Consider the following 115,343-nt stretch of genomic DNA (forward strand, 5'->3'; position numbering starts at 1 on the left):
GGCCATGGCGATACGGGCCAGGCGTCTCGCGCTCGTGAGCGGTGCGCGCTGGGGGTCGGGGGTCATCGGCATCCCTTGCAGGTAAAGGAACCAAGCGAGGTGCGATCGGGGTCGATCGCGATCGTCCGAATTTCGGAGTCGGATGATCGCTCAGCTTTACCTAAAGGAAAGATGTTTGACGAGAGTTGGTCCTGACAGGATGGACGCATGGCGTACTTCCGCCATGCGCCACGAGGGGCATAGGGGCCCAAACCGTGGCGCTTCTCCCGGTGGCGCGGGCGTGCAACCGCCCCTGTGTTCACGGGCGTTCACCCTGCGTCGCACCGGGCCCGCGGACCTCGCCGATTCGCTACGGACAGCCCCCTTCCTGCCGTAACGTCCCCCCATGAATCAGGAGTTGAGGGTGGCGGCCTACGCCGTGTGTGTACGGGACGGACGGCTGCTGCTGGCCCGCTGGGTGGCGGGCGACGGCACCCGGCGGTGGACCCTGCCCGGCGGTGGCATGGAGCACGGCGAGAACCCCTACGACACCGTCGTGCGCGAGGCCGAGGAGGAGACCGGCTACACCGTCGAACCGGTCGCCCTTCTGGGCCTGGACTCCGTCCGCCGCCACTACCCGCGCCCCCAGGGCGCCCAGGCCGACTTCCACGGCCTGCGCATCCTCTACGAGGCCCGTGTCACCGGCGGCGAACTGCGCCACGAGACGGCCGGCTCCACCGACCGGGCGGCCTGGCACCCCCTGCCCGCGGTGTCCGCCCTCCCCCGGGTGGGCCTGGTCGACGTGGGCCTCCACCTGTGGCACGCCCGCCCGCCGGCGGGAAACCCCGCCTGACGGACGAGGAGGGGCCGCCGGATCGGAATCCGGCGGCCCCTCCTCTCCCCTCCTGGTGCGTCCCCGGTGGACGTCCGGTCACTACCGGGGGAGCGCGACCACGTATGCGGCCGGGTCGCGGTCGGTGGCCGCCATCAGGGCGGTGCGGACGACCGTCGCCTGCTGCTCCAGGGACTCGCGCAGCTTTCTGGGGGTCAGGTGGACGACCGTGATGCCCAGTCGTTCCAGGTGCTCGCGCTTGCCGGTGTACTCGGAGACCACAGCCTCGTCGTCCGGCCGGCCCCCTTGGCGGTGGGCGCGGGTGTCCAGCTCCAGCGCGACCGCCTGCTCCGGCCAGTACGCGTCCACGCCGCCGAGCAGCGGGCCGCCCGGCAGCCGCAGGTCGACGTTCCAGACCGGGTCCGGCAGGCCGTGCTCACGCACCATCCGGTACAGCCGGTCCTCCGCGAGCGCCCGCCCCTCGGCCAGCAGCAGGTCCACCGCGTCCACCACGTGCGGCCGGCTCAGCAGCCCGGCCCCGGCCAGCTCGCGGACCACGGCGGACGGCTCGCAGTACCCTCCGCGCACCGCCTCGGTCAGCAGCCGCCGTACCGTGCCCGCGTCGGACAGACCGGCCACCGCGTCCGCCAGGGCGCGCGGCACCGGGGCCACCGGCAGGCCCGTGACCGCCTCGGCGGCGGGCAGGCCGGCCGTGCGGACGATCCGTGCGCAGCCGGCCGAGCGCAGCCGCCGGCCGCGTTCCACCAGGACGTCGATCTTCTCCAGCGCCGGCAGACCGGGCGACGCGTCCAGTCCGTGCAGGGTGAGCGCCGCGAGACCGGTGACCATCGCCTCCGCGTACACCGGCCGGTGCGGGCCCTGGGCGGTCGGCTGCGCCGGCACCCCGGCGGCCGCGCGAGGGAGCGGTCCGCGCGCCGCGTACAGGAGCACCGCGTGCAGCCGTTCCTCACTGGTCGGTGGGCCCGGATGGAGCAGGAACACCCCCGGCAGGAACTCCTGCCAGGGCCCGCCGGCGTGGCACCGTGCGGCGGCCTCGGCCGCCGACACTCCGTGCTCGCGCAGCTGAGCGGTGGTCAGGACCCGGCGCGGGGCCTCGGCGAGGTGGTGCAGGGGGCGGGGGGAGAGCGGGGTTTCGTGGTTCATGTCCGGCACGTTTCCCGCACCGTGTGCGGCCGTTAACCGCTGTTACACGCCCGTTGGCAAATCTGGACAAGTTCGCCCTAAAGGACGGTTGTTCGGATGCCGAAAACCCCTGGTCCCCTCGCGGGTGGACCAGGGGTTACGGCAGGCCGGGCACGCATCTTGTAACAGTTACCGCACGCCCGACCCTTGGCCAGAACCACGTGTCAGTCGGAGGACGTTCCGGCCGCCGCGTCGCACTCCTGTCCGCGCAGCGCACGGGCCAGGTCGTCCCGGGCCTCCAGCACCAGGCGGCGCAGCGCGGGAGCGGCCCCCTCGTGCGCGGTGAGCCACGTGTCGGCCGCCCGCAGGGTCTCCGGCGAGTCCTGCAGCGCCGGGAACAGCCCCCGCACGACGTCCATGCCGATCTGGATGGACCGCTCGGTCCACACCCGCTCGATCGCCTCGAAGTACCTCGGCGCGTACGGCGCGAGCAGCTCCCGCTGGGAGGACTGCCCGAAGCCCGCGATCGTCGCCTCCACCAGCGCGTTCGACAGCGCGTCCGAGTCCACCACCTGCTCCCAGGCCCGCGCCTTGACGGCGGCCGAGGGCCGCGCGGCCAGGCAGCGCACCTGGTGCCGCTTGCCGGAGGCGGTGTCGTCCCGGGCGAGTTCGGCGGCGAGCGCCTTCTCGTCCGCCACCCCGTGCGCCGCCAGCGGCTCCAGGAACGCCCAGCGCAGCTCCTGGTCCACCTCCAGGCCGGCGATCTCCTCCGCGCCGTCCAGCAGACCCTTCAGCAGCTCCAGGTCGTTCGGCGCCGAGGCCGCCGTGGCGAAGAAACGCGCCCACGCGAGCTGGTGCTCGCTGCCCGGCTCGGCCTGCCGCAGCTCGGCCAGCGCACCCTCGGCCAGCGCCCGCCCGCCCGTCTCCCGCCACTGCGGCGCCGCGTAGTTCACCAGCGCGGACTCCGCCCAGGCGTGCAGCATCTGGAGCACGCCGATGTCGGTCTCCCGGCCGGCGAAGCGCAGCACCAGGCCGACGAAGTCCCGCGCCGGCAGCAGCGCGTCCCGGGTCAGGTTCCACAGCGCCGACCAGCACAGCGCGCGGGCCAGCGGATCGGTCAGGCCACCCAGGTGCTCCCGCAGCGTCGCCAGCGAGGTCTCGTCGAAGCGGATCTTGCAGTAGGTCAGGTCGTCGTCGTTGACCAGCACCAGATCGGGCGCGTCCGCACCCGCCAGCTCGGACACCACCGTACGGGCGCCGGCCACGTCGGTCTCGGCGCGCGCGTACCGCTCCAGCGCACCCACCTGGGAGCGCTGGTACAGGCCCACCGCCACCCGGTGCGGGCGCAGCTCCGGGTGGTCCGCCGGGGCAATGACAGAGGCCTCCTGGAGCACGGCCAGCTCCTCGATCCGGCCGTCGGCGCCCAGCACCACCTGCGGGGTCAGCGAGTTGACCCCGGCCGTCTGGAGCCACGACCGCGCCCACGCGCCCATGTCCCGGCCGCTGGTCTCCTCCAGCACCGCGAGCAGGTCGCCCAGCCGGGTGTTGCCGTAGGCGTGCCGCTTGAAGTAGCGCCGCGCGCCCTCCAGGAAGGCGTCCTGGCCGACGTACGCCACCAGTTGCTTGAGCACCGAGGCGCCCTTGGCGTAGGTGATGCCGTCGAAGTTCAGCTTGGCGTCCTGCAGGTCGCGGATGTCCGCGGTGACCGGGTGCGTGGAGGGCAGCTGGTCGGCGCGGTACGCCCACGCCTTGCGGCGGTTGGCGAAGGTGATCCAGCCGTCGGTGAAGCGGGTCGCGCCGACCAGCGAGAACGAGCCCATGAAGTCGGCGAAGGACTCCTTCAGCCACAGGTCGTCCCACCACTCCATGGTGACCAGGTCGCCGAACCACATGTGCGCCATCTCGTGCAGGATCACATTGGCCCGGGCCTCGTAGGAGGCCTGCGTGACCTTCCCGCGGAAGATGTACTCCTCCCGGAAGGTGACCAGGCCCGGGTTCTCCATCGCGCCGAGGTTGTACTCGGGCACGAACGCCTGGTCGTACTTGCCGAACGGGTACGGGTAGTCGAAGTGGTCGTGGAAGAAGTCCAGGCCCTGCTTGGTGACCAGGAAGACGTCGTCGGCGTCGAAGTGCTTGGCGAGTCCCTTGCGGCACAGCGCGCCCAGCGGGATCTCCAGCCTCGTACCGTCCTCGAACACCCGCTCGTAGGAGTCCGTCACGTGGTGGTACGGACCCGCGACCACGCAGGTGATGTACGTCGAGATCGGCTTGGTCTCGGCGAACCGCCACACCTGGTCGTGCCGCTCGCCGGCCCCGTTGCTCCACACCGTCCAGTCCTCGGGCGCCCGCACCTCGAAGCGGAACGGCGCCTTGAGGTCGGGCTGCTCGAAGTTGGCGAAGACCCGGCGGGAGTCGGCGGGCTCGTACTGCGTGTAGAGGTAGACCTCGCCGTCCTCCGGGTCGACGAAGCGGTGCAGGCCCTCGCCGGTGCGCGAGTAGGCGCACTGCGCGTCCACGACCAGCTCGTTGTCGGCGGCCAGATCCTCCAGGAGGATCCGGGAGCCGTCGAAGACCTCGCTGGGGTCGAGGTCCCTGCCGTTGAGCGAGACGGCGGTGACGCTCGGCGCGAGCAGGTCGGCGAAGCTCGACGCGCCCGGCTCGTTGCAGCGGAACCGGATGGCCGTCACGGACCGGAACGTCCGCGGACCGTCCCCGGTGTCCTCGCCCACCGCGGACCGCACGTCCAGGGACACCTCGTACCCGTCGACGGACAGCAGGGCGGCCCGCTCCCGGGCCTCGTCGCGGGACAGATTCTCACCGGGCACAGGCGGCACTCCCTCGGATGTTTTCACGATGTGGACAGCATCGATCCTGCCATGCGGATATGCGGCGCGGCAGCCGGGAATGCCGTGCCCGACCGTCGATGTTGGCAGTTCAACGACCCTTTACCGAGGAGAGCCATGTCCGAGACCGCCTCCGCCGCGACCCCGTCGTCCGGCAAGACTCCCGTCGACTTCTGGTTCGACCCGCTGTGCCCCTGGGCCTGGATGACGTCCCGGTGGGTGCTGGAAGTGGAGAAGGTGCGGGACATCGAGGTCCGCTGGCACATCATGAGCCTCGCGGTGCTCAACGAGCCGAAGCTGGACGAACTGCCCGAGGAGTACCGGGAGCTGCTGACCACCAAGGCGTGGGCGCCGGTGCGCGTGGTCACCGCGGCCTGGCAGAAGCACGGCCAGGACGTCCTCGGCCCGCTCTACACCGCGCTCGGCACCCGCTTCCACAACCGCGGCGAGGGGCCCACCCGCGAGGCCCTCGTCGCCGCGCTCGAGGAGGTGGGCCTGCCCGCCGACCTGATCGACTACGCCGACCAGGAGAACTTCGAGTTCGACGCCGAACTGCGCGCCTCGCACAAGGAGGGCATCGAGAAGGTCGGCCAGGACGTCGGCACCCCGGTCATCGCGGTTCCCGGTCCCGACGGCGAGCAGATCGCCTTCTTCGGCCCGGTCGTCACCCCCACCCCCAAGGGCGAGCAGGCCGCCCGCCTCTGGGACGGCACCCTCGCGGTCGCCTCCGTCCCGGGCTTCTACGAGATCAAGCGCACCCGCACGGTGGGGCCTGACTTCAGCAACCTGTGACCCGTCCGGCAGGCGGAAGCCCCCGCGGGTCGCGTACTCGCGGGGGCCTCTCCCTCTCCGGCCGGCGGTGTTCCGCGCCGTGTCAGCTCCGGGCGCGCCGGCGCTGCCGGAGGTACCCGGCAGCCGCCAGGACCAGCGTCATGCCGCCCGTCGAGTACAGCTGCACCCGGGTGCCGGACTCCACGGCCATCAGGGCGAAGACCGCCGCCATGCCGGCCAGGGCCACCCAGGTGAGCCACGGGAACGCCCACATCCGGACCGTCAGCCTCTCCGGCGCCTCCTGCTCCAGCCTGCGGCGCAGCCGCAGCTGCGAGACGGCGATGAAGATCCAGACGACGAGGATCACCGCGCCGATCATGTTCAGCAGCCAGGGGAAGACGTCGTTGGGGCGCCAGTGGCTCAGCAGCACGCAGACGAAACCGAAGACGGAGCTGGCCAGCACCGCGCGCCGCGGCACCCCGCCGGTGACCCTGGCCAGCGCCTTCGGCCCCTGACCGCGCTCGACCAGCGAGTACGCGATGCGCGAGGAGCCGTAGATGTTGGCGTTCATCGCGCTCAGCAGCGCGACCAGCACCACCACGTTCATCAGCTGACCGGCGCCCGGGATGCCCAGGTGGTCCAGCGCGGCGACGTACGGGCCCTTCCCGACGACCTCCCCCGAGTCCCAGGGGACGAGCGTGACGATCACCGCCATGGAGCCGACGTAGAACAGCGCGATGCGCCACATCGCCGTGCGCACGGCACTCGCCACGCCGCGCACCGGGTTCTCCGACTCGGCGGCCGCGATGGTGACCGTCTCCAGGCCGCCGTAGGCGAAGACCGAGGCGAGCAGGCCGACGACCAGTCCGTGGCCGCCGTGCGGCAGGAAGTCGGTGAGGTTCGAGGCGCCCGGGGAGTCGGTGCCGGGCAGCACGCCCGCGACGGCCAGCACACCGAGGACCAGGAACAGGGTGATCGCGCCGACCTTCAGCGCGGCGAACCAGAACTCGAACTCGCCGAAGTTCTTCACCGCGGCCAGGTTCGTGCCGCAGAACACCACCATGAACAGCGCCACCCACACCCACTCCGGTGTGCCCGGCAGCCAACCGGTGACGATCTTCGCGGCGCCCATGCCCTCCAGACCGACCGCGGTGCACAGCAGCACCCAGAACGACCAGCCCGCGGTGAAACCGGCCCATGGACCGAACGCCCGCTCGGCGTGCGCGGAGAACGAGCCCGACGACGGATACGCCGCCGACATCTCGCCGAGCATCCGCATGACCAGCATCACGAGCGCGCCGGACAGGGCGTAGGCGACGACGATCGAGGGGCCGGCCGCGGCGATGCCCGCGCCAGAGCCGACGAAGAGGCCGGCGCCGATCACACCGCCCAGGGCGATCATCGACAGATGGCGCTGCTTCAGGCCGTGGGACAGGGAGACGTCGTCCGCCTGCGGGGGCGTTTCGACCGTGGTGCTGCTTGGCATGGGGGCGGCTCGTCCGGTTGGGGGGAGGTGCGAAAACTCCCACAGTCTGGGCGGCCGCCCCAGCGCGCCGGAGCGGCCGCTCACGATCCGGACGCGCCGTGTGCGGGGAGTGAGGTGCCGACTACCGGAGCGGGCGACTCGGGCGTTTGGCGGGACCCTACAGTCGCCGTCCCCTCCTCGCACGTGGCGGAAACCGCGCCACCTCAGTGACCGGCATCACGTCCCACCGGGTGTGCGGACCTTTCTTTGTGTGAAACGGACCAAGCGTCCGCTCCCCCCTTGTCGACCGCTGACGGTGATCGCCGCGCCACCGCTGGGATAGCGTCACGCTGTCCCGAACTGCCCTCAACTCGCGGAGTCCCCATGAGCACCGCTGCCGCCACCCCCACCCGTACCGGGGTCGTCCTCGCCGACCTGCTGCCGGCGTCCCGTGTCCGGGACGTGGCCCTCGTGGTGGGCGGCGCCGCGCTCACCGGACTGGCCGCCCAGATCTCGCTGCCCGTGCCGCACTCCCCGGTGCCGGTGACCGGCCAGACCTTCGCGGCGCTGCTCGTGGGCACCTCGCTGGGCGCCGGCCGCGGTCTCGTCGCCCTCGCGCTCTACGTGCTCGCCGGCGCGGCGGGCGTGCCGTGGTTCGCGGGCGGTGCCTCGGGCGCGGGCTCCGTCTCCTTCGGCTACGTCCTCGGCATGCTGCTCGCCGCCACCGTCGTGGGCGCCCTGGCCCGCCGCGGCGGCGACCGCAACGTCTGGCGCACGGCCGGCACGATGGTGCTGGGCACGGCGATCATCTACGCGGTCGGAGTGCCCTACCTGGCCCTGGCCACCGGCATGTCCGCGTCCGCCGCGGTCGCCGCCGGCCTCACCCCGTTCCTGATCGGCGACGCCCTCAAGGCCGCCCTGGCGATGGGCCTGCTGCCCACCGCCTGGAAGCTGGCCGGGAAGTGACCGCACCCTTCCCGGTGCCGTAGTTCTCCGCCGATCCGCGGAAGCCTGCGCAAGAGGCCGGCCGGTGGACGTCGCTCCGTGACGTCCACCGGCCGGCCTCTTCGTCGTTTCCCGTCCCGGCCGTCGTCAGCCGGTGGCGACCTTCTCGGTCTCCTCGTCGGCTTCCTCTGCGGCCGGGGTCGCGGCCGCAGCACGGCCCTTGTCGAGCCTCTGCTTGACGAAGGAGATCGCCAGCACGATGGCCGCGACCAGCATCGACAGCAGTACGGTCTCGCGGCCGTCGTGCTCGGTGTCGGTGAGCATGTAGCCGAAGACGAAGACGATCAGCGCGGCCGCCGCCCACGTCAGATACGGGTACAGCCACATCCTCACGACCAGCTTCTCCGGCGCCTCCCGCTGGATGATCTTCCGCATCCGCAGCTGCGAGAAGCAGATCACCAGCCAGACGAACAGGGCGACCGCGCCGGAGGAGTTGACGAGGAACAGGAACACCGAGTCCGGGAACCTGTAGTTGAAGAACACGGCCACGAAGCCGAACACGACCGAGGAGACGATCGCGGCCATCGGCACACCGCGGCGGGTGGTCCGTGCGAACGCCTTCGGCGCGTCCCCGCGCTCGCCGAGCGAGAAGGCCATCCGGGAGGCCGTGTAGAGGCCGGAGTTGAGACAGGAGAGCACCGAGGTCAGCACGATGAAGTTCATGATCTGACCGGCGTGCGCGATACCGAGGGAGTCGAGGGCGGCGACGTAGGAGCCCTTCTCGCTGATCGACTTGTCGTTCCAGGGCAGCAGGGCGACCACGACGAACACGGAGCCGAGGTAGAAGACGCCGATACGCCAGATGATGCTGTTGGTCGACTTGGTGACGGCGCGCTGCGGGTCCTCCGACTCGCCCGCCGCGAGGGTGGCGATCTCGCTGCCCATGAAGGAGAAGACGACGAGCAGGACACCGGTGAGGATGGCGCCGGGCCCGTTCGGCAGGAATCCGCCGTGGTCGGTGAGGTTGCCGAGCCCCGCCTTGTCGCTGTGCGCGCCGGGCAGCAGGCCGAACACGGCCAGTCCGCCGATGACGATGAACGCGCCGATCGCCACGACCTTGATCCCGGCGAACCAGAACTCGAACTCCCCGTAGGAGCCGACGGAGACGAGGTTGGTGGCGGTCAGCACCACCATGACGATGAGGGCCCAGCCCCACTGGGGCACGGCCGGCACCCATTCGGAGAGGATCTTGGCGCCCGCGGTCGCCTCCACGGCCAGCACGACGACCCAGAAGAACCAGTACAGCCAGCCGATGGAGAACCCGGCCCAGCGGCCGAGCGCCCGGTCGGCGTGCGCGGAGAAGGAGCCCGAGGTGGGGTTGGCGGCGGACATCTCGCCGAGCATGCGCATCACGAGGACGACGAGCGTGCCGACGAGGGCGTAGGACAGGAGGATGCCCGGTCCGGCGGTGGCGATGGCGGAGCTGGAACCGACGAAGAGGCCGGCGCCGATGACGCCGCCGATCGCGATCATCGACAGATGGCGGTTCTTGAGCCCGGCCTGGAGCCCCGAACTAGTCATGGACGGAAATTCCTTTGCTCTGGTGGAGCGGTCCCCCGCACGAGCGGTGTACGGGATGGTCCAGTGAATCGGAGGCATTGGAATCCGTGAACCTTCGAAATGTAATTGTTACTTGAGGTTTTTTTGAGGTTTCAAAGGTATAGGTATTTCTTTCTCGCGGGTGTGATAGTGCGCTGACCCGACTCTGCCGCCCGCATTCCGCCGTGTCACACTCGGACCATGCGCGTGTATCTCGGCTCCGACCATGCGGGCTTCGAACTCAAGAACCACCTCGTCGAGTGGCTCAAGGCGGCGGGCCACGACCCCGTCGACTGCGGGCCCCACATCTACGACGCCCAGGACGACTACCCGCCCTTCTGCCTGCGCGCCGCGGAGCGCACGGCCGCGGACCCGGACTCCCTCGGCATCGTGATCGGCGGCTCCGGCAACGGTGAGCAGATCGCCGCGAACAAGGTCAAGGGCGTGCGTGCGGCCCTCGCCTGGAGCGAGGAGACGGCCTCCCTCGGCCGCCAGCACAACAACGCGAACGTCGTCGCGGTGGGCGCGCGCATGCACACCGAGGAGGAGGCGACGAAGTTCGTCGAGACCTTCCTCGGCACGCCCTTCTCCGGCGACGAGCGCCACATCCGCCGCATCGAGATGCTCGAGGCCTACGAGTCGACCGGCGACCTCCCCCCGATCCCGCCCCACCACCCCCAGCAGTAGAACTCCGGGACGCAGCCCCGCCCCCGGGTCCCCCCTTCCACCCACCGAGTCGGGCGGATGGGTGGGAAACGGGGTCCGGGGCAAAGCCCCGGGTCCGGCGCGCCTCCACCCACCGAGACCGGCGGGTGGGCGGGCAAAAAACCACAAGAGAGGACACCCGTGCCGGAGGGGCACACCATCCACCGCCTGGCGCAGGACTACGCCGCCCGCTTCCGAGGCCGGCGGACCACCGTCACCAGCCCCCAGGGCAAGTTCACCGCCGCCCCCCTCCTCACCGGCGCGGAGCTCACCCGCACGGAAGCCCACGGCAAACACCTCTTCCTGCGCTTCCGCGAGAGCGACTGGATCCACATCCACCTCGGCCTCTTCGGCAAGGTCGCCTTCGGCGACGCCCCCGCGCCCCCGCCCACGGACACCGTCCGCCTCCGCCTCGCCAACACGGCCTCGTACGTCGACCTGCGCGGCCCCACCACCTGCGCCCTGATCAACGACGCCGAGAAGCAGGCCGTGCACGACCGCCTCGGCCCCGACCCCCTGCGCCCCGACGCCGACCCGGACCTGGCCTACGCCCGCATACGCCGCAGCCGTACGACCATCGCCGCCCTGCTGATGGACCAGAAGATCGTCGCGGGCGTCGGCAACGTCTACCGCGCCGAGGTCCTCTTCCGGCACCGTGTCGACCCCTACCGCCCCGGCAGCGACGTGACCCCGGCCGAGTGGGACGCCATCTGGGCCGACCTTGTCGCCCTCATGCGCGAGGGCGTCCGCAACAACCGCATCGACACCGTCCGCCCGGAGCACACCCCCGAGGCCATGGGCCGCCCGCCCCGCGTCGACGACCACGGCGGCGAGGTCTACGTCTACCGCCGCACCGCCCTGCCCTGCCACATCTGCGGCGCGGACATCCGCACCGCCGGCCTGGCCGCCCGCAACCTGTTCTGGTGCCCCACCTGCCAGCAGCCCGCGAGGGCCGGATGAGACGGCCGTCTCAGAACCCGTGCGGCAGCCACGGCGCCACCGCCGAGCCGAACGCCACCGACACCGGGGCCAGCATCCCGGGCCGCAGCTCCCGTACCCGCCCGGCCGCCGCCAGCCCGGCCAGCGGCACGCCGCCGAGATAGGCCGTTCCCAACTCCCGTACAGACAGGGAGAGTTCCGCCGCGTCCGAGGTGCGTTCGCAGGAGGCACCCTTCGGGTCCCCGGTCAGCCGCCACCGCCCTGCGTTCCAGGGGCAGAAGTCGTCCGCCACCTCCAGCACCACGTCCACCGGCGTCTGGTAGGTCCGCGCGGCGAGCGCCGCCCCCACGTCCACGAGCCGTACGTACAGCGAGTCCTTCAGCCGCGGCCGGCACCGCCGGATGTCGGACACCAGGTACTGCCAGGCGTCGTCGACCGGCTGCCCCCGCACGGTCAGCGTCGAGGTCAGGTCGATGCCGAACAGGAAGCGCCACAGCGCCGCGTCGCTCGCCGGGTCCAGCGCGGCCAGGTCCCTGAGCTGCACCGTGCCCTCCGGCCCGCCGACGCCCCAGCCGGACTTGACGCGATAGCGGGCGTACCCCGTGATCTCGCCGGCCCGCTCGGCGACCACGCACTGCAGCGGCGAGGCACCGTCCCGGGCGCTCTCCGGATCGAGCAGCGCCACCCGCTCCCAGCCGGGCTGCCGGGCCAGCATGCCGGGCCGCCCGGGCACCAGCCGCGCGTAGACCGCCTCGCAGTCGTCCAGCGCGTCGGCGGGCGCCGCGAACCGCAGGCGTACGTCGTCCGTGCCGGCCGGGACCGTCAGACCGGCCCGGCCGGTGTCGATCTCGGCGGCGAGCTGGAAGGTCGCCGCGCCGTACCCGAAGCGGCCGTAGATCGCGGGCTCGGAGGCGGTCAGCACCGCCAGCGGCTCGCCCCAGGAGCGCACGTCGTCCAACTGCCGCCGCATCATGGACGTCAGCACACCGCGCCTCCGGTGCGTGGCGGCCACGCTCACCATCGTGACGCCGGCCGCCGGCAGCAGGTCGCCGCCCGGCACGGTGATCCGGAAGCTGAACGCCCCCGCCGTGCCCACGCACGTGTCCCCGTCCCAGACACCCAGCGAACGGTCGAGCTCGGTCAGGGCGTTCCAGACCTCCCGCTCCTCGTCCAGCTCCGGCATCCCTCCGAAGGCGCGGATCAGGTTGTCGTACCAGGGGCTCCACTCGTCGCGTCGCAGCACCCTCGGCCCGGTCGCATGCTCAGTCGCCATGCGCCATGCCTACCAGCGCGCAACGGAACGGGCGAACGAATTTCGTCCAGGTGGCAGCGCGACGGCCGCCGGTGAAGTTCACTGTGAATCCGAGCCTCGGACGGGGGACAAGTGGGACCTCCCGTGCCAAGCGTCAGGTCGGATGGATAGGGTCCCCAACTAATGGCAGCAGGACGACAGCGGCGCGCGGAAGCCGAGACGTTCACGGCCCGGTTGAAGATGCAGTGGCACCGGGCCCGAGTCGGCGTGCGCAGAGCCGCCGTCGACTACTTCCGCGGGGACGGCTCGGACTGGATCGCGCTCGGCGGTCTGCTGCTGACCATCCCGCTGATCCTGGCGCTGACGCTCGCCAACTCGGTGTGGTTCTCGCCGGTCGCGCTGGTGCTGCCCATCGTCGCCGGCGGGCTGCTGCTGCGCCCGGCGAGCCTGCTCGGCCTGTACGCCGCCGCGGCCACGGCGCTGATCGTGGAGTCGGTGCGGCTCGGGCCGTACACCGAGGGACCGTCCCGGGTGACCCCGGGCGTGGTGCTCGTGGTCGCCGCCTGCGGCTTCTTCGGGCTGATCATCGCCCAGTTCCGCAGCCGGGTCGGCGTGCCCTGGCGGCGCGGCGGCACCATGCTGTTCGACCTGCGTGAGCGCATCCGCGTCCAGAGCAAGCTGCCGCAACTGCCCGGCGGCTGGCACCACGAGATGGCGCTGCGCCCGGCCGGCGGCCAGTCCTTCTCCGGCGACTTCGTGGTCGCCGCCCGTACGAACGGCGGCCGCACCCTGGAGGTCGTGCTCACGGACGTGTCCGGCAAGGGCATGGACGCGGGCTCGCGGGCGCTGCTGCTGTCGGGCGCGTTCGGCGGTCTGCTCGGCAGCCTGCCCCCGCACGCGTTCCTGCCCGCCGCCAACGGCTATCTGCTGCGCCAGGACTGGGACGAGGGCTTCGCGACCTCCATCCATCTGGTGCTGGACCTGGACTCCGGCGACTACGAGCTGTACTCCGCGGGGCACCCGCCGGGCCTCCAGCTCAGCGCGGGCAGCGGCCGCTGGGAGGAGAAGGCCGCCGAGGGCCCGCTCCTCGGCGTGTACGGCGGCGCCCAGTTCGACCCGGTCAAGGGCTCCCTGCGCGCCGGGGACGTCCTGATGCTGTTCACGGACGGCCTGGTGGAGACGTCGGACCGGGACATCGTCGAGGGCATCGACCGCCTCACGGGCGAGGCCGACCGCTATGTCGCCGGCGGCTTCCACGGTGCCGCCTGGCACCTGATCGAGGCGGTGGCGAAGGACGTCAACGACGACCGCGCCCTGCTCCTGATCTGCCGCGAGGGCCCCACGGCGCTCGTGGCACGCTGACACACTGGGCATGTGACCGGCACACCCCGCACCCCGCGCACCCTGTCCCTGGCCGAGGTCGAGACCGTGGCCAGGGCCGCTCACGAGGGGCAGACCGACAAGGCGGGCCGGCCCTACGCCGAGCACCTGAGGGCCGTCGCCGAAGGCGTGCGCTCCCGGGGCGGTGACGGCGAACAGATCGCGGCGGCCTGGCTGCACGACTCCGTGGAGGACGGCGTCCTGTCCGAACGGTGGCTGTGCGAGGCCGCGCTGAGCCGCCGTACGAAGGACATCGTGCGCGCGGTCACCAAGCGGGCGGGGGAGGAGCCGGAGGCGTACGCGCGGCGGATCCTCGCCACGCCCGGGGCGTTGCTGGTGAAGGAGGCGGACCTGGCGCACAACGCCGACCCGGCCCGCCTCGCGGTCCTCGACGAGGCCACCCGCACCCGGCTGACCGGGAAGTACGCGCGGATGCGTGCACTCCTCGGTCTCCCGGACGGTCCCCTCAGGCGCTGACCGAGCCGGCCTTTGCCGGCTGCGGCCGCTGTGCCTCCCGGCGCTCGCGGGCCTGCTCGCCCGCGTCCTGCCGGAAGGCCCACTTCATCTCCGGTTCCATCACGCAGCGGAAGACCCGCCGCACGGGTCCCGTGCACAGCAGGGTGACGACCGACGCCGCCAGGACGGCGACGAGGATCTCGCCGAGCGGGCCGTGCAGCCAGGCATGGTCGAACCAGCCCTGGTAGTCGGCGCCCTTCAGTACGAAACCGTGCAGCAGATAGCCGTACAGCGTGCCCGCGCCGAGCGCCGTGAACCACGTCCGGCGGCCCGGCACCCAGGCGAAGAAGCAGGCGGTCAGAACCAGCGAGCAGCCGAACAGCGCCAGCGTCATCACCGGGCCGACCCACCAGGGAGCGGCCAACGACTGTGCCGCGTCACGGTGGTAGAACCAGTCGGAGTTCATCCGCGGCACCGCCCACCAGCCGACGCACAGCGCCATCGCCACCACCGGCACCGACGCGATCCGCACCGAGCGGCGCCGCACCAGCTGGAAGTGCTCGGGCTTCATCACCAGACCCAGCACGAAGAACGGCAGGAACTGAAGAACCCGCTGGAGGTCCAGGTCGTTTCCGATGCTCGGGCTGAGCGACGCCAGCATCGCGACGCCGAGCGCGACCGGCAGCGGCCAGCGGACCTGCTTCCACAGCGGGGTGGTCAGCCGCCAGACGAACAGGGCGCACAGGAACCAGGTCAGGTATCCCGGCGAGAGCAGGCTGATCTGCTGATCCGCGTCGCCGCCGACATAGCGCTGGTAAAGGGGGTACGCGGTCTCGAAGACGATGTACGGCACGACGACGCCGGTGATCAGCCGCCGGAGCCGGTCGGGCCGGGTGTCGAAACTGCGGGAGAAGAACCCGGAAATGATGATGAACGCCGGCATGTGGAAGGCGTACACGACCATGTACAGGCCTTCCAGTACGCGGCTGTCGCCCTTCAGAGGCTCCCAGGAGTGCCCCATCGCGACCAGCAGAATCGCCAGGTACTTGGCGTTGTCGAAGAATGCGTCGCGCCGCTTGACCTGGCTTCCGCCCGACTCGGCGGACGCGCGCGGACTCGGCACTCCGGAGGCCGACGACGGTGCCGGGGGTGGCGACGTGCTGTTCTGGCCGGGGGAGGGGTCAGCGCGAAACATGTCAGGCACCCTAGCGTTGTCCATGGAGATCAGCGAAACCCCCTGGTCCTATTCCTGGCTATTGGCTTCGGCTACCCCGGAATGGGCCGAGCCGGCATGACTGCCGGAGTGACGGTCGACACATCGCACGTGCGCTCACCTCGCCTCGAGCGCCCCCAATGTCAGTATTCGTCCCCATGAGTTGGGGCAAGCGGTCCCGCCTTCCATGGTTATTCGAATTCCCTGCGAACACGATGTGTGCGTCCGGAAACGATCTCTCCGAATTCCCGCACGGAAGGCGCCGCGACAGTGTCGAATTGCCGCGTGCGGCAGGGGGGATGAAGGGCGAGGCCGCATGCGGACCCGGCGTCCGCGGCGCCGCCGGGGGCCGATGATGTGTCAGCCGCCGCATACGGCGGCCCGGTTGGTGGCACGATGGTTCCAGCGGGGTGCGCGGGGTGGCGTCCGCGGGCCGGGAGAGCGACCGACCGAGGGTGTGATCAGTTGTGGCCATTTCACTGTCAGTGGTGCTGCTGTTGGCGATCATCCTGGTGGTGCTGCTCCGAGGCGGAACCATCAAGGCCGGGCCGGCCATCGTCGCCATCCTCTTCGGCTTCTTCCTCGCCTCCACCGGAATGGCGCCGTCGATCGAGCGCTTCCTGAACTCGATAGCGCACACGATCAACTCGATCAGTTTCTGACGAGAGCATGCCCGGCCCTGAGTCGTGCGATTGCCCTGGCTGCTGCCGTTCGGCACCGCTGGCGTCTCCGGGATGACCGCGCCGCTCTCGGGCCACCTGTCCCGTGCCCTCGAAGCTCCGGGGGAGCCGCCGCTGCGGCCGCTGCCGCCGGTCGCCGCGGAACTCCTGCGCTCCCGTCGGCAAGGCCCTGCACCCCGAGGAACTCGTCGGGCCCGGCTCGATGCACGAGGAGGCCGGCCGCGACCTGCTTCTGGAACGTGGCTTCCAGTCGGCCCTGGCCCGGTTCGCCGCCACCCACGCGAGCTGGGACGGCCCCGCCGCGACGATCGAGGAACTCCTGGTCAGCACGGCCGACAAGGTCTGGAAGGACAAGCGCGTCCCGCACCTGGAGGACAGGCTCGTCCGGGAACTCGCCTCGGCGACGGGGCGGGAGCCGTGGGAGGAGTACCTCGCACTCGACGATTCGCCCGTCCGGCTCGGGGCGGACGCCGGCCGTCGCCTGGCCTTCCAGTCGGCGTTCCCGGTCCGGCCCTGACCCGTCGGGCCGGCCGGAAGAGCCACCGCTCGCGATCCCTGGAAACGATCAGGGCCAGGTCGGAGGAAACATCCTCCGACCTGGCCCTGAATCATCTGGAGCGGGCGACGGGAATCGAACCCGCGTAGCCAGTTTGGAAGATCGCGTAACCGGATGGCGTCTGACCTGGCAAGGCGCTCACCTGCGGCTTCGTGTGTCATTCCCCGTGGCTCCCTCCGGCGTCCCGTTACGTGCCGCTCCTTCGGGCACGTGAGGGGCACAGAGGTCACCATGGCCTCAGGTGCGAGGGAAGAGGCCGCGATGCCCGCAGCGGCTCCGTGGTCACGATCTCAGTACATCAGAGACTGGAGTCTCTAGCGGCTGCCAAGATCGGCCTATGTCGGTTGACGAGAGCGGCAAGGGTGATAGAGGGACGATGTCCTCGAACGCCCGTGCGACACGTAGGTGGGTGCTCCGCCTCGTCAGCGGGCTTGTGGGTGTGGTTGTCACCGTAGGAGTCATATGGCGCATGAGTGAGCGAGACGGTCGACCGTCCGGCCCCGCCTTCCCTGCCACAGGTGCGGCAGAAGCATCGGTCGCCGGTAGCACCCGGGCTGTGCCGCCTCAGACATGGATCCGTCTCGATGCCGCTGAGCGGTGTAGGTACTGGTGGCGGACCGGATTCGTGACGTTGGTTTTCGTCGGCTGGACGGTGGTGGCTGGGTTCTCTGAACCGGCCGCTGAGCGGTGGTGGTGGATCGGCGGCGGCGTCGTGTTTTACTCGCTCATACTCCTCTCGATGGTCAACCAAGGGACCGGTGCGACGCTCCTCACGTCCGAGGGCCTGGAGTTCCACACCTTCTTCAGTCGCAGATCAGTGCCTTGGAGCGAGGTTGCGGGGATTGAGGAGCGTTGCCGCACAGGACGGAGTGGTACGTGGTCGGATGTGCGTGTCGTCCGAGTTCGCGGAAGGGCGCTCACGGTTCCGGGGGCCTTCACTGCTCGCATGCACGATCCCAAGTTCGAGGCGAAGTTGGCGACGGTCCGCGAGCACAGGACTCGCGCAGCCGATAGCTAGGACCGCATCAGGTAGTTGACAGGGCGAACGTTGGCTGATGCGGCACTAGCAGTCGTTGCAACACGTTGGTCGTGGTGTGTGGCTGGCTAAAAGGTCTTGCTTCACTTCCCGTCGGTGTCAGCGGGAAGTGAAGCGTCTTCGTGCGCTGGGTCTTCGGCTGGGGCGCGGTAGCGGCCCATGCTCGCCGCGATCAGAACGCCTCCGACCGGAGCTGCGAGTCCAAAGGCCAGCGGGGCCAGCGGGCTGTCTTTCACCAGGTTGACCAGGACAGCCCAGCCGACCAGGGCGGCGATGAGCACGGGATGTCGGATGATGTGCCGCGCCATGATCTTCAAGCGCTGGCGTCCGCGGGCGCGGGTGAGTTGTTCCCACTCTGACGCTGCCATGCCATCAGCTTAGGGTCAGCCCACTCCTCAGCTCAGCGAGCCATGCCTGTAGTCGGGAGCCGTAGACTCCGGGTCGGCTGATCCTCGGGCAGGGGGAACTATGCGGCATCGGCTCACTGAGCGCACGTGGAACTGGAGCGTGCGGCAGAAGGTTGCGGTCTATCTGGTCTCGCAAGCCCTGCTGCTGTGGGTGGTAGTGGCTGTGGTGGTCGGCGGGGGCATCGGTGTGCCGCTCCCTGTCTGGGTTGGCATGTGGTGCGGCCCTGCGCTGGGTGGGCTCGTAGGAGTTTGGCGGGGCGCGAGGGATTTCAGTGACCGAGTCAAGGCGACGGGCGCCGGCCGACAAGAGGACGGCGCCCGAACGAGGCCAAGGCTTTGAGGTCTGTGATCATCCTTATCAGGTCGATCACAGGGGTTTGCCAACGTCGACCAACCGCCCCTGCGCCTCGGCCGATCGTTCGCTGGGGGCCGGTCTCGACCGCTGCCGTACGCGCTTGTTGGTGTCAGCCGTTGGTGTCAGCCGCCGCAGGTGGTCTTGACAAGTGCCTGTCTCGTTCAGCAGGGGCAACGGTTTGGCGACCGCCCCACCAACCCCCTCATTGACCAGGAGTCGCCGCGCCTTCTGGGACGTCTGTGGCACGCTGGGCGGTCACCAAGTACCCCGCGAATCGGACGTCTGGTCGAGCCTCTGCCCACCCATCCGCTTCCTCGACTGGAACCAACACGGTTGTGCCCCGAACCGGCTGGTGCACGTTGGCCGTGCCGCCTGGGGACACCTCGTAACGGCAGTGCACCTCGGCGACTGTCAGCACCTTCAACCAGGTCGGCGCCTGCTCCTCCTGGTCGTGATGCTCCTCGCGGAAGTCGATCTCAGCCGCACGGTCGGTACCGACGACGTCGGCGTAATCCTCCGAATCGACCTCCAGCAGCCTCCACGAGACAACATCCCCCGGCGTGAAGCTCTCGCCACAGCACTGGATCTGCCAGTCATCGACCCAAATCGTCAACGTCATGCCGCCATTGTCTGCCGAGTGACCTGTGCTCACCAGGGCTTTTGTACATCACCCACGCAGACCCAAACCCACCACTCACCCCAGCTCCCATCCCGTCCGCCGTCGACCCACACACCGTGGAGCGGGCGTGGTTCAGGGCGTCAAGGTGGAGCGCGCGACTGTACGAACGACCTTGACGCCCTGGGCCGCGTCTGCTCGGCTCTGCGGTCAGCGTTTCGGGTCCGATCTCGGCAAGGGTGCGACCGCTTTGCGGGCTCAGCTCACCGGCCGGGTTGTGCATCGGGTCAACGACAAGCAGACCGCCGAGATGGGCTTGGGCGACATCGCCCCGGACGCGGTGGCTGCGGTCACCACGATCCGCCCGGACCGCCCCGGCATCGCGGTCGCCGGTGACTCGTCTGGCCGTTGGTCCCGCATCCGCACCCCCGGGATCAGCCCCGACGAAGCAGCGGCCGTCTGCCGCGACTTCGCCGACCTGACACCGGAACTGCGCTTCCTCGCCCCGTTCCGGCCCGTCTCCCAGCTCGCATCGGATGCGGAGACCGTACCGGCCCTGCCCGTCACCACGTAGTCCCCGCCTGCTCTCCGGCCGGCGCGACCGCTTCGCGCTATGTCCCTACCCCTGCCATGCCTGAAGAAGGGAGATCCACCGCCATGTGTGAGCCTGTCGACGACTTCCACCGCACCGTGTCCCTGCTCGTGGCCCTGGCCGTGTACACCCACGTCCCCGGCGCCGACCCGGAGTTCATCGACGCCGTGGGCCCCGCCCTGTCGGCCTCGCTGCCCGAGCCGCCGCCCGGCGTCTTCCCGCCCGGCTTCGACCCCAGGGGTGGTCGCGGATCGTCTCCGGGGTGCCCTTGGTGGGGTCGCCGACGAGGCCGGCGCGGATGAGGTGGTAGGTGTCGTCGGCGTAGGTCCAGGCGCACGAGGGGCAGCGCGAGGCGCGGCGGTTGCCGCAAGCGACGGCGTGGTGGTGGCCGGGGTGTCGGTCACGGGCGCCGGGGCCGGAGCCGGGGCCGCGGGGGGCGGTGTCCGGGGGCGGGTTCCCCACCAAGTCCCGCCGCTACTCCACCACCCTCGGCGCCCTCCGCCAGACCCGCGCCGACTACCGCGCCGCCCAACAACGCCAAGCCCTCGGCCTGTCCGACCCCGACGACGAGGACGCAGCGACCACCCTCACCCTCGCCCACTGGGCCTACGCCGGCCACGGCCACACCCCCGGCGAATCCTGGCTCGCCGCCAACATTCGCCGGGACGTTCAACTCAGCCGCGAGATCGCCCGCGAAGAACTTGCAGACCCGCGTCAGGGAGGGGACGACCATGAATGAGCGATACCTCAGCGTTGACCAGGTCGCCGAGATCCTTGGTACGACCGTGCGCTTCCCCCGGCGCTTGATCGAGGAGCGTCGGATCACGTACGTCAAGCTTGGGCGTCACGTCCGGATCCCGGAGAGTGCCGTACGGGAGTTCATCTCCGCAAACACCGTGGAACCGCGCCGGTGCGCTCCGCGCCTCCGGGGGTGGCGGCCTGATGGCTGGGAAGCGTCGACAGTTCGGCAGGGTCCGCAAGCTGCCGTCCGGTCGATACCAGGCTCGATATGTCGGCCCTGACGGGCTGCTGCGCCCGGCCCCGGACACGTTCCGCACCAAGCGGGATGCGGATGAGTGGCTTGCCGACAAGCAAACCGAGATGCGGCGTGGTGACTGGCACGACCCGGACGCCGGGAAGGTGCCGTTCGGCGTGTACGCCGCTGCATGGGTCCAAGAGCGGGAGTTGACGGCCCGAACGCAGCAGCTCTACGAATCGCTACTGCACCTCCACCTCGAACCGACTTTTGGCGGCGTCAATGTCGCTGAAATCTCGCCACCGTTCGTGCGGCGCCGGCGTGCCGACAAGTTGACCGCGGATACCGGTCCCACCACGGTTGCAAAGGCGTACGCCCTGCTGCGCGCCATCCTGGCAACGGCCGTGTCCGACCAGATGATCAGGCGCAACCCCTGCCAGATCAAGGGCGCCAGCACCGTGCACACCCCGGAGCGATCCACCGCCAGCGTGCAGGAGGTCTACGACCTCGCCGACGCCATCCAGCCCCGTTACCGGGCGCTGATCCTCATGGCCGGCTTCCTCGGGTTGCGCTGGGGTGAACTGGTCGGCCTGCACCGCCGTGATCTCGACCTCGACCACGGCGCCGTGCGCGTCCGTCGTGCCGTTGCCGAACTCAACGACGGGCAACGCGAGATCAAGGCGCCCAAGAGTGCTGCGGGCAAGCGGACGGTGTCCATTCCCGCCGCGATCGTCCCGGACATCCGCGATCACCTCGCGCGGTACGCGGAATCGGGCTCGGACGGGCGAGTGTTCGTCGGTGCCAAGGGCGCGACTCCTCGCCGGAACCACTTCAACCGCGTGTGGCGCAAGACGTGCAGTCAAGTCGGGATCAAGGGCCTGCACTTCCATGATCTTCGGCACACTGGCAACACCCTCGCGGCCTCGACCGGGGCCAGCACGCGAGAGCTGATGGCGCGCATGGGCCACAGCACCGCGCGGGCCGCGTTGATCTACCAGCACGCCAGCGCCGACCGTGACCGGTTGATCGCTGACGCGCTGAGCGGCCTCGTCGACAAGGGCCGGCGGAACCGCAAGGGGCACGCGGGGGACACGGCGGACTGATCTCGCCCCCCGGAAACGATCAGGGCCAGGTCGGGGAAACATCCTCCGACCTGGCCCTGAGCCGTACAGAGCGGGCGACGGGAATCGAACCCGCGTAGCCAGTTTGGAAGACTGGGGCTCTACCATTGAGCTACGCCCGCACACAAGACGCCGCCGGTCTGCCGACCGCGGCACACAAGGCATCGTAGCGGGTCGTGTGGCGTCGGCGCACACTCCGTTCCCGTGACTCCACTCCCGCGAGGTTCCCGCGAGCCGCCTTCGTGCGCCGTTCGCGCCGCGTGCGCCCCCGTGCCGGGCGGCGCGATCCCGGTGGTCGCGGAATGCGACGTCCCCACTGGCTGCGGGCATGTACCCTACGTGTCGCACCAGACGGGGTGTGGCGCAGCTTGGTAGCGCGTCCGCTTTGGGAGCGGAAGGCCGTGGGTTCAAATCCCGCCACCCCGACCATCCGCCGGCCACCGGTCGGCGTCACCACGCGTGATCGCCTTTGGGGGCGCGGAGTGGCTGCGGTTACTATGCAAACTGCGCGCCCGTGTGTCCGGTCCTGCTTGGGCCTGCGAACTCCTCCGGGCGGGGCGAAATCCGCCGGGCCCGTCTGGCCCCGGCAGAATCCAAGCAGTCAGCCACAAGGAGACCGAACCGTGAAGAGCGCCGTGGAGACCCTGAACCCGACCCGGGTTCGGCTCACTGTCGAGGTGCCCTTCGAGGAGCTCAAGGACAGCCTCGACGCGGCGTACAAGAAGATCAACCAGCAGGTCACGGTGAAGGGCTTCCGCAAGGGCAAGATCCCGGCCCGCGTCATCGACCAGCGGTTCGGCCGCGGTGCGGTTCTGGAGGAGGCCGTCAACGACGCGCTGCCGAAGTTCTACACCGAGGCGGTCAACGAGGCGGAGCTGAACCCGCTGGGCCAGCCCGAGGTCGACATCACCGAGCTGAAGGACGGCGAGACGCTGAACTTCACCGCCGAGGTGGACGTCCGCCCGACCGTCGAGATCCCGGACTACTCCGGCATCGAGGTCGAGGTCGACGCCGTCGAGGTCACCGACGAGGACGTCGACAAGGCCGTCGAGCAGCTCCGTGAGCGCTTCGCCTCGACGAGCCCGGTCGAGCGCGCCGCCGAGGACGGCGACGTGGTCACCATCGACCTGGAGGCCAAGGTCGACGGCGAGGTCCTCGAGGACGGCGTGGCCAACGGCGTCTCCTACACCATCGGCTCCGGCGAGCTGCTGGACGGCATCGACGACGCCGTGAAGGGCCAGGAGGCCGGTGGCGAGGCCACCTTCACCTCCGAGCTCAAGGGTGGCTCCGCGGCCGGCAAGGAGGCCGAGGTCACCGTCAAGGTCTCCCAGGTCGCCGCGCGTGAACTGCCCGAGCTGGACGACGACTTCGCTCAGCTCGCCTCCGAGTTCGACACCCTCGAGGAGATGCGCGCGGACAGCCGCAAGCGCCTCGAGAACATGAAGCAGTTCGACCAGGCCACGCAGGCCCAGGAGCGCGTCCTGGACAAGCTGCTCGAGCTGGTCGAGGTCCCGGTCCCCGAGAAGCTGCTCGAGGACGAGATCAACACCCGCAAGCACAACCTCGAGCACCACCAGCTCGGCCAGATGGGCCTCACCCTCGACAAGTACCTGGAGATCCAGGGCAAGACCGCCGAGGAGTTCGAGACCGAGACCCGCGAGGCCGCGGTCAAGGGCATCAAGACCCAGTTCGTCCTCGACGAGCTGGTCAAGACGGAGAAGCTCAACGTCAACCAGGAGGAGCTCACCGAGCACCTCATGCGCCGCGCCGCCTCCTCCGGCATGTCCCCCGACCAGTTCGCCCAGGCGGTCGTCGAGCAGAACCAGGTTCCGCTGCTGGTCGGCGAGGTCGCCCGCGGCAAGGCACTGGCCGTCGTGGTCGAGGCCGCGACCGTGAAGGACACCAACGGCGAGATCGTCGACCTGGACGACGAGGAGGACGAGGCCACCGAGGCCGAGACCGCCGCCGAGGGCGAGGGCGAGGAGAAGGCCGAGGCCTGATCCGTACGCCATACGGATGCGCACGGAGGGCGGGCCCCAGGTACGTTGGTGACCTGGGGCCCGTTCGCTTTTCCGGAAGCCCGCGCGCTACGCCCCCGGCGAACACTCCCCTCAGCGGGATTCGCCGAAGGGGGCCGCGCGTTAGGGTCCATGAGTACGGGGGCAGGGGAGTCCCCAGCCCCTGGCAGGAACACGTGAGACGGCCCGGCGCCGTCGTAAGACGAGCAGGTGGATACGTGACGAATCTGATGCCCTCCGCCGCCGGCGAGCCTTCCATCGGTGGTGGCCTCGGCGACCAGGTCTACAACCGGCTGCTGGGCGAGCGGATCATCTTCCTCGGCCAGCCGGTCGACGACGACATCGCCAACAAGATCACCGCACAGCTGCTGCTCCTTGCCGCGGACCCGGACAAGGACATCTACCTGTACATCAACAGCCCCGGCGGCTCGATCACGGCCGGCATGGCGATCTACGACACCATGCAGTTCATCAAGAACGACGTGGTGACCATCGCCATGGGTCTCGCGGCCTCGATGGGGCAGTTCCTGCTCAGCGCGGGCACCCCCGGCAAGCGCTTCGCGCTGCCGAACGCCGAGATCCTGATCCACCAGCCCTCCGCCGGCCTCGCGGGCTCGGCCTCGGACATCAAGATCCACGCCGAGCGGCTGCTGCACACCAAGAAGCGCATGGCCGAGCTGACCTCCTTCCACACGGGCCAGTCGGTCGAGCAGATCACCCGCGACTCCGACCGCGACCGCTGGTTCGACGCCCACGAGGCCAAGGAGTACGGCCTCATCGACGACGTCATCCCCACGGCCGCCGGCATGCCGGGCGGCGGCGGCACCGGGGCCTGAGCCGCTCACGGGGCCCACACGGCCCCCTGAGCCGCTCCCGCGGAGTCCCGGCCCCGTGCGGGCGTCCGAGACCTCCGCGCAGCCCAGCCAGCCCCAGCCGACCGCCCAGCCCTTTTTCAGGAGACACCGTGAACGACATCCCCGGCAGCGGCCTCTACGACCGTACGCGTGCCGAGTACACCGGCCCCACGGCCGAATCCCGCTATGTGATCCCGCGCTTCGTGGAGCGCACCTCCCAGGGCATCCGCGAGTACGACCCGTACGCGAAGCTCTTCGAGGAGCGGGTGATCTTCCTCGGCGTCCAGATCGACGACGCCTCCGCCAACGACGTCATGGCGCAGCTCCTGTGCCTGGAGTCGATGGACCCCGACCGGGACATCTCGGTCTACATCAACAGCCCCGGCGGCTCCTTCACGGCGCTCACCGCGATCTACGACACGATGCAGTTCGTGAAGCCCGACATCCAGACCGTCTGCATGGGCCAGGCCGCCTCCGCGGCCGCCATCCTGCTGGCCGCCGGCACGCCGGGCAAGCGCATGGCCCTGCCCAACGCCCGGGTGCTGATCCACCAGCCGTACAGCGAGACCGGCCGCGGTCAGGTCTCCGACCTGGAGATCGCCGCCAACGAGATCCTCCGGATGCGTGCGCAGCTGGAGGAGATGCTGGCCAAGCACTCCACCACGCCGATCGAGAAGATCCGCGAGGACATCGAGCGCGACAAGATCCTCACGGCCGAGGAGGCCCTGTCGTACGGGCTCGTCGACCAGATCATCTCCACCCGCAAGATGAACAACGCGTCCGTCCGCTGACGGGAGGCAGTATCGTCTGCCACTCCTTGGCACGGTGCACGTCAAAGCGAACCGTGCCAAGGGGGGCCCGAACGAGGGGCCCGGCAAGGTACCGTCGACATAAGGCAGCACCAGGAGCCGCTGGACCTAGGCGTCTCCCAGGCGAAGGGGAAGCACACCGTGGCACGCATCGGTGACGGCGGCGATCTGCTCAAGTGCTCGTTCTGCGGCAAGAGCCAGAAGCAGGTCAAGAAGCTCATCGCAGGGCCCGGTGTGTACATCTGCGACGAGTGCATCGATCTCTGCAACGAGATCATCGAGGAGGAACTCGCGGAGACCAGCGAGGTGCGTTGGGAGGAACTGCCCAAGCCCCGCGAGATCTACGAGTTCCTGGACGGGTACGTCGTCGGCCAGGAGGCCGCGAAGAAAGCCCTGTCCGTCGCGGTGTACAACCACTACAAGCGCGTCCAGGCCGGCGAGAACGGCGGCGCGCAGGGCCGGGACGACGGCATCGAACTCGCCAAGTCCAACATCCTTCTGCTGGGCCCCACGGGCTCGGGCAAGACCCTGCTGGCCCAGACACTGGCCCGCATGCTGAACGTCCCGTTCGCCATCGCCGACGCCACGGCGCTGACGGAGGCCGGCTACGTCGGCGAGGACGTCGAGAACATCCTGCTGAAGCTGATCCAGGCGGCCGACTACGACGTCAAGAAGGCCGAGACCGGGATCATCTACATCGACGAGATCGACAAGGTCGCGCGGAAGAGTGAAAACCCCTCCATCACACGCGATGTCTCGGGCGAGGGTGTCCAGCAGGCCCTGCTGAAGATCCTGGAGGGGACCACGGCCTCGGTCCCGCCGCAGGGCGGCCGCAAGCACCCCCACCAGGAGTTCATCCAGATCGACACGACGAACGTCCTGTTCATCGTGGGCGGTGCCTTCGCGGGCCTGGAGAAGATCATCGAGGGCCGGGCGGGTGCGAAGGGCATCGGCTTCGGCGCGACGATCCGCTCCAAGCGGGAGCTGGAGACCAAGGACCAGTTCGAGGACGTCATGCCCGAGGACCTGGTCAAGTTCGGCATGATCCCGGAGTTCATCGGCCGTCTGCCGGTGATCACCTCGGTCCACAACCTGGACCGCGAGGCGCTCCTGAAGATCCTCGTCGAACCGCGCAACGCCCTGGTCAAGCAGTACCAGCGCCTGTTCGAACTCGACGGCGTGGAGCTGGACTTCGAGCGCGAGGCCCTGGAGGCGATCGCCGACCAGGCCATCCTCCGCCAGACCGGCGCCCGCGGCCTGCGCGCCATCATGGAGGAGGTGCTCCAGGGCGTGATGTACGAGGTCCCGTCCCGCAAGGACGTGGCCCGCGTGGTCATCACGGCCGACGTCGTCCTCTCCAACGTCAACCCGACCCTGATCCCGCGCGACGCGCGCGGCCGCGGTCCGGGCGAGCAGAAGACGGCGTAACCGCCGCCGCACGAACCAGAAAGGGGCCCCGGTCGACCGACCGGGGCCCCTTTCCGTATGTGTCAGGCCTTGACGCGGACCTCGTTGCGGAACTTGGCGGTGAGTTCGGCGTCGGCCGCCGGGTCGCCGCTCTTGCCCGCCGCGAGGTTGGCGATGTCCATCGGCATGATGACGCCGAGCGTGCTGTGGTCGCCCCAGATGCAGATCGTCATGTTCATCTCCTTCGGCTCACCCGCGCCGCCGGTGGAGTTGTCGACCTTGGCCTGCTGGCACTTGAGAACGGCGTCGCCCAGCGAGGCGGGGCTGTAGGCCTTCGGCTCGCCGGTCAACGTGAACTTCTCGTCGCTGTTGCTCTTCTTGGCCTCGTCCTTCATGTGCGCGAACATCGCGTCGACGGTCTTCTCGGGATTGTCGATCGTGCCGTAGACGCCGCCGAACTGGATCATCTTCTGGCTCAGGGGGTTGTCCTTGTCCCCGGCCTGGTAGGCGGCGCTGACGTCCTTGGGGCTGTGCACACCCCACTTCTCGGCGTCCTTCATGTCGTTCTTCGACATGGTGCCGCTGTCGCTGTCGGACTTCTTGTACTCCGTCAGCACCGTCGCCGGCGTCGTCAGCTTGTGCGGGCCGTCGCCCGCCGAGCCCCCGCCGATCACGAAGTACGCGCCCACCGCGATCGCCGCGACGACCGCCACCGCGCCGATGATCAGGCCCGTCTTCTTGCCGCCGCCACCGGGGGCCGGGGGCTGCGGGGCGCCGCCGTAGGGAGGCTGGCCGTACGGGGGCTGCTGGCCGTAGGGGTTCGGCTGGGGCGGGACGCCCGGGGCGGCGGGCTGCTGCGGATAGCCGTAGCCGGGCTGCGGCTGGGGAGGAGGGGCCTGCTGGGGGTAGCCGTAGCCGGGCTGCGGCGGTCCCTGCGGCGGCTGCTGGCCGTAGGGACCAGGCTGACCGTACGGCCCGGGCTGCTGGGGCTGCCCGCCGTACGGGCCCGGCTGGTTCTCGCTCATTTCCTGGGTTCCCCTCCAGATGCTTATGTGTCCCTGACATCCTGGCCCAGGTACGGCCACACCATGTCATCGGGGTTGCCACCGTTACGAAACAAATGCGGTTCGGGACAGCGCGGTGACGCATCTAAACTGACCCCGTGACCGAGAACGCTCAGCAGCAGCCACCAGCGCCCGACACCGAACTGCCGACCCAGTACGCGCCGGCCGACGTAGAGGGGCCGCTGTACGAGCGCTGGGTGGAGCGGGGTTACTTCGAGACGGACGCGAAGAGCGACAAGCCGCCGTTCACCGTCGTCATCCCGCCGCCGAACGTCACGGGCTCGCTGCACCTGGGGCACGCCTTCGAGCACACGCTCATCGACGCCCTCACGCGCCGCAAGCGCATGCAGGGTCACGAGACGCTATGGCAGCCCGGCATGGACCACGCCGGCATCGCCACCCAGAACGTCGTCGAGCGTGAACTCGGCAAGGAGGGCAAGTCCCGGCACGACCTCGGCCGCGAGGCCTTCGTCGAGCGCGTCTGGCAGTGGAAGAACGAGTCCGGAGGACAGATCTCCGGCCAGATGCGCCGCCTCGGCGACGGCGTCGCCTGGTCCCGTGAGCGCTTCACCATGGACGAGGGTCTTTCGCAGGCCGTTCAGACCATCTTCAAGCGGCTCTACGACGACGAGCTGATCTACCGCGCCGAGCGCATCATCAACTGGTGCCCCCGGTGCCTGACCGCCATCTCCGACATCGAGGTCGAGTACCAGGACGACGACGGCGAGCTCGTCTCGATGACGTACGGCGAGGGGGACGACACCATCGTCGTCGCCACCACCCGTGCCGAGACCATGCTCGGTGACACGGCCGTCGCCGTGCACCCCGACGACGAGCGCTACCGCCACCTCGTCGGCAAGCTCATCAAGCTGCCGCTGACCGACCGTTCCATCCCGGTCGTCGCGGACGAGCACGTCGACCCCGAGTTCGGCACCGGCGCCGTCAAGGTCACCCCGGCCCACGACCCGAACGACTTCGAGATCGGCCGGCGCCACGACCTGCCCGCCATCACCGTGATGGACGAGCACGCCGTCATCACCGTCCACGGCCCCTTCCAGGGCCTGGACCGCTTCGAGGCCCGCTCCGCCATCGTCGGCGCGCTGCGCGCCGAGGGCCGGATCGTCGCCGAGAAGCGCCCGTACGTCCACTCCGTCGGCCACTGCTCGCGATGCAAGACCACCGTCGAGCCGCGCCTGTCCATGCAGTGGTGGGTCAAGGTCGGCCCGCTGGCGCAGGCCGCCGGCGACGCCGTCCGGGACGGCCGCGTCAAGATCCACCCGCAGGAGATGGAGAAGCGGTACTTCGACTGGGTCGACAACCTCCACGACTGGTGCATCTCGCGGCAGTTGTGGTGGGGCCACCGGATCCCCGTCTGGTACGGGCCCAGCGGCGAGGTCGTCTGCGTCGGACCCGACGAGCAGCCGCCCGGTACCGAGGCCGAGGGCTGGAAGCAGGACACCGACGTCCTCGACACCTGGTTCTCCTCCGGCCTGTGGCCGTTCTCCACCCTCGGCTGGCCCGAACAGACCGAGAGCCTCGCGAAGTTCTACCCGAACTCCGTCCTGGTCACCGGCTACGACATCCTCTTCTTCTGGGTCGCCCGGATGATGATGTTCGGCCTCTACGCGATGGACGGCACCCCGCCGTTCCACACCATCGCCCTGCACGGCATGGTCCGCGACCAGTTCGGCAAGAAGATGTCGAAGTCCTTCGGCAACGCGGTCAACCCGCTGGACTGGATGGACAAGTACGGCTCCGACGCCCTCCGGTTCACCCTCGCCCGCGGCGCCAACCCCGGCGTCGACGTGCCGATCGGCGAGGACTGGGTCCAGGGCTCGCGCAACTTCGCCAACAAGATCTGGAACGCCACCCGCTTCGCGCTGATGAACGGCGCGACGGTGGACGGACCGCTGCCGGACGCCTCGAAGATGTCGGCGACCGACCGCTGGATCCTGTCCCGGCTGAACTCGGTCGTCGCCGAAGTGGACGCGTACTACGAGGACTTCCAGTTCGCCAAGCTGTCGGACACGCTGTTCCACTTCGCCTGGGACGAGGTCTTCGACTGGTACGTCGAGCTGTCCAAGACGACGTTCCAGGCGGGCGGCGAGCCGGCCGAGGTCTCCAAGCGTGTCCTGGGCGAGGTCCTGGACGTCACGCTGAAGCTGCTGCACCCGGTGGTCCCGTTCGTCACGGAGACGTTGTGGACGACGCTGACGGGCGGCGAGTCCGTCGTCGTCGCCGAGTGGCCGGCCGACAGCGGCTTCCGGGACGCGGGCGCCGAGAAGGAGATCGAGTCCCTCCAGTCGGTCATCACCGAGGTCCGCCGTTTCCGTGCCGACCAAGGCCTCCAGCCCGGTCAGCGTGTCCCGGCCCGGCTGACCCTCGACGGCACGGCGCTGGCGCCGCACGAGGCCGCCATCCGCCAGCTGCTGCGCCTCCAGCCGGAGGGCGATGCCTTCACCGCGACGGCGACGCTGCCGGTCTCCGGCGCCGAGGTGGCCCTCGACCTCTCCGGGACGATCGACGTGGCGGCGGAGCGCAAGCGCCTCGCCAAGGATCTGGCGGGCGCCGAGAAGGAGAAGGCCCAGGCGACGGCGAAGCTCGGCAACGAAGCCTTCCTGGCCAAGGCTCCGGACAACGTGGTGGAGAAGATCCGGGGCCGCCTGGCCAAGGCCGAGGAGGACATCGCACGGATCGCCGCGCAGCTGGAGCGGCTGCCGCAGGCGTAACGCACAAGCAGTACCCCGCAAACATGGGGAGCAGGGCGGCGAAGGCCCCCGGAGCCACTTGACTCCGGGGGCCTTCGCCCATGTATGTCAGCAGCCCTCCGTACACTGGCCTCGTGAGTGAGCTCCCCCCGGACAGCAGCGGTCAGCCCGACCCCCTCGACTCCTTCGACGAGATCATCGAGGCCGAGACCACCCGTGACCCCGATCTCGCGGTGATCGAGGCCGGCAGCCGCACCCTGCGCACGCAGGGCGGGCCGCCGCAGGCAGACGTACCCGGGCGCCCGGAGGACCCCGAGGTCGACCAGGCGCTGCGCGAGGTCGAGGGGGAGCTCGCCACCCGCTGGGGCGAGACCAAGCTGGAGCCCTCGGTCAGCCGGATCGCCGCGCTGATGGACGTGCTGGGCGAGCCGCAACGGTCGTACCCGTCGATCCACATCACCGGCACCAACGGCAAGACCTCCACCGCCCGCATGATCGAGGCCCTGCTCGGCGCCTTCGACCTGCGCACCGGCCGGTACACCTCCCCGCACGTGCAGTCGATCACCGAGCGGATCAGCCTGGACGGCGCCCCGGTCTCCGCCGAGCGGTTCGTCGAGACGTACCAGGACATCAAGCCGTACGTGGAGATGGTCGACGCCTCGCAGGAGTACCGGCTGTCCTTCTTCGAGGTGCTGACCGGCATGGCGTACGCCGCCTTCGCCGACGCGCCGGTCGACGTGGCCGTCGTCGAGGTCGGGATGGGCGGCAGCTGGGACGCCACGAACGTCATCGACGGTGACGTCGCCGTGGTGACCCCCATCGACCTGGACCACACCGACCGCCTGGGCTCCACGCCCGGCGAGATCGCGGGCGAGAAGGCCGGCATCATCAAGCAGGGCGCCACCGTGATCATGGCCCAGCAGCCGGTGGACGCCGCCCAGGTGCTGCTGAAGAAGGCCGTGGACGTCGACGCGACAGTCGCCCGCGAGGGGCTGGAGTTCGGTGTCGTGGCCCGCCGGGTGGCCGTGGGCGGGCAGCTGCTGACCCTGCGCGGCCTGGGCGGCGAGTACCCCGAGGTGTACCTGCCGCTGCACGGCGCCCACCAGGCGCACAACGCCGCCGTGGCGCTCGCCGCCGTCGAGGCGTTCTTCGGCGTCGGCGCGCAGCGCGCCGAGTCGCTGGACCCGGAGACCGTGCGCAAGGCGTTCGCGTCCGTCGCCTCGCCGGGCCGCATGGAGGTCGTACGGCGCTCGCCGACCGTGGTGCTGGACGCCGCGCACAACCCGGCGGGCGCGCGGGTGACCGCCGAGGCGGTCCAGGAGGCGTTCGACTTCAGCCGCCTGATCGGAGTGGTCGGGGCCAGCGGCGACAAGAACGTGCGCGGTCTGCTGGAGGCCTTCGAACCGATCTTCGCGGAGATCGTGGTGACGCAGAACTCCAGCCACCGCGCGATGGACGCCGACGAACTGGCCGCGCTCGCCGTCGAGGTGTTCGGCGAGGACCGGGTCCAGGTCGAGCCGCGGCTGCCGGACGCGCTGGAGGCCGCGATCACGCTCGCCGAGGAGGAGGGCGAGTTCTCCGGCGGCGGTGTGCTCGTCACCGGCTCCGTCATCACCGTCGGTGAGGCCCGACTGCTCCTGGGGAGAGGCTGACTTCTCGTGCGTACGCTGTGTTCCTCGACCCTGATCGGCGAGTTCTTCGTCATCGGCTTCGCCGCGCTGGTCGCGATGAAGGACCCCGGCCTGTCCATGGCGACGGTGTGGACGGTCAGCGGCATCGCGATGCTGCTGTGCCTGCTGCTGTGCGGCGTGGTGACCCGGCCCAGCGGTGTGGTCCTCGGCTGGGTGCTCCAGGCCGCGCTGATCGCGTCCGGTCTGGTCGTGCCGACGATGTACTTCCTGGGCGTGATCTTCGCGGCCCTGTGGTGGGCCTCGGTGCACTTCGGGCGGAAGATCGAGGAGGCCAAGGCCAGATTCGCGGCGCAGGCCGCCGAGGCCGGCCCTCCGGCTGACGCTGCGTGACAGGAACGGCGACACGCCCTGTAACCTCGTCCCACCGCACATCTGCCAGGTGAAGGAGCCACCCGTGACCCAGCGCACCCTCGTCATCCTCAAGCCCGACGCCGTCCGTCGTGGCCTGACCGGCGAGATCATCAGCCGTATCGAGCGCAAGGCCGGCTGGCAGATCACCGCGCTGGACCTGCGCACCCTGGACTCGGAGACCCTGGAGCAGCACTACGGCGAGCACAAGGGCAAGCCCTTCTACGAGCCGCTGATGGTGTTCATGGCCTCCGGCCCGGTCGTCGTCATGATCGTCGAGGGCGAGCGGGTCATCGAGGGCGTGCGCGCGCTGGCCGGCCCGACCGACCCGATCGCCGCCGCCCCCGGCTCGATCCGCGGCGACTACGGCGTGATCGTCCGGGAGAACCTGATCCACGCCTCCGACTCCGAGGAGTCCGCCGAGCGCGAGGTGAAGATCTTCTTCCCGGGCCGCGGCTGACCCCCGAGAGCCCTCCCCGGCCCCGCCGGGCTGACGACCCGTCAGCTCGGCAGTCCGCCTGACCTGGGCGGCCGCGCGAACCCGGCCGCCCAGTGGCATACGCGGTGCCGATCGGGGGAACGAGTGCCCCCGATGGACCGTCTCCACAAGCGGGCCGGTACGCCATCTGCTGACAATGGCGAAGACCCTCGCGCAGTGTTCGTGCAGGCGCGTCTACGATGGAAGCCTTCACGCCACAGCACCCACCTCGCCGTACCTGAACCGCCGTCAAAAGCTCCCAGGGAAGGCCAGACGAATCCTGATGGGGAACTCAATGTCGTTCATCGGCCGTGACATGGCTGTCGACCTCGGGACCGCCAACACGCTGGTGTACGTCAGGGGTCGCGGGATCGTACTCAACGAGCCGTCCGTCGTCGCGATCAACACCAACACCGGTGGGATCCTCGCGGTCGGCGCCGAGGCGAAGAAGATGATCGGGCGCACGCCGGGCAACATCGTCGCCGTCCGTCCGCTCAAGGACGGCGTGATCGCGGACTTCGAGATCACCGAGCGGATGCTCCGCTACTTCATCCTGAAGATCCACAAGCGGCGGTATCTGGCTCGTCCGCGCGTCGTCGTCTGCGTGCCCTCCGGAATCACCGGTGTCGAGCGCCGCGCCGTCATCGAGGCCTCGTCCCAGGCCGGCGCGCGCCAGGTGCACATCATCGAGGAACCGATGGCCGCGGCCATCGGCTCCGGCCTGCCGGTCCACGAGGCCACGGGCAACATGGTGGTGGACATCGGCGGCGGCACCACGGAGGTCGCGGTCATCTCGCTCGGCGGCATCGTCACCGCCCAGTCCATCCGCGTCGCGGGCGACGAACTGGACAACGCCATCATCCAGCACGTCAAGAAGGAGTACTCCCTTCTGCTGGGTGAGCGCACGGCCGAACAGATCAAGCTCACGATCGGTTCGGCGTACGACCTCGACTCCGACGAGCACACCGAAATCCGCGGCCGGGACCTGGTCTCCGGCCTGCCGAAGACCGTCGTCATCTCGGCCGCCGAAGTGCGCAGGGCGATCGAGGAACCGGTCAACGCGATCGTCGACGCGGTCAAGACGACGCTCGACAAGTGCCCGCCGGAGCTGTCCGGCGACATCATGGACCGCGGAATCGTTCTGACCGGCGGCGGCGCACTGCTGCGCGGACTGGACGAGCGGCTGCGCAGTGAGACGGGCATGCCGATCCACATCGCCGAGGACCCGCTGGACAGCGTGGCGCTCGGCTCGGGCAAGTGCGTGGAGGAGTTCGAGGCGCTCCAGCAGGTACTTGACGCCCAGCCCCGCAGATGACACAACTCTTCGACTCCGCCGTACGAGATGATCTTTTCTCGTACGGCGGATCGTTGATATAGAGGCTTAAGCTCCCGCAAGCGGGCCCCTTGGGATGGCGCGCGCAGACCGCGCTTCGCCGGGGCCACCCAGTTCCTATGAGGAAGGCACGGCCGCCGCACGTGAGGGACACGAAAGAGAGCCGGCTGCTCCTGGTGCTGCTGATCGCCATCGCGTTCGCGCTGATCACGGTGGACATCCGCGGCGGGGAGAACTCCCCGGTGGACGGTGCCCGGCAGGCCGCCGCCACCGTCTTCGGTCCGATCGAGAACGGCGTGTCGGCCGCGGTGAACCCGGTCGGCAACGCGGTCTCCGCGGTCCGCGACTCCGGCGAACGCCACGACCGGCTCGCCGCGCTGGAGAAGGAGAACGCCGCTCTCAAGGCCGAACTCGGCAGCGACGACCGCAAGCGCAGCCGCCTCACCCAGCTGAACAGGATGCTGAAGCTGGCCGGCGAGGGCCAGTACGGCATCAAGGGCGCCCAGGTCATCGCCATAGGGGCGACCCAGGGCTTCTCCTGGACCGTCACCATCGACGCGGGCGCCTCCGACGGCATCCAGCGCGACATGACCGTCCTCAACGCCGACGGACTGGTCGGCCGCGTCACCACCGTGGGCCCCAGCACCTCCACCGTGCTGCTCGCCAACGACCCCGACTTCACCGTCGGCACCCGGATGGAGGGCAGCGACGAACTCGGCTTCGCCTCCGGCCAGGGCGACCGGCCGCTGCGCGTGCAACTCCTCAACGGCAAGTCGGACGTGAAGAAGGGCGACCGCATGGTCACCTTCGGCTCCCAGGCCGACAAGCCCTTCGTGCCGGGCGTCCCGGTCGGTGTCGTCTCCCGCGTCGACCCCTCCGGCGGCGACCTGACCCGCACGGTGTACGTCACGCCGTTCGTCGGCTTCTCCAAACTCGACGTCGTCGGCGTGGTCGTCCAGGCCCCGAAGAAGGACCCGCGCGACGAGGTCCTGCCGCCGAAGCCCAAGCCCACCCCGACGCCCACGGTGACCGTGACGGTCACTCCCTCCGCCGACGCCTACGCCCCCGACCGGCCGCAGCAGTAGGAGCCTCACGTCCCATGCGCATCAACCGGATCCTGCTCTCCACCGCGCTGGTCGTCGTCGCCCTGGTGATCCAGGTGAGCGTCCTGTCCCGGCTGCACCTGCCCGGCGCCGTCCCCGACCTGCTGCTGCTCACCGTGCTCGGCCTGGCCATGGTCTACGGCCATGTCGGCGGCGCCCTCGTGGGCTTCGGCGCCGGACTGCTCGCCGACATCGCCCCGCCCGCCGACCACGCCGCCGGCCGCTACGCGCTCGTGCTGTGCGTCATCGGCTACCTCGCCGGACTCATCAAGCCTGAGAACGGCCAGGTCAAGTCGGCCACCGGACCCATGGCCGTGGTGGTGGGCGCCGCCCTCGGCTCCACCCTGCTGTACGCGGGCGTCGGCGCCCTCGTCGGCGACACCGCCGCCCGCCATGTCGGCCTGGGCGGACTGCTGCTGACGGCCGCCGTGTACGACCTGCTGCTCGCGCCCTTCGTCGTCCCCGGCATCATGTGGCTGGCCAGGCGCGCGGAGAACGATCCGCTCGCCGACACCGGCTCCGCCGGCAAGAAGGCCGACATCTCATCCGGCTGGCTCTCCTCCGGCACCGGGCTGAGCATCGGCGGGCGGCGCGGCGCGCTCGGCAGCCTGAAGGCCAAGGCCCGCACCCGCACCACCCGGGTCGGCCGCATCAAGGGGGTCAAGCGCCTGTGAGAGCACGGCAGTCGGCCGCTTCACCGGCCGCACCGGTCCGTTACACGCACTGAGAGGGGGAGGCAGCACCCATGACAAATATTCCCGAGACCGGCAGGACCCCACGCGTCCAGACCCGGCTCGTCGTCATCCAGATCCTCGTCCTCTCCCTGCTCGGCACGCTCGGCGGCCGGCTGTGGTACCTCCAGATCCGCGAGGGCGCCCACTACCAGAAGGAGGCCTCCGGCAACCACGTCCAGCAGGTCGTCCAGCCCGCCGTTCGCGGCTCCATCCTGGACGCCCGCGGTGTGCCGCTCGCCGACAACGAGACCCGGCTGGTGGTCTCCGCCTCCCGCACCGACCTGCTCAAGCAGAAGGACGACGGCAAGGCGGTCCTGACCAAGCTCGCCGGCGTCCTCGGCATGGACGTCGACGAGGTCATGCTGAAGGTCCGGCTGTGCGACGCCAAGACCCCGCAGCCCTGCTGGAACGGCTCGCCGTACCAGCCCATCCCCATCACCGACGAGGCCACCCCGCGCCAGGCCCTGCAGATCCGCGAACGCGCCGAGGACTTCCCCGGCATCACCGCCGAACCCGAGGCCGTGCGCCGCTACCCCGGGCCCGGCAAGTCCAACTCCGCGCAGGTCCTCGGCTACCTCTCACCGGTCACCGACGACGAGATCCAGCGGGCCAAGGACACCGACTCCCCCTACCTGCGCTCCGACATGGTCGGCCGCTCCGGCCTTGAACGGCAGTACGACCGGGAACTGCGCGGCAAGGCCGGCGTCACCCGCTACGAGGTCGACAACCTCGGCCGCGTCATCGGCAAGTCCAAGTCGGACCCGGCCGAGACCGGCTCCAGCCTGGTCACCAGCATCGACTCCCGCGTCCAGCGGATCGCCGAGTACGAGCTGGACAAGGCGATGAAGACCGCCCGGACCCAGTGGGACAAGAACACCAACAGGAACTACAAGGCCGACTCCGGGGCCGTCGTCGTGATGGAGGCCAAGACCGGCCGCATCGTCGCCATGGCGTCCGCGCCCACGTACGACCCGAACGCCTGGGTCGGCGGCATCTCCTCCAAGGACTACAAGGCGCTCACCGGCAAGAACTCCAACTACCCGCTGCTCAACCGGGCCATCCAGGGGCAGTCCGCGCCCGGCTCCACCTTCAAGGTGGTCTCCACGGCCGCCGCGGTCGAGGCCGGCTACGACTTCAACGGCAACTACCCCTGCGTCAGCTCCTACTCGGTCGGCAACCAGGTCTTCAAGAACTTCGAGGGGGAGAACTTCGGCCCGATCTCGCTCGGCCGGGCCCTGGAGGTCTCCTGCGACACCGTCTTCTACTACCTCTCGGACAACGAGTGGAAGAAGGACGGCGGCATCAACCCCAAGAAGGGCAAGCCCAAGGACTACTTCTACAAGGCCGCCCACCAGTTCGGCCTCGGCAAGGAGACCGGCGTCGACCTGCCCAACGAGGTCACCGGCCGTGTCCCCGACCGCGAGTGGAAGCAGCGGTACTGGGAGGCCAACAAGGACGGCTGGTGCAAGACCGGCAAGAAGGACGGCAGCTACGTCGAGAAGATCGCGTACGAGAACTGCCTGGAGGGCAACAGGCTGCGCGAGGGCGACTCGATCAACTACTCCATCGGCCAGGGCGACACCCTCGTCACCCCGATCCAGGAGGCCGTGATCTACGGCGCGATCTCCAACGGCGGCACCATGTACACGCCGACCATCGGCAAGGCGGTCGTGAGCCCCGACGGCAGGAACGTCACCGAGATCAAGCCCAAGTCCCACGGCAAGCTGCCCGTCACCCAGGCCACCCGCAACATGATGGACCAGGCCCTGGCCGGTGTGGCCATCCGCGGTACCGCCGCCTGGAAGTTCGCCGGCTGGCCGCAGGACAAGATCCCGCTGCACGCCAAGACCGGTACCGCCGAGGTCTACGGCAAGCAGACCACCTCCTGGCTGGCCACCTACACCAAGGACTACTCGGTCATCATGACCATCGCCCAGGCCGGTACCGGCTCCGGCGCCTCCGGTGAGGCGGTCCGCAACATCTACAGCGCCATGTACGGCGTCCAGGGCGACGGCTCCATCGACAACAAGAAGGCCCTGCTGCCCACCCCGCAGAAGAGCCTGCCGCAGATCCGGTCCGACGGCTCGATCGCCGCCCCGAAGGTCCCCGCCGACCCGGCCAAGGACCAGGAGGAGAACGCCAAGCAGGCCGCCGAGCAGGGTGGTGCCGCGCCGAACGACCAGCAGGGCGGTACCACGGCAGGCGACCAGCAGGGCGGCACCTCGCCCAACGACCAGCTGCCGCCGGCGACCACCGCCTCGCCCACCACAGGCAACCGCCAGACCCGTAGGCGCCAGCGCCGAAGCGGAAGCCGGAGGACCACCGCATGACCGGCGCGAACAGCTTCTCCATCTCCGGATACGGCCCCCAACGGGGCGGCTGGACACGGGTCTTCGCCCGCGACTCGGCCGCCCGCCGGCTCGACTGGCCGATGCTGTTCTGCGCGCTCGCGCTGTCCGCGATCGGCGCCGCCCTGATCTACTCCGCCACCCGCAACCGCACCGGCATCAACCAGGGCGACCCGTACTACTTCCTGATCCGGCACCTGACGAACACCGGCATCGGGTTCGCCCTGATGATCGGCACCGTCTGGCTCGGCCACCGCACCCTGCGCAACGTCGTACCGATCCTGTACGGGCTCTCGGTCGCCGGCGTGCTGCTGGTGCTCACCCCGCTCGGCGCCACCATCAACGGCAACCGCAACTGGATCGTCCTCGGCGGCGGCTTCTCGCTCCAGCCCTCCGAGTTCGTCAAGGTCACGATCATCCTCGGCATGGCGATGCTGCTCGCGGCCCGGGTCGACGCGGGCGACAAGATGTACCCCGACCACCGCACGGTCATCCAGTCGCTCGGACTGGCCGCCGTACCGATCATGGTCGTGCTGCTCATGCCCGACCTCGGCACGGTCCTGGTCCTGCTCACCATCATCCTGGGCGCGCTGCTCGCCTCCGGCGCCTCCAACCGCTGGATCTTCGGCCTGCTCACCGCGGGCGTCGTCGGCTGCATCGCCGTCTGGCAGCTGCACATCCTGGACGAGTACCAGATCAACCGGTTCGCCGCCTTCGCCAACCCCAGCCTCGACCCGGCCGGAGTCGGCTACAACACCAACCAGGCCCGCATCGCCATCGGCTCCGGCGGTCTGACCGGCGCGGGCCTCTTCCACGGCTCCCAGACCACCGGCCAATTCGTCCCCGAACAGCAGACCGACTTCGTCTTCACGGTCGCGGGCGAGGAACTCGGCTTCGCCGGCGCCGGACTGATCATCGTGCTGCTCGGCGTCGTGCTCTGGCGCGCCTGCCGCATCGCCCGCGAGACGACCGAGCTCTACGGCACCATCGTCGCCGCCGGAATCGTCGCCTGGTTCGCCTTCCAGTCCTTCGAGAACGTCGGCATGACCCTGGGCATCATGCCGGTCACCGGCCTGCCCCTGCCCTTCGTCTCCTACGGCGGCTCGTCGATGTTCGCGGTCTGGGTGGCGATCGGACTGCTCCAGTCGATCAGAGTGCAGCGGCCCATGTCGGCCTAGCGGCGACCCGCGACCCGGACACCTGCCGCCGGACCCGTACCCGCACTAGATTCGGGTCATGGCGGACATGAAGGTCGTGGCGGACATGAAGGCGAAAAGGGAGATCGAGCGGAAGTACGAGACCGGCGACGGCGGGCCGCCCGACCTGACCGGCGTCCTGACCGGCGTCCTGACCGGCGTCGGACCGGTCGCGGCCGTCGTCGACCGGGGCGCCGCCGAACTCGACGCCGTCTACTACGACACCCCCGACGAACGACTCACCGCCGACGGACTCACCCTGCGCCGCCGCACCGGCGGCCACGACGCGGGCTGGCACCTCAAGCTCCCGGTCACCACCGGCGTACGCGACGAGATCCACGCCCCCCTCTCCGACACCGTGCCACCCGCCCTCGCCGCGCTCGTCCGCTCCCGCGTCCGCGACGGCGAACTGCTCCCACTGGTCCGCCTCCGCACCCGGCGCGGCACCCGCCACCTCGTCGACGCCGACGGCACCCCGCTCGCCGAGGTCGCCGTCGACGCCGTACGCGCCGAACGGCTGACCGGCCACGGCGGCGCGGCCCAGTGGACCGAGATCGAGGTGGAACTCGCCGACGACGGCGACCCGGCCCTCCTCGACGCCGTCGACGCCTGCCTGCGCGAAGCGGGCGTACGGCCCTCCCGGGCCCCCTCCAAACTGGCCCGCGCCCTGACCGAGACCGCCACGCCGGACCACCCCGGCCCCGCACCGGCCCGGCACAAGGCCCCGAAGACGGCCGGCGACCACGTCCTCGCCTACCTGCGCGCCCAGCGCGACGCCCTCGTCGCACTCGACCCCGCCGTACGCCGCGACGAGTACGACTCCGTCCACCGCATGCGCGTCGCCACCCGCCGCCTGCGCAGCGCCCTGCGCACCTACCGCACGGTCCTGGACCGGACCGCCACCGACCCGCTCCGCGCGGAACTGAAACGGCTCGCCACCGAACTCGGCCGCGACCGCGACCAGGAAGTCCTCACCGAACGCCTCACCGCCGCCCTCGACGACCTGCCCTACACCCTGGTCACCGGCCCCGTCCGCACCCGGCTGCGCACCTGGTCGGGGACCGCCCACGGCGACGCGCGCCGGCGGCTCGTCGCCGACCTCGACAGCGACCGCCATCTGGCCCTCCTCGACGCACTGGACGCCCTGCTCGCCGACCCGCCGCTGCGCCCGGCGGCCGCCGGCAAACCGGCCAAGGTGATCGCCAAGGCCGTACGCAAGGACCTCGCGGCGCTCTCCGCCCTGCTCCAGCACGCTCTCGACCAGCCGCCGGGCCACGATCGCGACCTCGCCCTGCACGAGGCCCGCAAGAGGGCCAAGGCCACCCGGTACGCGGCCGAGGCGGCCGTGCCCGCCCTCGGCGATCCGGCCTCCGGTCTGGTGAAGGCGGCGAAGTCGCTGCAGAGCCTGCTCGGCGACCACCAGGACAGCGTCATGGCCCGCCGTACCCTGCGTGAACTGGCCGGACAGGCGCACGCGGCGGGGGAGAGCGCCTTCACGTACGGGGTGCTCCACGGCCGCGAGGAGCAGCGAGCCGCCGAGCTGGAGGCGCGGCTGCCGGACATCTGGAGGGCGATCAGGAAGGCCAGGAAGCAGGCCAGGAAGGGGAAGAAGGGGAGGACGGCCCTCTGAGCGTTCCCCGCGACGGCCTTCCGGGCGTTCGGGGCAGTCCCGGGACCGGGTTACGCTTGGTGGTCACCCCTGTCAGCTCACGAAGGTCCGTCGAGATGCCTGCCGAAGCCGCCGAGACCGTCGAGTCCGTGTTCCCGCAGCTCGAAGCTCTGCTCCCGCATGTGCAGAAGCCGATCCAGTACGTCGGCGGAGAACTCAACTCCACGGTCAAGCCCTGGGAGTCCTGTGACGTCCGCTGGGCGCTCATGTACCCGGACGCCTACGAGGTCGGCCTGCCCAACCAGGGCGTCATGATCCTCTACGAGGTCCTCAACGAGCGCGAGGGCGTCCTGGCGGAGCGCACCTACAGCGTGTGGCCCGACCTGGAGGCGCTGATGCGGGAGCACGGCGTCCCGCAGTTCACGGTGGACGGCCACCGCCCGGTGAAGGCCTTCGACGTCTTCGGCCTGTCCTTCTCCACGGAGCTGGGCTACACCAACATGCTGACCGCCCTGGACCTGGCCGGGATCCCCCTGGAGGCCAGGGACCGCACGATCGACGACCCGATCGTGATGGCGGGCGGCCACGCGGCCTTCAACCCCGAGCCGATCGCCGACTTCATCGACTGCGCGGTCATCGGCGACGGCGAGCAGGCGGTGCTGGAGGTCACGGAGATCATCCGCGCCTGGAAGGCGGAGGGCCGCCCGGGCGGGCGCGAGGAACTCCTCTTCCGACTGGCGCGGACGGGCGGGGTGTACGTGCCCGGCTTCTACGACGTCGAATACCTGCCCGACGGCCGCATCGGCCGCGTGGTGCCCAACAAGTCGGGCGTCCCGTGGCGCGTGTCGAAGCACACGGTGATGGACCTGGACGAGTGGCCTTACCCGAAGCAGCCGCTGGTGCCGCTGGCGGAGACGGTCCACGAGCGCATGTCGGTCGAGATCTTCCGCGGCTGCACGCGCGGCTGCCGCTTCTGCCAGGCCGGCATGATCACCCGCCCGGTGCGCGAGCGCTCCATCACGGGTATCGGCGACATGGTGGAGGCCGGTCTGAAGGCGACGGGCTTCGAGGAGGTGGGCCTGCTCTCCCTGTCCTCGGCCGACCACACGGAGATCGGCGACGTCGCCAAGGGCCTCGCCGACCGCTACGAGGCCGACAAGATCGGCCTCTCGCTGCCGTCCACCCGCGTGGACGCCTTCAACATCGACCTGGCGAACGAGCTGACCCGCAACGGCCGCCGCTCGGGCCTCACCTTCGCCCCCGAGGGCGGCTCCGAGCGCATCCGCAAGGTCATCAACAAGATGGTCTCGGAGGACGACCTGATCCGCACCGTCGCCACGGCCTACGGCAACGGCTGGCGCCAGGTGAAGCTGTACTTCATGTGCGGTCTGCCCACGGAGACGGACGAGGACGTCCTCCAGATCGCCGACATGGCGACCCGTGTGATCCAGAAGGGCCGCGAGGTCTCCGGCTCCAACGACATCCGCTGCACGGTCTCGATCGGCGGCTTCGTCCCCAAGCCGCACACCCCGTTCCAGTGGGCACCCCAGCTCTCCGCCGAGGAGACGGACGCCCGCCTGCAGCGGCTCCGCGACAAGATCCGCGGCGACAAGAAGTACGGCCGCTCGATCGGCTTCCGCTACCACGACGGCAAGCCCGGCATCGTCGAGGGCCTGCTCTCCCGCGGCGACCGCCGTATCGGCGCCGTCATCCGCGCCGTCTACGACGACGGCGGCCGCTTCGACGGCTGGCGCGAGCACTTCTCCTACGACCGCTGGATGGCGTGCGCGGACAAGGCCCTGGTCCCCTTCGGCGTGGACGTCGACTGGTACACCACCCGCGAGCGCACCTACGAGGAGGTCCTCCCCTGGGACCACCTCGACTCCGGCCTCGACAAGGACTGGCTCTGGGAGGACTGGCAGGACGCCCTCGACGAAACAGAGGTCGACGACTGCCGCTGGACCCCGTGCTTCGACTGCGGGGTGTGCCCGCAGATGGACACATCCATCCAAATCGGCCCGACCGGCAAGAAGTTGCTGCCTCTGACCGTCAAGAACGCGGCTCCGACGCCGGCTGCGAGTGGTCACGCGCACTGAGGTGAGCGAGGCACTCGATCGGGTCTGATGGGGAGGGGGCTCGTCGGTCTGTTGCATGTCTGTGGGCGACCACATCCTCATGCCTGGGTATGCCTGTCAGGTCAGGAGACGAGGATGGAGATGCCGTCCCCGAGCAGCTTCAGCCCGAGGACGAAGAACAAGACCGCCATCACGACGACATTGTGCTGAGCTGCCCAGTTTTTCCAGCTGCCGAGTGTGGTCTTGGCTTGCTCTCCCCCGAGCAGGAAAACTCCCAGTGGGGCCAGCAGGCCGAGGGTGGCGATCAGGACGAAGATCGCCAGAGATGCGATCTGCTGCCCTACCGGCAGGCCGGCTGAGCCGATCGCGGCCCCCGCGGCGATGGTCAGCGGGGCGTTCTTGGCGTTGAGCGCGGCCAGGGCCAGCCCGAGTGCGAAGACCTTGACCGGCGTGAGGCGGTCGATCGCGCTCATCCACTTCGGCAGCTGAGCTTGCGAGGGATCCCTTGGGCGCCGGTGCCATTGCCGGGCGCCGAAGAGGACGAGGAACAGGCCCAGGGCGAGCTTGAGGGCTCCTACCCAGGTGGCCGGGTGGTTGCGGGCGGAGGCACCTGCCGGGGACGCGATCGCCAGCATCACCGCGCCCAGTGCCGCGAGTCCCAGGATCCAGCCGACGGTGAAGAGGACGCCGTTGAGACGTCCTCGGGGCGTGGCGAGTATGAGGATGACGGCGATGATCGGGAGGGGACTGACCGCGACGGCCGCCGCGAAACCCAGCACGTCACCGAGAACTGCGCCCATGGTTGCCTCCGCATGAGGTCAGGGTGGCGATCCGGTTGAGTAGGGCTTGGCGCGAGAGGGTGCCCCGACCGCCTCGGCGGCGCAACGGGTTGGTGTGCGATCGGCTGAGCACTGTCTCCACGGCCGTGCGGAAGAAGTGGCTGCCCGAATGGCGACGACGACGTACTCGGCACGTCCCATCCATTTCATCTTCCTGCGCCTGGCCGGATCTGTCCTCGGGAGCTTTTCGGGGCGGGAGGGATCAGGCTGGACGCCGCAGTGCCGGACTCTCCCGGGGATCCACCTCAGGTGACCACAGTGCCGAGGGCCCGGGATGCGAGGCATTGCATCCGTAGTGAGGATTGATGTGTGGGGGCGATGGCGCCTCATGTCCGGGTGCTTGGCGGCCCTCGCACCGATCCGTGGCAGGAGAATCACACGATGACTGCGACGACAGGTGCAACCCAGTCAGCTCACCCCGAGCGGCCAGGCAGGTCGGATGGGGTCTGCAGCGAGTTCACCGTCTTCACCGAGATCAAGCCGGGCCATGCGGATGCGTTGCGTGAGGATCTCGCCGCGATGGCCGACGTGGCGGATGACGAGAGGGTCCATGCGGCGCTGCGCCAGATCGGCACCCTGCATGACGCACGGCACGTGATCTTCGACAACGACACCCGCTTCATGTTCGCCAGCGTCTTCGACGGCTCCTGGGACACCTACATCGACGACTTCGCCAAGACGGTGGTCGGGGAACGCTTCGACAAGGTCTTCTCGCACAGCGAGGGGTTCCCCGGCGTCAAGGATCCAGGGGTGAAGGACTGGTTCATCGCCCACCAGGCGCCCGCGGGGGTCTTCGTCAGCGCCTATCCCGACCTGACCGTTCAGCAGATCTTCAAGGACCACCGCGTGGACGACGCGTTCCAGGAGGTGCTGGACACCCCCGAGTTCCGGTCGGCCCTGGAGAACCCGGCCAACGCGGAGTTGGTGGCCACGCCTGCCTTCCAGAAGCTGTTGGAGGAAGCCTCGGCCTAGAACCCGGACACAACCAATCCTCGGAACCGACCCAACGTTGGACCGCGTCGGTGGGTGCGGCCGCTGCGGGGCTGCCCAGGCAGAGACCGATGTGGAGGCACGAGCGATCATGAACACTGCGGACAGCAGCAGCGCTGCCGGCGTCAGCGTCGAGATCGACGATGTCCAGAGCGGGGCGTTGCGTCCGAGGCCCGTGCCGTACGAGGGAAAGTTCGTCTTCCTGCGCGTCGATGACCGTCATGCCGGGCGTGCCCTGCTGCGGCGGCTGCTCCCGGTGACCTCGGGCGGTCTGCCCAGCGCGGACCGGAGCCAGGATGCCTGGGTCGCTGTGGCGTTCACCTATGAGGGGCTGAGGGCCCTGGGGGTACCCCAGGAGTCGCTGGACAGCTTTCCGCGGGCGTTTCGTGAGGGCATGGCCGCTCGGGCGGAGCTGATCGGCGACGTGGGCGAGAGTGCACCGGCCCACTGGGAGGCACCGTTCGGAACGGGCGATGTCCACATCGCCTTGAGTGTCCTCTCCTCAGATACGGCGCAGCTGGACAAGGAACTGAAGCGGGCCCGTGTCGCTTACGAGGAGGCCCCCGGTGTCCAGGTGATCTGGCAGCAGGACGTCCACCAGCTCCCGACCGGGCGCACCACCTTCGGGTTCCGTGACGGCATCAGCCATCCGAACATCGAGGGCGTCGGACTACCCGGCTCCAACCCGCGGGAAGCCCCCATCAAGGCCGGCGAGTTCATCCTCGGCTACCCCGATGAAACCGGCAGTCTGCCGCCCATGCCCAGCCCCGATGTGCTGGGGCACAACGGGACCTACGCGGCCGTCCGCAAGATCCACACCAACGTGGCGGCCTGGCGCCGGTACCTGCGCGCGAACAGCTCCAGCGCCGAGGAGGAGGCACTCCTGGCGGCCAAGATGGTCGGGCGCTGGCCGAGCGGAGCGCCGTTGACGCTGACCCCGGAGCACGATGATCCGGAGCTGGCGGCCGATGCGCACCGCGTCAACAACTTCCTGTACCGGGAGAACGACGACCGGGGGTACCGGTGCCCCGCCGGTGCGCACATCCGGCGCACCAACCCCCGTGATTCCACCATCATCGGCGATGCGCGGATGCACCGCCTCATCCGCCGTGGCACCACCTACGGCCCGCCGCTGCCAGAGGGCGTGCTGGAGGACGACGGCGCCGACCGGGGCCTGGTCGGAGTCTTCCTCGGGGCCCATCTGGAACGGCAGTTTGAGTTCATCAAGGCCGAATGGGTCAACGACGGCAATTTCATCGGCTACCCCGGCGAGAAGGACCCGGTAGCCGGGCATCACGGCGGAACCGGCAGCGTCACCATCCCGGAGAAGCCGGTTCGGCGCCGTCTGCAGAACCTGCCCAGCTTCGTGGTCACCCGGGGCGGCGAGTACTGCTTTGTGCCGGGGCTGCGCGCCTTGCGCTGGCTCGCCGAACTGGAGGACTGACGGCGATTCCCATTCCCTGAGGTCCGATCACGCTCTCCGAGGAGAGGTCGAAGTCATGGCAGCACAGTTCGTCCGCTACACGCCTGATGTCGAAGACGACGACCCGGACTTCGACCGCAACGTGCAGATGGTGATCGAGAAGACCGAGAGCTACATCGCCGAGTCGGTCGAGGCCGGCGGCACCGGACGGGCCCTGCGCGACGCCCATGCCAAGGGCTACGGGCTGGTCCGAGGGGAAGTGGAGATCCTGGACGGGCTGCCCCCCGAGTACGCCCAGGGCATCTACGCGACTCCGGGAACCCACGACGCGCTCATCCGCTTCTCCAACGGCTCGCCCCACGCCGGAGCCGACGCGCGACTGGGCGCCGCCACCGGACTGGCGCTGAAGATGTTCAACATCCCCGGCCCGACCCTGCTGGAAGACGAACCGGACACTGGCACATTCGACTACGCCAACATCAACGGACCGATCTTCTTCTGCAACACGGTCGAGCACTACCTGTTCATCCAGGAACTGTTCCTGAACGCGCCGGCCTACTTCTCCCAGGGCCGACCCGGCGCACATCGTTTCTTCACCGAGTTCGTGACCGGAAAGGGAACGCTGGACCACGACAACTGGGCATGGGATGAATTCCTGGCCTTCCTGCGCCTGACAAAGATCTCCCCGGTCAACGTACTGCTGTCGAGCTACTGGACGATGGGCGCAGTCCGGCACGGGGACTACATCGCCAAGGTGCGCATCACCCCGGACCCGTCCTTCGCCTCCGCGGTGGTCCGGCGCACCATCGACCCGACTTCCGCGTCGGAGGTCTTCCGACCGGCCCTGCAGGCCGAACTCCAAGAGCGGCCCTACGCCTTCGACATCCAGGTCCAGCTCTGCACCGACCTACAGCGCATGCCGGTGGAGGACACCACCGTGGAATGGCCCGAACAGCTCTCGCCGTCCGTCACCGTGGCGAAACTGCGACTGCCGCAACAGGACATCTCCGACCCGGAGAACCTGGAGAAGATGGACTCACTGTCCTTCACCCCCTGGCGGGTCACCGCCGAACACGCCCCCCTGGGCAACATCATGCGAGCCCGCAAAGAGGTCTACCGGCGGTCCTCCATCGCGCGCCACAAGCTCAACCACCAGCCGCGCACAGAGCCCCGCAGCGCCGACGAGGTACTTGGCCCGGCCCAATGAGGCCGACTGATGTAACGGCAAGCGACCCCGATCACAATCCCTGCGCGATGTGCCGACATGGGCCGGCCGTACCTGGCTTCGGAGTACGGGCAGCACCTCGGTGTGCGCCCTATGCGACCGCAGGGCTGCGGCGTTCGATGAGCACGACGTCGCGCCATACGCCGTGATGCCGGCCGATGCGTTCGCGCGTGCCGATGATGCGGAAGCCCGCCTTCTGGTGCAGGGCGAGGCTGCTGGTGTTCTCGGGGAAGATGCCTGACTGGATGGTCCAGATGCCCGCTGCTTCGGTCGAGGCGATCAACGCGTTCAGCAACGCCGTGCCGACTCCTCGGCCGCGGGCGTCAGGGTGGACGTACAGCGAGTGCTCGACCACGCCGGCATAGACGCACCGGTCGGACACCGGCACCGCCGCGACCCAGCCCAGCACCTTGCCGCCCTGGTCCACGGCGACGTGCCGGTGGTCGGACAGCTTGGTGGCGTTGAATCGTTCCCAGGTGGGTGCGGCGGTCTCGAAGGTGGCGTCGCCCTCGTCGATGCCGCGTCGGTAGATCCTCAGAACCTCGGCGGCGTGCTCGGGGCCCATGGCCACGATGCGAACCTCGGTCGCGGCACTCACGCTTGCTCCGCCGGGGCGATCTCGTCGATCAGGCCGCGGATGCGCTTCTGGATCTCGTCGCGGATGGGGCGGACGGCGTCGACGCCCTGTCCGGCCGGGTCGGGGAGCTCCCAGTCGAGGTAGCGCTTGCCGGGAAAGACGGGGCAGGTGTCGCCGCAGCCCATGGTGATGACCACGTCGGAGGCCTGGACGGCTTCGACCGTGAGCACCTTGGGCACCTCGGCGGAGATGTCGATGCCCGCCTCCGACATCGCTTCGACGACGGCCGGGTTGACCGTGTCGGCGGGCGCGGACCCGGCGGAGCGGACCTGTACGCGGTCGCCCGCGAGGTGGGTGAGGAACGCTGCGGCCATTTGGGAGCGCCCGGCGTTGTGGACGCAGACGAACAGCACGGAGGGACGTTCAGCGGAGGTGTTCATGGTCAGTGTGTCTTTCTGGGCGGAGGCCGGTCAGGGGAGCTTGGGAGCGGCGAGTTCGGGTTCGCCTTGGAGAGGAATGGCTGCGGTCTGCGCGGGTGCTGGGCGTCCGAAGACCGCAAGCACCAGCCCCAGCCCCAGCGCGGCACCCACCAGTTGGGCCACGATGAACGGGCCGAGCGAGCCGGGGGCGATGCCGGCGAAGGTGTCGGTGAAGGCCCGGCCGATGGTGACCGCCGGGTTCGCGAAAGAGGTGGAGGACGTGAACCAGTACGCCGCTCCGATGTACGACGCCACGGCCACCGGGCCGAACTGGGCGCGGTCGGAGCGGGCCAAGCCGAAGATCAGCAGGACGAGTCCGGCGGTCGCGACCACCTCGCCCAGCCACAGGTGACCGGCGGAGCGGTCATGGGTGGACCACTGGACGAGCGGTTTGCCGAACATGGCGTCGGCCACGACGGCACCGGCGATGGCTCCCATGATCTGGGCCGGGATGTAGGCGGCGACGTCCCGCGCGGTCGGTGCATCCTCGCTGCGGCGGCCGGTGAGCCAGGCGGCAAGGGTGACGACGGGGTTGAAGTGTGCACCGGAGACCGGCCCCAGAAGCGCGATGAGCACGCCCAGGCCGAAGACCGTGGCCAGCGAGTTGGCCAGCAGTTGCACGCCGACATCCCTGGTCAGCTCGGTGGCCTGGATGCCGGAGCCGACGACCACCGCGACCAGGGCGGCCGACCCCACAGCTTCGGCGGCGGCCCGGCGGCCCAGCGGGGCGCTCACGCGGTTGACTCGGCCGTCTGCGATGTCTTCAGGAAGGCGGCGAGCCGCTCGAGGGTGGCGGGCAGCGCCCAGTAGTAGACCCACGTGCCGCGCCGCTCGCAGTCGATCAGACCGGCCTGCCGCAGCAGCTTGAGGTGATGCGAGATCGTCGGCTGGGACAGGTCGAAAGCCGGCGTCAGGTCACAGACGCAGACCTCACCGCCCGCCCGTGAGGCGATCATCGACAGCAGGCGCAGGCGTACCGGGTCGCCCAGCGCCTTGAACAGCTTCGCCAGCTCCGCCGCATGGTCCTCGCTCAGGGGAGCGGTCACCAGCCCGGGGCAGCACGCGCCGTTCTCGTCGCTCTCTCCGAGCACCACAAGCTCCTGCTTCGACATGCGTCTATGTTGACAGCCTTCGATCCAAGTCGCAAGCTTGCATCGACAGACATCAATGCAAGCCGATGGGAGCCCTGCCATGTCCCGTGCTCAGCTCGCCCTGCGTGTCAGCGACCTGGAGGCGTCGATCGCCTTCTACTCGAAGCTGTTCGGCACCGAACCGGCCAAGCGACGCGAGGGTTACGCCAGCTTCGCCATCACCGAGCCCCCGCTCAAGCTCGTCCTGATCGAGGGCGAGCCGGGCAAGGAGACCCGCCTCGACCACCTCGGCGTCGAGGTCGAGTCCACCGACCAGGTCGACGCCGCCACCACCCGACTCAAGGACGCCGGCCTGGCCACCTTCGAGGAGAACGACACTTCCTGCTGCTACGCCCTCCAGGACAAGGTCTGGGTGCACGGCCCCGGCAAGGAGCCCTGGGAGGTCTACGTCGTCAAGGCCGACGCCGACACCCTCGGCAAGAGCGTCAACGCGACCGGCGACGGCTGCTGCACCACCCGGACCACCGAACCGGCCTCCGCGTCCACAGGTTGCAATTGCGTTTAGGCAGGGATGCGGCTTCGCGCCTACGGCCTCAGCAAGGGGAAGATCCCCTCTCCCTTCGGCGTCTTCGTCCAGGTCGCGGACGGAGTCGAGGGTCTCGTCCGGCTGCGCGCCCTCTCGAATGCGTCGTTGCGGCATCCGGTGCAGGCTGATGGGGGACGTGGGCGTGCCACGAAGCGGTCCGGTTCGAGGTGTCTGCCGTGCTCGGCGGGCGGCCACGGGAAGGAGGCGCGATGGAGATCGAAGGGTCGATTGCCCTGGTGACGGGGGCCAATCGTGGCATCGGGCACGCATTCGCCCGCGCGCTGATCGAGCGGGGAGCCGCCAAGGTCTACGCCGGTGTCCGCGATCCGGCGAGCGTCGATGACGAGCAGCTCTCCGCGTTGCGTCTGGACGTCACCAAGCCGGAGGACGTCGCCGCGGCGGCCGAGGTCGCCGGTGACGTCAGCATCGTCGTCAACAACGCGGGCGTCGGAGGGTTCGGGACCAAGCTGCTGACGGGCTCCCTCGACGGTGCGCGCGAGGCGATGGAGATCAACTACTTCGGCACCTGGGCCGTTTCCCGTGCCTTTGCCCCGGTCCTGGCGCGCAATGGCGGCGGCGCACTGGTGAACATGCTGTCGGCTGCCTCCTGGATCTCCCGGCCGGAGTATCCCGGATACGCGGCTTCCAAGGCGGCCGAGTGGTCGTTGACGGGGGCGTTGCGGGAAGGCCTGCGCGAGCAGGGAACGCTGGTGATCGGCGTCCACGCCGGCTTCGTGGAGACGGATCTCAGCTCCTTCACCGACGCACCGAAGATCAGCGCGGCGGACGTGGCGGAGCAGACCATGGACGCCCTGGCGAACGACCGGGTCGAGGTCCTCGCCGACGAGCGGACCAGGCAGATCAAGCACGCCCTGGCGCAACCACTCGATCAGTGAGATCGACGTCGACCGGGAACGACGCAGGTGATCCGCGGCGCGGGCCACGCGTCCAGCGCAGGCGCGGCACCCGGCAGGCGTTCGCCGCAGAGTGCGACACCGCCGGCGGGCTCGCGCGGCCCCTGCGCCGTGCACTCCGCGGGGATTCGCGGCCGGTGGCCCGCTGGGAACCCGGCGTGGCCGAAACGCGTACTCTAGAGGGAAGGACCGGGCGCGAAGTCTCCCCGCCGAGGCGGGGGTGATCCGGACGGGACGGCACCGTAGGGGTGCCGGACCGGACGCTCTCCACGACGAGGGTCGGCGCCACGGACCGCCCGCCGTACACGAGGAGAAGTTCCACTGGGCAAGCGACAGCCCGAAGGCCCACCGCCCGCACCCGCGGTGCAGCGCATCCGACTGCGCTACACCAAGCGAGGCCGCCTCCGGTTCACCAGCCACCGTGACTTCCAGCGCGCCTTCGAGCGTGCGCTGCGCCGTGCCGAGGTGCCGATGGCGTACTCGGCGGGGTTCACGCCGCACCCGAAGGTCTCCTATGCCAATGCCGCACCCACCGGCACGGGCAGTGAGGCGGAGTACCTGGAGATCGCGCTCACCGCGCACTGCGACCCGGAGCGTCTGCGTGAGCTTCTCGACGAGTCGTTGCCCGCCGGGCTGGACGTCGTCGAGGCGGTCGAGGCCCGTACGTCGGGGCTCGCCGACCGGCTGACCGCTTCCGTGTGGGAGCTGCGGCTGGACGGCGTGGACCCGGCCGAGGCCGAGAACGCGGTCGCGGCCTTCAACGGGGCCGAGACCGTGGAAGTGCAGCGCCTGGCCAAGAACGGCATGCGCACCTTCGACACCCGGTCCGCCGTGGTGGACCTGGAGAGTATGGAAACGCACGGTTCGGCGGCTGATGGGCCGACCGGCCAGCCTTGTGCGATACTGCGGCTGGTTGTTCGGCACGTGACGCCTGCCGTACGACCCGACGACGTCCTGTCCGGTCTCCGCGCCGTGGCCGACCTGGCGCCGCCGGTCCCCGCTGCGGTGACCAGGCTGGCGCAGGGGCTGCTCGATGAAGAGACCGGCACGGTGACCGACCCGCTCGCGCCCGACCGCGAGGCAGACCTGGCCGCCCCGGCCGATTCAGTGGGGGCCGCCGTTCCTGCCGCCGCGAAGGCGCCCGCGTAGGGACGGTTCCGCACCGGGACGGACGTCGAAAGCGCCGCCCTCGTACTCGGGAGCCACCTGGGTCGGGCAGCGCACCGACCAGAAGACTTTCGCCAGGCCGTGCACAACAAGGCGTACGGAACCGGCGAGACAGGACACAGAGAGCTCCCGTGCGGCGCATGCGCCCCGGACGGCGGCCGACGCGCACCGCGCGGCCGCGGACGTCAACGGTGCCGATCGACGTGATCGGCGCCGGACCGGGCGCGGCGCCCGGGAGCCTGACGGGAGATACGCCCGCATGCTCGAACCGACCGAACCCATCGAGGGTTCCGAAGAACTGAACACCCCCAGCGACACCCTGCCGCCGCGTCGTCGGCGCCGTGCCGCGTCCCGCCCGGCGGGTCCGCCCGCCGCCGCGTCCTCCGAGGCCGCGGCCGAGATCACCGCTCCGGCCGTACCGGCCGCCGCGTCCGCGGAACTCGCGGAGCTGGTGGAGGAGCAGGAGACTCCCGGGGCCGAGGAGGCCGCCGAGGCCGCGACGGCCCTGGTCACTGGCGAGGAGACGGAGGAAGCGGCCGAAGAGGCGGCGCCCGCGCGCCGTACGCGCCGTCGTGCCTCCGCGCCCGCCGGGACGCCCAAGGCCACGGAGGGCGAGGCCGAGACCGTCGTTCCGGCGGCGGCCGTCGCCGAGACGCCGACCACCGAGTCCGGTGCCGCCGAGACGTCCGCCGGGTCCGTGGAGGTCGGCGAGGCCGCCGCTCCGCGGCGTACCCGCCGGCGTGCCACGCGCAGCGTGTCCACGCCCGCCGCGTCCACGGAAGCGGTCGAGACGGCCGCCGCCACGGTCGCCGAGGGTTCCGAGGCTGTCGCCGATTCGGCCGCGGAGGCGCCCGCCCCCGCCGCTCGTACGCGCCGCCGCGCCACCCGGCGCGCGTCCGCGCCCGCCGGTGCCCCCGCGCCGGACGAGGCCGCCGAGACCCCCGCGGTGAGTTCCGCTCCCGAGACCGAGGCCGAGTCCGTCAGTGCCGGCTCCGCCGAGGAGACGGCGTCGCAGGTCGCGGAGGACGCGGCTCCGCGGCGTACCCGTCGGCGTGCCACGCGCCGTGTCTCCGAGCCCGCCGCCGTCAGCGAGGCCCCCGCGGCCCAGCCCGCCGAGGTTCCCGCCGAAGTCACCCCCGCCGCCGAGGCCGTCACCACCGACGTGCCCGCCGCCGAGGTCGCGGAGGACGCGGCTCCGCGGCGTACCCGTCGACGTGCCACGCGTCGCGTTTCCGAGCCTGCCGCTCAGACCGCCGCCGAGGCCCCCGCCGCGGAAGCCCCCGCGGCCCAGCCCGCCGAGGCACCCCGCGAGAGCGAGGCCCCCTCCGACGCGGCTCCCGCCGCCGAGGAGTCCGGGACGCGGCGCAGCCGCCGTCGGGTCGTCCGGCGTGCCGCGACCGGGTTCTCCGAGCCCGCCGCCGAGTCCACCGCCGGTGACGGCGAGTCGACGCGCAGGCCCGCGCGGCCCGCCGTCGCCGTGTTCCAGGCGCCCGTCTTCACCCAGCCGATGTTCCAGACCCCGGAGCGTGCCGCCGCCGCGGCGGCGGCCGAGGCCGCGGACAGCGAGGAGCTCCCGGAGGAGCAGGCCGAGCCGGTCGAGCAGGCCGAGCACTCCGACCAGGGCGGCTCGCGCCGTCGCCGTCGCCGCAGGGGCTCCGGTGGTGAGGAGTCCGAGACCCGGACGGCCGTGACCGCCGACGAATCCGCCGAGTCCGCCGAGGACGACGTGGAGTCCGCCGAGTCGGCCGAGGAAGCCGCCGAGGGCGAGGACGGCGAGGAGTTCGGTTCCCGCCGTCGCCGTCGCCGCGGTGGCCGCCGTCGTCGCCGGGGCGAGGCCGGCGAGGACGCGGAGGAGAGCGACGAGCTCGCCGCCGAGCAGGCCGCGCAGGACGCCGAGGACACCGCCGAGCAGCTCGACGAGGACGACGAGGACGCGGCCGGCGCCGAGGACTCGGACGAGGAGGACGAGGGCCGGCAGGGAGGCGGTGGCTCCAGCAGCAGCCGCCGTCGCCGCCGTCGCCGTCGCCGGGCCGGTGACGGCGCCGGGGAGGGCGAGCCGTCCGCCGACGACCCCGAGCGCACCGTGGTCAAGGTGCGCGAGCCCCGCAAGGCGGCCGAGCCGTCCGACGAGGTGCAGTCCATCAAGGGCTCGACCCGTCTGGAGGCCAAGAAGCAGCGCCGCCGCGAGGGCCGCGAGCAGGGCCGCCGCCGGGTGCCGATCATCACCGAGGCCGAGTTCCTGGCCCGCCGTGAGGCCGTCGAGCGCGTGATGGCCGTCCGGCAGCACGGCGACCGTACGCAGATCGGCGTCCTGGAGGACGGCGTGCTCGTCGAGCACTACGTCAACAAGGAGCAGTCGACGTCGTACGTCGGCAACGTCTACCTGGGCAAGGTGCAGAACGTGCTGCCCTCGATGGAGGCGGCCTTCATCGACATCGGCAAGGGCCGCAACGCCGTCCTGTACGCGGGCGAGGTCAACTTCGAGGCGCTCGGGATGGCCAACGGCCCCCGCCGTATCGAGTCCGCGCTGAAGTCCGGGCAGTCCGTCCTCGTGCAGGTCACCAAGGACCCCATCGGGCACAAGGGCGCCCGCCTGACCAGCCAGGTCTCCCTCCCGGGCCGCTACCTCGTGTACGTGCCCGAGGGCTCGATGACCGGCATCAGCCGCAAGCTGCCCGACACCGAGCGGGCCCGGCTGAAGACGATCCTCAAGAAGATCGTCCCCGAGGACGCGGGCGTCATCGTGCGCACCGCCGCCGAGGGCGCGAGCGAGGACGAGCTGCGCCGCGACGTCGAGCGGCTCCAGGCGCAGTGGGAGGACATCAAGAAGAAGGCCAAGGGCGGCAGCTCAAGCGCACCGTCCCTGCTGTACGGCGAGCCGGACATGACCGTCCGGGTCGTGCGCGACATCTTCAACGAGGACTTCTCCAAGGTCATCGTCAGCGGTGACGAGGCGTGGGCGACGATCCACGGCTACGTCTCGCACGTCGCCCCGGACCTCGCGCCGCGTCTGCAGCGCTGGACCAGCGAGGTCGACGTCTTCGCCACGTACCGGATCGACGAGCAGCTCGCCAAGGCGCTGGACCGCAAGGTCTGGCTGCCCAGCGGCGGTTCGCTGGTGATCGACCGGACCGAGGCGATGGTCGTCATCGACGTCAACACCGGCAAGTTCACCGGCCAGGGCGGCAACCTGGAGGAGACGGTCACCAGGAACAACCTGGAGGCGGCCGAGGAGATCGTGCGCCAGCTGCGGCTGCGCGACCTCGGCGGCATCATCGTGATCGACTTCATCGACATGGTCCTGGAGTCCAACCGCGACCTGGTGCTGCGCCGCCTGCTGGAGTGCCTGGGCCGCGACCGTACGAAGCACCAGGTGGCCGAGGTGACCTCGCTGGGCCTGGTGCAGATGACCCGCAAGCGGGTGGGTCAGGGCCTCCTCGAGTCCTTCTCCGAGACCTGCGTGCACTGCAACGGCCGCGGTGTCATCGTCCACCTGGAGCAGGCGAGCGTCGCCGGTGGCGGCGGCGGGAGCAAGCGCCGCAAGCGTGCCCGCGCCGGTGCCGAGCAGCCGCACGAGCACGAGCACGAGGCCGTGGCCGTCGAGGCGGTCGCCCCGACCGCCGAGGAGGAGGCGGAGGCAGAGGCGGAGGCCGCCGGGCCCATCGCGCTGCCCGCGCTGGAGATGGCCCCGGACGAGGAGCTGTACAGCAGCGTCGCCGAGGCGGAGGCCGCGGCGAGCCGTGGCCGTACGCGGCGCCGCGCGAGCCGGCGGGTGTCCGCGCCCGCGGGCGCGCCGAAGGCCCACGTCGACGGTGGCGCTCCGGTTCCCACGGCGCAGGACGTCAGGGCGGCCGAGGAGGCCGCGCGGCCGGTGGTCCCGGAGCCGGCCGAGCAGGCTCAGGCCGAGCCCGTGGCCGTGGAGGATCCGACGGTCCCGGCCGTGGCCGAGGAGGCCGCCCCCAAGGGCCGTACGCGTCGTCGCGCGACCCGCAAGGTGTCGGCGCCGGCCGGGTCCCCGGCGGGTGCCGAGGCGTCCGTGGTGACGGTGGCGGAGGCCGCGCCGGCGGTGTCCGCCGAGTCGCGGGACACCGACGCTGCCGAGGTTCCGGCGGAGCAGCCGGAGGCTCCGGCCGAGTCCGCCGCCCCGGCCCGTCCGCGCCGCCGTGCCGTGCGCAAGGCCACCGCGCCGACCGCGCCCGAGGACACGGCCGTCGTGGTCGTCCCGTCGGGCACGGCGGAGGAGGCCGCCACCGAGTCCGGTGCGCCGGCCGAGCCCGCCGAACAGGCCGCCGCCGACTCCGAGTCGGCCGAGACCGCCGCAGAGGAGACCGTCCCGGCCAAGAAGACGGCCCGCAAGGTCGCCAAGAAGGCCACGGCGACGAAGGCCGCCACGAAGAAGGCGGTGGCCAAGAAGACGACGGCCAAGAAGACCGCCGCGAAGAAGGCCACGGCCAAGAAGGCGGCGAAGACCGTCAAGTCGGCCACGGCCGCGAAGAAGTCCGCGTCGAAGAAGACCGCGGCGGCCGAGCAGTCGTCGTCGCCGTCCGTCTCGGCCTCGACGGAGGACTGACCGGATCGCACCGCGCGGGGCGGCGACGGACCGATGGTCCGTCGCCGCCCCGCGTTCGTGTGCGACGCCGCCACTTCGCCGGGTGAGGAAGGACATGAAGGGAAAGGCGGACCGAAAAGGCTAAGGTATGAGCCGAGATTGACTTCAAGAATGGCAAACACTGGGATTCTGTTCCCAATTCGTGCACAGTATTGGGGCGCAAGACGTGAAGGCTCTCGTGCTTTCCGGGGGAGCGGGCACCCGTCTCCGGCCGATCACCCACACCTCGGCCAAGCAGTTGGTGCCGGTCGCCAACAAGCCTGTGCTCTTCTACGGTCTGGAAGCGATCGCCGAAGCCGGCATCGACGAGGTCGGGATCGTCGTCGGCGACACCGCGGACGAGATCCGCGAGGCGGTGGGCGACGGCTCCCGTTTCGGGATCGAGGTGACCTACATCCCGCAGGAGACGCCGCTGGGGCTCGCCCACGCGGTGCTCATCGCGCAGGACTTCCTCGGCGACGAGGACTTCGTCATGTACCTCGGTGACAACTTCATCGTCGGTGGCATCACCGGCCTCGTCGAGGAGTTCCGGGCCGAGCGGCCCGACGCGCAGATCCTGCTGACCAGGGTTCCCGACCCCACCTCCTTCGGTGTCGCCGAACTCGGCGGCGACGGGCAGGTGGTGGGCCTGGAGGAGAAACCGGAGGAGCCGAAGAGTGACCTGGCACTGGTCGGCGTCTATCTGTTCACCCCGGCCGTGCATGAGGCCGTCCGCTCCATCGAGCCTTCCTGGCGCGGGGAGTTGGAGATCACCCATGCCATCCAGTGGTTGATCGACAACAAGTGCGACGTCCGTTCCACCACGATCTCCGGTTACTGGAAGGACACCGGCAACGTCACCGACATGCTGGAGGTCAACCGGTCCGTGCTGGAGGCCGTGGAGCCGCTGAACGCGGGCACGGTGGACGAGAAGAGCGAGATCATCGGCCGGGTGCGCATAGAGGCGGGCGCCCGGGTCAGCGGCAGCCGGATCGTCGGACCCGCGATCATAGGTGCCGGTTCGGTGGTCGACGACGCGTACATCGGCCCCTTCACCTCGGTCTCCGAGGACTGCCGGATCGTCGACAGCGAAATCGAGTACTCCATTCTGCTGCGCGGTTCGTCCGTGACCGGCGTGCGCCGGGTGGAGGCCTCGCTCATCGGGCGCGACGTCGAAGTGACGCCCGCACCCCGGAACCCCTCGGCCCACCGGCTCGTGCTCGGTGATCACAGCAAGGTGCAGATCTCCTCATGACGACCAGGATCCTGGTGACAGGCGGCGCCGGCTTCATCGGCTCGCACTACGTCCGTACGCTGCTCGGTCCGCAGGGCCCCGGTGATGTCGCGATCACCGTCCTGGACAAGCTGACGTACGCGGGCAACCCGGCCAACCTCGACGAGGTGCGCGCGCACCCGGGGTTCGCCTTCGTGCAGGGCGACATCTGCGACCCCGGACTCGTGGGCAAGCTGATGGCCGAGCACGACGAGGTCGTGCACTTCGCCGCCGAGTCGCATGTCGACCGCTCCATCGACGGCGGCGCGGAGTTCGTCCGCACGAACGTCGTCGGCACGCACACGCTCGTCGACGCGGCGTACCGGGCCGGCATCAAGACCTTCGTGCACATCTCCACCGACGAGGTCTACGGCTCGATCGACGAGGGCTCCTGGCCCGAGACCCACCCGCTGGCGCCCAACTCGCCCTACTCCTCGGCAAAGGCCTCCAGCGACCTGATCGCGCTGTCCTACCACCGCACCCACGGCCTGGACGTCCGGGTCACCCGGTGCTCCAACAACTACGGGCACCACCACTTCCCCGAGAAGGTCATTCCGCTCTTCGTCACCAACCTTCTCGACGGCAGGAAGGTCCCGCTGTACGGCGACGGCGGCAACGTCCGCGACTGGCTGCACATCGACGACCACGTCCAGGGCATCGACCTGGTCCGCACCAAGGGGCGCGCGGGGGAGGTCTACAACATCGGCGGCGGCACGGAGCTCTCCAACAAGGAGCTCACGGCGCTGCTGCTCGAGGCGTGCGGAGCCGACTGGGAGACCAGCGTGGAGTACGTCGAGGACCGCAAGGGCCACGACCGCCGCTACTCCGTCGACTGCACGAAGATTCGTGAGGAGCTCGGCTACGAGCCCCGCAAGGACTTCCGCACGGGCCTCGCCGAGACGGTGCGGTGGTACCGCGACAACCGCGCCTGGTGGGAGCCGCTGAAGGAACGCGCGGCCCTGAACTGACGCGCCGCCCGTCTCGCCGGGACCGTTCAGGCATTCCGGGTGCGCCCGGGGCACCGGCGATGGGCCGCCCCACCCCCGCACGAGGACGAGAAGAGGCATGAACCCGAAACACGAAGAGGCAAGCGTCCCGGCCGGCTGGCTGGTCACCGGAGCGGGCGGCATGCTCGGTCAGGACGTGCTGGCCAGACTGGCCGCCGAGGGCGAGCGGTCCGTCGCGCTGGACCGCGCGGCCCTGGACCTCACCGATCCCGCGGCCGTGCGGCGGGAGCTGGAGCGTCACCGCCCCGCCGTGGTCGTCAACTGCGCGGCCTGGACGGCCGTGGACGACGCGGAGACCCACGAGGCCGAGGCGCTCCGCGTCAACGGTGACGGCCCGGCCCACCTCGCCGCCGCCTGTGCCCGTACCGGCGCCGTCCTGCTCCACGTCTCCACCGACTACGTCTTCGCCGGCGACGCCACCACCCCGTACGCCGAGGACGCCCCCACCGCTCCGCGCAGCGCCTACGGGCGTACCAAGCTCGCCGGTGAGCAGGCCGTTCTGAAGACCCTCCCGGACCGCGGCTATGTGATCCGCACCGCCTGGCTGTACGGCGCCGGCGGGTCCAACTTCGTCCGCACCATGATCCGCCTGGCGGGCGAGCGCGAGACGCTGGACGTGGTGGACGACCAGCGCGGCCAGCCCACCTGGAGCGCCGACCTGGCCGGTCTGCTGTTCGCCCTGGGGCGCGGAGCCCTGGCCGGCACCGCCCCGGCCGGGGTCTACCACGGCACCAGCTCCGGCGAGACCACCTGGTACGGCTTCACCCGCGAGATCTTCCGCCTGCTCGGGGCCGACCCGGACCGGGTCCGCCCCACGACTAGCGAGGCGTTCACCCGCCCCGCCCCGCGCCCGGCCTACAGCGTCCTCAGCCACGACCGCCTCCGCCCGGCCGGGGTCGAGCCGCTGCGCGACTGGCGCGCGGCGCTCACCCGGGCCTTCCCGGACATCCACCGCGATCGGCCGGCACACTCCGCCGGACCCGCCGCGTCCGCCGGCGCACCGGGCGGCCGGGCGCACCGGGCGAGCCCCGAGGGACCGACAGAAGTAGAGCCGAGGCAAGAACCGAGGACTGTGTGATGCGACCCCTTTCGATTTCCGGCGCCTGGGTGCACGAGCCGAAGGTCTTCCCCGACAGCCGGGGCAACTTCCACGAGTGGTTCAAGGCGCCCCTCTTCACCGAGGCGGCAGGCCACCCGCTCACCCTGGCCCAGGCCAACATGTCGGTCTCCAGCCGGGGCACCCTGCGCGGAATCCACTTCGCGGACGTGCCGCCCGGCCAGGCCAAGTACGTCAAGTGCGTGCGCGGCGCGGTCCTCGACGTGATCGTGGACATCCGGACCGGCTCGCCCACCTTCGGCCAGTGGGAGGCGGTGCGCCTCGACGACCGCGACCACCACGCGGTCCACCTCTCCGAGGGCCTCGGCCACGGGTTCATGGCACTCACCGAGGACGCCACCGTCATCTACCTCTGCTCCGAGGGCTACGCCCCCGAGCGCGAGCACGGCATCCACCCGCTGGACCCGGCCCTCGGCATCGACTGGCCCGCGGACATCACCCCGCTGCTCTCCGACAAGGACGACCAGGCGCCCACCCTGGCCCAGGCCCGGGAGCAGGGCCTGCTGCCCTCCTACGAGGAGTGCGTGGCCTACCGGGAGAGCCTCGGCGGCTGAGCCGTCCCGGCCCGGTTTGACCGGCCGGTGGAGGCACCGTAACCTTGACCGTCGGCGTGGCCTCTGTGCCTGCCACATCCCCGTAAACCTCATCCTCCCGGACACAGGCCGTGACCGGGAGAGGTCGTCCGCTGTGCCGGTTGGCTGGCCTGCGGGGGTGCCGTCCCGAGCGAGAGAGTGAGATCCGCGTGTACGCCATCGTGCGCAGCGGTGGTCGCCAGCACAAGGTTGCTGTCGGCGACATCGTTGAGGTTGACAAGATTTCCACCGCCAAGGTTGGCGACACGGTCGAGCTTTCGACCCTGCTCGTCGTCGACGGTGACGCCGTGACCAGCGACCCGTGGGTGCTGGCCGGCATCAAGGTCCAGGCTGAGGTCGTGGACCACCACAAGGGCCAGAAGATCGACATTCTGCGCTACAAGAACAAGACCGGCTACCGTCGTCGGCAGGGCCACCGCCAGCAGTACACGGCGATCAAGGTCACGTCGATCCCCGCGGCTGCGAAGTAAGGGACTGAGGAGACATGGCACACAAGAAGGGCGCATCGTCCACCCGGAACGGTCGCGACTCCAATGCCCAGCGGCTCGGCGTGAAGCGCTTCGGCGGTCAGGTCGTCAACGCGGGTGAGATCCTGGTCCGCCAGCGCGGCACCCACTTCCACCCGGGCGCCGGTGTCGGCCGTGGCGGCGACGACACGCTGTTCGCGCTGCAGGCCGGTGCGGTGGAGTTCGGCACCAGCCGTGGCCGCAAGGTCGTGAACATCGTTCCGGTCGCCTGATCGGAAGCTTTCGCGAGGCGGACCTCACTTCCCCGGCGGGAAGGCGGGTCCGCCTTTCGCGTGTTACGCAGTCACCACATCCGTAAGTTTCACAGTGCTGGAGGCACCACCATGACCACCTTCGTGGACCGCGTCGAACTCCATGTCGCCGCGGGTAACGGAGGCCACGGCTGTGCCTCCGTGCATCGTGAGAAGTTCAAGCCGCTTGGCGGCCCGGACGGCGGCAACGGCGGTCGCGGCGGGGACGTGATCCTCACCGTCGACCAGTCCGTCACCACGCTGCTCGAGTACCACCACTCGCCGCACCGCAAGGCCACCAACGGCAAGCCCGGCGAGGGCGGCAACCGCAGCGGCAAGGACGGGCAGGACCTCGTCCTCGCCGTGCCCGACGGCACCGTCGTGCTCGACAAGGCCGGCAACGTCCTCGCCGACCTCGTCGGAAACGGGACCTCGTACATCGCCGCGCAGGGCGGCCGGGGCGGCCTCGGCAACGCGGCGCTGGCCTCCGCCCGGCGCAAGGCGCCCGGCTTCGCGCTGCTGGGCGTGCCGGGTGACCTGCAGGACATCGTCCTGGAGCTGAAGACCGTCGCCGATGTGGCGCTGGTCGGGTATCCGAGCGCCGGCAAGTCCTCCCTCATCTCCGTCCTCTCCGCGGCCAAGCCGAAGATCGCGGACTATCCGTTCACCACCCTCGTGCCCAACCTGGGCGTGGTGACGGCCGGTTCGACCGTCTACACCATCGCCGACGTGCCGGGTCTCATCCCCGGCGCCAGCCAGGGCAAGGGGCTCGGCCTGGAGTTCCTGCGCCATGTGGAGCGGTGCAGCGTGCTGGTGCACGTACTGGACACGGCCACCCTGGAGTCCGACCGCGACCCGGTCTCCGACCTCGACGTCATCGAGGAGGAGCTGCGGCAGTACGGCGGCCTCGGCAACCGTCCCCGCATCGTCGTCCTGAACAAAACCGACGTCCCCGACGGCAAGGACCTCGCCGAGATGGTCCGCCCCGACCTCCAGGCACGCGGTTACCGCGTCTTCGAGGTGTCGGCGGTCGCGCACATCGGGCTCAAGGAGCTGTCGTACGCGCTGGCCGACCTGGTCGCCACGGCGCGCGCCGCCCGCCCGAAGGAGGAGGCGACCCGTATCGTCATCCGGCCGAAGGCGGTCGACGACGCGGGCTTCACCGTCGTCCGCGAGGACGACGGCCTCTTCCGCGTGCGGGGCGAGAAGCCCGAACGCTGGGTGCGGCAGACCGACTTCAACAACGACGAGGCCGTCGGTTACCTCGCCGACCGCCTCAACCGCCTCGGTGTCGAGGAGCAGTTGATGAAGGCCGGCGCCCGGTCCGGTGACGGTGTCGCCATCGGACCCGAGGAGAACGCCGTCGTCTTCGACTGGGAGCCGTCGGTCACGGCGGGCGCGGAGATGCTCGGCCGCCGCGGCGAGGACCACCGGTTCGAGGCGCCGCGTCCGGCCGCCCAGCGCCGCCGCGACCGCCAGGCGGAACGCGACGACGCCCAGGACGAGTACGACGACTTCGAGCCGTTCTAGTCTCAGGCCCGGCAGGGACACAGCGCGACGCCCCGTCGCCTGTCCGGGTACGGCCGCCGACGGCCGTGCCGGGACAGGCGGCATGCCTGTGCTACTTCCTCCCGGCCCGGCGGACGGCCTTGCCCAGGACACGCCGGGCCTTGCGGACGCCGGAGTTGTCGTTGACGGCGTCGAGCAGGCGCCGGCCGGCCGGTGCGACGTAGGCGGGCCCCTCCAGCCGGACGATCCTGCCGTCCAGGACCACGGCATATGCGATCGGCTCGCCCGGCTTCTTGGCGCCCTGCGGCGTCAGCAGCCGGACGGCGTGCCGGCCCGGTTCCACCTTCGCCTTCGTCCGCACCGCGGTCAGCCGCAGCACGGGCTGCGCCGCGCCGGTCACCAGCTCGGCGGCCAGCACCGGCGGCTTGGCGCCGTCACCGATCCGGACCCGCACCGGCAGGACGGCGGGTGAGCCGGGCGCACCGTCCGGCGTGGTGCCGGTCGCCGTGAAGGGCAGCGGCAGGTCCATCGGATCCCCGGGGACGCCTTGGCCGGAGCTGCGCCACGGGTTGCCTGCCTGTGCCAGGTCGTCGGTGAGCCGCCGCAGCCGCTCGTCCAGGTCCAGGGCGAGCTGGCCCCTCTTGGTCCAGTACGGAACGGCGAGGCGGGCGGAGTCCTCGGTGGCCCGTACCAGCGCAGGTCCGGCGGCGGTGGTCTCGCCCGGGGTCCCGTCGCCGCTCAGCCGCACCAGCCGGTCGACGCCCAGGAGCTGGACGTAGGCCCAGACGTCGTGCGCGCCGCGCTCCAGGGGACGACCGCCGGCCAGGGCCTGCGGGTCCAGCCGCAGCTTGCCGACGGCCACGACCTGGGAGCGCCCCTCGGCCAGCGGCTCGACGCGCACCTCCAGGTCGCCCTCGGGGTACCACCAGTCCTCGCGGTCGCGGTCCTTGACGACGAGTTCCGCGTAGGCGTGCCGGAAGGGATCCGGGACCTGCCACTCTTCTACTCCGGGCACGCCCTCCAGCAGCCACGGGTCGAGCAGCCGGTCGCCGTCCCGCTCGACCAGTTCCAGCGGCTCGCCGTCGCCGCGCAGCAGATCCAGCCGGACGTCGGCGACGAGCAGGCCCTGCTCCCAGCACAGGCCGGACACCTGGGTGCGGACCTGGACCTCCTTGGTGCGCTGCGCCAGGGCGTGCGCGGCGTCGAAGTCGCCGCGCTCAAGGAGTTCGGCCCGAAGCCGCGACACGGCGGGAAGAGCGTCGCGCACGCCGGGAGGGAACTCCTCGAGCGCCACGCGCCGGGCTTCCTCGAAGCGGGGCCGCTGCTCCTGCGCGTCGACGTTGAGGATCTCGGGCTCGCGGGCGCGGGAGAGGATCTCGACGTGGTAGTTCCGGTGCAGCAGCCGGTCCTGGAGGTCGCCGGGCTCGGTGCCCTCCTTGATCTGCCGGATGACAGTGCGCAGATTGCCGAAGAAGTCCTGGTTTCCGCCGAAGCGGTGGCGGGTGTTGTTGCCGCCGTCGTCCCGCTTCATCCAGTAGTAGCAGGGGTAGTCGGCCAGGATCGAGATCCGCTCGGCGGCCAGGTAGGCGGCACTGATGAAGAGCAGGTCCTCCAGGATCCACGGGCCTTCCGGGAAGCGCAGCCCGTGCTCCTCGACGAAGGCGCGGCGCAGCATCTTGTGCGGCGACATGCTCTTCATCAGTTCGTCGTGCTCGATGGTGCACGTGTCCACGGTGTGCCGGAACAGACGGCGGGGCCGGGCCATGTTGGTCGACATCTTGCCCAGCACCACGTCCGCCCGGTTCCGGCTGGCGTGTTCGTACAGCCGCTCCAGCGCCTCGGGGCCGAGCGTGTCGTCGTGGTCGACGAACTGGATGTACTCGCCGCGGGCGTGCTGCATGCCGACGTTGCGCGGCCGTCCGGGCCAGCCGGAGTTGGGCTGGCTGAAGACCCGCACGTTCGGGTGCTCGTCGGCGAGCTTCTGCACCCGTGCGAGAGTGTCGTCCGTCGAGCCGTCGTCGACGTAGATCACCTCGTACTCGTCCGCCGGAAGGCTCTGTTCGAGCAGTGAGGGCGCGCATTCTTCGATGTAGCGGCCGGTGTTGTAGAGCGGAACGATCACGCTGACCTTGAGCATCGGGCCAACTTACGACGCACGGTCGTTCCCGTCATCCTGAGGGTCGTACGGGTACGGAGTCAACGGCCCGTCAGATGTGTGCCGGTGGGCGCCAGGTGCGACACCGGCGATCGCTGTGGAGTTACTCACAGTAGCCACCTCCGGCAGTTTGTCTGGTACATCCCATTTCAAATCACCGATGGTGCAAGGTGAATGACAGGTTGCGCTCAGATTTGCACCAGTAGGCACTCACCTTGCATCGCGGTAACCGCAAGTGGGACCATTTCGAACGTTCCCTGTCGCCCTGAGGTAGGTCACCTGTGTCCGAGCACATAGCCAAGCCCCGTACCACCGCAGTGATCCTGGCCGGTGGTACCGGTCAGCGGGTGGGTCTGTCGATCCCCAAGCAACTACTGAAGATCGCCGGCAAGGCAGTCATCGAACACACCCTGACCACTTTCGACCAGGCCGACTCCATCGACGACATCATCGTGCTGATGGCACCGGGCTATGTGCCGGACGTCGAGAAGATCGTCGCCAAGGCCGGCTTCAGCAAGGTCTCCCGCGTCATCGAGGGCGGCGCCACGCGGAACGAGACCACCGAGCGTGCCATCGCCGCCCTGCGCGAGGGCCTGGCCGAGGGCGAGGACCTCAACGTCCTGTTCCACGACGCCGTACGCCCCCTGCTCTCGCGGCGCGTCATCGACGACTGCGTGGCCGCGCTGGAGCGCTACGAGGCGGTCGACGTGGCCATCCCGTCCGCGGACACCATCATCGTGACCCGCACCCACGGCCAGGACGGCGAGTTCATCACCGAGATCCCGGACCGCTCCCGGCTGCGCCGCGGCCAGACTCCGCAGGCATTCAGGCTCTCCACCATCCGCCGCGCCTACGAGGTCGCCTCCGGCGACCCCAACTTCCAGGCCACCGACGACTGCTCGGTCGTGCTCAAGTACCTGCCGGACGTGCCGATCCACGTCGTGGCGGGCGACGAGTACAACATGAAGGTGACGCAGCCGGTCGACGTCTTCATCGCCGACAAGCTCTTCCAGCTCGCCTCCACCGCAGCCCCGGAGCAGAACGGTGAGGAGGCCTACCGGGACCTGCTCACCGGCAAGACCGTGGTCATCTTCGGCGGCTCCTACGGCATCGGCAAGGACATCGCGGAACTCGCCGGCTCCTACGGCGCGAACGTCTACGCGCTCGGCCGCTCCACCACCGGCACCCATGTCGAGAACCCGGAGGAGGTCGACGACGCGCTGTCCAAGGCGTACGCCGAGACCGGGCGCATCGACTACGTCGTCAACACCGCGGGCGTGCTGCGCATCGGCAGGCTCGCCGAGACCGACAACGCCACCATCGAGGAGGCGCTGAAGGTCAACTACCTGGCCCCGGTGCAGATCGCGCGCTCCTCCTACAAGTACCTGGCGGAGACGCAGGGCCAGCTGCTGCTGTACACCTCCAGCAGCTACACCCGCGGCCGCGCCGAGTACAGCCTGTACTCCTCGACCAAGGCCGCCATGGTGAATCTCACTCAGGCGCTGTCCGACGAGTGGGCCGGCGACCGCATCCGTGTGAACTGCATCAACCCCGAGCGCACGGCCACGCCGATGCGTACCAAGGCCTTCGGCCAGGAGCCGGCCGGCACGCTGCTGTCCTCCGAGGCAGTGGCCCGCACCTCGCTCGACGTTCTGCTGTCGGAGCTGACCGGACACGTCATCGACGTCCGCCAGCAGGACCCGACGGCGGGCGCGGCCAGGGCCTCCGGATTCGAGCAGGCGCTGGCCGGGGTGCTTGACCGCCAGGACGGCGTGGCATAATCAAGTACTAAACATACTTACGCCCTTCAGGCCTCTGTGGCTGCCCGTTCACCGAGCATTCACAGGGGCCTGAGTCCGTGAGTCTCCACATTGTGACCATATCGTCTCCAAAATTACGCAGTGCGTCGCATGGTCTTTTCCGGCGGGTTCGGCAGTCCGCACCGTTCTTCCGGCATTCCGGCGCTTCAAGACCCGCAGTGACGAGAACCGGCACCTTTTCAGAGCAGGTTTCCTCCGTGACATTCACCACTACACGCCTCGCCCGGGGCGGGCAGTACGGCCGGACCGGCCGCGCGGCCCGCGGGGTGCCGGGCTGTCGTGGCGTCACGGTGTCCGCGCTCGTCCCGAGCGGGTACGCCCGCCCCGGCCTCGGTGACCACGTCCACGGAGACGACGCTCCACATCCGCGCGACCGGCGTTCTCGGCAACCGGTCGGCGCGCGGCTCCTCGCCCCCTCCTCCGCCGAACCGGCGAACTCCGCCGCCCGACCTCGGTGTTCGCCGGTTCGTACGCGCTCCCTGAATAGGAAACCCTGCCCATGATGTTCCGTCGGTTGTGTGGCGCACTCCAAGTGCCTGGGAAGGCCGACCTGCTCCTCGTCATCCTGTTCGGCGCCGGCTTCGCGGCACTGCCCGTGTTCGCTCTGCTGCCGTCACTGTGGGGATTCGCCGCGGCGTGGGCCGTCACGTACATCGTGGACGAGCTGCTGCACTCGCGGACCCCCGGATTCATCCGGCGACTGTCGGGGGTGCACCTCAACCGCACCATGCGCTTCGCCATCAGGTCGACGATGCTGCTCATGCTCGCCATCTGGATGAAGGCTCCGGAGCCGGTGCTGATCGCCGGTCTGGCCGCCTTCTGCGCGCACCTGCTGTCGATCATGTCCTTCACCTGGCTGCACCACGCCATCCGCGCGCGCCGGGCGCTGCCTGTGATCGTCCGCAATCTCGACATGAGCGGGGCGCACATACCGGGGCAGCCGCCCGCCTTCCTCTACCGGCGTTACCTCCGCAAGCTGCTTCACCTCGACCTGCTGGCGCACCTCGGACTGATCGCCGGGCTGGCGGCCGGTACCTGGTACCCGGCGGCCGTCGGGTACGCGCTGACCGCCGCGCTGTCCGCGGTGGCCGTGCTCGCGCTGGCGGTACAGCTGCGCAAGTCCCGCCGGATGCCGGAGCGGGAGGAGGTCATCGAGGAGGTCAACCGCCGGCTCGCCGGGTACCGGCCCGAGGTGGCGCTCTACTTCAGCTTCGCCGCGGTGTCCCAGGACTTCATGTACCAGGTCAACATGTGGATCGAGACGCTGGAGCAGCTCGACCTGCGCCCGCTGATCGTCCTGCGTGAGCGGGCCTCGTTCCGCTTCCTGAGCCGCACCCGCGTCCCGGTGCTCTGCGTGCCCAAGGCCGACGACCTGGCCGAGCTGGACCTGTCCACCGTGCAGGTCGTGCTGTACCCGGGCAACGCCGGCAAGAACGTGCACATGCTGCGCATCGCCGAGGCCAAGCACGTCTTCATCGGCCACGGTGACAGCGACAAGCTCGCCAGCAGCAACCGCGTCAGCAAGGTCTACGACGAGATCTGGGTGGCCGGCCGGGCGGGCCGCGACCGCTACCAGCGTGTGCGCCACGCCATCAGCGACAGCTCCATCGTCGAGGTGGGCCGCCCGCAGCTGGCGCCGATCCGGCTGCACGCCGACCACACCCCGGGCTCGCTGCCCGTCGTCCTGTACGCCCCCACCTGGGAGGGCTGGAGCGACGACGACTGCCACACCTCGCTGATCCCGATGGGCGTGGCACTGATCGAGAAGCTCCTCGCGGAGAACGTCCGGGTCATCTACAAGCCGCACCCGCTGACCGGCAGGCGCTCGGCCGAGGCGGCCGCCGCCGACCAGGCGATCCAGGAGATGCTGCGCGCCGACAACGAGCGGCGCCAGGGTGCCCGGGTACAGAGCACGGGCACCGCGCAGCGCCTGAAGGAGATCAGGGACCGGCTCGACGAGCTGGCCGGCCGGGCGGAAGGCGACGACGCCCAGCAGGTCCGCGAGGCGCGGGTGCCCGAGAGCGACGGCGCGGGCGACGAGTGGCGCGAGCTGCACGCCGAGTGGCACCGGATCTTCTGGGAGAACCAGGGACCGGAGCGGCACAACGTGATCATCGAGTCGCTGCCGACGCTGTACGAGTGCTTCAACCAGGCGGACATGCTCATCAGCGACGTCTCCTCGGTGGTCGCCGACTTCGTGGCCAGCCTCAAGCCGTACGTGCTGACCAACGCCCTCGACCTGCCCGACGAGGAGTTCCGGGCCGCCTACACCACGGCCGGCGGCGCCTACCTGTTGGACAGCGAGTGTGCCCGGCTGCCGGAGATCCTGCGGTCGGTCCGCGAACCGCGCCACGACCCGATGGCGTCGCAGCGCCGCACCCTCAAGGAGTACGTCCTCGGCCCCGACCACCCCACCTCCATGGAGCGGTTCAACACCGCCGTCAACGTCCTGGCCGAGCGGGCCAGGGCGGAGCGGGAGGAGGATCTCGCCGAGAGCAGCAAGGGTGCCGGGATCCCGACGCAGCGGACGGACTCGGAAGAGCTGCCCGGCGGTTCAGCCGGCTCGGCACAGCGGCTGAGCAAAGCCTGACGAACCCCTCGCACCTCCCCGGCAGCGGCATCGCGTCCACGGCGCGGTGCCGCTGCCGTGCGTGAGCGCTTCTGTCCGGTCAGTGGACCGGCGAGCGGCCCGCGATCCCATTCGCGTAGATTGCCAGGCGGGGCAGCCCGACCTATGCGAGAGGACAGACGGCAAGGTGACAGGGGCAAGGCAGGCCGTGCGCGAGGCCCGCAGGATCGTCGTCAAGGTGGGTTCCTCGTCGCTGACCACCGCGTCGGGCGGCCTGGACGCCGACCGCGTGGACGCGCTCGTGGACGTGCTCGGCAAGAGCCTCAAGGACGGCGCCGCCCGAGGGGCCCCGGCCGAGGGCGGCGGGGGACGGGCGGGTGGGGGAGGCAAGGAGATCGTCCTCGTGTCCTCCGGCGCCATCGCCGCCGGCCTCGCCCCGCTGGGTCTGCGCCGCCGCCCCCGCGACCTCGCCCGCCAGCAGGCGGCGGCCAGCGTCGGCCAGGGCCTCCTCGTGGCCCGCTACACCGCCTCCTTCGCCCGCTACGGCATCCGCGTCGGCCAGGTCCTGCTGACCGGCGACGACACCAGCCGCCGTGCCCACCACCGCAACGCCTCCCGCACCCTCGACAAGCTCCTCGCGATGGGGGCCCTCCCGGTGGTGAACGAGAACGACACCGTCGCCACCGACGAGATCCGCTTCGGCGACAACGACCGGCTCGCCGCGCTCGTCGCCCACCTGGTCCGCGCCGACCTGCTGGTGCTGCTGTCCGACGTGGACGGCCTCTACGACGGCGACCCGAGCAGGCCGGGCACGTCCCGGCTGGCGGAGGTGCGGGGCCCGGACGACCTGGCGGGCATCGAGATCGGCAGCGCCGGCAAGGCCGGCGTCGGCACCGGCGGCATGGTGACCAAGGTGGAGGCGGCCCGGATCGCGGCCGCCGCCGGCATCCCCGTGGTGCTGACCAGCGCCGTCCACGCCGCCGACGCCCTGTCCGGCGGCGACACCGGCACCTACTTCCACCCCACCGGAAAGCGCTCCGCCGACCGGCTGCTGTGGCTGCAGCACGCCTCCGCCCCGCAGGGCTCGCTCACCCTCGACGACGGCGCGGTCCGGGCTGTCGTCGAGGGCCGCAAGTCGCTGCTGCCCGCCGGTATCGCAGCCGTGGAGGGCGAGTTCACCGCCGGCGACCCGGTCGAACTGCGCGACGGCACCGGGCGCGCGGTGGCCCGCGGGCTCGTCAACTTCGACGCCAAGGAGATCCCCCGGCTGATCGGCCACTCCACCCGCGAACTCGCCCGCGAGCTGGGACCGGCGTACGAACGCGAGGTCGTACACAGGGACGATCTGGTGCTCCTGCAGCCGTAATGGTCCGAAACGTCCGGCCGCCCGGGTGCCGAAGGTGGGGGACGTTCCGTAAAACCGCCCCGCGGAGCCGTGCGGCCTGCTCCACTTTGAGGCAGGGACGCATTCCGCATGAGCGGGACCAGCGGTGGAGCGATGCCAGCGATGCGAGCGAGCGCTGCGTGAAGGAGGACGTCGTGAGACGAGTGCGCCCCGGGGCGGCGGCGTCCCGCGGTGGCCTGACGAGCGTGGTGACCGGAGACGGCTGTGCCGCGCCGCAGGACCTGCCCCGGCTGTGGCACGTCACGCTCAGCGTCTCCGGCGCCCAGGCCCCGCTGAAGGAGGTACGGCGCGGCCTCGAGCAGCTCGCCCACGACCACCCCTTCCTGCTGACCAGCCGGTACGCGGGCGACCACGCCGAGATCCGCTACTGGGAGGAGGCCCGCGACCTCCACGACGCGGCCGCCGTCGCCCTGCGGCTGTGGGGCGAGCACCGGCAGAGCGCCCAGCTGCCGCCCTGGGAGATCGTCGGACTCGAGGTCGTCGACCGCGAGACCTACCACCAGCGCCTCGCCGAGGGGTACGGGGCGCCGCCGGCGACACCGGTCGGGGTCCATCCCTTTTGACCCGTCTCGCGGTGTGGGACGACCGGTGGCCGCCCCGCACGCCGCACTACCCTTCCTTCATGACCATGCTCTCGCCGTACGACTCGATGTCCCCGGTCACCCAGGCCGCGTACCGCGCCAAGGCCGCCGCCGCCGACCTCGCGCCGCTGCCGCGGGTGGCGAAGGACGACGCCCTGCTGGCCATCGCGGACGCCCTGGAGGTCCGTACCGGCGAGATCCTCGAGGCGAACGCCAAGGACGTCGCCAAGGCCCGCGAGGCCGGTACCAGCGACGCCATCGTCGACCGGCTCACGCTCACCCCCGAGCGGGTGCGCGCCATCGCCGCCGACGTGCGGGACGTGGCGGGGCTGCCCGACCCGGTCGGCGAGGTCGTCCGCGGCAACACGCTGCCGAACGGGCTCGACCTGCGCCAGGTCCGCGTCCCGCTCGGCGTGGTCGGGATCATCTACGAGGCCCGCCCGAACGTCACCGTGGACGCCGCCGCCCTCTGTCTGAAGTCGGGCAACGCGGTGCTGCTGCGCGGCTCGGCCTCCGCCTACGAGTCGAACACCGCCCTGGTCCGGGTCGTCCGCGACGCCGTGGGCGGGTCGGGGCTGCCCGCCGACGCCGTGCAGCTGGTGCCCGGCGAGAGCCGCGAGAGCGTGCGCGAGCTGATGCGCGCGCGCGGCCTGGTCGACGTGCTGATCCCGCGCGGCGGCGCCTCGCTGATCTGGGCCGTGGTGAACGAGTCCACCGTCCCGGTGATCGAGACCGGCACCGGCAACTGCCACGTCTACGTCGACGCGCAGGCCGACGTCGACACCGCCGTCGACATCCTGATCAACTCCAAGGCACAGCGGCCCAGCGTCTGCAACGCCGCCGAGACGCTGCTGGTCCACCAGGACATCGCCGCCGAGTTCCTGCCCCGTGCCCTGGACGCGCTCGCCGAGGCCGGGGTCACCGTCCACGCCGACGAGCGGGTCATGGCCCACGCCAAGGACTCCCGGGCCACGGTCGTCGAGGCCACCGCGGAGGACTGGGAGACCGAGTACCTGTCGTACGACATCGCAGCCGCCGTGGTCGACTCCCTCGACCGGGCCGTCGCGCACATCCGGCTGTGGAGTTCCGGGCACACCGAGGCGATCGTCACCACCTCGCAGCAGGCCGCCCGCCGGTTCACCCAACTGGTCGACTCCACGACCGTCGCCGTCAACGCCTCCACCCGCTTCACCGACGGCGGCCAGTTCGGCTTCGGCGCCGAGATCGGCATCTCCACGCAGAAGCTGCACGCCCGCGGCCCGATGGGCCTGCCCGAGCTGACCAGCACCAAGTACATCCTCACGGGGGACGGGCACACCCGGCGCTGACGCGGGCCGGCCCGTGGCGGGGCGTCTCAGCAGACGGATGAATTTCCATACCGTCTGCCCAAATTGACCCCTCAGGTCTACTCTGGATCCGTGCCGGAGGACGTGGGGGGCACGCCGTTCCCTGACGGCTGGGAGCCCGACGACGACCACGACCACGGGGTGTCGGACGAAGAGTTCGCCTCCGTGGTCTTCGACGAGGCCTTCGTACGCGCGGCCGTGATCCACGAGCCGACCGCGGTCGAACGCCTCCTGGCCGCCGCGCAGGCCAGAGCAGAGGCCTCCGAGGCGGAGGCCCGCCGCGCCCACGCCAGAGGCGAGCGCCACGAGGAGGGGTACGGCCTCGGCCCCGACCCCTACGGCGACCCGGACGACCCCGACGCCGACGTCCTCGAAGGCCGTCCCGGCGCCCCGGGGACCTTCGGCAAGCACGTCCGCTGGCACCGCCCCGTCGCCTGGGTGCTCGCCCTCGTCATGGGCATCGGCATGGTCGCCCTCGCCTTCGCGGCGGTCTACCGGGGCGGCTCCTCGGGCAGCCGGGACCAGGTCCCGCCGCCCGCCTCGACCGGCCTGGAACAGGGCAGCGCGGCGGCGCCCTCCGCGTCCGCCGAATACTCCCAGCCCGCCGTCCCCGCGGTCCCGCGCACGCCCTGACGGCGGCGCGGCGGTTCTGGTGAGAACCTGTCAGAACTTGTCGCACATCAGGGCGTTTACCAGGGCTTGCGGAGACCTACCCTGAAGATATGGGAGGGCCTGGAGAGCCACCTGAGGGGACACCCGAGGGCGTCCCTGGAGGTGCGGAGGACGAATACCGGTCCGTCGTCTTCGACGAGTCGTTCGTCCGGGCTGCCCGCCTCCAGGAATACTCCGCACTCGAACGGTTGACCGACCACACCCCCGCCGTGCGCAGCCGCCCGCCGATGCGCCGCGGGCTGTCACGGCAGGCACTGCTGCTGGTCCTGCTGATCATCGTCGCCTTCGGCACCGCGATCTACATGGGCGTACGGCACCCCTACCAGAGCGCACAGGCCCAGCGGCCCGTGGAGCCGCTGCGGATGACCGTCGTCCCGCTCGCCCCGCAGGGCAAGGTGCCCGGCGCGGCCGACCCCGCGTACCTGTACGCGCACAGCCCGGCCGCCCAGTTCTCCGTCGGCGCGGAGGGTGTACCGCTGCCCACCGTACGGAGCACCGCGCATTTCTCCGACAGTCAGGTCGTCGCCGCGCTGACCATCGCGAAGGAGTACATCGTCGCGTCCTCCCTCTACCCGGAGGTGCTCACCGGCGGTCGGACCGACCCCGTGCGGGCGCTGCTCGACGCCGGTCAGCTCGACCAGTTCGACCAGAGCTTCGACCGGCCTGCCGCCGACGGGCGGCACGCGGCCACCGGCTGGCTCGTCCGCTTCGACCCGGCCCGCGTCGAGCTGGCCGGCCGCGAGATCCGGGTCCAGGGCAGCCTCCAGGCCGCCGAGACCGACTCCTCCACCCTGGAGGTGGGCGCGGACCACACCTTCGTCTACGCCCTGAAGCCGGCCGGCTCCGGGGCGCACGCGCCGTCCTCGCTGTTCACCGTCCGGCGCGAGCTGCAGTTCCGCTTCACCCCGGACGACCTGCGGCTGCACCAGGTGCAGATCCTCGTCTCCTACACGGAGGCCGGCCCGCTCTCCTGCGCCGGGGACTCCGCACGGCAGTTCGAGCCGCTGCTGGCCGGCCAGACCGCCAAGGCGGGCAGCCCACCAGGCACGGACCCGTACGCCACGGACACCGCGGCGGCCGTCTGCGGCTCCCTGGCGCACAGCGCGGAGCCGACGGTGGGGTAGGTCAGTCCTCGTCGCGGGGCGGGGTGGTGTCGGTGGACGGCTGGTCCTTGCCCCCGTCCTTGGGCGGGGCCGACCCCGTGAAGCCGCCGAAGCCGCGCCGCACCCGGTCGCCCAGATCGCCGGCGCCGCCCGCCAGATCGCTGACCAGCTTCATCAGCGGGTCCTTCGAGCTCTTGACGTGGCTGGCGTAGTGGGCCGCCGACTCGCGGAAGGAGTCGCTGACCGAGGTGTCCTTGTCCTCGGAGCGGCGCGGGTAGTGGCCGTCCATGATCCGCTGGTAGTCGCGGGACTCCGCCCACTTCTTCAGCTCGGCCGCCCGCACGGTGGTGAAGGGGTGCGAACGCGGCAGCACGTTGAGGATCTTCAGCACGGAGTCGCGCAGGTCGCCCCCGGCCTCGTACTCCTCGGCCTGCTGGAGGAACGCGTCCACGTTCATCTGGTGCAGGTGGTTGCCGCCCGCGATCTTCATCAGACCCCGCATGGAGGCCTTCAGGTCCTGGCCGACGAGCAGACCCGCCCGGTCCGCGGACAGCTCCGACTTCCGGAACCACTCGCGCAGCCCGGTGACGATCGCCATGATCGCGAGGTTGCCCAGCGGGATCCAGGCGACCCGGACGGCCAGACTCGTCAGGAACAGCAGGATCGTGCGGTACACGGCGTGCCCGGACAGGGCGTGGCCGACCTCGTGGCCGACGACCGCCCGCATCTCCTCCTCGTCGAGCAGCTCGACCAGGCCCGTGGTGACGACGATGATCGGCTCGTCCAGGCCGATGCACATCGCGTTGGGCTGGGGGTCCTGGGTCACGTACATCGGCGGGACCTTCTCCAGGTCCAGGATGTAGCAGGCGTCCCGCAGCATGTCGTTCAGGTGGGAGAACTGCTGGTCGGAGACGCGTACGGAGTCGGACAGGAACAGCAGCCGGAGGCTGCGCTCGGGCAGCAGGCCGCTGAGGGCCTTGAACACCGTGTCGAAGCCGCTCAGCTTGCGCAGCGCGACCAGGGCGGAGCGGTCGGCCGGGTGCTCGTACGCGCGCGAGGAGATCTCGGGGAAGCGCCTGCGCTGCCGGCTAGGCACCTGCTCCCGCCCGTCCTGTGCGCGGCCGTCGTCGGACATGTGGTCCCCCATGTCTGTCAGTGTCCCAATGTGCCCCCGAGGCAGGGCCCAGCCTAGGCGGAGATACCGTGGACGGGCAGTACGACGAAGGAGTCCACGTCATGGAGCACCACCCCGCAGCCGCCTGGCTCACCGAGGCCGCGAGCGCCGCCGCCCAGCACCAGGGGGCGGGTTACCTGCTCCGGGTCGTCCTGATCGTGATGATCGTGGGCTGCGTACTCACCGGCTGGTTCCTCCTCCGCGGCTACAAGCGGAACGACGACTGACACGGCGGAAAGGTTCCCGGGGGCTCCCGCGGCCGTGGCGCCCGCCCTCGCGGGTGCCGACGGGGCGGGAGCGCCCGCGGCGCCAAGAGTGGAGTCGGGGTGAGCGCTGCGTCGAGGGTTGCTTACGATGGGCCGACATCCTTGTCCCGCCCACTCCCGGATAGGTCCCGCCAAAGATGAGCTTCCCCAGCACCGCTGCCCAGTTGGCCACCCTCGCCGAGGCCGAGGGCGGCAACCACGAGAGCCTCAGCCCCTTCCTCACCGGCGGCGGCGCGCTGTTCATCCTGCTGCTCCTGCTGTGGATCACCACGCGTTTCAACCGCGACCGCTGAGCCCCGTCCGGCCCGTTACCGGGATCTGGATCATGGAGTCCTCAGGCCGGGCCGGTAGGGTCTGCACGCATGGGAGAGCAGGACATGCCTACCGGTCCGGCGAGTGACACGGTGAAACCCCTCGAACACGGGCCCGGCGGCGGGACTTCGGCGTCGGGCAAGCGGCGCCTCGGCGTCATGGGCGGGACGTTCGACCCGATCCACCACGGGCACCTCGTGGCGGCCAGCGAGGTCGCCGCGCAGTTCCACCTGGACGAGGTGGTGTTCGTACCCACGGGACAGCCCTGGCAGAAGTCCCACCGCCATGTCTCCCCGGCGGAGGACCGCTATCTGATGACGGTCATCGCGACCGCCGAGAACCCGCAGTTCTCCGTGAGCCGCATCGACATCGACCGCGGCGGTCCCACCTACACCGTGGACACCCTGCGCGACCTGCGCGCGCTCAACCCGGACACGGACCTGTTCTTCATCACCGGCGCCGACGCGCTCGGCCAGATCATCACCTGGCGGGACTCCGAGGAACTGTTCTCCCTCGCGCACTTCATCGGCGTCACCCGGCCCGGCCACCATCTGACCGACCCCGGCCTGCCGGAAGGCGGTGTCTCGCTCGTCGAGGTCCCCGCCCTCGCCATCTCCTCCACGGACTGCCGGGCAAGAGTCGCCAAGGGCGACCCGGTCTGGTATCTGGTGCCTGACGGAGTCGTGCGCTACATCGCCAAACGCCAGCTGTACCGAGGCGAGTAAGCCGAGAGGGGCACCGGTGAACGACCGATACGACGCTGGTCACGGGGGCGACCAGTACGAACTCGTCGGCTACGACGAGTACGGCCGGCCTGTGTACCGGCCGATCCCCGCCCAGCAGACTCCGCAGCAGACCTACGACGCGTACGGGCAGCAGGGCTACGGCTACGACCCGTACGCGACCGGCGGCCAGCAGCAGCTCGATCCGACGGCCTACCAGGGCGGCGCCTACCAGTCCGGCCAGGACGGCGCCTACCAGGGCGGCTACGGCACCGGCTACGACGGCGGTCACGACCAGGGCCGGCAGGCGCCCGGCCCCGCCGCCCAGGGCACCCACGGCTCCTACGACCCGTACGGCTCCGGCCCGGCCGCGGCGCCCCACGACCCGTACGGCGCGGCCGTGACCAGCGGACAGCAGCCCCGGGTCGCCGAGCAGACCGCCCACATCCCGCAGCAGACCGGCCCGGCGGACGCCGACCGGGCGGAGCGGGGACCGGACCAGGACGGCGCGGACGAACGCGACTACCGGACCGAGCAGTTCGCCTTCGTCGAGGAGCCGAGCGACGACTCCGAGGACGTCATCGACTGGCTGAAGTTCACCGAGAACCGCACGGAGCGCCGCGAGGAGGCCCGCCGCCGCGCCCGCAGCCGCATCATCGCCCTGACCGTCGTGCTGGCCCTGGTCGCCGTGGGCGGCGTCGGCTACCTCTGGTACGCCGGGAAGCTGCCCGGCCTGTCGTCCCCCGGCTCGGAGAGCGGCACCACGACCGCGTCCGGCGCCCAGAAGCGCGACGTGATCGTCGTCCACCTGCACGACACCGCGCGGGGCGGCACGTCCACGGCCCTGCTCGTCGGCAACACCACCACCAAGCAGGGCACCACCGTCCTGCTGCCCAACACCCTCGCCCTGACGGGCGACGACGGCAGCGTCACGACCCTCGCCAAGTCGGTCAAGGGCGACGGCTCCTCGGGAACCCGCGACCAGCTCGACACGGTCCTCGGCACCGACATCGAGGGCACCTGGCGCCTGGACACCCCCTACCTCCAGAACCTCGTCGACTCGGTCGGCAACGTCGACGTCGACACCAACGCCGACGTACCCGACCCGGACAGCAAGAAGAAGGACACCTCGCCCCTGGTCCGCAAGGGCAAGTCGCAGACCCTCAGCGGCAAGATGGCCGTCGCCTACGCCACCTACCGCGCCCCGGGCGAGGAGGAGAGCGCCCAGCTCGAACGGTTCGGGCAGGTGATGCAGAGCGTGCTGCGCAAGCTCTCCTCCGACGCCCAGGGCGCCACGACGACGGTGCAGACGCTCCAGCAGATCCTCGATCCCTCGCTCACCGACGAGGACCTCGGCACGTTCCTCGCCAAGCTGGCCGCGTTCGCCAAGGGCGGCGACTACAAGACGGCGCTGCTGCCCGTGCAGACGGACGGCACGCTGAGCGCCGAGACCAGCCAGAGCGTGGTCAAGGACGTCCTCGGCGGCACCGCGAAGAGCCCCGACCAGTCGTCCGCCGTCCGGGTCTCCGTGCAGAACGCCACCGGCGCCAAGGCCGACACCGAGAAGGCCCGGGTCGCCCTCCTGGGCGGCGGCTTCACCTTCCTGGAAGGCGGCACCTCGTCCGCCGTCCGCTCGGCGTCCGAAGTCGTCTACGCCGACGCCGCCAACAAGCAGAAGGCCACCGACGTCGCCAGAACCCTGGGACTGCCCGACACGGCGGTGACGAAGGGCAAGGTCACCTCGAACGCCGACGTCTCGGTCGTCCTCGGCCAGGACTACCGGGGCCCGTCGGCGCAGTGATCCCCCGAAACGCGTGAGGCGTCCTCGGCGGTCCGTGAGACCCTTGGTGTCAAGTGACCGCCGAAGGAAAGCCTCGTAGTGACCGCGACCGACCGCTCTCTCGAACTCATCAACTCCGCCGCCCAGGCGGCCGCCGACAAGCTCGCGCACGACGTCATCGCGTATGACGTCAGCGACGTGCTGTCGATCACGGACGCCTTCCTGCTGGCGTCCGCGCCCAACGACCGCCAGGTCAAGTCGATCGTCGACGAGATCGAGGAGCGGCTGCTGAAGGAACTCGGCGCCAAGCCGGTGCGCCGCGAAGGCGACCGCGAGGCCCGCTGGGTCCTGCTCGACTACGTCGACATCGTCGTGCACGTCCAGCACAGCGAGGAGCGGGTCTTCTACGCCCTGGAGCGGCTGTGGAAGGACTGCCCCGAGCTCGAACTGCCCGCCGACGCCAAGGCCACCCGTGGCCGGGCAGAGGAGCACGCCAAGCAGCAGGCCGACGAGGAGGCGGACGAGCCCCGCGGTGAGTGGCGGTGAGCGGCGCCGCCGAGGCGCCCGGCCGCACCACGGGCCGGGGCCGCCGCATCATCCTGTGGCGGCACGGCCAGACCTCCTGGAACGTGGAGCGCCGCTTCCAGGGCAGCACCGACGTCGAGCTGACCGGGACCGGGGTCGGCCAGGCCCGCCGTGCCGCCCGTCTGCTGGCCTCCCTGCGGCCCGACGCGATCGTCTCCTCCGATCTCGTGCGGGCCACCCGCACGGCCGCCGAGCTGGCCGAGCTGACCGGCCTGGAGGTCGCCCGGGACGAGGGCCTGCGCGAGACCTACGCGGGCGTCTGGCAGGGCCTGACGCACGAGGAGATCATCGACCGGCACAGCGAGGAGTACACCGCGTGGAAGCGCGGTGAGCCGGTGCGCCGCGGCGGCGGCGAACTGGAGACGGAGGTTGCCGACCGCGCCGCCCCCGTCGTGCTGCGGTACCTGGAGAAGGTCCCCGAGGACGGCACGCTCGTGGTGGTCAGCCACGGCGGCACCATCCGCACCACCCTCGGCCGCCTCCTCGGCCTGGAGCCCCGCCACTGGGAGAGCCTGGGCGGCCTGTCCAACTGCTGCTGGTCGGTCCTCGGCGAGGGCGCCCGGGGCTGGCGGCTGATGGAGCACAACGCCGGCACCCTGCCCGAGCCCGTCCTCGGCGACGACGACTGAGCCGCCCGCGGCCCCGCGCGACCCGGATTTCACTTTCCGGCAGGTCGCAGGCTAAAGTTCTTCTTGTTCGCCCCGCCGAGCGGAGCGGAACACCACGCGGCAGGTTCGCGTGGCGGCAAGGGGCTATAGCTCAGTTGGTAGAGCGCCTGCATGGCATGCAGGAGGTCAGGAGTTCAATTCTCCTTAGCTCCACAAACCGGTACTCCGTCGAGTAGCCGAAGATTGTTCGGAAGGATCCCGTCCCTCTCAGGGGCGGGATTTTCTGTGTTCCCGCGCACCGGCTTGAGTCACTCGGGCCCCGGGGGCGTATATCTGTGCGAGCGTGCTCTCGGGTGTGGCCCGCGACGCAGGTCGTGGCCGTACTGGTACCGAGGCGTCGCTGACCGTATCGGCCCGGCCGTGGCAGAATCAAACGGCCGAAGGGGGCGCGGCCCGACGGGAGGGAGTAGCGATGCCTGCCTGCATCCTCGAGGAGGTCCACCTCCTCGGTGCGGCGTTGATACGAGACACGGGCACTCGCCTCGTCTGCCCCTCCTGCGGCTCCCTCCATGTGGCCCAAGTACTCGGCGACAACGGGGGGATCTCGTACGTGTGCACGGCCTGCGGCCACAGCTGGAGCTGACCCATGGGTGCACACAGGCGGAAGTGCGACTGGTGCGGCGGCGGCACCCCGATCGTCCGCGACATGGAGCCGATCAACCCCGACTACCAGTACTGGTGCGAGGAGTGCGCACGGGCGCTGATCATAAAAGGCGACCCGATCGAGACCTACCGCGAGCTGGAGGGCGAGCCGATCTACGGCCGGCTCCTGGAGGAGCACTGCACGCTGAAGCGGTTCTATTCGTTCGTGACGGCGTGACGCCGGCCCGCCGTCCGGCGGGCGTGCGGGGCGCAGCGAAACCGATTTGGTGTTCCACCCCCTGGACCGTGTAATGTTGGCGTCGCCGCCGGGGAAACCGGGCGACACGGTCAAGAACGCGGCTGGTCCGCGTGGCCGCGAGGGGCTATAGCTCAGTTGGTAGAGCGCCTGCATGGCATGCAGGAGGTCAGGAGTTCAATTCTCCTTAGCTCCACAGGAAATGAGGGCGAGTCATCCATAGGATGGCTCGCCCTCGACGTATGCCCGGACGCGTACACGGTGGCAATGCGACGGCGGGCCGCCCCCTCAGGGGCGGCCCGCCGTCGCGTGCGTTCAGCGGCCCAGGGCGCGGCGGCCGCGGCCCTGGGAGAGGACCGGCAGGTTGCGGGCCGGGGCCTGCGAGCGGGTGTCCTCCTCGAGGCGCAGGGCCAGCGCGGGACAGCGGCGCACGGCGCGCAGGGCCTTGGCCTCCGCGTAGCGCGGGACCTTCGCCTGGGCGACGGTCGGGAAGCCGTCGGCGCCCAGTTCGAAGACCTCCGGGAGGATGTCCGCGCACAGGCCGTGCCCCCGGCACAGCGTCCAGTCGACGTAGATCTTCTGACGGCTGGAGCCGGACTCCTCGGCCTCGGCGCCGCCGGGGATGCCGGTGGGGGCCTTGCCGCCCTCGAAGAGCGGCAGGACGCCCTCCACGGGGCGTCCGCAGCCGTTGCCGAGGACGTGCGCGGCCAGGTCGTCCGTGAACGCCTTGATGGTCGACTCGAGGAACATCGCCGAGCCGTCGGGGTGCGAGCACGCGCCGCGCCGCTTGACGTTCTTGGCGACCTGCTTGAGGGCCTCGAGGGCGGCCGGGCCGCCGCCGTTCATGATGTCCTCCATGCCGCGCGCGGCGGCCGGCAGACCGAGATAGCAGGGACCGCACTGGCCCGCGCTCTCCTCCGCCAGCCACTTGGCGACCTGGAGCGACTCGCCCAGCGGGCAGGTCTCCTGACTGATCGGCAGGATCGCCCCGGCGCCCATCGCACCGCCCACCGCGTCCAGGGAGTTGCGCGAGACGATCGCCTCGTTGACGGTCGCCGCGTCGATCCACTTGCCGTGGTAGCCGCCGGTCAGCACGCCCTGCGGCACCGGCGGCGCGCCCGCGAGCTGGAGGACGTAGCGCAGCGGCACGCCGGTGGGCGCCTCGACCACCATGGGGCGGGCGACGGCGCCGGAGATGGTCAGCATCACGGTGCCCGGCTCGTCGTACAGGCCGGTGTTGCCGTAGCGCTCCGGGCCGATGCGGGCGGCGATCGCCAGCTGGGCGAAGGTCTCCGCGTTGGACAGCAGGGTGGGAACGCCGCCCACGCCGTTCTGCGAGGCGCTGGTCTTGCGGCCCGGCGGGATCGCCGGACCGCCGTCGATGGAACGGATCAGCGAGGCGGCCGCGCCCGTGACCATGCGCACCGGGTTGCGCTGGACGCTCGCGCGCAGCGCCGACCTGCGGCTGTTGCTCAGTCCGCGCTCGGCGAGCGCCGCCTCCATGGAGCGCTGGGTGGACTCCCGGGTGACGCCCACCACGAGCGTGCGGGCACCGAGGGCCTCGGCGACCAGCAGGGCCCCGTCCAGGATGAGGTGCGGGGCACGGTTGATCAGGACGGTGTCCTTGCGGCAGGCCGGCTCGTCCTCACTGCCGTTGACGACGACGACCGGCCGTACGCCGCGTTTGATCGCGGCCTCGGCGACCGAGCGCAGCTTCTTGTGGAAGGGGAAACCCGCGCCGCCGCGGCCCTTCAGGTTGATGGCCTCGGAGAGCTTCGCGAGCTGCTCGCCGCCCAAGGGTTCGAGCGGCCCGTGCACCTTCAGGTGCATGGGCAGATCGAGTCGTTCGACAAGGTCGAAGCCCGACGTGAGCTGGGGAAGCCCGACCACGCGGACTTCCGGAACGTCGGGCAGGGCCTCGTTCACCTGTAGCCTCCGGAAGGCGTGTTCCAAGCTTCGCCCGAACCCGGCGCGTCGTAGGAGGCGCCGGGGGGTGTTTCATTGGCGGGACCGCTGTTGTACGTGTCGTTGGGGTTGTACGTGCCGTAGGGGGCGTTCGTCTCACCGGTGTTGTACACATCACGTCCGCCGTACGCGGGAGTGCCCGCGGCGGCGCCCGGATTGTTGTAGGCCGGGATGTTGTACCCCGTGTCGTTCAGCGGGTCGTAGGCCGACGGGGGCGCCTCACCGACCGGCGGCGGCGAGGGGATCGGCCAGCTGCCCGAGGTGCTGCCGGGGCCGTCCACGCGCGGCGCCGCACCCGCGGCCTGCGGGTCGAACGGAACGTTCATGCGCGCGGTCTGGTCGGCCGCGAAGGACTGCCCGGGCGGCGGCGTCGCGACGGTCCGGTAGGCGGCCGCGAAGCCGGGCTGGGGCTCCGCGGGGGTGTCGTACAGCGGGGAGGCGGGGCGCGGTCCGCGCGGCGCGGTCCTCGTCGCGTCGGCGCGCGGGGGCGTCGCGCCGCGTGCGTTCTCATAGCCCGCCAGTCCGGACTCCGAGACCCTGGCCCGGCTCGCGTCCAGGTCGTCCAGCTCCGGCCGCTCGCCGCCGCCCAGCACCGCCATCAGCTGGTCGGCGAGCCTGCGCTTGACCGGGCGCGGCGCCGCGCGCACGGCCAGGGCCACGATGACGCCCAGCAGGGACAGGCCGTAGAGGATGAAGAAGATCGGCTTGGCCTCGCGGCCCGCGTACAGGCCGTGGATCAGCGCCGCGCACCAGGCCGGGTAGGCCAGCATGTGCATCGCCCGCCAGCGCGCCGCGACCGGGGCGGGGGTGGCGAAGTTGCTGCGCAGCGCGCCGGTGATGCCGACGAAGATCATCAGCAGGCCGGCCAGGGAGCCGAGGCCCACCAGGCCCTCGATCCCGGTGAGACCGAGCGAGAACGGGACGACCGCGGCGATCAGCTGGGTGTGCCCCAGCACGATCTTGGTGGTGATGTGCACCAGGAGGAACGCGATCGAGGCGACCGCGGTGGTCCGGTGCACCGCCTGCCCCACGATCCGCTGGCGCGTGTTGAGGATGATCCGGTCCTGGGCGACCAGGCCCCAGATCACCGAGCAGCTGAGCGAGACGAGGGAGAGCACGCCCGCGCCGAAGTTCAGGAACTCGCGGAACTGGCTGCCTCCGGCCAGCACGACCACGGGTATGAGGAGCAGGACGACAGCCGACGCCACCCCATAGGCCGAGCGACCGGGTTTGGGGAGCGAGCTGTTACTGCGACGAGGGTTCATGGGGGCGACTCCGAGCGGTTCGGGAAAGCGGTCCCGAGCACGAACTCTAAGTGGCCCCAAACCGAGCAGTACGCCGTTTGAGTTATTGCGTTGTTATCAACGCCACAGCTGAGGCTCATGTTGTCCCCATAGGCTCCGTTACGCCGGGTTAACTTTGAACGATGTTCAGTTTTTCTGAACCTTCACCGACGGACCCCCGGTCCCTCACGGCTCGCCCAGGGCCGCGTCCCGTCCCGTGGACGCTCGTCGCCCCGGGCTCGACGCCTGCGGTACCCTGACGCCATGCGTGCCGTACGCCTTCTGCTTAGCGAGCCGCGCTGATCAGTCCCGACCGCCGGACCAACAGGACGGTCGGCATCGGCGCGGCGTCCCCTCCTGTGCGAGGGGATTTTTCGTTTCTGGAAAGTCGCAGCCGTGGGCAGAGACGATCGATGGAGCTTTGAGGACCATGAGCGAGACGAACCCCGCTGCCCCCTCCGAGGTGGCAGCGCCGCACCGCTACACGGCCGCCGTGGCGGCCGACATCGAGGCACGCTGGCAGGACTTCTGGGACGCCGAGGGCACCTACGCGGCGCCGAACCCCAAGGGTGACCTGGCGGGAGACCCCGACCTGGCCGCCCGGCCCAAGAAGTTCATCATGGACATGTTCCCGTACCCGTCCGGTGCGGGTCTGCACGTCGGCCACCCGCTCGGGTACATCGCCACCGACGTGCACGCCCGCTTCCAGCGGATGACCGGCCACAACGTCCTGCACACCCTGGGCTTCGACGCCTTCGGCCTGCCCGCCGAGCAGTACGCCGTGCAGACCGGCACGCACCCGCGGGTGTCCACCGAGGCCAACATCGAGAACATGAAGGCGCAGCTGCGCCGGCTGGGCCTGGGCCACGACAAGCGCCGGTCGTTCGCCACGATCGACCCGGACTACTACAAGTGGACCCAGTGGATCTTCCTGCAGATCTTCAACTCCTGGTACGACGACGAGGCCGGCAAGGCCCGCCCCATCTCGCAGCTGATCGCCCAGTTCGAGTCCGGTGAGCGGACCGTGCCGGGGCACACGCGCGCGTGGCCCGAGCTGAGCGCCACGGAGCGCGCCGAGGTCCTGGGCGGGTTCCGCCTGGCCTACGCCTCCGACGCGCCCGTCAACTGGTGCCCCGGCCTGGGCACCGTGCTGGCCAACGAGGAGGTCACCGCCGACGGCCGCTCCGAGCGCGGCAACTTCCCGGTCTTCAAGGCCAAGCTGCGCCAGTGGAACATGCGCATCACCGCCTACGCCGACCGGCTGCTGGACGACCTGGAGGAGCTGGACTGGCCCGAGGCCATCAAGCTCCAGCAGCGCAACTGGATCGGCCGCTCCGAGGGCGCCCGCGTCGACTTCCCGATCGACGGCGAGAAGATCACGATCTTCACCACCCGCCAGGACACCCTGTTCGGCGCCACCTACATGGTGCTGGCGCCCGAGCACCCGCTGGTGGAGAAGTTCACCCCGGCCGCCTGGCCGGAGGGCACCCACGAGGTGTGGACCGGCGGCCACGCAACCCCGGCCGAGGCCGTCGCCGCCTACCGCGCCCAGGCCGCCTCGAAGTCGGACGTCGAGCGCCAGGCCGAGGCCAAGGACAAGACCGGCGTCTTCACCGGCGCGTTCGCCGTCAACCCGGTCAACGGCGAGAAGATCCCGGTCTTCATCGCCGACTACGTCCTGATGGGCTACGGCACCGGCGCGATCATGGCCGTCCCCGCCCACGACAGCCGCGACTTCGCCTTCGCGCGCGCCTTCGAACTGCCGATGCGCTGCGTCGTGGAGCCGGCCGACGACCGCGGCACGGACACCACGACCTGGGACGACGCCTTCGCCTCGTACGACGCGAAGATCGTGAACTCCGTCGGCGACGACGTGAAGCTGGACGGCCTGGGCGTCGTCGACGCCAAGGCGCGCATCACCGAGTGGCTGGAGCGCAAGGGCATCGGTGAGGGCACCGTCAACTTCCGCCTGCGCGACTGGCTGTTCAGCCGCCAGCGCTACTGGGGCGAGCCCTTCCCGATCGTCTACGACGAGGACGGCGTGGCCCACGCGCTGCCCGAGTCGATGCTGCCGCTGGAGCTGCCCGAGGTCGAGGACTATTCGCCGCGCACCTTCGACCCGGACGACGCCGACACCCAGCCCGAGACGCCGCTGTCACGCAACGAGGACTGGGTCCACGTCACCCTGGACCTGGGCGACGGGCCGAAGAAGTACCGCCGCGAGACCAACACCATGCCCAACTGGGCCGGTTCCTGCTGGTACGAGTTCCGCTACCTGGACCCGCACAACGATCAGCAGCTGGTCGACCCGGAGATCGAGCGCTACTGGATGGGCCCGCGCGAGGGCATGCCGCACGGCGGCGTCGACCTGTACGTCGGCGGCGCCGAGCACGCCGTGCTGCACCTGCTGTACGCGCGCTTCTGGTCCAAGGTCCTGTACGACCTGGGGCACGTCTCCTCCGTGGAGCCGTTCCACAAGCTGTTCAACCAGGGCATGATCCAGGCCTACGTCTACCGGGACGCCCGCGGCATCGCGGTGCCGGCCGCCGAGGTGGAGGAGCGCGACGGCGCCTACTACTACCAGGGCGAGAAGGTCTCCCGGCTGCTGGGCAAGATGGGCAAGTCCCTGAAGAACGCGGTCACTCCGGACGAGATCTGCGCCGAGTACGGGGCCGACACGCTGCGCCTGTACGAGATGGCGATGGGCCCGCTGGACGTCTCCCGGCCGTGGGACACGCGCGCGGTGGTGGGCCAGTTCCGGCTGCTGCAGCGGCTGTGGCGCAACGTCGTCGACGAGTCGACCGGCGAGGTCACCGTCGTCGACGCAGAGCCGGACGAGGAGACGCTGCGCGCCCTGCACAAGGCGATCGACGGTGTCCGCCAGGACCTGGAGGGCCTGCGCTTCAACACCGCCATCGCCAAGGTGACGGAGCTGAACAACCACCTGACCAAGACGGGCCGGCCCGTGCCGCGCCCGGTCGCCGAGGCACTGGTGCTGATGGTCGCCCCGCTGGCCCCGCACATCGCCGAGGAGCTCTGGCACAAGCTGGGCCGCGCCGGCTCGGTCGTCCACCAGGACTTCCCCGTCGCCGACCCGGCGTACGTGGTCGACGAGACGGTGACCTGCGTGGTCCAGGTCAAGGGCAAGGTCAAGGCGCGTCTGGAGGTCTCGCCGGCCATCTCCGAGGAGGAGCTGGAGAAGGTGGCGCTGGCCGACGAGAAGGTGGTCGCGGCGCTGGAGGGCGCGGGCATCCGCAAGGTGATCGTGCGGGCGCCGAAGCTGGTCAACATCGTTCCGGCGTGAGCGTTCGTCCGTGGCGGGCGCGTGACGGCCGGGGCGTGAGTGCCTCGGGGTAGTCCCCTACGGGCAGGTTCGGGGTTCTTGCGGAACCCGGGACCTGCCCGTTGCGTTTACCGTTGAAGGGCGGCGCGACCTGTGCCGCGCCAGCCGGAGGAGGAGCGCCGTGGAAACAGTCGTCACCGTCCTCGTCCTCCTCTTCGTGGTCTTCGTGGCGCTCGGCGTCTTCGCCGCGGTGAAGGTGGTCGGGGCCGCCAAGCGCAGTGTGGACCGCACCATCACCCAGGCCCGCCGCACGGTCGAGGACCACACACTGCGGGCCAAGTCCTTCGCCCAGCCCGGCCCGGCGGGCGAACTGGCCCAGCTCCGGCTCACCCTGCGCACCTCGATGCGCGCCACCCAGGACGCCCTGTACGCGGGCGTGCGCGAGGACGAGTCCCTCAAGGAGTCCATCGCCCTGTTCGAGCGGCTCAGCGCGCACGGGCGCGAACTGGACACGGACCTCAAGCGACTGGAGGCCGACCCGGACCGGGCGACGCTCAGCGAGCGGCTTCCGGTTCTGCGTGAACGCACCCGGCGCATCACGGAGTCGGCCGAGTCGCTGCGCTGGGCGGCCCGCGACCGCGCCCGCCGCTTCGCCGACGACGACCTGGACACACTGAGCGCCCAGATCGACATGGAGGCCGGCGCGCTGCGCCACTGGACCACGGCCGAGCCGACGACCGAGCACACGACCGGGGCGGCCGGACCGGCGGCCGGGCGGACGGCCGCGTCCCCGGCCCCCGGGGCGGATTCGCCCACCTGGTCCGGGGCCCGGCGGCAGGCCTCCGCCGAGGAGCCGGCCCGGCCGGCCATCACCCCGTCGGGCCGTCGCCCCGCCTACCCGTGGCAGAAGAAGCCCCGCCCCGAGAGCACGACTTGATTCACGGCCCCGATCCGGCCACACCTGACCCGGTGAGAGGGGCTGGGCTGCCGTCGGGGCACTACGGCAGGTAACCTCCAGCTCATGTCCCGCCATGTCGCGATCGTCACCGATTCAACGGCCTACCTGCCGCCGTGGACGATGGAGCGCCACGGCATCACCGCGGTTCCGCTGACCGTGGTCCTCGGCGACCAGGCGCTCGAAGAGGGCACCGAGATCTCGACGCGCTCCCTCGCGCAGGCGCTGCAGAAGCGGCGGTTCGTCACCACCTCGCGCCCCAGCCCCCAGCAGTTCGCCGAGACCTACCGCACAGTCGCGGAGTCCGGCGCGAGCGGCATCGTCTCCCTGCATCTGTCCGCGGAACTCTCCGGCACGTACGACGCCGCGGTGCTGGCCGCGCGTGAGGCGCCGGTGCCGGTACGGGTGGTGGACACCGGGATGGTCGCGATGGCGCTCGGCTTCTGCGCCCTGGCCGCGGCCGAGACCGCGGAGGCCGGCGGCACGGTGGACGAGGCGGTCGCGGCCGCCGAGAAGCGTGCCGCGGGCACCTCCGCCTTCTTCTACGTCGACACCCTCGACTATCTGCGCCGCGGCGGCCGTATCGGCGCGGCGCAGGCGCTGCTGGGTTCCGCGCTCGCCGTGAAACCGCTGCTCCAGTTGCAGGACGGCCGTATCGAGCTCCTGGAGAAGGTGCGTACCGCCTCGAGGGCGATCGCCCGGCTCGAGGAGATCGTGGCCGAGCGCGCGGGTGGGGCGGACGTCGATGTCGCCGTCCACCATCTCGCCGCCCCCGAACGGGCGTCGGCCCTCGCGGACCGGCTGCGCACCCGGGTGTCCGGCCTGGCCGACCTGCATGTCAGCGAGGTCGGGGCGGTGATCGGCGCGCACACCGGACCGGGGCTGCTGGCGGTCGTGGTCTCGCCCCGCTGACCCGTACGGGTGAGTGAGTTGTCCACAACTGGGGGGTAGTCCCCGGAAATTGAGCAAGATCATCGCGTGTGTGCCGGGTTGCCGGATGCTCCTGGCATGGCACTTCGATCACGCTCACGCACAGCGGCGGCGACCAGCGGCCCGGGCCGCGCCCCCGATTCGGACGGCCGCACCCGCCACCGCCGCCCACCGGCCCGCCTGGGCTCTCAGGCCTCTGCGGAGGACCTGCACCGGCGCGCGCGGACGCTGTTCGCCGAACGCGCCGCGCGGACCGGGGAGCCGGGTAGCGGCTTCCCGGGAGCGGAGCACAGGTACGGGACCGGCTGTGACGGTTCTGAGGGCCCTGATGGTCCTGGCGGCCCTGAGAGTTCTGACGGCGTTGACCTGATGCCGCCGACGCGGCCGCTGCGACCCAGGCCGTCCTGGGCCGCTGCGCCTCCGAACCGGAACGCCCGCCCACCGGACGAGCCACACCCGCCACCGAGCCGCCGCCGTACGGAGGCGTGCGCGCCGCCGGAGGCACTCTGGCCGCCGAGCCGGGCGGCCGCGGGACGGCTTGCGGTGGGCGGCAACGAGTCGGCCGGCATGGCGGATGCGGGCCTTGGCGTGGTGCGGAAGTCAGGCGCGGCGGGCGCGGGTCCGCTTGCCGTGGGTGACAAGGCTTCGAGTGCCTTGGACCACGGGGGATTTGCCGCCGTGCGTGAGGTGGGCCCGGCTGCCGCGGGCCCGCTCGCGGTGGGCGATACGGCCCCGACTGTTCCGGCCGACGTTGGTACTGCCGTGAGTGAGCCGAGTGCGGCGGCTGCGGGTCCGCCCGTGATGGGTGGTGCGGATTCGACTGGCTTGGGTGAGGCGGGCTTTCTCGCCGTGCGAGAGGTGGGTCCGGCTGCGGTGGCCGATGGCGGGCTGGTCCGCGCGAGCAGGGCAGTCGCGGCCCGAGCCGCCGGTGCGGCGGCGGTCGGCGGTTGGGCCACCGGCATGGCCGGTGCGGGCTCGGTTGCGATTGGCAGAGGGGCGGCCGGTGTGATCGGCGCCCGCTCGGCTGTGGTGGCCGACGGGGGTTTGGCAGACGTGGGTCCGGCCGTCCCGGGCCGCGCGAACTCCGGCGCGGTGAGGGAAGTGCCCTGCTCAGCCATGGCGGTTGGGGTGGGCCCGGTGGCGGCGGGCCGGGCGAGCGCGGCGGGCGTGGCTGTGCGGGGCACCGTGGAGGCGGGCGCACGGAGTGCCCCGGAGACGGGCCTGCGGGGTGCCTCGGGGGCGGACGGCGGCGCCGAGGTGGCGCTCGTGGGTCCTGCCGTGGCGCCGGACTGGCGGGAGCGGGCCGGGGCCGCGGTGCGCGAGCGGATGCCGTTGTGGTTGCAGACGCGGTGCGGGCTGGAGCGCAGGAACGTGGTCGCGCTCACCGTACTGTTCGCCGTCGCCGCGCTCTTCGCCGTGCAGCACTTCTGGAGCGGCCGTACGCAGACGGTCCAGGCACCCGAGGTGATGCGTGCCGTGGCTCCCCACGAGGAGCAGGGACGGGACAAGGCCGCCCAGGCCGGGGCCCCGGTCACCGCGCGGGGCCCCGCGGCGTCCCCCGGCACGGAGATCGTGGTGGACGTCAGTGGCAAGGTCCGGAGCCCCGGGATCCAGCACCTGCCGGCCGGTTCGCGGGTCGCCGACGCGCTCCAGGCGGCCGGTGGGGTGCGCCCTGGCACCAACACCGACGGCCTCAACCGGGCCCGCTTCCTCGTGGACGGCGAACACGTCGTCGTCGGCGGCCCGGCCCCCGCCGCCGCACCGGATGCCCCCGGGCCGGGACCAGCCGGAGCGTCCGGTACGGATAGCGCGGGCACGTCCACCGCGCCGGTCGCCCTCAGCACGGCCACCGCGGAACAGTTGCAGACCCTGCCCGGCGTCGGTCCGGTGCTGGCCCGGCGCATCATCGACTACCGCACGCAGCACGGCGGCTTCCGCTCGGTGGACCAACTGCGTCAGGTCAGTGGCATCGGCACCCGCCGCTTCGCCGATCTGCGCGACCTGGTCAGCCCATGAGCCCGCACACCGCCCCCGACACCGATGCCGGGCGAGAGCCCGCGCTTCCCGGCCGCACGACCCCGGCCGAGCCCGCGCCCGACCCGTCCCACACCCGCCCGGAGGTGCATGCCGCCTCCGGCAAGCGACTGGGAGCCGCCCACCCCCGGCAGGAAGGACCGGTGGACCTCCGGCTCGTCCCACCCGCCCTCGCGGCCTGGGCGACGGCGGCGGTGGCGCTGGACGCCTCCACGGGCCGGGTGACCGGCTTCGTGGTCGTCTGCCTCGCCACCGCCGTAATCCTGCTCTGCCGGCGCGGCGGAAGACGGAGAACACCCGCGACGGGGCAGTCGCCCGCCCCAGCCGCAGGGCGGCCCCGGTCGCATGCCTCGTGGACGCGTACCTCCGCTGCCGCAGTGCTGCTCGCCGCCGCCGCGGCAGCCGTGTCCGCAGGGCTTCACGGGGCGGATGTGCGCCGGGGTCCGGTGCCCGCTCTGGCACGGCAGTTCGCCACGGTGACCGCCGAGGTGGAACTGACCTCCGACCCCCGGCTCACCCGCCCCCGGATCCGCGGCGACCGCCAGGCACCCGCCTCCGTACGGATGGACGCCGAGGTGCTGCGCGTCGACCGTCCAGGTTCGGCGGCGGCCGTGGCGACCCGGACTCCGGTACTGATCCTCGTCAACACCGGTTCACAGGCGGCGGCCCGCGCCGAGAGCCCGTCAGGGGGCCATGTGCCGGGCGGGCACGGCGGACGCCCCGCGGAAGAGGCGCAGCGCTCACCCTGGCTCGGGCTGCTGCCGTCCACGCGGCTGAGAGTGACCGCGCGGCTGGAGCCCCCGATGACGGGCGGCGACCGGATCGCGGCGGTCCTCCGGGTCCGGGACCGGGCGGCGCCCGAGGTGGTGGCCGAGCCGTCCGCGCCGCAGCGGCTGGCGGGCCGGCTGCGCGCCGGGCTGCGGGAGGCGACCGACGGCCTGCCGCCGGACGCGCGGGCCCTGCTGCCGGGACTGGTCGTCGGAGACACCTCGCGGATCAGCCTCGAACTCGACGAGGCGTTCAAGGCGACGGACCTCACCCACCTCCTGGCCGTCTCCGAGAGCAACCTCACCATCCTCCTCGTCCTGCTCCTGGGGCCACCGGGCCTGGCCCAGCGGGTGGAGCGCCGTGGCCTGGCGCCGCGGCTCGGCCTCACCCTGCGCGGCACCGCGCTGCTCGGAGCCGCGCTCACTCTGGGGTTCGTCGTCGTGTGCCGGCCCGACCCGAGTGTGCTGCGGGCCGCGGCCTGCGGAGCGGTGGCACTGCTCGCCCTCGCGACCGGGCGCCGCAGATCTCTGCTTGCCGCCCTGGCGACGGCCGTTCTGCTGCTGGTGCTCTACGACCCATGGCTGTCGCGCAGTTACGGCTTCCTGCTGTCGGTGCTGGCCACCGGGGCCCTGCTCACCCTCGCGCCCCGCTGGAGCGCGGCGCTGCGCCGGCGCCGGGTGCCCGCCCGGGCGGCCGAGGCGCTGGCCGCGGCGGCAGCGGCGCAGGCGCTGTGCGCGCCCGTCGTCGTCCTGTTGTCGGCCCGGGTGAGCCTGGTGGCGGTGCCGTGCAACCTGCTCGCGGAGGCCGCCGTCGCGCCCGCCACGGTGCTGGGTTTCGCGGCGCTGGCGACGGCGACGCTCGCGATGCCGGTGGCGAAGGCGCTCGCCTGGTGCGCGAGTTGGCCGGCCGGATGGATCGCGGACGTGGCCAGGACCGGGGCGGCCCAGCCCGGCGGGGGAGTGGACTGGCCGGACAGCTGGACCGGTGCGCTGCTGCTGGCCCTCGTCACGGCGGTAGCCGTGCTCGTGGGCCGGCGGCTGCTGAGACACCCCTGGGTCTGTGCGGTCTGCGGGGTGCTGCTCCTGCTGGTGGTCGTACAGCCGCCGCCGCTGACCCGGGTGATCACCGGCTGGCCGCCGCCGGGCTGGCGGTTCGCGATGTGCGACGTGGGGCAGGGCGACGCGACGGTGCTCGCCGCGGGTCACGGCGCCGGTGTGGTCGTGGACGCCGGACCCGACCCGACGCTGGTGGACCACTGCCTGCGCAAGCTCGGCGTCACCAGGGTCCCGCTGGTCGTGCTGACCCACTTCCACGCCGACCACGTGGCCGGCCTGCCGGGCGTACTGCGCGGACGTGCGGTGGGCGCGATCGAGACGACCGGGTACGAAGAACCCGCGCAGCAGGCCGAGTTCGTACGGCGGGAGGCGGCCCGCCGCGGCATTCCGCTCACCCACGCCGGTGCCGGTGAGCAGCGCGGCACCGGCGACCTGACCTGGCAGTTCCTGTGGCCGCCACCGTCCCCCGCCCCGGACCCGGACGGACCCAACGACGCCAGCGTCACACTGCTCGTCCGCTCCGGCGGACTGCGGCTGCTGCTCCTGGGCGACCTCGAACCCCCGGCCCAGCAGGCGCTGTTGGACTCACCGGTGAGCGCGCGACTGGCGGGCGTGGACGTGCTCAAGGTCGCCCATCACGGCTCGGCGTTCCAGAGCCCGGACCTGATACGTGTGGCGGCCCCGCGCCTGGCCCTGATCTCCTGCGGCGCGGACAACCCCTACGGGCACCCGGCTGCTCCCACCGTCGCGGCGCTGCGGGCGCTGGGCGCGGTGGTGCTGCGCACGGACCGGGACGGGGCGCTCGCGGTGACCGGGGCGGGTGCGGGAATGCGGGTGGCGCGGGACTGAGCGCCGGGCTGTGCGCCGACTGTGGGGAAAGTGAGGTGAAATTGTTTGTTTTCTGTCAATGAGAGGCCAGTTGCTTCTCCTTGCGTGCTGTCCCACGGCATGTGTCGGATTCTCGTGATGTGGCCTCGTGTTGCCTGGAATGCCCTGTTGGTGATCGAATACTTCTTCGGCAATGGAAATGTCGAGGCATGCATGGGGTGGCGCAGATGTTCGGCCGCTGGCTGGGAAACCGGACGAACCGGGTGCAACAGGCAAGTCCGCTCGCGGCGGTGCAGACCCCGCCCGACGCCGGGGTGCTGAGCTGCCGGGTGCTCGATCCGATCAACGAACCGCTGGGGCACGCGGAGTTCACCGTGAGCGACGCGATGGGGCGCACGGTGGTCGCCGGCGGCACGGATCCGTACGGATTGTTCCTGGCGACGGTCCCGGCGGGAGAGTACCGGCTCGCCATCTCCGCGGAGGGGTACAGGCCGCACCGCGCGACCGTGTTCGTCCGTGAGAACACCCTGGCCCCGTTGGGCGATGTGACCCTCCAGGCCGCCCAGCCGCCGGACCTGCCGGCGCCGGGCGACTGGGAGATGGAGGCGGCGCACTCCTCGATCGGCTTCACCGCCCGGCACATCGGGCTGGCCCGGATCCACGGGCGGTTCAACTCCTTCGCCGGGGCGGTGCGGATCGCCGACCCCGTGGAGCGGTCCGCGATGCACGTGGTGATCGACGCCTCGTCCATCGACACGAACGTACGGATGCGCGACGACCATCTGCGCTCGGCGGACTTCCTGGACGCGGCGAACTTCCCGACGCTCGAGTTCTACAGCGAGCGGTGCGTGCACAGGGGCGGCAGCCGATGGGCCGTCACCGGCGCGCTGTCGCTGCACGGCGTGACGCGTACGGTCACCCTCGACGTGGAGTACCTCGGGCTCGGCAACGGCATCGAGGGCGAGGTGCGGGCGGCCTGCCGGGCCACCACCGAACTGCACCGGGACGACTACACGGTGAGCTGGCAGACGATGCTGGCACGGGGGATCGCCGTGGTCGGGCCGACCATCCAGGTCACCCTCGACGTGCAGCTCGTCCCCAAGGCCTGACAGCCGGCCGGGCACGGCGGCCGTCCCGGACGCCGCCGACCGCCTCACGTCGGGGTGCCGGACAATGGCCCCGTGAGCGATGTGAGACACGTACTGGTGCTGCCCGACCGCGATGCCGCGGAGGAGGCGGCGCAGGCGCTCGCGGAGCGGTTCGCGGTCGACGAGGAACCGCGGATCGTCCGCGACGCGCTGGCCGGTGAGGACGACGCCGAGGACGCGCAGTGGCTTGTCCTCCTCCGGGACGAGGGGGAACGGCTCGATCCGGCGGAGCTGGACGCGTTCGCCGGGGAGTGGGAGGGCTGGCGGGAGGAGCCCTAGCCGTCCCGCGACCCTCCTCGCGTCCCGCGCCGGGGGCGTTGTCGGTGGTCCGTGGGATGCTTGTCGCGATGGCCAGGAAGACTGCGAACGACGACCTTCTCGCCCCGGTGACGCTAGCCGTGGGGCAGGAGGACCTCCTGCTCGACCGTGCCGTGCGGGAGGTGGTGGCCGCCGCCAGGGCCGCCGACGCCGACACGGACGTACGGGACCTCACCCCGGACCAGTTGCAGCCCGGCACGCTCGCCGAGCTGACCAGTCCGTCGCTCTTCGCCGAGCGCAAGGTCGTGGTCGTGCGCAACGCGCAGGACCTGTCGGCCGACACCGTCAAGGACGTCAAGGCGTACCTGGGGTCGCCCGCCGAGGAGATCACGCTGGTGCTGCTGCACGCGGGCGGCGCCAAGGGCAAGGGTCTGCTCGACGCCGCGCGCAAGATCGGCGCGCGCGAGGTGGCCTGCCCGAAGATGACCAAGCCGGCCGACCGTCTCGCCTTCGTGCGGGGCGAGTTCCGCGGGCTCGGGCGCTCGGCCACACCAGAGGCGTGCCAGGCGCTGGTCGACGCGATCGGCAGCGATCTGCGGGAGCTGGCGTCCGCGGTGGCGCAGTTGGCCGCCGACGTCGAGGGAACGATCGACGAGGCCGTCGTCGGCCGCTACTACACCGGGCGGGCCGAGGCGTCCAGCTTCACGGTCGCCGACCGGGCCGTCGAGGGACGGGCTGCGGAGGCGCTGGAGGCGCTGCGGTGGTCCCTGGCCACCGGCGTGGCCCCGGTGATGATCACCAGCGCGCTCGCCCAGGGCGTGCGGGCGATCGGGAAGCTTTCGTCCGCGCGCGGCGGCCGTCCGGCCGACCTGGCGCGGGAACTGGGCATGCCGCCCTGGAAGATCGACCGCGTCCGGCAGCAGATGCGCGGCTGGACCCCGGACGGCGTGGCCGTCGCCCTGCGCGCCGTCGCCGAGGCCGACGCGGGTGTCAAGGGCGGCGGCGACGACCCCGAGTACGCCCTGGAGAAGGCGGTCGTCGCCATCGCCCGGGCGGCCCGCTCCAGAGGACGCGCCTGACATGCCCCGCACCACCGGCTGAGCTGCCCTGCACCACCGGCTCAGACGCCCGGCGCCGCCCCGTTTCGGGTCACCCATGACGTGCCGCCCCGCGCCGCCCCGTCTCGGGTTGCTCATGGTGTGGCGGCCCGCGCCGCCCGTCTCGGGTCACCCATGACGTGCCGCCCCGCGCCGCCCCGTTTCGGGTCGCTCATGGTGTGGCGGCCCGCGCCGCCCCGTCTCGCGTCGCTCATGGTGTGGCGGCCCGCCTCGCCCCGCTCGGCGCGATCCCATGACATGCCGCCGGCGTCTCGCCCCGCGCAACCCATGACGTGGCGCCCCACGTCAACCCGCGGCAAAGGCCCCCTTCACGCTTCCGAGACCTTCAGGCCCCCGCGGCCTCACGCCTTCGCGTTCCTCGCGCATCCGCGCCCCTCACGCTCCCCCGACACGCCGAGGACCCCGTCGCTCTCCCTGGGGAAAGGGAGTGCGACGGGGTCCTCGGGTCACGCCGTTCGGTTCCGCGCCCGCGTGGCGAACGCAGGCCGCGCGCGGAGCCGGGGGGCCGGTCGGGGGCGGATGAGAGAGGGCCCGCCCTGGGTCCTTCCGGCCACTCGGATCCCTGAGGATCCGTTCAGATCAGGGAAGGAGATCAGCCCTTGAGGGTCGTCACCTTGGTGGCCAGCGCCGACTTCTTGTTGGCGGCCGCGTTCTTGTGGATGACGCCCTTCGAGACGGCCTTGTCGAGCTGACGCGCGGCAGCGCGCTGCAGCTCGGTGGCCTTCTCGGTGTCACCCGCGGCAACGGCCTCGCGGGCCTTGCGGATCGCGGTCTTCAGAGAGGACTTGACGGCCTTGTTGCGCAGCCGGGCCTTCTCGTTGGTCTTGTTCCGCTTGATCTGGGACTTGATGTTCGCCACGAATGAGCCTTTTCAGGTTCTGGCACGGGGCCGCACGGGTCCCGTACCGCTGATTTCTTGAGATGTGCCTCGCGCGAAGAGTGCATGAGACACAGTCGCCCAGGCTACCAGCGGCCCGCTGGGTGGCCCAAACCGGTCCCCGGTCCGCGCCCGTGGGACCATGGAAGCTACGTATCGTTCCGACCCGAGGCACAAGGCGCCTCAAGAAACAGGACCCTGCGTGCCCGCGACCCCTGACAACGTGCCCGAGCCGAGCCGTACCGCCCCGGCTCTGATCCGCAATTTCTGCATCATCGCGCACATCGACCACGGCAAGTCCACCCTCGCCGACCGGATGCTCCAGCTGACCGGGGTGGTCGAGCAGCGGCAGATGCGCGCCCAGTACCTCGACCGCATGGACATCGAGCGCGAGCGCGGCATCACGATCAAGTCCCAGGCGGTGCGCCTGCCGTGGGCCCCCACCCACGACCCCGGCAACACGCACATCCTCAACATGATCGACACCCCGGGGCACGTCGACTTCACCTACGAGGTCTCGCGGTCGCTCGCCGCCTGCGAGGGGACCGTCCTGCTCGTCGACGCGGCCCAGGGCATCGAGGCCCAGACCCTCGCCAACCTCTACCTGGCGATGGAGAACGACCTCACGATCATCCCGGTCCTCAACAAGATCGACCTGCCGGCCGCCCAGCCGGAGAAGTTCGCCGAGGAGCTGGCCAACCTCGTCGGCTGCGACCCCGACGACGTGCTGAAGGTCTCCGCCAAGACCGGCCTCGGCGTCGACGCGCTGCTCGACCGGGTGGTCAAGGAGATCCCGGCCCCGGTCGGCGTCGCCGACGCCCCCGCCCGCGCGATGATCTTCGACTCCGTCTACGACTCCTACCGCGGCGTCGTGACCTACGTCCGTGTCATCGACGGCCAGCTCGGCAAGCGCGAGCGGATCCGGATGATGTCCACGGGCGCCACCCACGAGCTGCTGGAGATCGGCACCAACTCCCCGGAGATGCTGCCGGCCGACGGCCTCGGCGTGGGCGAGGTGGGCTATCTGATCACCGGTGTGAAGGACGTCCGGCAGTCCAAGGTCGGTGACACCGTCACCAGCCAGCACAAGGGCGCCGAGGAGGCGCTCGGCGGCTACAAGGACCCGAAGCCGATGGTCTTCTCCGGCCTGTATCCGCTGGACGGCTCCGACTACCCCGAGCTGCGCGAGGCGCTGGACAAGCTCCAGCTCAACGACGCCGCCCTGGTCTACGAGCCGGAGACCTCCGCCGCCCTCGGCTTCGGCTTCCGCGTCGGCTTCCTCGGCCTGCTCCACCTGGACGTGATCCGTGAGCGGCTCGAGCGCGAGTTCGGTCTCGACCTGATCGCCACCGCCCCCAACGTGGTCTACCGCGTGCTGATGGAGGACGGCACCGAGCACACGGTGACCAACCCCAGCGAGTTCCCCGAGGGGAAGATCGACGAGGTGCACGAGCCGGTCGTACGGGCCACGATCCTCGCACCGACCGAGTTCATCGGCTCGATCATGGAGCTGTGCCAGACCCGCCGCGGCACCCTCCTCGGCATGGACTACCTCTCCGAGGACCGCGTCGAGATCCGCTACACCCTCCCGCTCGCCGAGATCGTCTTCGACTTCTTCGACCAGCTCAAGTCCAAGACCCGCGGCTACGCCTCCCTCGACTACGAGCCCACCGGCGAGCAGAGCAGTTCCCTGGTCAAGGTCGACATCCTGCTGCACGGCGACAAGGTGGACGCCTTCTCGGCGATCACCCACAAGGACCAGGCGTACGCGTACGGCGTGCGGCTCGTGGCCAAGCTCAGGGAGCTCATCCCGCGGCAGAGCTTCGAGGTGCCCGTCCAGGCCGCCATCGGCTCCCGGGTGATCGCCCGCGAGACCATCCGCGCCATCCGCAAGGACGTCCTCGCCAAGTGCTACGGCGGTGACATCTCCCGCAAGCGGAAGCTGCTCGAGAAGCAGAAGGAAGGCAAGAAGCGCATGAAGATGGTGGGTTCCGTGGAGGTTCCGCAGGAGGCCTTCATCGCGGTGCTCTCCAGCGACGACAGCGCGGGGTCGGCCAAGGGCAAGAAGTGACCGTCCGCTAGCCCGGAGCGGGCGGACGCGACCCGGTGAACCGGGTGAAAAAGGGGCCCGTCGTGCGAAAGCGCGGCGGGCCTCTCCGCATCCGCCCGGTAGCTCTCCGTGGAAGTGCCCGGGCGCGGCCCCTTACGCGGTGGCCGGTCGCGCCTTAGTCTGATCCTGCCTGTTAGTTACTCGTGAGTTAAACAAGAGTCCGAACCACCATCCGTGAGTCACCCAGCCGCAAAGAGCCAGCCGCACCGCCGCGGGCCCCGGAGGATGTCGTGAGCGACGCACAGAACCTGATCGAGAACCGTCCGCCCTCCGTGGCGGCCCTCTTCCTGGAGCGCGTGGCGGCCACACCGGGCGCCGAGGCCTACCGCTACCCCGTACCCGCGGCCTCCGGCGAGGGCCCGGACGAGTGGAGGTCGCTGAGCTGGGCGCAGTCCGCCGAGCGGGTCTACGCGATCGCGGCCGGACTCATCGATCTGGGCGTGCGGCCGGAGGAGCGGGTCGCGCTCGCCTCCTCCACCCGTGTGGAGTGGCCGCTGGCCGACCTCGGCATCATGTGCGCGGGCGCGGCCACGACGACGGTCTATCCGCAGACCAACGCCGACGAGGCGGCCTTCATCCTGTCCGACTCCCAGAGCAGGGTGCTCATCGCGGAGAACGCCGAGCAGGTGGCCAAGGTCGAGGAGAAGCGCGCCGAGCTGCCCGAACTGCACCATGTCGTCGTCATCGACCCGGACGGCGTCGAGACCGGCGACCGGGTGATCGGCCTGGCCGAGCTGGAGCGGCGGGGCGCCGCGTACCTGGCGGAGCACCCCGAGCTGATCAAGGAGCGGGTCGGCGCGATCACCAAGGACCAGCTCGCCACCCTCATCTACACCTCCGGCACCACCGGCCGCCCCAAGGGCGTCCGGCTGCCGCACGACAACTGGTCGTACATGGCCAAGGCCATCGCCGCCACCGGCCTGGTCGGCCCCGACGACGTGCAGTACCTGTGGCTGCCGCTCGCGCACGTGTTCGGCAAGGTCCTCACCTCCGGCCAGATCGAGGTCGGGCACGTCACCGCCGTGGACGGCCGTGTGGACAGGATCATCGAGAACCTGCCGGTCGTACGGCCCACCTACATGGCGGCCGTCCCGCGCATCTTCGAGAAGGTCTACAACGGCGTCGCCGCCAAGGCCCGCGCCGGCGGCCCGGCCAAGTACAAGATCTTCCAGTGGGCCGCCGAGGTCGCCCGCGAGTACGCCAAGGTCACCCAGGACAACTTCAAGCGCACCGGCACCCGGTCCGCGCCCTTCGCTCTGGCCGCCAAGCACAAGGTCGCCGACGCGCTCGTCTACGCCAAGATCCGCGAGGCCTTCGGCGGCCGGCTGCGCGCCTGCGTCTCGGGCAGCGCCGCCCTCGCCCCGGAGATCGGCTACTTCTTCGCCGGCGCCGGCATCCACATCCTGGAGGGCTACGGCCTCACCGAGTCCTCCGCCGCCTCCTTCGTCAACCCGGGTGAGGCCTACCGCACCGGCACGGTCGGCAAGCCGCTGCCCGGCACCGAGGTGCGCATCGCGGACGACGGCGAGATCCTGCTGCGCAGCCCCGGCATCATGGAGGGCTACCACAAGCTGCCCGAGAAGACCGCCGAGGTGCTGGAGGCCGACGGCTGGTTCCACACCGGCGACATCGGCGAGCTCTCCCCGGACGGCTATCTGCGCATCACCGACCGCAAGAAGGACCTGATCAAGACCTCCGGCGGCAAGTACATCGCGCCCGCCGAGGTCGAGGGCCAGTTCAAGGCGGTCTGCCCGTACGTCTCCAACATCCTCGTGCACGGCGCCGACCGGAACTTCTGCACCGCGCTGATCGCCCTCGACGAGCCCGCGATCCTGGAGTGGGCCAAGGAGAACGGCCTGGAGGGCAAGCCGTACGCCGAGGTCGTCGCCGCGCCCCGGACCGTCGAGATGGTCGACGGCTACGTCAGGCAGCTCAACGAGGGCCTGCAGCGCTGGCAGACGATCAGGAAGTTCCGCCTGCTGCCGCGCGATCTCGACGTCGAGCACGGCGAGGTCACCCCGAGCCTGAAGCTGAAGCGGCCCGTGGTGGAGCGGGAGTACAAGCATCTGATCGACGAGATGTACGCGGGCGCGCGTGAAGCGTAGCCGCACGGTGTGACCGTAGGGGGCGAGACCACCGGACCTGGCCGGTCCGGGGCTCCCGCCCTGCAGTCGATTTCGCCTGTCCGCCTTTCACTGATCTTGCGGACAGCGGGAATTCGGCGAAGAGGCCTTGGATGAGTGTGATGGCCGCCCTACCGCGTGCCGCGATGGCGCTATGGGCGGACACGGCCGGAGGAGATGCTTGTGAAAGTCGTGGTCGATCACGCGAACGGCCGCTAGGCTGAATGATCCTCAGGGCGCCCGGCCAGCCAGAAGCGGCCTCGGTGCACACGGCTAGGCAGAGAAAGCGTACTCATCTGATGAGCGCAGGTGGCGCGGCGCGCACGCCGGACCCCAGGCTTGCGGAACTAGCCCGCACCTCACGGAACTTCGGCTTCCTGTACGATCCCCTGCCATTGCTCGTCGCCTATGGCGCCGCAGCCGAAGCCCACGTCTTCACCGATCCGAACACCTCGCTGCTCAAGTCCCGCCAGTTCGGCGAGGCCCTCGCCTCCGACCTTGTCCTCCGGGGCCGTGTCCCGTACTCCGGCAGCAAGCAGATCGAGCGCCTTGCGGTCCTGGACCGTGAGGGCTATCTGCACGGCAACGTGAAGGACGCCTTCCACGAGGTCCGGGTTCTGGGCAACAAGGCCAGCCACGACGGCTACGACAACCCCGACGACGCGTTCCGGGCGCTGCGGACCTGTCACCGCCTGGGCGTCTGGTACTACCGCCTGCTCACCGCCTCCCGGGACCAGCGCACCTTCGTGCCGCCAGACCCTGACCGCACCCCGGCCGCCGAGAACCGTGCCCTGCGCACGCAGGTGGCTGAGGCACGCCAGGCCTTGGAAGAGGCGCGCCTCAGCTACGAGGGTCAGACGACCCACGCACAGGCCGAACAGGCCGCCCGTGCGGCCGCTGAACAGGAGTTGGCCGCCGCCACCGCCGAGCGTGAGGAGCTGGCCCGCCAGGTCGAGGCCATGCGCGACCAGCTTGCGGCCCTTCAGCAGGCGCAGTCCGCCGACGACAACCGTCTGCTGCGCCGGCAGGCCACCGACCCGGCCGCCGCCTCCGAGTCCGTGGCCGAACGTGCCCGGCTGCTGGACAACGCCGAGCAGGCCGCCCGCGAACCCCTCACCGAGGCCCAGGTGCGCACGCGCCTGGACGAGATGCTCACCGAGGCGGGCTGGAGCGTCCAGGACGCGGGCGCCGACCTCAACCTCCATGTGCAGGGCGACCGGCGCGGCAGCGGCGTCGCCGTCCGCGAGGTGACCACCGCGACGGGCCGCGCCGACTACGCCCTGTACGTGGAGCGCAAGCTCGTCGGCGTGATCGAGGCCAAGCGGGAGGGCGCGGACCTGACCGCCGCCCAGGCCCAGGCCGACCGGTACGCGGACCACCCCACCGACGCACAGCAGCGCCTGATCGCCTGGCGCACGCCACTGCCGTTCCGCTACGTCTCGGACGGCGGCGAGACCCGGTTTCGCAACACCCTCGACCCGGACTCGCGGACCCGACGCATCTTCTCCTTCCACCAGCCCCGCACCCTGGCCCGGTGGATCCGTCAGGCCGAGCAGGACCCGCAAGCCCCCTCGTACCGCGCCCGGCTGCGCCACCGGATGCCCGAACTCGACGAACGCCCGCTCCGTCCCGCCCAGATCAAGGCGGTGCGCGGGGTCGAGGAGTCCGTCGCGCTCGGCAAGGGGCAGCAGGGCACCGGCCAGTCCCGCTCCCTGGTGCAGATGGCGACCGGCGCCGGCAAGACCTACACGGCGGTCACGTTCGCCTACCGGATGCTCAAGTACGCCCAGGCCGAGCGCGTCCTGTTCCTGGTGGACCGCAACAACCTGGGCGCCCAGGCACAGACCGAGTTCGAGAACTTCACCACCCCCGACACCAACCGCACCTTCGCCGAACTGTTCAACGTGCAGCGCCTGGGCGTCGAGGGCATGAACCCGTCGGCGAAGGTCGTCGTCTCCACGGTGCAGCGTCTGTACATGGAGCTGACCGGGGCCAGCGTGCCCGCGCGGACGGACGCTGACGGCGAGGAGGAGTATTCCTACGAGGCGCCGGGTGAGATCGCCGTCGGCTACAGCCGGAACATCCCGCCGGAGTCCTTCGACCTGATCGTCGTCGACGAGTGCCACCGCTCCATCTACGGCAAGTGGCGCTCCGTCCTGGAGTACTTCGACGCGCCGATCGTCGGCCTGACCGCGACGCCGGTCGCGCAGACCTTCGGCTACTTCAACGGAAATCTGGTCAGCGAGTACACCTACCAGGAGGCCGTCGCCGACGGCGTCAACGTCGACTTCCAGGTGTACGAGATCCTGACCCGGATAACGGGCGAGGGCGGAGTCATCGCCCAGGGCACCATCCCCGTCCGCGACCGTCGCACCCGCCGGCAGCGCTACGAGGACTTCGACGAGGACGTCACCTACGGCGCCAGGGAAGTCGGCGTCGGCGTGATCAGCAAGGATCAGCTGCGCACGGTGATCCGCACCTTCCGTGAGCGCCTGTTCACCGAGATCTTTCCCGACCGGGCCAAGCGCGACCAGGAGACCGGCGAGCTGCTGTGGGACGAGATGTACGTCCCCAAGACCCTCATCTTCGCCAAGAACGACAACCACGCCGAGGAGATCGTCGAGGTCGTCCGGGACGTCTTTGGCAAGGGTGACGACTTCTGCGCGAAGATCACACACGCGGCGAGGAAGCCTGCCGAACGCCTTTCCGACTTCCGCAACCTGCCGCAGCTGCGCATCGCGGTCACCGTGGACATGATCGCGACCGGGACGGATGTCAAGCCGCTGGAGTGCCTGCTGTTCCTGCGCGACGTCAACAGCTGGGCCTACTTCGAGCAAATGAAGGGCCGGGGTGCCCGGACCCTGTCGTTGACCGAGTTCGAGCGTGTCACGCCGGGCGTCGGCCCCAAGACGCACTTCGTGATCGTCGACGCGGTGGGGGTGACCCGCAAGGACAAGGTGGACGCGGGCCCGCTGGAGCGGCACACGGAGAAGGACCTCAACCTGGAGAAACTCCTCCGCCTGACCGCCCGGGGTGTCGCGGAGGACGAGCATGTCTCCACCCTGGCCTCACGCCTCGCCAAGCTCGACCTCCAGATGACGGACGAGGAACGGGCCGAGATCGAGACCCTCAGCAATGGCGTGCCCCTGAAGACCATCGTGCACAACATGGTCGAAGCCGTCGCCGTCGACGAACAGGCCAGGACCAGGGAGGCCGCGGAACAACTCGGCCTCGACCCGGACAAGGCTGTCAGAGCCTCCGTCGAGCGTGCCCTGCAGCCGCTGGCATCCAACCCCGCACTGCGGAGCCGGCTGCTGGAGATGCGCCGCGCGAAGGACATCCTGTACGACGAGACCAGCCGCGACGCCCTCGTGTCCGCCGGCGCCGTCGCGGAGGACGAGTCGACGGCGCGCGACACGGTTCGTGACTGGCGGGCGTACGTGGACGACCACCGGGACGAGATGGCGGCACTCTCCCTCGCCTTCGCCGCCGGTTCACAGGTCCCGCCGCGCGAGGCCCTCCGGCGCCTCAAGGACCTGACGCGCTCCGTGGCCCGCCCGCCGCGCGCCTGGACACCGGACCGGCTGTGGCGCTCCTACGAACAGGTGGGCGAGGCCGTGACAGCGGACCGTTCCGCCGCCCGGACCGCGGCCGACCTGCTCGCGCTGCTGCGGTACGAACTGGCGGGCGGCGCGGAGAACGGCGCCGAGCCGCCCCGCCCCCACCAGGAGGCGGTCCAGGAGCGGTACGCGGCCTGGCTGGTGAAGCAGGAACAGGCCGACGCGAACTTCACCCCGACCGAGCGCTGGTGGCTGGACCACATCGCCGGTGCCACGGTCAAGCGTGTACGCTTCGACACCGCCGACCTCGACTACGCCCCGTTCACCATGCGAAACGGCACGGACGGCTTCCTCGCGGAGTTCGGCGAGACGAGGGCGGAAGAAATCCTCGACGAACTGGACAGGGAGCTGGGCGCGTGACGCTGGGGCTGAATGCGGCGGCGGGGGATGGGCCCGAGAGGACTCCCGGGGAGCTTCCGGCGGGGTGGGCGCGGGCGACAATCTCCGAGCTGTGCGAGGTGAATCCTCGTGGCTTTGACGAGGAGCCCGAAGATGACGACTTCATCTCTCAGGTCCCCATGGCCGCAGTCGAGGCCGAGTCGGGGCGTATGGACGCTTCGGCGCAGGTGCGGTATGGCGATTTCAAGAAGAAGTCCCTGACCCGCTTCCAGGAGAACGACGTTCTCTTCGCGAAAATCACGCCGTGTATGGAGAACGGGAAGATCGCGGAGGCTCAGGGACTGGTCGGTGGCCGAGCTCTCGGCAGCACTGAGTTCCACGTGCTTCGCAGTCGAGGGGCTGTCCTTCCTGAGTATTTGGCGCGTTACCTGTTGCAGCGCACGGTGCGGATCACTGCCGAACAGCACATGTCTGGCGCAGTGGGTCAGAGGCGTGTGCCTCGTCCCTATCTTGAATCGCTTGAGATTCCTGTACCGCCGATCGCTGAGCAGCTCCGGATTGTTGCAGAGATCGATCAGCAGATCGCCCGTATTGAGGCCGGGGAAAACTCGGTCGATGTAGCGAAAAAGCGGATCGCAGACCTGATCCAGGCGATCCGGACTCAGGCACTGTGGCCAGCGATTAATGGACAGCTCCCTGACGACTGGGAATGGGGAATTGTCGACGACGTTCTAGATGATATTGAGGCAGGTAAGTCGTTCACCTGCCTTCCTCGCCCCGCTGGAGACGGAGAGTGGGGCATCATCAAGGTCAGTGCCATGACCTGGGGGGAATTTCGGCCGGAAGAGAACAAGGCACTTCCGCCCGAAAGGAATCCTGATCCCAGACATGAAATTCAGAGTGGCGATATCCTGGTGAGTCGAGCTAATACAGTTGACTACGTGGGTGCGCCTGTACTGGTTGGCCCCACGCGTGGGAAATTGCTCCTCAGTGACAAGAGTCTGCGCCTTGTTCCGAAGTCAAACGTGGACCCGGATTGGCTCATCCACGTTCTTTCCTCGCCGCCAGTCAGGGCTTACTACTCCGAATCGGCGACTGGGACGAGTGACTCGATGCGGAACATCTCGCAGAAAGTCGTTCGGAGCGCAAAAATCCCAGTTCCCCGAAGCAATGATGCCCGCAAAGCGATTGCCCAGGAAATAAACGCTCGTATCGAGTTGGTTGAAGGGTTCCGTGTTCCCCTCGCAGAGCACGGCGAACGGGCCCGCAACCTCCGCGCTTCTTTCTTTTACGCCGCCTTCACCGGCGCCCTCGTCCCTCAAGACCCCGCCGATGAACCGGCATCGGTACTGCTCGACCGGATCCGGGCCGAGCAGAGTCTCAGGGCTCCTCGTCAGCGCGCCACCCGTAAGCCCCGCCCCGCACAGCCCGGTCAGGAAGAACTGCCCTCATGAGCACCGCCCCCGCCCTGGCGAACAGCGCCACCATTCCCCCGGCCCCCCGCCGGTCCGCAGGAGAGACGACCTCGACGCTCGTCAACCGTCTCTGGTCGTACTGCGAGCTGCTCAGGCACTCCGGGGTCTCCACCCTCGACTACGTCGAACAGCTGACCTACCTCCTCTTCCTGAAGATGGCCGACGAGCGTGCCAAGCGCCCGGCGCGGTTCCACAGGAACGAGCCCGAGGAAGCGCTCGTCCCCGAGGGACTCGACTGGCCGAGCCTCACCAGCCGGTCGGCCGAGGACCTGGTGGAGCACTACGAGCACATCCTGCGGGAGCTGGGCCGCAAGGGCGGCACGATGCTCGGCGAGGTCTTCACCAAGGCACAGAACAAGATCCACGAGCCCGCCGTTCTGGAGCGGCTCATCAAGGACCTGATCGACCCCTACACCTGGACCCGCGAGAACCAGGACCTCAAGGGCGACGCCTACGAGGGCCTCCTCCAGCGAGGCGCCGAGGACCGCAAGACCGGCGCGGGCCAGTACTTCACCCCCCGGCCGCTCATCGACGCCATGGTCGACTGCGTGCAGCCCAAGCCCGGCGAGTCGATCACCGATCCCGCCTGCGGCACTGGCGGCTTCCTCATCGCCGCCCACGCCCACATCGCCGAGCGCTACGAGGACCAGCTCTACGGCGACCAGGCCCGCAAGCTCCAGACGGGCGCCATCACCGGTTACGAACTGGTGCGGGAGACCGCCCGGCTCGCGCTGATGAACATGCTCCTGCACGGCATCGGCACCTCCGAGGGCCGCCCCCTGGTCACGGTCCAGGACTCCCTTGCGAAGTCGCCGCACAAGTTCTACGACATCGTGCTCGCCAACCCGCCCTTCGGCGTGGGCTCCGTCACCGGTGAGGCCTACACCGCCCGCAAGGACTTCTGGACGCAGACCACCAACAAGCAGCTCAACTTCGTCCAGCACATCTACACCCTGCTGAAGACGAACGGCCGGGCTGCGCTCGTCCTGCCCGACAACGTCCTGTTCGAGGGCGGCGCCGGCGCCGAGATCCGCCGCCGTCTGCTGGACCTCACCAACGTCCACACGCTGCTGCGGCTGCCCACCGGCATCTTCTACGCCAACGGGGTCAAGGCGAACGTGCTGTTCTTCGACAAGGTCCCGCCTCGGCCCGGTGGCAAGCCCGCCACCAAGCAGCTCTGGGTCTACGACTTCCGCACCGACCAGCGCTTCACCCTCAAGCAGCGTGCCCTGCGCCGCGAGCACCTCGACGACTTCGTCGCCGCCTTCCATTCCGGAGGCACGGACTACTCGGCCCGAAAGCCCAGTGAGTGTTTCCGGCCTTATGAGTACGATGAGTTGATCGCACGCGACAAGGTCAATCTCGACCTGACGGTTCTTCAGTCCGCTTCCGCCTCCTCCGCCCCGCTCGCGCCCCCGGACGTGATCGCCCAGGAGATCGTGGACGAACTGGAAAGCGCCCTGGCCGAGTTCACCGCCGTTGCCCAGGCTCTGAAGAAGGCCGTCGGCACGCACACCGGCGCTGAAGCAGATCCGGCCATCGGCGACCGTGCGAACAACAGCACCACCACTGGCACCACCGAAGAGACAGACCAGGAGCGGTAGCCCGGCTCTCCGTCCTTTGGCCACCCGGCCCGGAGGTCCCGTCGGCGGCCACTCCGTCAAACGGGACGGAACGGCATGTGGGCCCGTACGCACGTACGGGCCCACATGCCGTTCCGGGACAGACACAGGGACTGGGTGAAGCATGGTCTACGGGCTCGGCAACGAAGTGGCAGGAGCGGCAGCGGGGGGTGTGCCGGAGAGGCTCTGGACCGGAGAGGACATCGCCGCACGGCTCCTGAGGTTCTACGACGAGAAGACCAGCACCCGTGCCATCACGCGCCTTCAGTTCGTGGAGCACGTCGGTTACCTACTCTTCCTCAAGCTGGACCACGAGCGCGCACAGAGGCCGGGCCGGTTCGCCCGGAGGTCCGTTGCTCCCGAGGGAACTTGGCCGAAGCTGACGGACCTTAGCGGAGACGCCCTGCACGGCGGACTCACCGAGCTCATGAGGGAACTCGGTGACCAGGCACCCACCCGTTCCGACCGACGGACAGCCGGCATGGTCTTCCGTGACGCCCAGCCTTGGGACCTCGGCCGTATGGCCGAGCTCGCCAAGCTGATCACGGAGCAGATCGACCCCTACCAGTGGCGGCTCATACCCCAGACCGAACTGGGGCGCGCATTTACCATCATGCTGCGCGCCTGCCGGGAGGACATCGACCGAAAGATCGAGACCGGTCAGACCCTGACGCCGTTTCCCGTGCTGAGCGCTGTCGTCAAGGTGCTCGACGTGGGACCCGACGACATCGTCATCGACCCGGCCTGCGGAACCGGCTCCACGCTCATCGCGGCCTACCAGGCGATGCAGTCCACCGATCCGGCCGCCATCGCCGGGGCCGACCTGGACGCCCAGATGTGCCGACTCGCCACCATGAACATCCTGCTCAACACAGGTCGGCCGTTCTCCGATCCAGCACCGGTGAGGCTTGCGGACACCCTCACGCAGAAGGTCCCGGTGGTACGGGCGGAGCCCGGAGTCCTCCCCACCGTAGCCATCTGCAACCCGCCCTTCAGGAGCGACGGCGTGGTGCCCAACGCCATCATGCGGGACGACTTCCTGGCCTACGGCGACTTCCCCACCAACTTCCTCCAGCACCTGATGGTCACCTTGAAACCGGGTGCCCGAGCAGCGGTGTTCGTACCCGACGGAGTTCTGTTCGGTGGTGGCGCCGCGGCCACCGTACGACGGGCGCTGCTGAAGAACTGCGATGTGCACACACTCCTGCGGCTGCCCACCGGGATGTTCCACCGTAAGGGCGTGAGGTCGAATATTCTCTTCTTCACGAAGGCCACCCCCAAGCCGAACCATCAGTCCGTCACGCGGTATCTGTGGGTCTACGACGCCCGCACGGGCAACCACCGTACGGACACCGGAAACCCCGTCACGGAGGCTGACTTCGACGACTTCGTCGCCGCGTGTCTGGCGGGTGGGGACATCACTGAGCGCGCCGAGACGGACCGCTTCCGCCGGTACCTGGTGGGCGACCTGCTGGAGCATCCGACCGCGACATTCGCCTTGAAGGCCAACCTTGCGGCAGAGGTGGATGACTTCGGTTCCCCGAAGGAGATCGCCTCCGAGATCGCGGATCTGCTCGACACCGCAGCCACGCACTTCCGTGAGGCTGCGGCGACCTTGCCGTAGTCCCGTCCGACGTGGGGAGGCGCGCCGACAGCGCCTCCCCACGCGGAGCGATCGAGCCCCCGCTTCAGCCCGCCGCTGCGAAGTCCACGAACGCCGCCCAGCCCTCCGCGTTCACGGAGAGGTGCGGTCGGCACACGTCCTTGGAATCTCGGACATGGACGCTGCCTGGGGCGACGGCCACCTCCACACACTCGCCCCCCTCGTTGCCGCTGTAGCTGCTCTTTCGCCAGACAAGCTGCCGGGAGCTCTCAGCACTCATCTTCCGTCTGCATCCTCTCAATCAGGGCCAGAGACTCTCGCGGAGTGAGCGCCTGGGCCCTGATGCTGCCGTAGCGTGCGGCCAGGATACGGACCTCATCCATGTCCGTGACCAGGCGTGCGACGGTCTGTACCTCCGTATATCCCACTTGCGGCTTTCCCTTTGGGGTCAGCAAAGTGAACGGGCCGCCCATGCCTGCGTGCTCGGTCCGGTCCGTAGGCATCACCTGCAACTCGACTGTACGAAGCCGCCCGAGTTCAAGCAGTCGGTTCAACTGCTCCTTGTGGACATCGGGCCCTCCGATCGGCCGACGAACCACTACTTCTTCGATCACCGCGGTCACCATGGGAGGGGGCCACCGGGTCAGGATTCCCTGACGGTCCATTCTTGAGGCCACACGCTGTTCAATCGTCTCTTCACCAAGCAGAGGCTTGCGCATCTCGTACAGGGCGCGAGTACGCTGCTCGGTCTGGAATAGGCCAGGGATGTCATGGTTGTTGTAGAAGTTGACCTCGACCGCCTCCGCCTCCAGACGCGCGTAGTCCCGGAACCACGCCGGGTGCCGGACCCGTGTGCGTGCCTTGGCCCGAGCCACGTCCTCCTTCGTCGCCTTCAGTAGCCCTCCCGCGTCGAGCAGGTCGTCCGCTGCATCGAGGAACTCGGATTGAGGTGTTCTGCGGCCCCGCTCCAGGGACGAGATGAGGTCCTCGCCGTACCCCAGCCGGTCACCCAACTCCTTCTGGGTCATGCCCGCTCGCTCCCGCAGCAGCTTGACCTGCTTGCCCACGGCCCGGTTGAGGTCGACGAGACCGTCTCCGTTCTCCGGGGTGTCGGGGCGGGATCCTGCGGCGCTCTGACGGGGTCCTGATGTCATCACTCATCCCCCAACCCGCTCGCCCACCGCCCGGTTACTCCCGTCAGCACGGACACACAACCGTCAGCGGCGGTACAGGCGCGTGCCGTACCGATGGTTCCTCTGGTCAGCGTACGGCCATCCGGACACTCTCTGTCACATGAAGCCCGAAATCGGTAACCATCGCCTTGCGTCCCCCCTTGCGTCCCCTCGCGTCCCTCCTCCCGCGTCCTTCAGTCAGCGGTTGAGCTCGACGCGGCGTGGAGCACGCCTCGCACGCCTGCTCGCGACCCAGCAGTTGGCGGACTGGGGGTGGGTCAGGGGCAGCGAACCCCTGGACTCCGCCGATCTGGTCGTCGGTGAACTCGCCGCGAACGCGGTCACGCACGGTCTCGTACCCGGGCGGGACTTCCTGCTCACGATGACGTTCCTCCCCCTCCCGAAGGGGGGTTCCAGCACCCTCCGGGTCGAGGTCGCCGACTGCCGGGGCGAGCGTCTGCCCGCACCGGAAGCGGCTCCGTCCCCGACCAGCGAGCACGGGCGGGGACTGCTCCTCGTGAGCGCGCTCGCCACCCGGTGGGGTGTCACGCCCCGCTTTCCCTCGGGCAAGACCGTCTGGGCCGAACTTCCCGGCCCTCCGGGGTAGGCGCACAGGAACGTCGACGCCGCTCACCCCGGGGCCGATCCGAGGCGTCCGGCTACGACAGGTGGTCCTCCTCCGGCTCCTCCCCGGCCGCGATCCGCTGCCAGAGCCGCTCGGCGATCTCCACCAGCGTTCCCTCTCCCGGTACCCGCCACTGCTTGGGGCCCTGGACCGCGCTCCACTGGTCCTTCCAGTCGGCCTCGTTCCACATCTGGGAGACCAGGCCGGTCGGCGAGTAGCGCCGGCCGTCGGCCTCCCAGAGCAGCGGGGTCTTGCGGTCGTTCACCCAACTGGCGCGACGGCGCCGGGGGTCGGCGTTGAGCCAGGCGCCGATGGCGAGTTCCTCCACGGCGCTAGGGGCATACTCCAGGCGCGTGCCCTCCTCGACCGCGTCGTGGTCGACCAGCAGGCGTACGGTCTGGGGCCTGCGCTGCCGCGTCCGTCCGGAGGTCTTCAGGAGCGCCGCCAGGTTCATGGGGGAGTCCGGTCCGGCACCACGTTCGAGCGTGCCGAGCACTGCCGCCGCCAGGCGCGCGCAGCGTTCCTCGTTCGCGAACGTACTGGTGACGAAGCTCTTGGGGGTGAAGAGGGCGTCGACCATGCTGATGAGGCAGGCCAGCACGGCACGCACCTGGTCCGGGATCTCCGCGAGCACGCCTTCCCAGTCGCCGTCGGCCTCGTCGAACCGTTCCCGCCCGATGCGCTGGAAGACCAGGTGGGCGACGAGGAGGGCCCCGCTGTCCGCGACCGCGGCCGGGCGCCCGGCGAGCTTCGCCCGTGTCGTCGTCAGCTCGTCGCGCACCAGCCGGAACACCTGGACCGCGCGCCAGATCTGCTGGGCACTCGGCTGCTGTCCGAAGAGGCGGGTGTAGGCGCCGCTCGGCCCTTCGCTCCACAGCGCGTTGGTCGAGCCCTTGACCCGGACGGCGAGCGAGGAGTCCCGGTGCATGCAGGCCAGGGCCGTGGCCGCCTCCGTGACCGAACAGCCCGACTCGGGCGCGGGGTCCAGCTCGCCCCGCCGGAAGACGTACTCCTTGTCGAGCGAGATGCGGAAGTCCTTCTGGATCTCGCCCTGAACAGGGTCGATGGCGATGAAGTCCCGCCGCTCCATGTGGTTCTGCGTGTTCGTGGCCTTGGTGATGGAACGGCCGAATCCCTCCGGGGTCCCGTCCAGGGAGATGATGCGCACCATCACGTAGGCCTCCGCGACGGCGTCCGCGTTCTTCTCGTACGCCCGGAACGCGGAGGTCACTGTCTGCGCGCCGTTGACGACGCTGGCGTTGGTCAGGGTGAGGATGGTCGGCTGCCCCACCGCTCTCTTGAAGGGGTACTCCTGCTCGATCTCGTCGCACTGCACCGTGATGCCGTTGTGGCGGTAGAGGAAGCCTTCCGGGTCCTCCAGCATCGAGTCGACCATGGTCTGGTTGACTCCGGTCAGTCCGAGCGAGCGGCGGACGTTGCGGTCGTAGAGACGCTCACCGTGCCCCTCGCCCTCGCCCTTACCTCCGTACCAGCGCGCCAGTTGATCGGCGCTCACCTCGCCGATCACCGCCTTGAACGGGGTCTCGCGGGTGTACCACTCCCGGTTCATGGTCGCCTTGAGCGTGATCGGCTGCGGCTCCAGGTCCTCCCGGACGGCCCGGTGGAAGTCGGCCTGGCTCACCACCCGGTACGCGACGGTCCGTCCGAGTCCGCCGAACTCACGGGCCGCCTCGTCCAGGATGTCGCGGGTCTCCTGGGAGAGGCGGCCGTCTCCCATGAGCGCGATGACCAGGTTCACCTTGCAGGTGGGGAGCTGAAGGACCCCGTGGACACGGTCCGAGAGCAACTGCAGCCGCTCGTTGAAGTGGTCGAGGTCGCGGTTGTCGAGCTTCTTCAGCCCGTGCACCAGCTTGAGGGCGGCCTCCGTGTCGAAGCCGGCCGTCCCCTTGTCCTTCCACTTGGCCTGGATCAGGTAGATCTCGGAACCCGACGCGGAGAACGCCACGCAGTCGATGCCGAAGTCGTCACGGCCGTCGATGACCCCGGCCGCCGCCTCGTCCGAGGTGCAGTCCGTGAGAATCCGGGCCGCCTTCGCGGAGACGGCCCGTGACAGCAGCGCCGTCTCGCGCTCCTTGGGGTCCTTCTTCACGAAATCGTCCATGGAGATCCGGTGCTCGAACTCCCGCAGCAGCGCCTTCCTGATGTGCTGAACCTCCAGCGGCATGTGCTGCCCGCCCTGTGCCATGCGTCCCCCAGCATCGAGGCCTCGACCAAGCTGTCAGTCTAGACACGCCGAGCGATTGGATTCCTGCCAAATAGCCTATTCTATGCGGGCGTTGGTATCGGCTACCGCGCGCTGTGGGTCGAAAGTGACAGGGTGGCGGACCTGTTCGGCGTCCACAGGTCCGTGGAACGTGCGGCTTT

The 115,343-nt window shown here is 70.3% G+C and carries 92 protein-coding genes, 4 tRNA genes and 4 pseudogenes (1 of these 100 only partly in view); 75 read left to right on the forward strand and 25 right to left on the reverse strand.

Translation table 11 applies throughout. From position 1 onward, the window contains the following. On the reverse strand, positions 1 to 66 hold the start of the coding sequence (locus CG719_RS02535) for a S8 family serine peptidase (protein ID WP_100566815.1). 3,261 nt of this gene lie to the left of the window's left edge; the window shows 66 of its 3,327 coding nt (coding positions 1–66); the start codon lies at positions 64 to 66; the stop codon falls past the left edge of the window. Between the two features lie 319 nt (positions 67 to 385). On the opposite strand from CG719_RS02535, the gene CG719_RS02540 reads away from it, so the two are divergent. Continuing rightward, positions 386 to 832, forward strand: a complete 447-nt coding sequence (locus tag CG719_RS02540) for an NUDIX hydrolase (protein WP_100566816.1) — start codon at positions 386 to 388, stop codon at positions 830 to 832. An 81-nt stretch (positions 833 to 913) separates the two neighbouring features. Here the strand turns inward: CG719_RS02540 and CG719_RS02545 are convergent, their stop codons facing one another. Together CG719_RS02545 and pepN are read right to left on the reverse strand one after the other, a co-directional pair. Further along, positions 914 to 1,975, reverse strand: coding sequence for a hypothetical protein (locus CG719_RS02545; RefSeq protein ID WP_100566817.1), 1,062 nt, complete (start codon positions 1,973 to 1,975; stop codon positions 914 to 916). A gap of 203 nt (positions 1,976 to 2,178) precedes the next feature. Continuing rightward, a complete protein-coding gene (pepN, locus tag CG719_RS02550) occupies positions 2,179 to 4,779 on the reverse strand; it encodes an aminopeptidase N (RefSeq protein WP_100566818.1) in 2,601 nt (866 codons plus the stop codon). Positions 4,780 to 4,914: 135 nt separating this feature from the next. On the opposite strand from pepN, the gene CG719_RS02555 reads away from it, so the two are divergent. Further along, complete coding sequence (locus tag CG719_RS02555; RefSeq protein ID WP_100566819.1) at positions 4,915 to 5,589, forward strand: mycothiol-dependent nitroreductase Rv2466c family protein; 675 nt, start codon at positions 4,915 to 4,917, stop codon at positions 5,587 to 5,589. Positions 5,590 to 5,671: 82 nt separating this feature from the next. On the opposite strand, the gene CG719_RS02560 is transcribed toward CG719_RS02555, so the two are convergent. Continuing rightward, positions 5,672 to 7,054, reverse strand: a complete 1,383-nt coding sequence (locus tag CG719_RS02560) for an amino acid permease (RefSeq protein WP_100566820.1) — start codon at positions 7,052 to 7,054, stop codon at positions 5,672 to 5,674. A gap of 363 nt (positions 7,055 to 7,417) precedes the next feature. On the opposite strand from CG719_RS02560, the gene CG719_RS02565 reads away from it, so the two are divergent. Then, on the forward strand, positions 7,418 to 7,999 hold the full coding sequence (locus CG719_RS02565; protein WP_100566821.1) for a biotin transporter BioY: 582 nt from the start codon (positions 7,418 to 7,420) through the stop codon (positions 7,997 to 7,999). 126 nt (positions 8,000 to 8,125) lie between these two features. Here the strand turns inward: CG719_RS02565 and CG719_RS02570 are convergent, their stop codons facing one another. Then, complete coding sequence (locus CG719_RS02570) at positions 8,126 to 9,559, reverse strand: amino acid permease (RefSeq protein WP_100566822.1); 1,434 nt, start codon at positions 9,557 to 9,559, stop codon at positions 8,126 to 8,128. A 219-nt stretch (positions 9,560 to 9,778) separates the two neighbouring features. Between CG719_RS02570 and CG719_RS02575 the strand changes: the two genes are divergently transcribed. Further along, positions 9,779 to 10,264, forward strand: coding sequence for a ribose-5-phosphate isomerase (locus CG719_RS02575; protein ID WP_100566823.1), 486 nt, complete (start codon positions 9,779 to 9,781; stop codon positions 10,262 to 10,264). Positions 10,265 to 10,423: 159 nt separating this feature from the next. Next, a complete protein-coding gene (locus CG719_RS02580) occupies positions 10,424 to 11,242 on the forward strand; it encodes an Fpg/Nei family DNA glycosylase (RefSeq protein WP_100566824.1) in 819 nt (272 codons plus the stop codon). Positions 11,243 to 11,252: 10 nt separating this feature from the next. Here CG719_RS02580 and CG719_RS02585 read toward each other — a convergent pair whose 3' ends face one another. After that, positions 11,253 to 12,494 carry a GNAT family N-acetyltransferase gene (locus CG719_RS02585; RefSeq protein WP_100566825.1) on the reverse strand — a complete coding sequence of 414 codons (1,242 nt, stop codon included), beginning with the start codon at positions 12,492 to 12,494 and terminating at the stop codon, positions 11,253 to 11,255. Positions 12,495 to 12,656: 162 nt separating this feature from the next. Here CG719_RS02585 and CG719_RS02590 point away from each other — a divergent pair, with 162 nt between their 5' ends. Together CG719_RS02590 and CG719_RS02595 are read left to right on the forward strand one after the other, a co-directional pair. Further along, on the forward strand, positions 12,657 to 13,835 hold the full coding sequence (locus CG719_RS02590) for a PP2C family protein-serine/threonine phosphatase (RefSeq protein ID WP_100566826.1): 1,179 nt from the start codon (positions 12,657 to 12,659) through the stop codon (positions 13,833 to 13,835). Between the two features lie 12 nt (positions 13,836 to 13,847). Beyond that, positions 13,848 to 14,330, forward strand: a complete 483-nt coding sequence (locus CG719_RS02595) for an HD domain-containing protein (RefSeq protein ID WP_100566827.1) — start codon at positions 13,848 to 13,850, stop codon at positions 14,328 to 14,330. On the opposite strand, the gene CG719_RS02600 is transcribed toward CG719_RS02595, so the two are convergent. Next, the gene (locus CG719_RS02600; RefSeq protein ID WP_100566828.1) at positions 14,320 to 15,504 is read right to left on the reverse strand and encodes an acyltransferase family protein; all 1,185 of its coding nucleotides are present in this window, start codon (positions 15,502 to 15,504) and stop codon (positions 14,320 to 14,322) included. The genes CG719_RS02595 and CG719_RS02600 overlap by 11 nt on opposite strands. Positions 15,505 to 15,989: 485 nt before the next feature. Here CG719_RS02600 and CG719_RS02605 point away from each other — a divergent pair, with 485 nt between their 5' ends. Beyond that, a complete protein-coding gene (locus tag CG719_RS02605) occupies positions 15,990 to 16,184 on the forward strand; it encodes a hypothetical protein (protein WP_100566829.1) in 195 nt (64 codons plus the stop codon). A gap of 103 nt (positions 16,185 to 16,287) precedes the next feature. Beyond that, the gene (locus CG719_RS02610; protein WP_234375385.1) at positions 16,288 to 16,719 is read left to right on the forward strand and encodes a hypothetical protein; all 432 of its coding nucleotides are present in this window, start codon (positions 16,288 to 16,290) and stop codon (positions 16,717 to 16,719) included. A 1,158-nt stretch (positions 16,720 to 17,877) separates the two neighbouring features. Here the strand turns inward: CG719_RS02610 and CG719_RS02620 are convergent. After that, complete coding sequence (locus CG719_RS02620; protein ID WP_100566830.1) at positions 17,878 to 18,162, reverse strand: hypothetical protein; 285 nt, start codon at positions 18,160 to 18,162, stop codon at positions 17,878 to 17,880. 596 nt (positions 18,163 to 18,758) lie between these two features. Further along, a complete protein-coding gene (locus tag CG719_RS02625) occupies positions 18,759 to 19,175 on the reverse strand; it encodes a DUF6578 domain-containing protein (RefSeq protein WP_100566831.1) in 417 nt (138 codons plus the stop codon). A gap of 199 nt (positions 19,176 to 19,374) precedes the next feature. Here CG719_RS02625 and CG719_RS02630 point away from each other — a divergent pair. After that, a pseudogene (locus tag CG719_RS02630) lies at positions 19,375 to 19,746 on the forward strand (plasmid transfer protein); the annotation flags it as partial. 83 nt (positions 19,747 to 19,829) lie between these two features. Beyond that, complete coding sequence (locus tag CG719_RS02635; protein ID WP_100566832.1) at positions 19,830 to 20,066, forward strand: hypothetical protein; 237 nt, start codon at positions 19,830 to 19,832, stop codon at positions 20,064 to 20,066. Here CG719_RS02635 and CG719_RS02640 read toward each other — a convergent pair. Further along, positions 20,002 to 20,148 (reverse strand): annotated as a pseudogene (locus CG719_RS02640) (replication initiator); the annotation flags it as partial. The gene CG719_RS02635 and the pseudogene CG719_RS02640 overlap by 65 nt on opposite strands. A gap of 64 nt (positions 20,149 to 20,212) precedes the next feature. Between CG719_RS02640 and CG719_RS02645 the strand changes: the two are divergent. The 3 genes and pseudogenes from CG719_RS02645 to CG719_RS02655 all read left to right on the forward strand — a co-directional run. After that, a pseudogene (locus tag CG719_RS02645) lies at positions 20,213 to 20,503 on the forward strand (replication initiator); the annotation flags it as partial. Further along, positions 20,496 to 20,669: pseudogene (locus CG719_RS36120) on the forward strand (excisionase family DNA-binding protein); the annotation flags it as partial. The pseudogenes CG719_RS02645 and CG719_RS36120, both read left to right, overlap by 8 nt. 37 nt (positions 20,670 to 20,706) lie before the next feature. Further along, entirely contained in the window at positions 20,707 to 21,843 is a 1,137-nt protein-coding gene (locus CG719_RS02655; protein ID WP_100566834.1) for a tyrosine-type recombinase/integrase, read from the forward strand. A 69-nt stretch (positions 21,844 to 21,912) separates the two neighbouring features. Here the strand turns inward: CG719_RS02655 and CG719_RS02660 are convergent. After that, positions 21,913 to 21,983 (reverse strand) — tRNA-Gly (locus tag CG719_RS02660). Positions 21,984 to 22,213: 230 nt separating this feature from the next. On the opposite strand from CG719_RS02660, the gene CG719_RS02665 reads away from it, so the two are divergent. The 5 genes from CG719_RS02665 to clpX all read left to right on the forward strand — a co-directional run bounded on the left by CG719_RS02665 (position 22,214) and on the right by clpX (position 26,970). Beyond that, positions 22,214 to 22,290 (forward strand) — tRNA-Pro (locus tag CG719_RS02665). A gap of 194 nt (positions 22,291 to 22,484) precedes the next feature. Continuing rightward, positions 22,485 to 23,861 carry a trigger factor gene (gene tig, locus CG719_RS02670; protein ID WP_100566835.1) on the forward strand — a complete coding sequence of 459 codons (1,377 nt, stop codon included), beginning with the start codon at positions 22,485 to 22,487 and terminating at the stop codon, positions 23,859 to 23,861. Between the two features lie 248 nt (positions 23,862 to 24,109). After that, positions 24,110 to 24,715, forward strand: coding sequence for an ATP-dependent Clp protease proteolytic subunit (locus tag CG719_RS02675; RefSeq protein WP_199836507.1), 606 nt, complete (start codon positions 24,110 to 24,112; stop codon positions 24,713 to 24,715). A gap of 128 nt (positions 24,716 to 24,843) precedes the next feature. Then, positions 24,844 to 25,524 (forward strand): ATP-dependent Clp protease proteolytic subunit, encoded by a 681-nt coding sequence (locus CG719_RS02680; protein WP_100566837.1) that lies wholly within the window; start codon positions 24,844 to 24,846, stop codon positions 25,522 to 25,524. A gap of 159 nt (positions 25,525 to 25,683) precedes the next feature. Continuing rightward, positions 25,684 to 26,970 carry an ATP-dependent Clp protease ATP-binding subunit ClpX gene (gene clpX, locus CG719_RS02685; protein WP_100566838.1) on the forward strand — a complete coding sequence of 429 codons (1,287 nt, stop codon included), beginning with the start codon at positions 25,684 to 25,686 and terminating at the stop codon, positions 26,968 to 26,970. Between the two features lie 62 nt (positions 26,971 to 27,032). On the opposite strand, the gene CG719_RS02690 is transcribed toward clpX, so the two are convergent. Beyond that, on the reverse strand, positions 27,033 to 27,974 hold the full coding sequence (locus tag CG719_RS02690) for a hypothetical protein (RefSeq protein ID WP_100566839.1): 942 nt from the start codon (positions 27,972 to 27,974) through the stop codon (positions 27,033 to 27,035). Positions 27,975 to 28,111: 137 nt separating this feature from the next. Here CG719_RS02690 and CG719_RS02695 point away from each other — a divergent pair, with 137 nt between their 5' ends. The 11 genes from CG719_RS02695 (at position 28,112) to CG719_RS02745 (ending at position 43,657) form a co-directional block, all read left to right on the forward strand. Beyond that, positions 28,112 to 30,742 carry a valine--tRNA ligase gene (locus tag CG719_RS02695; protein WP_100566840.1) on the forward strand — a complete coding sequence of 877 codons (2,631 nt, stop codon included), beginning with the start codon at positions 28,112 to 28,114 and terminating at the stop codon, positions 30,740 to 30,742. A gap of 80 nt (positions 30,743 to 30,822) precedes the next feature. After that, complete coding sequence (folC, locus tag CG719_RS02700) at positions 30,823 to 32,373, forward strand: bifunctional tetrahydrofolate synthase/dihydrofolate synthase (RefSeq protein ID WP_442802700.1); 1,551 nt, start codon at positions 30,823 to 30,825, stop codon at positions 32,371 to 32,373. A gap of 6 nt (positions 32,374 to 32,379) precedes the next feature. After that, entirely contained in the window at positions 32,380 to 32,742 is a 363-nt protein-coding gene (locus CG719_RS02705; protein WP_100566841.1) for a DUF4233 domain-containing protein, read from the forward strand. 64 nt (positions 32,743 to 32,806) lie between these two features. Further along, positions 32,807 to 33,220 (forward strand): nucleoside-diphosphate kinase, encoded by a 414-nt coding sequence (gene ndk / locus CG719_RS02710; RefSeq protein ID WP_100566842.1) that lies wholly within the window; start codon positions 32,807 to 32,809, stop codon positions 33,218 to 33,220. 313 nt (positions 33,221 to 33,533) lie between these two features. Then, a complete protein-coding gene (locus CG719_RS02715) occupies positions 33,534 to 34,553 on the forward strand; it encodes a rod shape-determining protein (protein ID WP_100566843.1) in 1,020 nt (339 codons plus the stop codon). 161 nt (positions 34,554 to 34,714) lie between these two features. Beyond that, the gene (gene mreC / locus CG719_RS02720) at positions 34,715 to 35,656 is read left to right on the forward strand and encodes a rod shape-determining protein MreC (protein ID WP_100566844.1); all 942 of its coding nucleotides are present in this window, start codon (positions 34,715 to 34,717) and stop codon (positions 35,654 to 35,656) included. Positions 35,657 to 35,670: 14 nt separating this feature from the next. Then, positions 35,671 to 36,348 carry a rod shape-determining protein MreD gene (gene mreD, locus CG719_RS02725; RefSeq protein ID WP_100566845.1) on the forward strand — a complete coding sequence of 226 codons (678 nt, stop codon included), beginning with the start codon at positions 35,671 to 35,673 and terminating at the stop codon, positions 36,346 to 36,348. A gap of 71 nt (positions 36,349 to 36,419) precedes the next feature. After that, a complete protein-coding gene (gene mrdA / locus CG719_RS02730; RefSeq protein ID WP_100566846.1) occupies positions 36,420 to 38,738 on the forward strand; it encodes a penicillin-binding protein 2 in 2,319 nt (772 codons plus the stop codon). Further along, entirely contained in the window at positions 38,735 to 39,934 is a 1,200-nt protein-coding gene (gene rodA, locus CG719_RS02735) for a rod shape-determining protein RodA (protein WP_100566847.1), read from the forward strand. Before mrdA ends, rodA begins: the two co-directional genes overlap by 4 nt. Positions 39,935 to 39,992: 58 nt before the next feature. Next, positions 39,993 to 41,582, forward strand: coding sequence for a CYTH and CHAD domain-containing protein (locus CG719_RS02740; RefSeq protein WP_442802701.1), 1,590 nt, complete (start codon positions 39,993 to 39,995; stop codon positions 41,580 to 41,582). 95 nt (positions 41,583 to 41,677) lie between these two features. Then, positions 41,678 to 43,657 (forward strand): TIGR03960 family B12-binding radical SAM protein, encoded by a 1,980-nt coding sequence (locus CG719_RS02745; RefSeq protein ID WP_100566848.1) that lies wholly within the window; start codon positions 41,678 to 41,680, stop codon positions 43,655 to 43,657. Positions 43,658 to 43,758: 101 nt separating this feature from the next. Here the strand turns inward: CG719_RS02745 and CG719_RS02750 are convergent, their stop codons facing one another. Then, complete coding sequence (locus CG719_RS02750; RefSeq protein ID WP_100566849.1) at positions 43,759 to 44,436, reverse strand: GAP family protein; 678 nt, start codon at positions 44,434 to 44,436, stop codon at positions 43,759 to 43,761. 420 nt (positions 44,437 to 44,856) lie between these two features. Here CG719_RS02750 and CG719_RS02755 point away from each other — a divergent pair, with 420 nt between their 5' ends. From CG719_RS02755 to CG719_RS02765, 3 genes are all read left to right on the forward strand, one after another. After that, positions 44,857 to 45,447, forward strand: a complete 591-nt coding sequence (locus tag CG719_RS02755) for a hypothetical protein (protein WP_234375386.1) — start codon at positions 44,857 to 44,859, stop codon at positions 45,445 to 45,447. A 109-nt stretch (positions 45,448 to 45,556) separates the two neighbouring features. Further along, entirely contained in the window at positions 45,557 to 46,909 is a 1,353-nt protein-coding gene (locus CG719_RS02760; RefSeq protein ID WP_100566851.1) for a Dyp-type peroxidase, read from the forward strand. Between the two features lie 55 nt (positions 46,910 to 46,964). Then, entirely contained in the window at positions 46,965 to 48,095 is a 1,131-nt protein-coding gene (locus CG719_RS02765) for a catalase family protein (RefSeq protein WP_100566852.1), read from the forward strand. A gap of 109 nt (positions 48,096 to 48,204) precedes the next feature. Here the strand turns inward: CG719_RS02765 and CG719_RS02770 are convergent, their stop codons facing one another. The 4 genes from CG719_RS02770 to CG719_RS02785 are packed head-to-tail and all read right to left on the reverse strand — an operon-like array spanning position 48,205 to position 50,281. Further along, on the reverse strand, positions 48,205 to 48,678 hold the full coding sequence (locus CG719_RS02770; RefSeq protein WP_199836509.1) for a GNAT family N-acetyltransferase: 474 nt from the start codon (positions 48,676 to 48,678) through the stop codon (positions 48,205 to 48,207). A 29-nt stretch (positions 48,679 to 48,707) separates the two neighbouring features. Beyond that, on the reverse strand, positions 48,708 to 49,130 hold the full coding sequence (locus CG719_RS02775; protein ID WP_100566854.1) for an arsenate reductase ArsC: 423 nt from the start codon (positions 49,128 to 49,130) through the stop codon (positions 48,708 to 48,710). Between the two features lie 30 nt (positions 49,131 to 49,160). Continuing rightward, positions 49,161 to 49,904, reverse strand: a complete 744-nt coding sequence (locus CG719_RS02780) for an aquaporin (RefSeq protein ID WP_100566855.1) — start codon at positions 49,902 to 49,904, stop codon at positions 49,161 to 49,163. Then, complete coding sequence (locus tag CG719_RS02785) at positions 49,901 to 50,281, reverse strand: ArsR/SmtB family transcription factor (RefSeq protein ID WP_100566856.1); 381 nt, start codon at positions 50,279 to 50,281, stop codon at positions 49,901 to 49,903. Before CG719_RS02785 ends, CG719_RS02780 begins: the two co-directional genes overlap by 4 nt. Positions 50,282 to 50,360: 79 nt before the next feature. On the opposite strand from CG719_RS02785, the gene CG719_RS02790 reads away from it, so the two are divergent. From CG719_RS02790 to obgE, 11 genes are all read left to right on the forward strand, one after another. Continuing rightward, complete coding sequence (locus tag CG719_RS02790) at positions 50,361 to 50,825, forward strand: ArsI/CadI family heavy metal resistance metalloenzyme (protein WP_100566857.1); 465 nt, start codon at positions 50,361 to 50,363, stop codon at positions 50,823 to 50,825. 230 nt (positions 50,826 to 51,055) lie between these two features. Continuing rightward, positions 51,056 to 51,742, forward strand: coding sequence for an SDR family oxidoreductase (locus tag CG719_RS02795; RefSeq protein WP_100566858.1), 687 nt, complete (start codon positions 51,056 to 51,058; stop codon positions 51,740 to 51,742). A gap of 381 nt (positions 51,743 to 52,123) precedes the next feature. Next, positions 52,124 to 52,909 carry a TIGR03936 family radical SAM-associated protein gene (locus CG719_RS02800; RefSeq protein ID WP_100566859.1) on the forward strand — a complete coding sequence of 262 codons (786 nt, stop codon included), beginning with the start codon at positions 52,124 to 52,126 and terminating at the stop codon, positions 52,907 to 52,909. Between the two features lie 277 nt (positions 52,910 to 53,186). Next, positions 53,187 to 57,497 (forward strand): Rne/Rng family ribonuclease, encoded by a 4,311-nt coding sequence (locus CG719_RS02805; RefSeq protein ID WP_100566860.1) that lies wholly within the window; start codon positions 53,187 to 53,189, stop codon positions 57,495 to 57,497. A 205-nt stretch (positions 57,498 to 57,702) separates the two neighbouring features. After that, entirely contained in the window at positions 57,703 to 58,770 is a 1,068-nt protein-coding gene (locus CG719_RS02810) for a glucose-1-phosphate thymidylyltransferase (RefSeq protein ID WP_100566861.1), read from the forward strand. After that, positions 58,767 to 59,756, forward strand: a complete 990-nt coding sequence (gene rfbB / locus CG719_RS02815) for a dTDP-glucose 4,6-dehydratase (protein ID WP_100566862.1) — start codon at positions 58,767 to 58,769, stop codon at positions 59,754 to 59,756. Before CG719_RS02810 ends, rfbB begins: the two co-directional genes overlap by 4 nt. A gap of 97 nt (positions 59,757 to 59,853) precedes the next feature. Continuing rightward, on the forward strand, positions 59,854 to 60,873 hold the full coding sequence (gene rfbD, locus CG719_RS02820; RefSeq protein ID WP_100566863.1) for a dTDP-4-dehydrorhamnose reductase: 1,020 nt from the start codon (positions 59,854 to 59,856) through the stop codon (positions 60,871 to 60,873). After that, the gene (rfbC, locus tag CG719_RS02825) at positions 60,873 to 61,466 is read left to right on the forward strand and encodes a dTDP-4-dehydrorhamnose 3,5-epimerase (RefSeq protein WP_100566864.1); all 594 of its coding nucleotides are present in this window, start codon (positions 60,873 to 60,875) and stop codon (positions 61,464 to 61,466) included. The genes rfbD and rfbC overlap by 1 nt, the downstream gene beginning before the upstream one ends. Positions 61,467 to 61,654: 188 nt before the next feature. Beyond that, the gene (gene rplU / locus CG719_RS02830) at positions 61,655 to 61,975 is read left to right on the forward strand and encodes a 50S ribosomal protein L21 (protein WP_030749991.1); all 321 of its coding nucleotides are present in this window, start codon (positions 61,655 to 61,657) and stop codon (positions 61,973 to 61,975) included. Between the two features lie 14 nt (positions 61,976 to 61,989). Beyond that, the gene (rpmA, locus tag CG719_RS02835; protein WP_030051735.1) at positions 61,990 to 62,244 is read left to right on the forward strand and encodes a 50S ribosomal protein L27; all 255 of its coding nucleotides are present in this window, start codon (positions 61,990 to 61,992) and stop codon (positions 62,242 to 62,244) included. Between the two features lie 111 nt (positions 62,245 to 62,355). Further along, the gene (gene obgE, locus CG719_RS02840; RefSeq protein ID WP_100566865.1) at positions 62,356 to 63,792 is read left to right on the forward strand and encodes a GTPase ObgE; all 1,437 of its coding nucleotides are present in this window, start codon (positions 62,356 to 62,358) and stop codon (positions 63,790 to 63,792) included. Positions 63,793 to 63,883: 91 nt separating this feature from the next. Here obgE and CG719_RS02845 read toward each other — a convergent pair whose 3' ends face one another. Continuing rightward, the gene (locus CG719_RS02845) at positions 63,884 to 65,908 is read right to left on the reverse strand and encodes a glycosyltransferase family 2 protein (RefSeq protein WP_100566866.1); all 2,025 of its coding nucleotides are present in this window, start codon (positions 65,906 to 65,908) and stop codon (positions 63,884 to 63,886) included. Positions 65,909 to 66,207: 299 nt separating this feature from the next. Here CG719_RS02845 and CG719_RS02850 point away from each other — a divergent pair, with 299 nt between their 5' ends. From CG719_RS02850 to CG719_RS02880, 7 genes are all read left to right on the forward strand, one after another. Next, complete coding sequence (locus CG719_RS02850; protein ID WP_100566867.1) at positions 66,208 to 67,707, forward strand: bifunctional cytidylyltransferase/SDR family oxidoreductase; 1,500 nt, start codon at positions 66,208 to 66,210, stop codon at positions 67,705 to 67,707. 571 nt (positions 67,708 to 68,278) lie between these two features. Continuing rightward, complete coding sequence (locus CG719_RS02855) at positions 68,279 to 70,336, forward strand: hypothetical protein (RefSeq protein ID WP_234375387.1); 2,058 nt, start codon at positions 68,279 to 68,281, stop codon at positions 70,334 to 70,336. 166 nt (positions 70,337 to 70,502) lie between these two features. Beyond that, positions 70,503 to 71,681, forward strand: a complete 1,179-nt coding sequence (gene proB, locus CG719_RS02860) for a glutamate 5-kinase (protein WP_100566868.1) — start codon at positions 70,503 to 70,505, stop codon at positions 71,679 to 71,681. Positions 71,682 to 71,854: 173 nt separating this feature from the next. Then, positions 71,855 to 72,283 (forward strand): hypothetical protein, encoded by a 429-nt coding sequence (locus CG719_RS02865; protein ID WP_100567168.1) that lies wholly within the window; start codon positions 71,855 to 71,857, stop codon positions 72,281 to 72,283. A gap of 59 nt (positions 72,284 to 72,342) precedes the next feature. Next, positions 72,343 to 73,629, forward strand: a complete 1,287-nt coding sequence (locus CG719_RS02870) for a glutamate-5-semialdehyde dehydrogenase (protein WP_100567169.1) — start codon at positions 72,343 to 72,345, stop codon at positions 73,627 to 73,629. A 90-nt stretch (positions 73,630 to 73,719) separates the two neighbouring features. Further along, positions 73,720 to 74,280, forward strand: a complete 561-nt coding sequence (locus tag CG719_RS02875; protein WP_442802702.1) for an SCO2584 family spore wall biosynthesis protein — start codon at positions 73,720 to 73,722, stop codon at positions 74,278 to 74,280. Positions 74,281 to 74,369: 89 nt separating this feature from the next. Next, the gene (locus CG719_RS02880; protein WP_100566870.1) at positions 74,370 to 75,443 is read left to right on the forward strand and encodes an SCO2583 family membrane protein; all 1,074 of its coding nucleotides are present in this window, start codon (positions 74,370 to 74,372) and stop codon (positions 75,441 to 75,443) included. A gap of 1 nt (position 75,444) precedes the next feature. On the opposite strand, the gene CG719_RS02885 is transcribed toward CG719_RS02880, so the two are convergent. Further along, complete coding sequence (locus CG719_RS02885; protein WP_100567170.1) at positions 75,445 to 76,557, reverse strand: M48 family metallopeptidase; 1,113 nt, start codon at positions 76,555 to 76,557, stop codon at positions 75,445 to 75,447. A gap of 101 nt (positions 76,558 to 76,658) precedes the next feature. On the opposite strand from CG719_RS02885, the gene CG719_RS02890 reads away from it, so the two are divergent. The 9 genes from CG719_RS02890 (at position 76,659) to CG719_RS02930 (ending at position 81,963) form a co-directional block, all read left to right on the forward strand. After that, complete coding sequence (locus CG719_RS02890) at positions 76,659 to 76,823, forward strand: hypothetical protein (RefSeq protein WP_100566871.1); 165 nt, start codon at positions 76,659 to 76,661, stop codon at positions 76,821 to 76,823. A 176-nt stretch (positions 76,824 to 76,999) separates the two neighbouring features. Next, a complete protein-coding gene (locus CG719_RS35715) occupies positions 77,000 to 77,155 on the forward strand; it encodes a hypothetical protein (protein WP_199836487.1) in 156 nt (51 codons plus the stop codon). A gap of 69 nt (positions 77,156 to 77,224) precedes the next feature. Then, complete coding sequence (gene nadD / locus CG719_RS02895; protein ID WP_100566872.1) at positions 77,225 to 77,899, forward strand: nicotinate-nucleotide adenylyltransferase; 675 nt, start codon at positions 77,225 to 77,227, stop codon at positions 77,897 to 77,899. 16 nt (positions 77,900 to 77,915) lie between these two features. Continuing rightward, the gene (locus CG719_RS02900) at positions 77,916 to 79,697 is read left to right on the forward strand and encodes an LCP family protein (RefSeq protein ID WP_100566873.1); all 1,782 of its coding nucleotides are present in this window, start codon (positions 77,916 to 77,918) and stop codon (positions 79,695 to 79,697) included. A gap of 78 nt (positions 79,698 to 79,775) precedes the next feature. Next, positions 79,776 to 80,222, forward strand: a complete 447-nt coding sequence (rsfS, locus tag CG719_RS02905) for a ribosome silencing factor (RefSeq protein ID WP_100566874.1) — start codon at positions 79,776 to 79,778, stop codon at positions 80,220 to 80,222. Beyond that, a complete protein-coding gene (locus CG719_RS02910; RefSeq protein WP_100566875.1) occupies positions 80,213 to 80,890 on the forward strand; it encodes a histidine phosphatase family protein in 678 nt (225 codons plus the stop codon). The genes rsfS and CG719_RS02910 overlap by 10 nt, the downstream gene beginning before the upstream one ends. Before the next feature lie 119 nt (positions 80,891 to 81,009). Further along, a tRNA-Ala gene (locus tag CG719_RS02915) sits at positions 81,010 to 81,082 on the forward strand. A gap of 433 nt (positions 81,083 to 81,515) precedes the next feature. Next, entirely contained in the window at positions 81,516 to 81,749 is a 234-nt protein-coding gene (locus tag CG719_RS02925; protein WP_100566877.1) for a hypothetical protein, read from the forward strand. 141 nt (positions 81,750 to 81,890) lie between these two features. Continuing rightward, positions 81,891 to 81,963: transfer RNA gene (locus CG719_RS02930), tRNA-Ala, on the forward strand. 119 nt (positions 81,964 to 82,082) lie between these two features. Here CG719_RS02930 and CG719_RS02935 read toward each other — a convergent pair. After that, the gene (locus CG719_RS02935; protein WP_100566878.1) at positions 82,083 to 83,693 is read right to left on the reverse strand and encodes an NADH-quinone oxidoreductase subunit NuoF family protein; all 1,611 of its coding nucleotides are present in this window, start codon (positions 83,691 to 83,693) and stop codon (positions 82,083 to 82,085) included. Next, positions 83,690 to 84,997, reverse strand: a complete 1,308-nt coding sequence (locus CG719_RS02940; protein ID WP_199836488.1) for a cytochrome b/b6 domain-containing protein — start codon at positions 84,995 to 84,997, stop codon at positions 83,690 to 83,692. The genes CG719_RS02935 and CG719_RS02940 overlap by 4 nt, the downstream gene beginning before the upstream one ends. 448 nt (positions 84,998 to 85,445) lie before the next feature. On the opposite strand from CG719_RS02940, the gene leuS reads away from it, so the two are divergent. The 8 genes from leuS (at position 85,446) to holA (ending at position 97,353) form a co-directional block, all read left to right on the forward strand. Next, a complete protein-coding gene (leuS, locus tag CG719_RS02950; RefSeq protein ID WP_100566880.1) occupies positions 85,446 to 88,319 on the forward strand; it encodes a leucine--tRNA ligase in 2,874 nt (957 codons plus the stop codon). Between the two features lie 160 nt (positions 88,320 to 88,479). Further along, a complete protein-coding gene (locus CG719_RS02955; protein ID WP_100566881.1) occupies positions 88,480 to 89,235 on the forward strand; it encodes a hypothetical protein in 756 nt (251 codons plus the stop codon). Positions 89,236 to 89,319: 84 nt separating this feature from the next. Then, complete coding sequence (locus tag CG719_RS02960) at positions 89,320 to 90,165, forward strand: DegV family protein (RefSeq protein WP_100566882.1); 846 nt, start codon at positions 89,320 to 89,322, stop codon at positions 90,163 to 90,165. 1,134 nt (positions 90,166 to 91,299) lie between these two features. After that, positions 91,300 to 92,199, forward strand: coding sequence for a ComEA family DNA-binding protein (locus CG719_RS02970; protein WP_100567172.1), 900 nt, complete (start codon positions 91,300 to 91,302; stop codon positions 92,197 to 92,199). Further along, positions 92,196 to 94,889: a ComEC/Rec2 family competence protein gene (locus tag CG719_RS02975; protein ID WP_100566883.1), complete on the forward strand. Its 2,694-nt coding sequence runs from the start codon at positions 92,196 to 92,198 to the stop codon at positions 94,887 to 94,889. Before CG719_RS02970 ends, CG719_RS02975 begins: the two co-directional genes overlap by 4 nt. 206 nt (positions 94,890 to 95,095) lie before the next feature. Continuing rightward, a complete protein-coding gene (locus CG719_RS02980) occupies positions 95,096 to 95,977 on the forward strand; it encodes a YceI family protein (RefSeq protein WP_100567173.1) in 882 nt (293 codons plus the stop codon). 72 nt (positions 95,978 to 96,049) lie between these two features. After that, positions 96,050 to 96,295 carry a hypothetical protein gene (locus CG719_RS02985; RefSeq protein WP_100566884.1) on the forward strand — a complete coding sequence of 82 codons (246 nt, stop codon included), beginning with the start codon at positions 96,050 to 96,052 and terminating at the stop codon, positions 96,293 to 96,295. A gap of 68 nt (positions 96,296 to 96,363) precedes the next feature. Continuing rightward, on the forward strand, positions 96,364 to 97,353 hold the full coding sequence (gene holA, locus CG719_RS02990) for a DNA polymerase III subunit delta (protein ID WP_199836489.1): 990 nt from the start codon (positions 96,364 to 96,366) through the stop codon (positions 97,351 to 97,353). Positions 97,354 to 97,984: 631 nt separating this feature from the next. On the opposite strand, the gene rpsT is transcribed toward holA, so the two are convergent. Further along, a complete protein-coding gene (gene rpsT, locus CG719_RS02995) occupies positions 97,985 to 98,251 on the reverse strand; it encodes a 30S ribosomal protein S20 (RefSeq protein WP_100566886.1) in 267 nt (88 codons plus the stop codon). A gap of 220 nt (positions 98,252 to 98,471) precedes the next feature. On the opposite strand from rpsT, the gene lepA reads away from it, so the two are divergent. The 6 genes from lepA (at position 98,472) to CG719_RS03025 (ending at position 111,182) form a co-directional block, all read left to right on the forward strand. Then, positions 98,472 to 100,340: a translation elongation factor 4 gene (gene lepA, locus CG719_RS03000; RefSeq protein WP_100566887.1), complete on the forward strand. Its 1,869-nt coding sequence runs from the start codon at positions 98,472 to 98,474 to the stop codon at positions 100,338 to 100,340. A gap of 269 nt (positions 100,341 to 100,609) precedes the next feature. Next, positions 100,610 to 102,484 (forward strand): AMP-dependent synthetase/ligase, encoded by a 1,875-nt coding sequence (locus tag CG719_RS03005; RefSeq protein ID WP_100566888.1) that lies wholly within the window; start codon positions 100,610 to 100,612, stop codon positions 102,482 to 102,484. A gap of 317 nt (positions 102,485 to 102,801) precedes the next feature. Continuing rightward, positions 102,802 to 106,482: a DEAD/DEAH box helicase family protein gene (locus CG719_RS03010; protein ID WP_234375388.1), complete on the forward strand. Its 3,681-nt coding sequence runs from the start codon at positions 102,802 to 102,804 to the stop codon at positions 106,480 to 106,482. Next, positions 106,479 to 107,915, forward strand: a complete 1,437-nt coding sequence (locus CG719_RS03015; RefSeq protein WP_100566889.1) for a restriction endonuclease subunit S — start codon at positions 106,479 to 106,481, stop codon at positions 107,913 to 107,915. The genes CG719_RS03010 and CG719_RS03015 overlap by 4 nt, the downstream gene beginning before the upstream one ends. Then, positions 107,912 to 109,540 carry a class I SAM-dependent DNA methyltransferase gene (locus CG719_RS03020; protein WP_100566890.1) on the forward strand — a complete coding sequence of 543 codons (1,629 nt, stop codon included), beginning with the start codon at positions 107,912 to 107,914 and terminating at the stop codon, positions 109,538 to 109,540. The genes CG719_RS03015 and CG719_RS03020 overlap by 4 nt, the downstream gene beginning before the upstream one ends. A 190-nt stretch (positions 109,541 to 109,730) precedes the next feature. After that, positions 109,731 to 111,182 (forward strand): HsdM family class I SAM-dependent methyltransferase, encoded by a 1,452-nt coding sequence (locus CG719_RS03025; protein WP_159024803.1) that lies wholly within the window; start codon positions 109,731 to 109,733, stop codon positions 111,180 to 111,182. 64 nt (positions 111,183 to 111,246) lie between these two features. Here CG719_RS03025 and CG719_RS03030 read toward each other — a convergent pair whose 3' ends face one another. Continuing rightward, a complete protein-coding gene (locus tag CG719_RS03030) occupies positions 111,247 to 111,441 on the reverse strand; it encodes a DUF397 domain-containing protein (RefSeq protein ID WP_100566892.1) in 195 nt (64 codons plus the stop codon). Continuing rightward, a complete protein-coding gene (locus tag CG719_RS03035; RefSeq protein ID WP_100566893.1) occupies positions 111,431 to 112,315 on the reverse strand; it encodes a helix-turn-helix domain-containing protein in 885 nt (294 codons plus the stop codon). The genes CG719_RS03030 and CG719_RS03035 overlap by 11 nt, the downstream gene beginning before the upstream one ends. A gap of 223 nt (positions 112,316 to 112,538) precedes the next feature. On the opposite strand from CG719_RS03035, the gene CG719_RS03040 reads away from it, so the two are divergent. After that, complete coding sequence (locus CG719_RS03040) at positions 112,539 to 112,940, forward strand: ATP-binding protein (protein ID WP_234375389.1); 402 nt, start codon at positions 112,539 to 112,541, stop codon at positions 112,938 to 112,940. A gap of 52 nt (positions 112,941 to 112,992) precedes the next feature. Here the strand turns inward: CG719_RS03040 and CG719_RS03045 are convergent, their stop codons facing one another. Further along, positions 112,993 to 115,164, reverse strand: a complete 2,172-nt coding sequence (locus CG719_RS03045; RefSeq protein ID WP_100566894.1) for an AIPR family protein — start codon at positions 115,162 to 115,164, stop codon at positions 112,993 to 112,995. Positions 115,165 to 115,343 lie beyond the last annotated feature (179 nt).

The organism is Streptomyces sp. CB01373, assembly GCF_002803075.1.
Taxonomy (GTDB): Bacteria; Actinomycetota; Actinomycetes; order Streptomycetales; family Streptomycetaceae; genus Streptomyces.

What these genes read in the sequence shown, in the direction of transcription:
- CG719_RS02540 (WP_100566816.1), top strand. Translation starts at nt 386, where the DNA reads ATGAATCAGGAGTTGAGGGTGGCGGCCTACGCCGTGTGTGTACGGGAC.
- CG719_RS02545 (WP_100566817.1), bottom strand. Translation starts at nt 1,975, where the DNA reads ATGAACCACGAAACCCCGCTCTCCCCCCGCCCCCTGCACCACCTCGCC.
- CG719_RS02555 (WP_100566819.1), top strand. Translation starts at nt 4,915, where the DNA reads ATGTCCGAGACCGCCTCCGCCGCGACCCCGTCGTCCGGCAAGACTCCC.
- CG719_RS02560 (WP_100566820.1), bottom strand. Translation starts at nt 7,054, where the DNA reads ATGCCAAGCAGCACCACGGTCGAAACGCCCCCGCAGGCGGACGACGTC.
- CG719_RS02565 (WP_100566821.1), top strand. Translation starts at nt 7,418, where the DNA reads ATGAGCACCGCTGCCGCCACCCCCACCCGTACCGGGGTCGTCCTCGCC.
- CG719_RS02570 (WP_100566822.1), bottom strand. Translation starts at nt 9,559, where the DNA reads ATGACTAGTTCGGGGCTCCAGGCCGGGCTCAAGAACCGCCATCTGTCG.
- CG719_RS02575 (WP_100566823.1), top strand. Translation starts at nt 9,779, where the DNA reads ATGCGCGTGTATCTCGGCTCCGACCATGCGGGCTTCGAACTCAAGAAC.
- CG719_RS02585 (WP_100566825.1), bottom strand. Translation starts at nt 12,494, where the DNA reads ATGGCGACTGAGCATGCGACCGGGCCGAGGGTGCTGCGACGCGACGAG.
- CG719_RS02590 (WP_100566826.1), top strand. Translation starts at nt 12,657, where the DNA reads ATGGCAGCAGGACGACAGCGGCGCGCGGAAGCCGAGACGTTCACGGCC.
- CG719_RS02600 (WP_100566828.1), bottom strand. Translation starts at nt 15,504, where the DNA reads ATGTTTCGCGCTGACCCCTCCCCCGGCCAGAACAGCACGTCGCCACCC.
- CG719_RS02620 (WP_100566830.1), bottom strand. Translation starts at nt 18,162, where the DNA reads ATGGCAGCGTCAGAGTGGGAACAACTCACCCGCGCCCGCGGACGCCAG.
- CG719_RS02625 (WP_100566831.1), bottom strand. Translation starts at nt 19,175, where the DNA reads ATGACGTTGACGATTTGGGTCGATGACTGGCAGATCCAGTGCTGTGGC.
- CG719_RS02635 (WP_100566832.1), top strand. Translation starts at nt 19,830, where the DNA reads ATGTGTGAGCCTGTCGACGACTTCCACCGCACCGTGTCCCTGCTCGTG.
- CG719_RS02655 (WP_100566834.1), top strand. Translation starts at nt 20,707, where the DNA reads ATGGCTGGGAAGCGTCGACAGTTCGGCAGGGTCCGCAAGCTGCCGTCC.
- CG719_RS02675 (WP_199836507.1), top strand. Translation starts at nt 24,110, where the DNA reads ATGCCCTCCGCCGCCGGCGAGCCTTCCATCGGTGGTGGCCTCGGCGAC.
- CG719_RS02690 (WP_100566839.1), bottom strand. Translation starts at nt 27,974, where the DNA reads ATGAGCGAGAACCAGCCGGGCCCGTACGGCGGGCAGCCCCAGCAGCCC.
- folC (WP_442802700.1), top strand. Translation starts at nt 30,823, where the DNA reads ATGTATGTCAGCAGCCCTCCGTACACTGGCCTCGTGAGTGAGCTCCCC.
- CG719_RS02715 (WP_100566843.1), top strand. Translation starts at nt 33,534, where the DNA reads ATGTCGTTCATCGGCCGTGACATGGCTGTCGACCTCGGGACCGCCAAC.
- mreD (WP_100566845.1), top strand. Translation starts at nt 35,671, where the DNA reads ATGCGCATCAACCGGATCCTGCTCTCCACCGCGCTGGTCGTCGTCGCC.
- mrdA (WP_100566846.1), top strand. Translation starts at nt 36,420, where the DNA reads ATGACAAATATTCCCGAGACCGGCAGGACCCCACGCGTCCAGACCCGG.
- rodA (WP_100566847.1), top strand. Translation starts at nt 38,735, where the DNA reads ATGACCGGCGCGAACAGCTTCTCCATCTCCGGATACGGCCCCCAACGG.
- CG719_RS02740 (WP_442802701.1), top strand. Translation starts at nt 39,993, where the DNA reads ATGGCGGACATGAAGGTCGTGGCGGACATGAAGGCGAAAAGGGAGATC.
- CG719_RS02745 (WP_100566848.1), top strand. Translation starts at nt 41,678, where the DNA reads ATGCCTGCCGAAGCCGCCGAGACCGTCGAGTCCGTGTTCCCGCAGCTC.
- CG719_RS02750 (WP_100566849.1), bottom strand. Translation starts at nt 44,436, where the DNA reads ATGGGCGCAGTTCTCGGTGACGTGCTGGGTTTCGCGGCGGCCGTCGCG.
- CG719_RS02755 (WP_234375386.1), top strand. Translation starts at nt 44,857, where the DNA reads ATGACTGCGACGACAGGTGCAACCCAGTCAGCTCACCCCGAGCGGCCA.
- CG719_RS02760 (WP_100566851.1), top strand. Translation starts at nt 45,557, where the DNA reads ATGAACACTGCGGACAGCAGCAGCGCTGCCGGCGTCAGCGTCGAGATC.
- CG719_RS02765 (WP_100566852.1), top strand. Translation starts at nt 46,965, where the DNA reads ATGGCAGCACAGTTCGTCCGCTACACGCCTGATGTCGAAGACGACGAC.
- CG719_RS02770 (WP_199836509.1), bottom strand. Translation starts at nt 48,678, where the DNA reads ATGGGCCCCGAGCACGCCGCCGAGGTTCTGAGGATCTACCGACGCGGC.
- CG719_RS02775 (WP_100566854.1), bottom strand. Translation starts at nt 49,130, where the DNA reads ATGAACACCTCCGCTGAACGTCCCTCCGTGCTGTTCGTCTGCGTCCAC.
- CG719_RS02785 (WP_100566856.1), bottom strand. Translation starts at nt 50,281, where the DNA reads ATGTCGAAGCAGGAGCTTGTGGTGCTCGGAGAGAGCGACGAGAACGGC.
- CG719_RS02790 (WP_100566857.1), top strand. Translation starts at nt 50,361, where the DNA reads ATGTCCCGTGCTCAGCTCGCCCTGCGTGTCAGCGACCTGGAGGCGTCG.
- CG719_RS02795 (WP_100566858.1), top strand. Translation starts at nt 51,056, where the DNA reads ATGGAGATCGAAGGGTCGATTGCCCTGGTGACGGGGGCCAATCGTGGC.
- CG719_RS02805 (WP_100566860.1), top strand. Translation starts at nt 53,187, where the DNA reads ATGCTCGAACCGACCGAACCCATCGAGGGTTCCGAAGAACTGAACACC.
- rfbB (WP_100566862.1), top strand. Translation starts at nt 58,767, where the DNA reads ATGACGACCAGGATCCTGGTGACAGGCGGCGCCGGCTTCATCGGCTCG.
- rfbD (WP_100566863.1), top strand. Translation starts at nt 59,854, where the DNA reads ATGAACCCGAAACACGAAGAGGCAAGCGTCCCGGCCGGCTGGCTGGTC.
- rfbC (WP_100566864.1), top strand. Translation starts at nt 60,873, where the DNA reads ATGCGACCCCTTTCGATTTCCGGCGCCTGGGTGCACGAGCCGAAGGTC.
- rpmA (WP_030051735.1), top strand. Translation starts at nt 61,990, where the DNA reads ATGGCACACAAGAAGGGCGCATCGTCCACCCGGAACGGTCGCGACTCC.
- obgE (WP_100566865.1), top strand. Translation starts at nt 62,356, where the DNA reads ATGACCACCTTCGTGGACCGCGTCGAACTCCATGTCGCCGCGGGTAAC.
- CG719_RS02845 (WP_100566866.1), bottom strand. Translation starts at nt 65,908, where the DNA reads ATGCTCAAGGTCAGCGTGATCGTTCCGCTCTACAACACCGGCCGCTAC.
- CG719_RS02870 (WP_100567169.1), top strand. Translation starts at nt 72,343, where the DNA reads ATGACCATGCTCTCGCCGTACGACTCGATGTCCCCGGTCACCCAGGCC.
- CG719_RS02880 (WP_100566870.1), top strand. Translation starts at nt 74,370, where the DNA reads ATGGGAGGGCCTGGAGAGCCACCTGAGGGGACACCCGAGGGCGTCCCT.
- CG719_RS02885 (WP_100567170.1), bottom strand. Translation starts at nt 76,557, where the DNA reads ATGTCCGACGACGGCCGCGCACAGGACGGGCGGGAGCAGGTGCCTAGC.
- CG719_RS02890 (WP_100566871.1), top strand. Translation starts at nt 76,659, where the DNA reads ATGGAGCACCACCCCGCAGCCGCCTGGCTCACCGAGGCCGCGAGCGCC.
- CG719_RS35715 (WP_199836487.1), top strand. Translation starts at nt 77,000, where the DNA reads ATGAGCTTCCCCAGCACCGCTGCCCAGTTGGCCACCCTCGCCGAGGCC.
- nadD (WP_100566872.1), top strand. Translation starts at nt 77,225, where the DNA reads ATGGGAGAGCAGGACATGCCTACCGGTCCGGCGAGTGACACGGTGAAA.
- CG719_RS02925 (WP_100566877.1), top strand. Translation starts at nt 81,516, where the DNA reads ATGGGTGCACACAGGCGGAAGTGCGACTGGTGCGGCGGCGGCACCCCG.
- CG719_RS02940 (WP_199836488.1), bottom strand. Translation starts at nt 84,997, where the DNA reads ATGAACCCTCGTCGCAGTAACAGCTCGCTCCCCAAACCCGGTCGCTCG.
- leuS (WP_100566880.1), top strand. Translation starts at nt 85,446, where the DNA reads ATGAGCGAGACGAACCCCGCTGCCCCCTCCGAGGTGGCAGCGCCGCAC.
- CG719_RS02960 (WP_100566882.1), top strand. Translation starts at nt 89,320, where the DNA reads ATGTCCCGCCATGTCGCGATCGTCACCGATTCAACGGCCTACCTGCCG.
- CG719_RS02970 (WP_100567172.1), top strand. Translation starts at nt 91,300, where the DNA reads ATGGCGGTTGGGGTGGGCCCGGTGGCGGCGGGCCGGGCGAGCGCGGCG.
- CG719_RS02975 (WP_100566883.1), top strand. Translation starts at nt 92,196, where the DNA reads ATGAGCCCGCACACCGCCCCCGACACCGATGCCGGGCGAGAGCCCGCG.
- CG719_RS02980 (WP_100567173.1), top strand. Translation starts at nt 95,096, where the DNA reads ATGTTCGGCCGCTGGCTGGGAAACCGGACGAACCGGGTGCAACAGGCA.
- holA (WP_199836489.1), top strand. Translation starts at nt 96,364, where the DNA reads ATGGCCAGGAAGACTGCGAACGACGACCTTCTCGCCCCGGTGACGCTA.
- CG719_RS03010 (WP_234375388.1), top strand. Translation starts at nt 102,802, where the DNA reads ATGAGCGCAGGTGGCGCGGCGCGCACGCCGGACCCCAGGCTTGCGGAA.
- CG719_RS03020 (WP_100566890.1), top strand. Translation starts at nt 107,912, where the DNA reads ATGAGCACCGCCCCCGCCCTGGCGAACAGCGCCACCATTCCCCCGGCC.
- CG719_RS03030 (WP_100566892.1), bottom strand. Translation starts at nt 111,441, where the DNA reads ATGAGTGCTGAGAGCTCCCGGCAGCTTGTCTGGCGAAAGAGCAGCTAC.
- CG719_RS03035 (WP_100566893.1), bottom strand. Translation starts at nt 112,315, where the DNA reads ATGACATCAGGACCCCGTCAGAGCGCCGCAGGATCCCGCCCCGACACC.
- CG719_RS03045 (WP_100566894.1), bottom strand. Translation starts at nt 115,164, where the DNA reads ATGGCACAGGGCGGGCAGCACATGCCGCTGGAGGTTCAGCACATCAGG.